This is a genomic window from Natronospirillum operosum (assembly GCF_004768465.1).
Taxonomy (GTDB): Bacteria; Pseudomonadota; Gammaproteobacteria; order Pseudomonadales; family Natronospirillaceae; genus Natronospirillum; species Natronospirillum operosum.
On sequence record NZ_SRMF01000001.1, the window covers coordinates 613,036 to 726,593 of the forward strand.

Below are 113,558 nucleotides of genomic sequence, written 5' to 3' on the forward strand. Positions count from 1 at the left end.
CGGTTCGGGCTGACACAGCGCGCCCAGCGGCACCACCGGCAATTCGCCCAGCACTTCGCGCAGGTGCGCGGTCAGTTCATCGGCTCTGGTTTCGCTGCCGCTCTGGACAAAGAGCCAGCCTGAATCACGATCCAGCACGATCATATGCTGCTGGTTGCGGGTAAAGGCCCGTGGCAGCAGCTCCTGAGTAATTTCGTCCTTCAGGTCCTGACGTTCGTTGCGCCCGACCCGACGGCTCTCGGCCTCCTGCAGCGCTTCGACGCGCTCGGCCAGGGTTTCGTTGACCACACTGGTCGGCAACAGGCGCTCCTGGCGCTGCAGCTTCCACACCAGAATCTGGCGGCTGGTCAGTTGCAGCTCGCTCAGGCCGCGGTGGGGCGGCACCAGACCCAGGCTGACCGGCTGCGTGGGCAGGCAGTCATTGAAGCCATGCTGGGCCGTCAGTTGAGAGGCGGCACAGCGGTCGGCAAATTCCGCGTCGCGAATCTGGTAGATAAAACAACTTTTAAACCACACAATAAGGCTTCCTGCTGATGGCGGGAGCGGTTTTGTATAGGATTCACAACCAAAGTGCAACGACCCCGGAGTAAAGGGCATGGCAACCACGGCCTGGAAACGGTCCCGAAAAACCAATTATCGTCTGGCGCAGGGCGTCACGCCGCTGGTGGTGCTGCTCCTGCTGGTTGCCGGCTGGTGGTGGGCCGATAGCTGGCAATACGATCGCTCGGCACTGCAGGCAGGTGAGTACTGGCGCTGGCTGAGTGCGCATCTGGCTCACGGTACGCCGGCGCACGGACTCTCCAATGCCGTGGCGGTGCTGTTGGCCGCCTTGCTGGCGCCGCTTTGGATGAATCGCTGGCCGGGCCTGTTGCTGGCTGCAGGGCTGATGGCCGGGGTGTCCGCCGGCATCTGGTTCAACAACGATGATATCGACATCTACCGCGGCTTTTCCGGGGTCGGGCACGGCTGGCTGATGGTGGCGTTCGCCTGGAGCCCCTGGCTCGGCGTCTGGCCTCGCTTCGCCATTGTGGTGGCCATTCTGCTCAAGGTGGTCTGGGAAGACAGCGGCATGGCCATGGCGGCCCAGTTCAGTGGTTACTTTGCTGATGCGCCGGTACTGATCGATGCGCACTGGTATGGAGCTCTGCTGGCGGTGCCGGTGGCGCTGCTGGCATTCATTGCATATTACCTGCGCGAGCGCATGCTGCCGCGCGCTTCTTCTCGATTCTGAGCGCTAACGGTGCCTGTTATTGCAGGCTGTCGAGCAGGGCCGAGGCTGCGTTGGACAGGGTTCTCTCGCGCAGGCGGATCACTCCCAGCGTGCGCTGCACCGGCGGAATGTCCACCGGCAGTTGCACCAGACGCTCGTCCAGCATGGAGGCCGGCAATACACTCCAACCCAGGCCTACCGTAACCATCATCTTGATCGTTTCCAGATAGTTCACCGGCAGGGTGGTTTTCAGCGGCAGTTGGCGCTGGGCAAACTGCTGGCGGATCAGTTGATAGGTGGCCGAGCTCTCGTGCGGGAGCACGGCGCGGGTATAGCAGAGTTCGTTCAGTTGCAGGCGGGTCTTGCGGGCCAGAAAGTGATGGCGGGCGGCAACGAACACCAGTGGGTCGGTCCACAGCTGAATCTGTTCAATGGCTCTGGGTGGCCGCGGAATCAGCGTCACGAAAGCAAACTCCACCTCGCGGCGCTGTACCGCCTCATGGGCCACTTCCGATTCCAGAAAGTGAGGGTCCACTTCCACCTCGGGGTGCTGGTCGATGAAGTCGCGCAGCAACTGGGGCAGCCGGTGCAGGCCGATATGGTGACTGGTGGCAAAGGACAGTCGACCGGCCACCTGCAAGGAGAGGTTCTGCAGGGTACGGTTGGCGTTGTCCACCTCCTGCAGAATGCGTTGGGCGGCGGGCAGCAGCGTCTTGCCGGCATCAGTCAGATGGATGCGGCGCCCGACCCTATCGAACAGCGGGCTGCCAATCTGTTGTTCCAGGCTCTGCAGCCGCTTGCTGACTGCGGGCTGAGTCAGGTGGAGGCGCTCTGCTGCGGCCGAAAAGCTGCCGTGTGTGCTGACCGCAACAAAGGCCTCGAGACTGTGCAGATCCAGCATGGGTGCGTTCTCCTGGCAGTTGCATTCCATAAGGTTATGGAATGTATAAAAAAGATGAATTTGTTTTATTTACGTGGAACAGTAAACTGAGCGCATCAAGAAAACAACAGGGGTGCATCACGGTGGCGGGTAAAACGCTTTACGACAAATTATGGGAAGCCCATCTGGTTGACCAGCGCGATGATGGCAGTGCTCTGCTCTATATTGACCGGCATCTGATTCATGAGGTGACCTCGCCGCAGGCCTTTGAAGGGCTGCGCCTGGCGGGCCGCAAACCCTGGCGCATCGGTGCCAACCTGGCCACGGCAGACCACAATGTGCCGACTACATTGCTGGAGCGGCAGGCCGGTATCGAAGGCATCAGGGACGAGGTGTCGCGCCTGCAGGTCAAGACACTGGATGACAACTGCAGCTCTACCGGCATCATGGAGTTCGGGCTGGGTGACGAGCGGCAGGGCATTGTCCATGTGATGGGCCCGGAGCAGGGCGCCACGCTGCCCGGCATGACCATCGTCTGTGGTGACTCGCACACCTCCACCCATGGCGCCTTCGGGGCGCTGGCCATGGGCATCGGCACCTCCGAGGTCGAGCACGTTCTGGCCACCCAGTGTCTGATTCAGCAGAAGATGAAGAACATGCTGGTGCGGGTGGACGGCGAGCTGGGTCCGGGCGTGACCGCCAAGGATGTAGTGCTGCACATCATCGGTGTCATCGGCACCGCCGGCGGTACTGGTCATGCCATCGAGTTTGGCGGTACGGCCATTCACTCGCTGTCGGTCGAAGGGCGCATGACCATCTGCAACATGGCCATCGAGGCCGGCGCCCGCGCCGGCATGGTGTCAGTGGATGACACCACCATCGACTATTTCCACGGACGGCCCTTCGCGCCCAGGGGCGAGCACTGGGATCTGGCCGTGCAGGCCTGGCGTGACCTGGTCAGTGATGACGACGCCGTGTTCGACCGTGTGGTCGAAATCGATGCCGCCGCTATCGAGCCGCAGGTGAGCTGGGGCACGTCGCCGGAAATGGTGGCCGGTATCCGTGGTCGGGTACCCATGCTGGCCGACATGCCGAGTGAAACGCAGCGCCAGGGTCTCCAGCGGGCGCTGCAATACATGGGCCTCAAGGAAGGGCAGGCGCTGACCGATATCCGCCTGGACCGGGTCTTTATCGGCTCCTGCACCAACTCCCGCATCGAGGATCTGCGTGCCGCCGCCAGCGTGGTCAAGGGCCGCAAGGTGTCAGGTTCGCTGAAGGAGGCACTGGTGGTGCCCGGATCCGGACTGGTCAAGAAACAGGCCGAGCAGGAAGGGCTGGACAAGGTGTTCACCGAGGCCGGCTTCCAGTGGCGAGAGCCCGGCTGTTCCATGTGCCTGGCCATGAACGCCGACAAGCTGGGGCAGGGCGAGCATTGTGCCTCGACCTCGAACCGCAACTTTGAAGGCCGGCAGGGTTTTGGCGGTCGCACCCATCTGGTCAGCCCGGCCATGGCGGCGGCAGCAGCCATTGAAGGCCATTTTGTCGATATTCGCGAGTGGGGGAACTGAACATGCAGGCACTGACCGTACACACCGGCCTGGTTGCACCCATGGACCGGGCCAATGTCGATACCGACATGATCATTCCCAAGCAGTTTCTGAAATCGATCAAGCGCAGCGGTTTCGGCCCCAACCTGTTTGACGAAGTGCGTTATCAGGACGAAGGCCAGCCGGGCAAGGACAACAGCAAACGCCCACTGAACCCGGACTTCCCGCTCAATCAGGAGCGCTATCAGGGCGCCAGTATTCTGCTGACCCGGGAAAACTTCGGTTGTGGCTCCAGTCGTGAACATGCGCCCTGGGCGCTGGAAGACTTCGGGTTTCGGGTGCTGATCGCGCCCAGCTTTGCCGACATCTTCTACAACAACTGTTTCAAGAATGGCATTCTGCCCGTGGTGCTGCCGGCCGAGGTGGTGTCCGAGCTGTTCGAGAACCTGTACAGCCAGCCCGGCTTCGAGCTGACGGCTGATCTGGAAAAGCAGGAGATGCGCACGGTCGATGGTCGCAGTTGGTCCTTCGACGTCGACAGCTTCCGCCGGCACTGCCTGCTGAATGGTCTCGACGACATCGGTACCACCCTGCAGAGTGCCGACAAGATCAGGGCTTATGAAGAAAAGCGGCAGGTTGAGGCGCCCTGGTTGTTTGCCGGGTGACAGTTAGGTTTAGTCGACAGTAGACGGTCGACAGTTGGATATAGTCGACAGTAGACGGTCGACAGTTGGATATAGTCGACAGTAGACGGTCGACAGTAGACAGTGAGGGTTCGACAGCCAGCAGTGGTTCGGCAACGATTTTGCTGTCATCTGTCATCTGTCATCTGTCATCTGTCATCTGTCATCTGTCATCTGTCATCTGTCATCTGTCATCTGTGCACTGTCTACTAAAAAACGAAGAGGAATCAAAGTGACAAAATCCGTTCTGGTTCTGCCCGGTGATGGCATCGGACCCGAAATCGTGGCCGAGGCCACACGTGTGCTGGACGCCGTCAACGCCCGGTTTGGACTGGGTATTGAAACCCGGGAAGCGCTGGTCGGCGGGGTGGCCATTGATGCCGAAGGCAGTCCGTTGCCGGACGATACACTGGCTGCGGCGCGTGCCGCCGATGCCATCCTGCTGGGTGCGGTCGGTGGCCCGCAGTGGGATGATCTGGAGATGGCCCAGCGCCCGGAGAAGGGCCTGCTGGGTCTGCGCTCCAATCTGAACCTGTTTGCCAACCTGCGGCCGGCGATTCTGTACCCGCAGTTGGCCGGTGCATCGACGCTGAAGCCGGAGGTGGTGTCCGGGCTGGATATCCTGATCGTGCGGGAACTGACCGGCGGTATCTACTTCGGCGAACCGCGTGGCATTCGCACGCGCGACGATGGCGTGCGCGAAGGGTTCAACACCTATGTGTACAGCGAACCGGAAATCGAGCGCATCGCCCGGGTTGCCTTCGATGCGGCCATGAAACGCAATCGTCGTCTGTGCTCCGTCGACAAGGCCAATGTGCTGGAAGTCACGGTGCTGTGGCGGGAAGTGGTCAAGCGGGTGGCCCGGGACTATCCGGAAGTGGAACTGAGCCACATGTATGTCGACAACGCGGCCATGCAGCTGGTGCGTGCGCCCAAGCAGTTCGATGTGCTGGTTACCGGCAACATGTTCGGTGATATCCTGTCTGATTGCGCCGCCATGCTCACCGGGTCCATTGGTATGTTACCCTCTGCATCCCTGAATGAAAGCGGACAGGGCATGTACGAGCCCATCCATGGCAGCGCCCCGGACATTGCCGGCCAGGGCGTCGCCAATCCGCTGGCCACCATCATATCGGTGGCCATGATGCTGCGTTATTCGCTGCAGGCACCCGCTGCGGCCGACGCCATAGAGCGCGCGGTAGCGGATGTGCTGGACCAGGGGCTGCGCACGGCGGACATCGCGGGGCCGGATGAACAGCCCGTGTCGACACGGGCCATGGGCGATGCCGTGCTGGCTGCTTTGAGCCGCCATTGAATGCACTGACAGTGTGAGGACAACATGTTGAAAGTAGGTTTTGTAGGTTGGCGCGGTATGGTGGGGTCTGTCCTCATGGATCGCATGCGCGCCGAAAAAGATTTCGCGAACATCGAGCCGGTGTTCTTCAGTACGTCACAGACCGGTCAGCCGGGGCCCGATGTGGGCCAGAAGAAAACCACCCCGTTGCAGGATGCAAAATCCATCGAAGCGCTGGCGGCGCAGGATGTCATCATCTCCTGTCAGGGCGGCGACTACACCAACGAGGTGTACCGGCCGCTGCGCGCTGCCGGCTGGCAGGGGTACTGGATCGATGCCGCCTCCGCTCTGCGCATGGAAGATGAAGCCAAGCTGGTACTGGACCCGGTCAATCGCGCGGTTCTGGATGCAGCGCTGGAAGAGGGTTACAAGACCTTTGTCGGCGGCAACTGCACCGTCAGTCTGCTGCTGATGGCCTTGGGTGGCCTGTTCGAGGAAGATCTGATCGAGTGGGTGACACCGCATACCTATCAGGCCGCTTCCGGTTCCGGTGCCCGGCACATGAAGGAACTGATTCAGCAAATGGGCGCGGTGCATCAGGCCGTGGCGGCTCAGGTTGACGATCCGGCTGCCGCCATTCTGGAAGTGGACCGCCTGGTCTCCGAGACGCTGCGCGCCGACGACTTCCCGACCGAGCAGTTCGGTGTACCGCTGGCCGGCAGCCTGATCCCCTGGATCGACAAGGCGCTGCCCAGCGGGCAGAGCAAGGAAGAGTGGAAGGCGCAGGTTGAGGCCAACAAGATTCTCGGCCGCAGTGAAAAGCCGGTACCGATTGACGGCATCTGTGTCCGCGTCGGCGCCATGCGCTGCCACAGCCAGGCACTGACCATCAAGCTGAAAAAGAACCTGCCGGTGGGCGAAATCGAAGATATCCTGGCCCGGCATAATGACTGGGTCAAGGTGGTGCCGAACGACCGTGAGCTGTCCATGAGCGAGCTGTCACCGGTCAAGGTCAATGGTACGCTGACAGTGCCGATCGGGCGTATTCGCAAACTGACCATGGGGCCGGAATACATTTCCGCCTTTACCGTGGGCGATCAGTTGCTGTGGGGTGCGGCAGAACCACTGCGCCGCATGCTGCGGGTGCTGCAGGAGTACCAGGCCAGATAATGGCCGCCGGGAAGCGGACAGCGGTTCCCGGTATTCTGATCATCTATTTGCAAATGCCACCGCAACCGGTGGCATTTTTTATATATGCGGGCATATTAGCGCTGCTGAGCATATTTCAACCAGTGTCGCGTTATTACAGGCTACGAATCGATTAGTGAATGTGATGAAATGTGAATAACGACAGACTTTTTGGCATAAAAATGTTTTGTCGTGGCAATGCTTTGGGTACATTGGTAGCCGCCACAAGACTGCTGCCGGCTGTTCCGGCCAATAAATACAGATAACAGATGGTTACATCGAAGTGAAAGGAACCCGAAATATGACGCGCGTGCATGCGCTCCTGAGTAAACTGCTGGCGGTAATGCTGCTGATTATGGTCAGTACTGCGGCCACAGCGGTGGGACTGGGTGAAGCCACGCTGCGGTCAGCGCTGACCGAGCCCCTTGATGCCGAGATCCGGATTACCAACCCGGAAGGGTTGACGGCGCAGGAGCTCAATGTGCAACTGGCCACGCCGGAGGACTTCCGGCGCGCGGGCGTGGAGCGGCTGTTCTTTTTGAGTCAACTCGAGTTCGATGTGCAACCCGATGGTGACGCCTTTGTCATTCAGGTCACTACCAGCGAGCCGGTAGAGGAACCCTTTCTCGATTTTCTGGTAGAACTGCGCTGGCCCAGTGGCCGGCTGGTGCGCGAGTACACCCTGCTGCTTGATCCGCCCGTGTTCGCCGAGGGCGACTCGGTCATGGAACAGACCTTTCCGGCCAGTGATCCTTTTCCTGACGAAGATCCGGCCGAGCCGGCGCCGGAACTGCCGGCAATAGAACCGCCTTCGCAGCCCCAGGTCACTCAGCCTGCCGAGCCGCAGCGCCGCATAGAAGAACTGCCGGACAGCCAGTACCGGGTCGCCAACAACGATACACTCTGGGAAATTGCCCTGCGGGCGCGTCAGGATCCAAACCAGACGCCACAACAGATCATGCTGGCCATTCAGGACATGAACCCGGATGCCTTCATCAATGACAATATCAATCGGGTCAAGGCCGGCAGCCTGCTGAATCTGCCCGACGCTGATCAGGTAGCCGTGCGCTCGGTCGCCGAAGCCACGCGCGAAGTGGCGCGCCAGAACGCTGCGCTGGCCGGCACGCCGCCGGCCACGGAAGCCCAGATCGCTGCGACCGACGATACCGCCAGCGGACTGGCTGACGGGGAAGCGGGACGTGATCCGGACGGCTTCCTGGAAGTGATTACCGAGCCCGGCGAACCGGAAGCCGGCGCCGCCGACGGTGCCAGTGAAGCCGAAGTGGCGCGGTTGCAGAACGAACTGGCCATTCAGCAGGAACTGAATGACGAACTGCGCCGGCAGTACGATGAACAGCAATCCCGCCTGCTGGACCTGGAAGAGCAGGTCAATCTGCTCAGCCGCCTGATGGACCTGCAGAGTGAATCTGCGGCGCAGTTGCAGGCGGCGGCAGAAGAGCTGGAGCGGCAGGAACAGGCCCAGCGTGAGCAGGAAGAAGAGGCCGCCGTGCCGGCACCCGGCCCGGATGCTCCGGCCGATGACCCGACCGCGCCCACCGATGGTGATGCGCCGGCAGCCGAAGCAGAAGCCCCTATGGCACAGGATTCCATTGCCCAGCTTCCGGATCTGGACGGCCCGGCCATCACTACCTCTCCGTGGGCGCTGCTGGATGACCTGCTGGCCTGGATTCGACAGCCCATGAATGCCGTGCTGGTGCTTTCCGGGGTACTGCTCATCCTGGCCCTGATCAGCCTGGTGCGGCGCAAGAGAGCTGACGCAGCCGATGCGGATGCACTGGATGTGGATGAAGGCCTGATGGACGATGACCCGGTAGCGGACGACCCTTTTGACGAAGGTGATGACCTGTCGGATGATCTGCTTGCGGAAGCAGATCCATTGCCGGAAACGGCCGCAGAGGGCCAGAATGGCGCTGCGGCTGCCGAAGCGGTCGAGAATGCCGAGCTGTACATGGCCTTTCAGCGTTATGACGAAGCCGAGAAAGCCCTGAAAGCGGCTCTCGACCAGATTCCGCAGGATCCCTTTGTACAGCAGAAGCTGCTGGAGCTGTACGCTGAAACCGGCAATCGCCCGGCCTTCAATGAGTTGGCCGAGCAGTTCACCGGTGCCCCGGAAGTGCTGGACCACCTGCGCCATCAGTTCCAGAGCGGCGGCGAGGATACCCTGGTTGGCGATGATCTCTCCGACGACTTCGATGCCGACGACTTCGATGACCTGGATCTTGATCTGGACCTCGAACTGGATACCGATGAGGCCACGCCGGAACCGGCCAGACAGTCGGCAGCGGCTGAACTGGACGACGGCGTACCCGAGCTGGATGACCCTCTGGACGACCCGAGCGCAGACGAGGGTCTGTCGCTGGACTTCGATCTGGACACGCTGGAGAAGGAGTCGGTCGCCGAGTCCACTTCGGCGATGACAGGTCCTGATGACGACCTGTCACTGGATTTCGATCTGGACACCGACCGCCGACCCGCAGCCGGCACCACCGACGATTCAGCGGCGCTGGACACACTGGAACTGGATGAAGATCTCGACTTCGATTTTGGCGATCTGGACACCGATCTGTCGGGCGCCGATGATCTGAAACAGCCGGAGCGTGGCAGCTTCTCCGGCGCCGATGATCTCGGCCTGGATGATGATCTGGAAGCCGGTGGTCTGGAAGATAAGGGGCCCGACCAGAAGCGCGAGGACATCGACGATCTTGACGATCTGGGTGACCTGCCGGATCTGGAAGACCCGTTCGCCGGGGAAGAAGACCCGTTCGCCGGGGAAGAAGACCCGACTGAAGACTGGGGCGACCTGGAAGAGTCGGCTCCGGAAGCGGAAATGCCGGAACCCGAGGCATTTGATCAGCCAGAGCCGGAAACCGAGACCCTGTCCGAGTCGGAGCCCGAGCCGGTCACGGCCAATGCCGATGACGACGCTACCGGCGAGTGGGACGATGATTTCGACTTCCTGGCAGGCACCGATGAGGTGGCAACCAAGCTGGATCTGGCCCGCGCCTATATCGACATGGAAGACGGCGACGGCGCACGCGATATTCTCAACGAGGTGCTGGAAGAGGGCGATGACAGCCAGAAATCGGATGCACGTAAACTGCTGGAAACCCTGTAGGCCGGGCTTTCCGGGCAGCTGTTGATTCAAACTAAACGATAGTGTTAAGATTGGCGTCTCAGTTACTTGAGATGCCTTTTTTATGTCCGCTTCACCGGCGCCACAATCTGCATCCGCTGGTCAGGCCACCGCACAGCCCGGAGGTCCGGAAGTGTTTGCGCCGGAAACCCCGCAGCGGACACTGCGCTGGGCGGCTGGCGTGGAGTATCAGGGCACCGCCTATCACGGCTACCAGACGCAGGGCGCCACACCGCACACCATTCAGAATTACCTGCAGCAGGCTATCGGTTTCGTGGCCGATCACGAGATCAAGCTGCACTGTGCCGGGCGCACCGATGCGCGGGTGCATGCGACCAGTCAGGTCATTCATTTTGATACCAGTAGCGTGCGCAAGCCCTGGGGCTGGCTGCTGGGCAGCAATACCCGGCTGCCCGACGATATCAGCCTGCAGTGGGTCAAGCCGGTACCGCATACCTTTCATGCGCGCTTCTCGGCGCGGGCCCGACGCTATCGTTATGTGATCTACAACCATCCCGTGCCCAGTGCCCTGATGCGTCATGCCGCCACCTGGGAAAAGTCGCCGCTGGATGAACGGCTGATGCAGCAGGCGGCGTTCAGTTTCTGTGGCCGTCATGACTTCAGTGCCTTCCGGGCCGCCGAGTGCCAGGCCAAGAGCCCGGTGCGTACCGTGACCCATTGTCAGGTCAAGCGTCAGGGCAAGCTGCTGGTGCTCGATATCCGCGCCGATGCCTTTCTGCATCATATGGTGCGCAATATTGCCGGCGTGCTGATGGCGATAGGCCGTGGCGAGGCACCGGTGAGCTGGGCGGCCGAGGTGCTGGCTACCCGGGATCGTCAGCAGGGCGGCGTAACCGCGCGCCCGGATGGGCTGTATCTGATTGCGGCCGAGTACGATCCGGCCTTCCAGTTGCCTGCACCGGCGCTGGGCCCGGCGTTTCTGCCGGTCAATGACCCGATACAGGGGGGACAGACAGAGTGACCCGACCAACACGTATCAAGCTGTGCGGTCTGCGCCGCAGCGAACATATCCGTCTGGCGGCCGAACTGGGCGCTGATGCGGCAGGGCTGGTGTTCTGGCCCCACAGCAGCCGCGCCGTCAGCATCGACCAGGCCGCCGAACTGGCTGCCGCAGCGCCGCCGTTTCTGTCCCTGACCGGACTCTTTGTCGATCCGACCGTGCAGGCGGTGGAAGCCGTGCTCGACCGGGTGGCGCTGGACTGCCTGCAGTTCCACGGCAATGAATCCAATGAGTTCTGTCGCCAGTTCGGGCGCCCCTGGATCAAGGGCGTGCGCATGCACCCTGAGGCAGAGGTGGAGCAGGTACTGACCGAGTGGCCCGATGCCCGAGGCCTGCTGCTGGATGCCTGGCACCCGGAGCAGCCCGGCGGTACCGGCCTGACTTTTGACTGGCAGCGTATACCGGCAGGGTGGCGCGAACGCATTGTACTGGCCGGTGGCCTGACCCCGGATAATGTCGGCGCGGCCATCCGCGCCATCCGACCCTGGGGCGTCGATGTCAGTGGTGGCATCGAGTATGCAGGCCAGAAGGGCGAAAAAGATTCAGCGCTGATGGCGGCCTTTGTGGCCGCTGTCCGAGAGGAGGACGAGAAGCATGACTGAACAACGCGATTACCATCAGGGGCCGGACCTGCGCGGGCACTTCGGGATTCACGGTGGGCGCTTTGCGTCGGAAACCCTGATGAACGCCCTGGAAGAACTGAGCGACATCTATGGTCGCCTGAAAGACGACCCCCAGTTCCAGGCCGAATTCGACCACGACCTGGCGCATTATGTCGGGCGTCCGTCGCCGCTCTACCTGGCTGAACGTCTGACCGAGAAATGGGGCGGCGCCGAGGTCTGGCTGAAGCGCGAAGACCTCAACCACACCGGTGCCCACAAGATCAACAACACCATTGGTCAGGCCCTGCTGGCCAAGCATGTCGGCAAGCGCCGGGTGATCGCCGAGACCGGTGCCGGTCAGCACGGTGTGGCCAGTGCCACTGTGGCGGCCCGCCTGGGACTCGAGTGCGTGGTCTACATGGGTGCCGAGGATGTCGAACGGCAGAAACTGAATGTCTATCGCATGAAGCTGCTCGGCGCCGAAGTGGTGCCGGTGACCTCGGGCACGCGCACCCTGAAGGATGCCATGAACGAAGCCATGCGCGACTGGGTCACCAATGTGGATGACACCTACTACATCATCGGCACCGTAGCCGGCCCGCATCCCTATCCGATGCTGGTGCGCGATTTTCAGTCCATCATTGGTCGCGAAACCCGGCGCCAGCTGCAGGCGCAGGCCGGCGCCCTGCCGGATGCCCTGGTGGCCTGTGTCGGCGGCGGTTCCAATGCCATCGGCCTGTTCTACGAGTTTCTCAATGATCCGTCGGTGGCCATCTACGGTGTCGAAGCCGGTGGTCTGGGGGTCGAGACCGGCCAGCACGCGGCTCCGCTTACCGCCGGTCGGCCGGGCATTCTGCATGGCAACCGAACCTATCTGATGGCCGACGACAATGGCCAGATTCTGGGCACGCATTCGGTATCGGCCGGGCTGGACTATCCTGGCGTGGGCCCTGAGCACAGCTGGCTGAAGGATGAAGGCCGGGCCAATTATGTCTCCGTTACCGACGATGAAGCCATGGCTGCGTTCCGCGAACTGACCCGCATTGAAGGCATCATGCCGGCACTGGAAACGGCGCATGCGCTGGCCTATGCGAAGAAATTGGCACCGCAAATGGGGGTCGGCAAGCGCATCGTGGTCAACCTGTCCGGACGGGGTGACAAGGACGTGCATACGGTGGCCCGTATGGACGGCATGGACATCTGAGGAGTATCCACATGAGCAGATTGCAGAACACACTTGCCGAACTCAAGGCGGCCGGTCGGGCGGCGCTGATCCCCTACATCACGGCCGGGGACCCGGATATCGATACCACCCTGGACCTGATGCACGAGCTGGTCGCTGCCGGGGCCGACGTGATCGAACTGGGGGTGCCGTTTTCCGACCCCATGGCGGATGGTCCGACCATCCAACTGGCCTATGAGCGGGCACTGAAACATGGCGTCGGCCTGCGCGATGTGCTGGCTCTGGTGGCCCGCTTCCGCGCGCGCGACAACCGCACGCCCGTGGTGCTGATGGGTTACATGAATCCGATCGAGTACATGGGCTACGAGACCTTCGTGAATGCTTCCGTCGAGGCCGGCATTGACGGCGTGCTGGTGGTGGATCTGCCGCCGGAGGAGTGCGAGACGCTGACTGGCATGCTGCACGAGCGTGAACTGGACACCATCTTCCTGCTTACACCGACCACGTCCGACGAGCGCGCCCGCGCCATCTGTGCGCACAGCAGCGGCTATGTCTACTATGTGTCGATCAAGGGTGTCACCGGCGCCAACACGCTGGATGTGGACAATGTAAAGCATCATGTGGAGCGCCTGCGCCAGGCCACCGAGCTGCCCATTGCCGTTGGTTTCGGCATCAAGACCGCAGCCGATGCCGCCGCCGTCAGCCGGGTTGCCGATGGCGTCATTGTCGGGTCGGCACTGGTGAACATCATCGCCCAGGCGGCGGACAGACCTGCTGTTGAAATTACCTCACAAGTGTCTGCGCTGCTGTCAGATATGCGCAATGGTATGGATGCCGCATAATCTGCGCTATCATGCCGTGATCAGGAACAGACAGGAGTGATCAATGAGTAGCTGGCTGGACAAACTGGTCCCTTCCATCATTCGGTCCGAGAGCCGCGCCAAGGCCAATGTCCCGGAGGGTGTCTGGGACAAGTGCGGCAATTGTGGCGCGGTACTGTACCGGCCCGAGCTGGAAAAAAACCTGAATGTCTGTCCCAAATGCGAACACCACATGACCCTCTCCGCGACGCAGCGGATCGCATTTTTTCTGGACCCGGACGGACAGGTGGAAGTGGCCGCAGATGTGGAGCCGGTGGATCGCCTGAAGTTCAAGGACTCCAAGCGCTACAAGGATCGCCTGGTGGCCGCCCAGAAAACCACCGGGCAGAAAGACGCCCTCAAGGTTGTCAAGGGTACCGTGGAACAGGTGCCGGTGGTTGTGGCCGCCTTTGACTTCACCTTCATGGGGGGCTCGATGGGCTCGGTAGTGGGCGAGAAATTCGTCCGTGCCGTCAATGTCTGTCTGGAGCACAAGCTGCCGCTGGTCTGCTTTCCCACCTCCGGCGGCGCCCGCATGCAGGAAGCCCTGTTCTCCCTGATGCAGATGGCCAAGACTGCGGCCGCCATCGAGAAGATGCAGCAGGAGCGCCTGCCGTTCATCTCCTGCATGGTCGACCCCTGTTATGGCGGTGTGTCGGCCAGTCTGGCCATGCTGGGTGACCTGAACATGGCCGAGCCCGGCGCGCGCATCGGCTTTGCCGGCCCGCGAGTGATCGAACAGACCGTACGTCAGACCCTGCCGGAAGGCTTTCAGCGCAGCGAGTTCCTGCTCGAACACGGGGCGCTGGATATGGTCGTCGCACGCCAGGACCTGCGGCCGGTGATTTCCCGACAACTGCGGAAGATGATGCATCTGAATGCCGCCTGAAGACTGGCACAACAGCCCCCGCACCCTGGACGCCTGGTTGCAGCGGCTGGAAACACTGCACCCCAAAGACATCGACCTTGGACTGGACCGCATTCGTGCGGTCTGGTCACGTCTGGGCCATGACTTTTCCGCTACGCGTATCGTCACTGTCGCCGGCACCAACGGCAAGGGTTCCACGGCCACGCTCGCAGCCGAGCTGTTGCGCGCCCACGGCTGGACGGTCGGCCTCTATACCTCCCCGCATTTTCTGCATTTTACCGAGCGGGTCGTGATCAACGGCCAGCCCGTGAGCGCTGCGGCCATGGTCGATGCCCTGGCCCGGGTCGAGCAGGTCAGGGCAGAGGTATCGCTGACCTACTTCGAATTCACCACGCTGGCCGCCTTTGATCTGTTTGCCCGCGCCGGTCTGCAGGCACTGGTGCTGGAAGTTGGTCTGGGCGGACGCCTGGATGCGGTCAATATTCTGGCTGCCGATTGCGCCGTGGTAACCACCATCGGCCTGGATCATACCGACTGGCTGGGTGACACCCTGGCTGCCATAGCGCGCGAAAAGGCCGGCATAGCGCGCGCCGGCAAGCCGCTGCTGGTGGGCGCCGACCAGGTGCCCGAGGTATTCACCGCGGTGGCTGCCGAGGTGGGCGCGCAGTTGCGCTTTGTCAGCGTGCCGACGCTGACGTCCGCTGGCAGCTGGCACACCACGGCCGAGCTGGGACTGGGGCAGACGCCATTCAGCTTGCCGGCGCTGCCGCTGCCGTCGGCCAATCTGGCGCTGGAGGTGCTGGCCGAGCTGGGGGTGACCTGTGACCCCGAGCGGGTCCGTCAGGTCTTTGCTGCCACCCGGATGCCCGGTCGCCTGCAACACATACGCTGGCGCGAGACTGACATCTGGCTCGATGTGGCGCACAATCCGCAGGCGGCAGCCTGGGTTGCCGGCCGACTGCGTATGGAGGCACCGCGCTGGACGATAATTTTGGGTATGCTCGGCGACAAGGATGCAAACGCTGTAGTACAATCCCTCGCGATTCTGAACCCGCAGTGGTCGCTGGTCAGCCTGGATGCAGGCACGCGTTCTCAGAGCGCCGAGGCACTGCAACAGCGCAGTGGTCTGGCTGCCACTGAGGTGGCCTGCTACGACAGCCTGACAGCGGCACTGCATGACGCGGCGGAGGCAGGGCATCCGGTGCTGGTCTGTGGATCCTTCTACACCGTGGCCGCTGCTCTGGCCTGCCTGCAAACGGATTGACATGGATTCAGCCCTGAAGAAAAGACTGATTGGCGCTCTGGTACTCTGTGTATTGCTGCTGCTGTTGTTGCCGGTTCTGTTTTCCGGCCAGGGCCGCCTGCCGGAAGCCCGCATTACCGATATACCGCAGGCGCCCGTGCTGAGTGAAGCACCGGTGCTGGAACCCGAGCAGCGGGCGCGGCCCGAACCGGAGCAGGTGGAAGAGATTCTGGCCCCGTCGCCGCCGGTGGAGGCGGAGCCGGAAGCAGAGCCGCCGGCAGCCGCCGAATACGAAACCGATGACGCCGGGCAGATCCAGGCCTGGAGTGTGCAGATGGGCAGCTTCCGTGATGCGGCCAATGCCCGCCGTTTGCTGAACAGCCTGCGCGAGGCCGGTCACGAAGCCTACACCCGGGAAAGTCTGCTGTCTGATGGCAGTACGCTGACCCAGGTCATGGTGGGGCCAGACCGGGACTATGAAGCGGTACAGGCCCTCAAGGACGAGCTGTCGGATACCTTTGACGTGCCGGCCCTGGTCGTGCGGTTTCAACCCTGAACAAAGAACCTGACCGGTCTTTTGCCGGTACACAGGAGCAGCCGAGATAGTTTGACATGGTGGTAGTGGACTGGATCATTCTGGTTGTGGTGGTAGTATCCGCCCTGATCAGCCTGAAGCGGGGGTTCGTCAAGGAACTGCTGAGCCTGGCCAGCTGGGTGGCCGCGCTGGCCATCGCTGTCCTGTTCAGCGAGCGCCTGGCCGGCCTGCTGACCGGTCTTATTGCCACCGAAAGCTGGCGTCTGGCTGCCGCCTTTACCATCCTGTTCATCCTGACGCTGATTGTCGGTGCCATGGTCAATCACCTGATCGGTGAACTGGTCCGCATGACCGGCCTGTCCGGTCTCGACCGGACGCTGGGTGTGGTGTTCGGTCTGCTGCGCGGCATCATCATTGTGGTAGCGCTGCTGGCCGTGGCGCGCCTGTTCGCCCTCGACGGTACCTGGCAGGGTTCCCTGCTGGTGCCCTGGCTCGATCCGCTGGTCAACTGGACCGGCGCCTATGTACACAGTGCGTCCGAGCGCGTCTTCGACGTTCGACGCTAGTCAGCCCCCGGAGAGTAGCCTTAATATGTGCGGTATTGTCGGAATATACGGATACGGGCCAGTCAACCAGTCATTGTATGACGCCATGACGGTCCTGCAGCACAGAGGCCAGGACGCCGCCGGAATCATCACCGAGCAGCAGGGCAAGTTCTACCTGCGCAAGAGCAACGGCCTGGTGCGTGACGTGTTCCGCACCCGCCATATGCAGCGCCTGATTGGTCACAAGGGCATCGGCCATGTGCGCTATCCCACTGCCGGCACCTCCAGTTCCTCGGAAAGTCAGCCCTTCTACGTCAATTCACCCTACGGCATCGTGCTGGCCCACAACGGCAATCTCACCAATGCTGATGCCCTGGCGCCCAGCCTGTTCAAGAGCGATCTGCGCCACATCAATACCACCTCGGATTCGGAAGTGCTGCTCAATGCGCTGGCCCATGAGCTGCAGAAGCGGGGCAAACTGGAGCCGACACCCGACGACATCTTTGCCGCTGTCACCGGGGTTCACGAGCGCTGCAAGGGGGCCTATGTGGCCGTGGCCATGATCTCCGGGCACGGCATGGTGGCCTTCCGTGACCCGCACGGTATTCGACCGGCCGTGTTCGGCCAGCGCACCCTGGCCGATGGCCGGGTGGAATACATGGTGGCGTCGGAAAGCGTGGCGCTGGATGCCATCGGCTTCGAGCTGATCGATGATATCCAGCCGGGCGAGGCCATCTATGTCGACAACGAGGGCAGTCTGCATCGCTATCAGTGTGTGCCGGCTCGTGAGTTGTCGCCCTGCATTTTCGAGTATGTCTACTTTGCCCGGCCGGATTCCATCATCGACGGCATCTCGGTCTACAAGGCCCGTCTGCGGATGGGTGAAGTGCTGGCGCGCAAGATTCAGCGCACCTGGGCGGATCACGACATCGATGTGGTCATCCCCATTCCGGATACCAGCCGCACCTCGGCGCTGGAGCTGGCCAATGAGCTTGGAGTCAAGTTCCGCGAAGGCTTTATCAAGAACCGCTATATCGGCCGCACCTTCATCATGCCGGGCCAGCAGCAGCGCCGCAAATCGGTCAAGCAGAAGCTGAACCCGATCAGCCTGGAGTTCAAGGGCAAGAATGTGCTGCTGGTGGACGATTCCATCGTGCGCGGCACCACCTGTGAGCAGATCATCGAGATGGCGCGGGATGCCGGTGCCAATCGGGTGTATTTTGCCTCTGCCGCCCCGCCCATACGGCACCCCAATGTGTACGGCATCGATATGCCGGCGGTGAGCGAACTGATTGCCGCCGGGCGCACCGAAACCGAGGTGGAGACGGCCATCGGTGCCGACCGCCTGATCTATCAGGATCTGGAAGACCTGATCCAGGCCACCCAGACCAGCAAGGCCGATGTGCGCCGCTTCGAGTGCTCGGTCTTCAACGGCAACTATGTCACCGGTGATGTGGATACGGACTATCTGCAGCGGCTGGAAAACCGCCGCAACGACAAGACGCGTCAGAACAAGGACCCGGTCGATGACTCGGGCCTGATTGACCTGCATAATGACTACTGACTCAGGAACAAAAGGGGAACAGGCCATGAACTGGCAGGACAAGGGGCCCGCCACGGCCGCAATCCGGGCTGGTGAGCCGCGTTCAGCGCAGGGAGAGCACTCGGAAGCGCTCTATCTTACCTCCAGTTTCGTGTTCGAATCGGCCGCCCAGGCCGCCGCGCGCTTTGCTGGCGACGAGCCGGGCAATGTCTATGCCCGCTATACCAACCCGACCGTATCCACCTTCGAGCAGCGCCTGGCGCTGATGGAAGGCACCGAAGCGGCCGTCGGCACCAGTTCCGGCATGGCGGCCATACTCAGCACCTGCATGGCGCTGCTGCAGCAGGGCGATCATATCATTGCCTCGCGCAATATCTTCGGTTCGACCACGGTGCTGTTCAACAAGTATCTGGGCCGTTTCGGGGTGGATGTCACCTATGTCGACCTGACCGACCTGGACGCCTGGGCCGCCGCCTTTACGCCGCGCACCCGCTTGCTGTTCGCCGAAACCCCGTCCAACCCGCTGAATGATGTGGTCGACATTCGCCAACTGGCCGATCTGGCGCATGCCCATGATGCCTGGCTGGCCATCGACAACTGCTTCTGTACCCCCATTCTGCAGCGGCCCGCCGAATACGGGGCCGATCTGGTGATTCATTCGGCCACCAAGTTCATCGACGGCCAGGGCCGGGCCATGGGCGGTGCCGTCTGCGGCCGGCAGGAACAGATTGAGGAAGTCGTGGGTTTTCTGCGTTCGGCAGGGCCCACCATGAGCCCTTTCAATGCATGGGTTTTCCTGAAGGGGCTGGAAACCCTGCAGGTGCGCATGCGGGCGCACAGCGAGCACGCCATGCAACTGGCGCGCTGGCTGCAACAGCATTCGATGGTGGAAACCGTGCATTACTGCGGCCTGCCGGAACACCCGGGCCATGCGCTGGCCAGCCGCCAGCAGTCCGGCTTTGGCGGAGTGCTGTCATTCGTGGTCCGAGGTGGGCAGCCGGCGGCCTGGCACGTTATTGATGCGACCCAGTTCCTTTCCATCACGGCCAATCTCGGTGATGCTAAGACCACCATTACACACCCGGCGACAACCACCCACGGACGGCTGTCAGATGAAGACAAGGTAGCGGCCGGTATCGAGCCCGGATTGATCCGGGTCGCCGTAGGGCTGGAAGATCCGGAAGATATTCAACAGGATCTGGCACGAGGACTGGACTCTCTCTGAGGTCGGTCGCTCGGCCTGCGGGAGCCTATCTTGAAGCTCGAACATACCCTGGAAGAAGCCGCGCGCATGGTGCGCGGCAAACCACGGCAATTGCGCCTGGCCCTGGCTACGGTGCTGGCACGCGGGCATCTGCTGATTGAAGATGTGCCCGGTGTCGGCAAGACCACCCTCAGTCATACCCTGGCCCGAGTGCTGGGACTGAGCTATCGACGCATTCAGTTCACCTCTGATCTGGTGCCGGCCGATGTGCTGGGCGGCGCCGTGTACAGCCCCGAAAGCCGCACCTTCTCCATCGTCAAGGGCCCCATCTTTGCGCAGGTGGTATTGGCCGATGAACTCAACCGGGCCTCGCCCAAGGCGCAGTCGGCCTTGCTGGAGGCCATGGAAGAAGAACAGGTGAGCCTGGAAGGCGAAACGCATCCGTTGCCACAGCCCTTTCTGGTCATGGCCACGCAGAACCCCATGGACATGGCCGGTACCCATGCCTTGCCGGAATCTCAGCTTGACCGCTTTCTGGTGTCGATGAGCATGGGTTATCCCGATGCCGACATCGAACGCGAACTGCTGGCCGGGCAGGCCAGCCGTCTGTCCTATGCAGACATTCGACCCATGCTGTCGGCAGAGTATCTGCTGGACCTGCAGGACCAGGTGCGGCGCATTCATCTCAGCGCGCCGCTGCTCGATTACCTGCAACGGCTGATTCTGGCCACCCGCGAGCACCCCGATATCCGCCTCGGGCTGTCTCCGCGCGCGGCGCTGGGTCTGACCCGCATGGCCCAGGCCTGGGCACTGCTGGCGGGGCGCGACTATGTGCAGCCCGATGACGTGCAGGAAGTGTTCGTGTCGGTAGCACAGCATCGGCTGCAGGCCCGGCAGGGCAATGCCGGCACCCTGATCGCCGAGCAAACCCTGGCCGAAACTCCCATCGGAGCCTGACATGGGCATGCTGCGCGATGCCACCGAAGCCACGCTGGAGCGCTGGATTCGGACCCGCACGCCACCCCGAACCCGTATCCGGCTGGGCCAGCGGCAGATATTCATCATTCCCAATCGCTACGGCATGGGCCTGCTGTTGCTGGTGCTGCTGCTGTTCGTGATGGGCACCAACTATCAGAACAATCTGGTGCTGGCACTGGCCTTCTGGCTGGTTGCTCTCTTTGTGCTGTCCATTCATCTGACCTACCTGAATCTGTCGGGCCTGCAACTGCAGGCCGGTCACAGTGCTTCGGGCTTTGTGGGAGCACCCATGCAGCATGCGGTGCATCTGCACAGCCAGCGGCCCCGCTACGGCCTGCTGGTGTCCGGTGACGAACAGCCGGAGCGCTGGCTGGACGAGCTGGCAGCGCAGGAACATGTGCAACTGAGCGTGCAGACCACCCCGCAGCAGCGGGGCCTGCAGCCGGCACCGCGGCTGCGTGTGGAAACCCGCTTTCCGTTTGGCTGGATCACCGCCTGGACCTACTGGCTGCCGGATCAGCAGGGCATTGCCTGGCCGGTGCCGGTGGACCATGGTGCCCAGCGGACCGCGACTGAAGACCCGGAGGCACAGCAGACCACCGCCTGGCGCAATGACCCGGAAGCGCTGGATGATGTGCGCGAATACAGCCCGGGTGATCCGCAGCGGCGGATTCTGTGGCGGCACTATGCCCGCCGTGGCGTACTGGCGGTCAAGGCACCGCCACCGGCCGGCGGTGAAACCCGCCATCTCGACAGCCGTCAGGTCGTCGATCTGGATCGCGAATCCGGTCTGCAGCAGCTCTGCTGGTGGGTACTGGAATGCGATGCTGCCGGCACGGACTGGTCTCTGCGGCTGCCGGACTACTGGCTGCCGCCCGGGCGGGGCGAGCATCAGCGCCTGCAGGGACTGGATGCGCTGGCGCTGAGCGGGTCGGCGCCAGCGCACCGGTCTGGCAAGAAGAAAGAGGCAGCAACATGACTGAAGCGCGGATCTGGCGGCGCGGGCCGCAACTGAGTGCACCCCAGTGGCAGCGTGTGCTGACGCTGTTGCTGGTGGTGCAGTTCATGCTGATGCCGCCGGTGCTGATGATGCTGCCCGCCTGGTTGGTGCTGATTCCTGTGGTCACCGGCAGTTGGCAATGGCAGGTGCTGCGCGGCCGCTGGCGGCCGCCGGGGCGGGCGGTGCGCTGGTCGCTGGTGCTGGCGCTGCCGCTGTTGCTGGTGTTGGGCGGCATGCACCCCGGCGCACTGGACTTCTATGTCGCCCTGGCTTTTATCGGGGTGGCGCTCAAGCTGTTCGAAATGCGCACCTACCGGGATGCCTGGCTGGTCAGCCTGATGGCCTTCTTCGTGTTTGCCACCCTGTTGCTGCTCGACCAGGGGATCTTCTATAGCCTCTATGTCTTTCTCGGCGTGTCCTTCTGCCTGGCGGCACTGGCGCGGCTGCATGCACCGCGCGGCATCAGCCTGCTGGGGGCCTGGCGCACCAGTGCCCGGGCCGTACTGATAGCCGTGCCCTTTATGCTGCTGCTGTTTGTGGCCTTTCCCCGCCTGCCCCCCATCTGGCAGATGCCAATGGCTTCCGAGCAGGCGCGCACCGGCCTGTCCGATACCCTGAGTACCGGCGGTATTGCCCAACTGGCGCAGAGCAATGAACTGATCTTTCGAGCCCGTTTCGACGGCGCGGCTCCGCCCCAATCCGAACTGTACTGGCGCGCCATGACACTCAATCACTTCGACGGCACACGCTGGACCCAGTGGTCCGGGTCCGGCCCGACGGCGGACCTGCTGCAGGGGGAGCCGCCGGCACCGGCCGCAGCGGCCGAACAGTGGTCCTACGAGATGATACTGGCGCCCACCGCCCAGCCCTGGGTGGCAACGCTGGAACACCTGACCACCTATCAGGCTGCAGATGCCCGCTGGGCCGTGGACAACCGTCTGGTCTGGCGCGAAAACCTGCGCCGTCCGACCGGTCTCACCGCGCGTTCGGCACGCACCGTGGCGCAGGCGGATGAGTTGCCGACAGGGGTGCGCCAGGCAGCGCTGCAGATGCCGTCTGCCGGTAATCCGCAGTTGCGGTCACAGGCTGCCGACTGGTATGCCGAAGCCGACAGCGACCTGGCGATGGCTGAACGCATCATGGATTTCTTTGCCGATGAGGATTTCCGCTACACCCTGCAACCTGGTACCTATGGCGGTGCCGACGGCATAGACGAGTTCCTGTTCGACCGCCGCCTCGGGTTCTGTGCCCACTATGCGGAAGCCATGGTGCTGATGTTGCGCAGCGTCGACATACCGGCGCGCCTGGTCACCGGCTACATGGGCGGCCAGTGGCGTGAGGATGGCAGCTATGTGGTGGTCAGGGCGCGCGAGGCCCATGCCTGGGTGGAAACCTGGATAGAAGGGCAGGGCTGGGTTCGCTTTGACCCCACCGGCGTCGTGGCCCCGGATCGTCTCACCGGTTCGCTCAGTGATGCCCTGACCGACGACGACCAGGCCACTGCCTCCGACAACTGGGGCGACACCACAGCCCCGGGCTGGCTGCAGCGCCTGTACTGGCAATGGGACAGTGCTCAGTACGGCTGGCAGCGCTGGGTGCTGAATTTCGATGCCGATGATCAGTCTTCATTGCTGGAGGACTGGTTTGGCGACCCGGCGCCGGGAGTCTGGCTGTCCTGGATCGGCGGCGGACTGATTTTCATTTTTGTGACGTGGTACGGTGTCCAATATTTGACCGGTCGTGCTAGGCTATGGGGCGCTTCCCGGCTGGAAATGCTCGGTCGTCGTCATTGTCGGCGCCAGTGGCCGGAGTTGCCGCCCAACGAAGGATTGACTCAATGGGCCCGGCGCCTGCACAACCGCTCTCCCGAGTTCGCTGACCAACTGAGTGCGTTTGCCGAGGCGGTGCTGGCGGCCCGTTATGGTCCTCCGGCCGGGCAAAAACAGCAGCGTCGGCTGGCCCGTCAACGGCTGCAGACGCTGCGCAGGCTGCGGGCCCCCAGAGCCCGGGAGACTGATGAGCACCGACAACAAGAAGATCAGGGAACTGCAACAGCACTTCAGTCGTCGCGTGATCAGTGACGCCAGACTGGTGGTGGATCAGTGGTACCAGCTGCATCGACAGCGCTGGCAGAAAGCCTGGTTTCAGACTCTGCAGGATCGGGTAGAGCGGCTGCTGAAGTCCGCCCGACGCTATGAACGCAAGGACATGGAAGCTCGTGTCGAACCGCTGTTGGCCCTGCTGCACCAGTGTGACGAAGCGCGCCCGCCAGGCAGTGAAATGCTGGCTGAACTGGCGGACCACATCGGGCATCTGGGCAAGCTGGCAATCAGGCAGCAGGATCACACCCTGCCCGGGCTGGCGGCCTTTGCCCAGCCGGAAGTCTATGTCGCCATTGAACAGGTTGACCTGGCGGCGGACATGCAGCATCAGCTTGAATCCTTCGGCATCAGTACGGCCCTGACCCCGGACCAGGAATCACTGCAGGAAGCGCGCGCCTGGCGACGGCCTCTGGGCATCCTGATCGATGTCAACTTTCGCCGTCCCGGCGGCGGTTTCGACCTGATCGAGGCCATTCAGTCCGAGGTTGCAGAGCCCATCTCCGTCATCTTCTTTCATCAGGGCCCACCCGATATGGAAACCCGGCTGCGCGCCATGCGTGCTGGCGGCAAGGGCTTTGTGGATGTGGACAGCAGCCTGCTGCGCGTGGTGGAACAGCTGGAACGCGAGAGCCGGGTCAGCATGCCGGAGCTGTATCGGGTGCTGGTGGTGGATGATTCGCGTACCCAGGCTCAGCACGCCGCCCAGACCCTCAACAGTGCCGGCATGATCACCCGTATTCTGGCCGACCCGCTGGCGCTGCTCAGTGCCGTTGACGAGTTCGAGCCCGACATCATCCTGATGGACATGTACATGCCGCGCTGCAATGGTGTCGAACTGGCTACCGTAATGCGGCAACAGCCGCGCTATGACCGGTTGCCAATCATCTTCCTGTCCGCCGAGGAAGACATGGCCAAGCAGATGGATGCCTTGGCCGAAGGCGGCGATGACTTCCTGACCAAACCCGTGCACCCGTCGTTGCTGATCGCGACCGTGCAGCACCGGTGCAAGCGCAATCGGGCCATGCGCTTCTGGATGGAGCGCGACGCGCTGACCGGGCTGTTTGATCATACCCATCTGCTGCAACGGCTGGACCAGGAAGCGAACCGGGCTGCACGCCAGCAGACCCCGCTGTCCTTTGCCATGCTGGATCTGGACAAGTTCAAGGCCGTCAACGACACCTGGGGTCACGCCGCCGGGGACCGGGTGCTGAAGAACCTGTCGCTGCTGCTGCGCCAGCGTCTGCGCAAGACCGACGTGATCGGTCGCTACGGGGGTGAGGAATTTGCCGTCATCATGCCGGAGACCGAAGCCGGTGATGCCTTCGTGGTGCTGTCCGACCTGCTGGAAGCCTTTGGCCGCGTGCGGCACCCGGTGTCCGATGCCAGCGGGCGTCGCTTTATCCATTGCAGTTTCAGTGGTGGCCTGGCGCAGCTCGATACCGATGAGACGCCGGCCGAGCTGGCGGTGCGGGCCGATCAGGCGCTGTATCAGGCCAAGGCCGATGGCCGCTCCCGGCTCTGCATTCTGAACCCCTGACCTCAAAGCACACCCCTGCAACAGCGGTAGCGTTCGGGCGCCTGCCTCCTTATAATCGCGGGTTCCGAAATTCTTCGAACCTGACAACTGAGAGGATCCATGGCCAGAGTCCGCACCCGTGTTGCGCCATCTCCCACCGGCGACCCGCATGTGGGTACCGCCTATATCGCCCTGTTCAACCGCGCCTTCGCCAGAAGTCAGGGCGGAGATTTCATTCTGCGCATCGAGGACACCGATCAGGCCCGCAGCACTCCGGAGTCGGAACAGGCCATTCTCAAGGCCCTGCGCTGGCTGGGTCTGGACTGGGACGAAGGTCCGGATGTGGGCGGTGACGCCGGCCCCTACCGGCAGAGCGAGCGCTCCGAGATCTATCGCAAGTATGCCGACGAACTGGTCGACAAGGGCCATGCCTTTCATTGCTTCTGTACGGCCGAGCGACTCGACAGCATGCGCCGTGAACAGCGCCTGAACGGTCAGCCGCCGGGTTATGACGGTCGCTGCAAGGGCCTGAGCCAGGAAGAAGTGCAGTCGCGTCTGGCGCAGGGCGAGAAATCCGTGGTGCGCATGGATGTGCCGCGCGAGGGTGCCTGTGAAGTGCGTGACATGCTGCGGGATCCGATCGAGATCGAGTGGAAGCAGGTCGACATGCAGGTGCTGCTGAAGTCCGACGGCCTGCCCAGCTACCATCTGGCCAATGTGGTGGATGATCACCTGATGGGGATTACCCATGTGATCCGCGGTGAAGAGTGGATCTCGTCCACGCCGAAACACATTCTGCTGTACCAGTACTTCGGCTGGGAAGCGCCCGTGTTCTTCCACATGCCGCTGCTGCGCAATGCCGACAAGTCCAAGCTGTCGAAGCGCAAGAACCCGACCTCGATCGATTACTACTACCGTCTGGGCATCCTGCCGGAAGCCCTGGTCAACTACCTGGGCATGATGGGCTGGACCATGCCGGACGGGGAAGAAAAATTCACCGTGCAGGAGATGGTCGACAACTTCGACATCAGCCGGGTGTCTCTGGGTGGGCCGGTATTCGATACCGAGAAGCTGGACTGGCTGAATGGCCGCTACCTGCGTGAGAGCCTGAGCGACGAGGAGTTCGCCCAGCGCCTGATGGACTGGTCCTACAACCGCGACTACATCATGCAGTTCCTGCCGCTGGTGCGCGAGCGGGTAGAACGCCTGAGTGACGTAGCACCGCTGGCGGCGTTCTTCTTTGCCGGCATGCCGGATATTGAAGCGGCCGATTTCGAGCACAAGAAGCTGGATGCCGACACGATACTGAAGATCCTGCAGCTCAGCCTGTGGAAGCTGGAGACCCAGCGCCACTGGGACAAGGAACACATCATGGCGGATGTGAAGGCCGTCGGTGAGCACCTGGGCCTCAAGCTCAAGGATGTGCTGTTCCCGATGTTTGTCTCCGTTACCGGCTCGCCGCGCTCGGTATCTGTGCTCGAAGCCATGGCCATCCTCGGCCCCGACATGGTGCGCGCACGCCTGCGCCACGCCATCGAGGTGCTGGGCGGCTACTCCAAGAAGCAGCTCAAGGCACTGGAGAAGGAATTCTCCGAGATCGGCACCTTCCTCGACTGATTGCTCTGGTACAGGCAGAGAGGCGCCAGTCATGTAGGCTGTGGCCCTTGGCCACGCATGGGGCCCGGTCAACGTCGCCCTGTGCGTGGCCACCTGATGGCGGGTGCCGATCGAACCGTCGCCACGCTCGGGTACATGCCCTGTGAGACACGCAAAAAACGGCATCCATGCCAGCTCGGTTGCGCACATCCATGTGCGCAAACGGTCTCACAGGGCATGCACCCGGCAGGCGACTCCAACCGAGGCACCGTATCCGTGTAGGCTGTGAGCCTTGCTCACGCATTCGAGACGAGGCACCTGTGCGTGGCCAAGGGCCACAGCCTACAGCAAAGCCTCCGTTGTAGTGGGCGACGCGAGTCGCGATGGGCGGCGTAGCCGCCCCTTAATTCAGGGCCTTCGGCCCTGGTCGGGACTTGCGTCCCTCGCTACAGGTGCTCCATTACAGATGAAGTCCCTTCATGAGGACGGCACTGCAGGTGCGGCCGCCGGGAGTGGGTGCTGAGTGAGCAGACCGTCTGCGCACATGGATGTGCGCAACCGAGCTGTCAGGGACGACGTTTTTTGCGTGTCTGCTCACCCAGCACCCCGATCACGGCGGCAGGGTCCCGATCAGGACCGTGGCGACGGACCCAAAGGCAATACAGGCGGAACTGGTAACAGGATCAAGACATGGCTGCTGTCGGGAAGGGCCACAGCCTGCAACAGAGCAGGCCACCCCCCATCCCGGTGGTTCGCAAACGCCACAGGGTTTATACTGTCGGGCCTGAACCCATAGACCGGACAGGAAACCTGCCACCATGTTTGAACGCGTGTCTGTCGCCCCCGAAGACCCCATCCTTGGCCTCAATGAAGCCTTCAAGGCTGATACCCGAGCGCACAAGATCAACCTCGGCGTCGGTGTCTTCAAGGATGACCATGGCAACACCCCCATCATGGCCGCAGTCAAGGAAGCCGAACGGCGTCTGGTCAACTCGGAAACCACCAAGGGCTACCTCTCCATCCAGGGCTCGCCCGAATATGGCCAGGCTGTACAGAAGCTGCTGCTCGGCAACGAGAGCCAACTGGTCGAGCAGGGCCGGGTATGCACCGCTCAGGCGCCCGGTGGCACCGGGGCGCTGCGCATTGCGGCGGAGTTCCTGGTGCGTCATCTCGGTGTTCGCACCATCTGGGTCTCCGACCCTACCTGGGCCAATCACCAGAATGTCTTTCAGGCTGCTGGCCTTGAAGTGAAGAACTACCGCTACTACGACCCGGCCAGCCACGGGCTGGATTTCGATGGCATGCTGGCCGACCTGCAGAAAGTTTCCGGCGACGATGCCGTGCTGTTGCATGGCTGCTGCCACAATCCGTCAGGGGTGGACCCTACAATTGCGCAGTGGCAGAAGATTGCGGCTGCCTTGAAGGCTCAGGGGTCGGCGGTGCTGTTCGACTTTGCCTATCAGGGTTTTGGTGACGGGCTGGAAGAAGATGCCCAGGGCCTGCAACTGCTGGTAGAACAATTGCCGGAGGTGTTGATTGCCAACTCCTTCTCCAAGAATTTCGGGCTCTACAACGAGCGGGTCGGCGCGCTGACTGCCGTTACGCGTGACCATGCCCAGACCGACGCCGTGCTGAGCCAGTTCAAGAGCCTGATCCGGGCGATCTACTCGAACCCGCCCAGCCATGGTTCGGCCGTGGTGCACACCATCCTGACCGATCCGGGCCTGACCCGCAGCTGGCAGGAAGAGCTGTCCGGCATGCGCCAGCGTATCAATGGTCTGCGCGAAGAGCTGGTCGCGGCGCTGAAGGCCAGTGGCGCCGACCGTGACTTCAGCTTCATTGCCGCGCAGAAGGGCATGTTCAGCTTCTCCGGCCTGACCAAAGAGCAGGTCGCACGGTTGAAGGACGAGCACGCCATCTACATTGTCGGCTCCGGTCGCATCAATGTGGCCGGTATTCGCTCGCGTGACATGGAGACGCTCTGCAAGGCCATTGCCGACGTGTTGTAACGAAGTGCCTCATTTGTAGCGAGCGACGCGAGTCGCGATGGCGGCGATAGCCGCCTTTTCTGTGCCGGTCTGCCGGCCCTTGTTGGGACTGGCGTCCTTGATCGGGACTTGCGTCCCTCGCTACAGGTTGTTGTCGGGACTTGCGTCCCTCGCTACAGGTTGTTGTCGGGACTTGCGTCCCTCGCTACAGAAATGCCCAACTCGGAGCCGGAATGAGCGATACCTTCAAGGTCGTGTCCAAATACCAGCCCACCGGCGACCAGCCGGAGGCCATTGCCGGGCTGGTCAAGGGGCTGGAAGCCGGCCTGCGCGCGCAGACCCTGCTCGGGGTGACCGGCAGCGGCAAGACCTACACCATGGCCAAGGTGGTCGAGGCGGTGCAGCGCCCGGCCATTGTGATGGCACACAACAAGACCCTGGCTGCCCAGCTTTACGGTGAATTCCGCGAGTTTTTCCCCGAGAACGCTGTCGAGTACTTCGTGTCCTACTACGACTACTACCAGCCCGAAGCCTATGTGCCGTCCTCCGATACCTTTATCGACAAGGACGCCTCGGTCAACGAACAGATCGAGCAGATGCGGCTGTCGGCCACCAAGGCCCTGCTGGAGCGCAAGGATTCGCTGATCGTCGCCACCGTCTCCGCCATCTACGGTCTGGGCGAACCCGAATCCTACATGCGCATGATCCTGCACCTGGTGGTCGGGGATCGTGTCGACCAGCGGGCGATTCTGCGCCGCCTGGCCGAGCTGCAGTACACCCGCAACGACATCGACTTCTTCCGCGGCAACTATCGCGTGCGCGGCGACGTGATCGACATCTTTCCGGCCGAATCCGAAACCGAAGCCCTGCGCATCGAACTGTTTGACGACGAAGTCGAGCGCATGGCCATCTTCGACCCGCTGACCGGCGAGATCATCCAGAAGGTCCAGCGCTATACCATCTACCCCAAGACCCACTATGTGACGCCTCGCGAGCAGATTCTGAGCGCCATCGACAAGATAAAGATCGAGCTCAAGGCGCGCCTGCAGCAACTGCGCGACAACAACCGCCTGGTCGAGGCCCAGCGGCTGGAACAGCGCACCCTGTATGATCTGGAAATGATGCAGGAACTGGGCTACTGCAACGGCATCGAGAACTACAGCCGCTATCTGTCCGGGCGCGAAGCCGGCGAGCCGCCACCGACCCTGTTCGACTATGTGCCCAACAACGCCATCGTGTTTGTCGATGAAAGCCACGCCACCATTCCGCAGCTGGGCGGCATGTACAAGGGCGACCGCTCGCGCAAGGAAACCCTGGTGGAGTATGGTTTCCGCCTGCCCTCGGCGCTCGACAACCGACCCCTGCGCTTCGAGGAATGGGAGCGGCTGGCCCCGCAGCTGATCTTTGTCTCGGCCACACCCGGCCCCTACGAAGAGAAACATGGCGATCAGGTGGTGGAGCAGGTGGTGCGACCCACCGGCCTGATCGACCCCGAGATCGAAGTGCGGCCCCAGGTCACCCAGGTCGACGATCTGCTGAAGGAAATTCACGAACGCGTACCGCTGGGCGAGCGCATTCTGGTCACCACCCTGACCAAGCGCATGGCCGAGGATCTCACCGACTTCCTGATGGATAACGGCGTACGGGTGCGCTATCTGCACAGTGACATCGACACCGTGGAACGGGTCGAGATCATCCGCGACCTGCGCCTGGGCGAATTCGATGTACTGGTCGGCATCAACCTGCTGCGCGAGGGGCTGGATATACCGGAAGTGGCCCTGGTGGCCATTCTGGATGCGGACAAGGAGGGCTTCCTGCGCTCCGAACGTTCGCTGATTCAGACCATCGGCCGGGCCGCCCGCAACCTGCGCGGCAAGGCCATTCTGTATGCCGACAAGATCACGCCCTCCATGCGCCGTGCCATCGACGAGACCGACCGGCGCCGCACCAAGCAGATCGAGTACAACACCGAGCACAGCATCATCCCGACGGCGCTGAACAAGAATGTGCAGGACATCATGGAAGGCACCGTGATTCCCGGCAAGTCCAAGAAGCAGACCGGCAAGCGCGAAAAAGTGCGCCGGGTTGCGGAGCCTGATGCCGGTTATCGAACCCCGACCGAGATTGCCAGGCGTATTCGTCAGTTGGAAGACGAGATGCACAAGGCCGCGCGGGGCATGGAGTTCGAGAAAGCGGCCGCCCTGCGTGATGAAATGCTGGAATTGAAAGAGCGCCTGAAGGTGGTTTGATTTTCAGGCGTGAGCCATGGCGCAATGCGTGGCCGAGGGCCACAGCCTACAGCTTGCTCAAGCTGCCCAACCAAGAAGGAGACTGTTGAATGGTACTGGAGTGGCTGCTGGCCTATCTGGGCCTGGGTGTGCTGGTCGGCTTTTCCGCCGGCCTGCTGGGTGTCGGCGGCGGCGTATTGATGGTGCCGGTGCTGACGACCCTGTTTCTGGCCCAGGGGGTGCCCATCGAGCATGTGGTACACCTGGCGCTGGGCACGTCCATGGGGTCGATCATCGTGACCTCCATTTCCAGCCTGCGTGCCCACAATCGGCGCGAGGGCGTGATCTGGCCCATCGTCCGCACCATCTCGCCGGGCATTGTCGTGGGTACCTTCGGTGCCACCTTTATCGCCGCCCAGCTCAATTCCCTGGTGCTGTCGCTGGTGTTTGCCGTCTTTATCGGTTATGCCGCCGTGCAGATGTTCCTGGACCGCAAGCCGCCACCTGCGCGTGAGCTGCCCGGCAGAGTTGGTCTGCTGGCCACCGGTGCCGGCATCGGTGGTATATCGGCCATGGTGTCCATTGGTGGCGGGTCTCTGATGGTGCCTTTTCTGACCTGGCACAATGTCGATATCCGCAAGGCTATCGGTACGGCGGCTGCGGTCGGGCTGCCCATTTCCCTGGCTGGCACTGCGGGCTATCTGATCAACGGCGCCGGTGTGCCGGTGCAACTGCCCTGGACCTTCGGCTATGTGCACCTGCCGGCGGTACTGGCCATTTCCCTGTGCAGCTATTTTACCGCGCCGCTGGGGGCCCGCACGGCGCACTGGCTGCCGGTGCGGCCGCTGAAGCGCATCTTTGCCATACTGCTGATGCTGCTGGTGGCACGTATGCTCTATTCCGTGATCTGACGGCGAAAAAAGCAGACCGGGGAACCTGCTCCTGCGTACAGAGTCTGAACAGCAGAGCTGGCTACAGGCCGGTCAATGTAGTGCAGACAGGAGTACAGCATGACGCATCAGCATTCTCCCCGATTCTCCCCGCAGGCCTGGTCGCTGGCCGTGCTGCTCGGCGCCGGTGCTCTGGCGAGTGCCGCCCCGGCAGAAACGAGGGTCTTCACCCCGCAAGACATCATCGAGTGGGAGCGCCATTCATTCAACGGCGAAACACAGTATGAGCTGGTCGAGGTCGACGGTCGCAGTGCCGTGCATGCGATCTGCACCGAAGGCACAGCCTCCGGCCTGTTTCTGCAGGATGATATCGACCTGACTGCGACGCCGGTGGTGGAGTGGGAGTGGCGCGTGGACGAGACCTTCTCAAGCATCGATGAAACCACCCGCGCCGGAGACGACTACCCGGCCCGGCTCTATGCCGTGGATGAGCATCGCATCCGCATCTGGAGCACGCGGGCACTCAACTATGTCTGGGCCAGCGAGATGCCGGCCGGGGAGGACTGGCCCAACGCCTATCAGCGCCGTGCGCACATGATCGCCATGCAGTCAGGACCGCCGGAGGAACGCGGCACCTGGGTTACCGAGCGGCGCAACCTGCGCGAAGACTTCAGGCATTTTCATGACCGTGAGCTGGAGCGGCTCAACGCCTTCGCCATCATGACCGACTGTGATGATGTGGGTGAGCCGATCGAGGCCTGGTACGGTGAGATCCGCCTGTTGGCGGAATAGTCTCAGCTGGCCGCCCGGGCCCGCTTCAGGGCCCGCACCCAGAAGGCATTGCTGAAGAACAGCGCCAATACCGACAGCGATGTCAGCACGCCGGACCAGTGCGGTGGGTCGAATGCACCCACAATGCAGAAGGGCAGGTACAGCAGCAGAATATAGCCGAACCAGCTCAGGGCGCGGGTGTGGTGCCGTTTCATGGCGGGGAAAAACAGCCACAGCGGCAGGGTCTGCAGCAGCCAGAAGGTCATGCCGGCCGTGACCACGGGGCCCAGTGCCATGTCCGGTGGTGCATTGGCCGTGGTGTTGATGGCGAAGGTCAGCATGACGAGCCAGAAACAGGCCCAGGTGGCTCGTTGCCAGCTTTCGGCGCGCATTTTTTTCTGATAGGCAGTCATTTCAGTCATGCCGGTGCTCCGTTACGGTCGTTGGCGAGCGCCAGGGCCAGCCGCGCCAGGCGTTTGCCCTGAGCCCGGGCCAGGCGCATCTCATCGCGGCTCAGAGGGCGTCGGTCCTTGTCCCAGTGCGTTGGCCCGTAGGGCGAGCCGCCGGATTCCGTGGTGTGCAGTTCGGCCTCGGTATAGGGGGTGCCGGCAATCACCAGGCCGTGATGCAGCAGGGGCAGCATCATCGACAGCAGCGTGGCCTCCTGGCCGCCATGCAGCGTGCTGGTGGAGGTGAACACACAGGCCGGCTTGTCGACCAGATCGCCATTCAGCCACTGCGGTGTGGTCTGTTCCCACCAGTGTTTCAGCGGTGCGGCCATGGTGCCGAAGCGGGTCGGGCTGCCCATGGCCAGGCCGGCGGCAGAAGCCAGATCAGTGGGTTCGCAATACAGATAGTCGCCGGCCGGGGCATCCCCATCCAAGGGTGGTACCGTGCGCAGACGGGCATCAATGCCGCCCACGGAGAGGATACCATCGGCGATGGTTTCGGCCAGTTCGGCGGTCTTGCCGCCCCGGCTGTAGAACAGCACCAGGATATGAGGCTCGGTCACCACGTCAGAGGACATGCAGCACATTTTCCGGCGGGCGGCCCAGAGCGGCGCCCTTGGCGGTGATCACTACCGGGCGCTCGATCAGTCTGGGCTCTTCCGTCATGGCGGCGAGCAACTGATCTTCGGGGCTGTCCTTGCTCAGCCCGCGCGCCTTGAAGGCCTGCTCCTGGCGCCGCACCAGATCAACTGCACTGATGCCGAGCTGCTGCAGCACTGTGCGCAGTTCCTCTACTGTCGGCACATCGTCCAGATAATGGCGAATCTCCGGTGTGTGCCCTTTCGATTCCAGCAGCTTCAGAGTTTCACGGGACTTGCTGCACCTTGGGTTGTGCCAGATCGTCACCTGCATTCGGTTATCTCCTCTAAACAGCCGACACGTCATGGCCGGCCCGCACACTCGGGTGTCGAGAGGATAACCGTCCCGCCCCTACCTGGCAAACCGCAGACCGTTCAGAGCAGATCAACACCTGAAGCCTGTGGCCCATGCCCGTCGGGCTGCATGATATCCGCCAGCAGGTAGCGGGTTTCATCCAGCGCCGTCACATAGGAACGGCACGACAGCCGGGTATGGACATCCCGATACTGGGCCGAGGCCACAAATTCCCGCTCCTGGGTGCGGCGGGCGGCCAGCAACTGATAGAAGTGAGGTCGCCAGCACCAGTTCACCCCCTGGGGCGAGGCATCCACGGCTACCTGGCCGTCGCTGATTTCGTAGTTGGGCGACAACTGGGTGCCGTCAGCGTTGCAGATATAGTACTTGAGCACACTGACCGCGCTCGACTGGGGCGTGAATGTTGCCGGGTCGGCGTCCAGACAGTGTGCTTTCAGGTGCCGCAGGTTTTCCAGCACCTGCTGTTCGAAATCGAAATACTGGCGCTGTTCGCCCACCTTGCGGGCCAGAAACTCCGCGCGCAGGCGCTGCACCCGGTCCAGATAGTGATGGCGGTCGTGGAAGCGCGCCTCGGCGGGGCCGAACAGGAAGCCCTGCATCCAGGCGGCCCCCAGTTCCAGTCCGAAACTGAACTCCTGTTCGGTTTCCACCCCCTCGCAGACGAGCTGGCAGCCGGTCTTTTCGGCCAGGCGGGAGACGCTGTGCACCAGGTCATAGTGGCGGCCCTGATTGGCCGCATTCTTGAACAGCTTCATGTCCAGTTTCAGAATGTCCGGCTCCAGTTCCATGATACGATGCATATGGGCACTGCCGGCGCCGAAATCGTCAATGGCCACTCGGTAGCCCTCTTCGCGGTAGCGTCGAACGACCTGCTTCATGGTCCCCAGCGAGCCGGGTTGCTCGGTAATTTCCAGCACGATCTGCTGTGGGTTCACGCCCGCCTTGTCCAGCATCTGCAGCAAGGGCGTGGTGGTCCAGGCGGTGAGCTGGTTGATCCAGTCCGGGCTGATGTTCAGGGACAGAAAGCTGTCGGCTGGCAAGTCGTCCAACTGGTCCACCGCCAGACGACGAATCTGCCGGTCCAGCTCCAGCAATTCCCGCGAGGGAATCTGGCCACCAAAAAACAGGTGGCCCAGGCTGTCGAGTGCATTGCTGTTGGGCGCCTGCCGGCGTGCCAGGACCTCATAGCCGACAATGGTGCCGCGTGCTACATCAATGACAGGCTGAAAGCCTGCGACCAGAGACTTCGGATCAATAGACTGCATTGGGATTCCGCCGCTCAATGAAACCAGTGTCCACTGCAAGATAGTTGCCACCGGGGAGTGGTCAACGGCTGCACTGAACCGTAAATGAATTATCGCATTATATTGGGATTCAGGAAAAAATTCCGCAGTGACTGGCGTCGCATCTGCAAGAAGTCATGCGCCAGAACAGTGCAATTCTGCAGACCGACCCGAACCGTGATTCAGAACAGTGCGTTATGCCGAATGATGACATTGCGGCTGACATTGCTCTCGAACAGCACATCGCCGCCGGCCAGTTCCGAAGACACATGACCGTTGGTGGAAATGCCGCGCAGATTGAAGGAGGCCTCACAGAAACCACGGCGGTTGTTGGCAATGAGATCATGCAGCAGTTCATCGACCGGGATATTGACCCGCTGACGGTCTACTGCGTTGAAGGTGCCGTGCAGCTGACTGACGCCTTCATTGCGGTTGCTGCAGCGCAATTCATATTGGCCGTTTTCGGTGGCTATGCCGGTCCAGACCAGGGGGATGGCCGCATCATGCTGGGTATGAAAGATGGCATTGCGCGGCGGGTCCTGGAATTCCGGCGATACCGGCAGATGCAACCTTGTATTGGGGGCAGACGGGTGCTTGCCGGTGCGCTGAAAACTCAGTTGCAGAATACCCTCGGAGTAGGGGACCTGGGTGGAATAGACACCGTTCCAGTGCTCTTCCAGACGATGCTGATCTCCATTCAGGTAGGCCAGCAACTGGTCGTTGCGACCCAGCGTGATGCGCTGCTCGGGATTGTCCTCCGGCGACAGCGTGACCTGAACCAGCAGATAGTCATTGTGGCGCATGGCCACAAGGCTGAGGTTGATGTCCGACGTGGCATAGCGGTTGGACGTCCGGTCGCTGGAACAGGCAGCCAGAGTCAGCGACACCAGGCACGTGGCCAGCACACCAGCGCCTTTCAGCAGCGGGCCCAATGCAGTGCGCCGCCTGTCAAGCCAGCGTCGATCCGTCCATACCGGACTGGTCACCATTCAGAGTACTCCGAGAACCTGTTACTACAAACTGCGTTATTCTGTCGCGCGCACTCCGCTTTGACCAGACGGCGAGTCGCAAATGCGGTGCAAATGACTGCCGGGTCTGATCAGCGGAGTGTGATTGCGTTTCAGCGTCCGTCCAGTTGGGCCAGCAGCTCGCCTTCGATACGGTCGGCGACGTCGTTGTCCACCTGGCAGGTGCCGGCAGCCTCGTGACCGCCACCCCCGTACTGCAGACAGATGGTGCCCACATTGGCGGTGCAGGAACGGTCCAGAATCGATTTGCCGATGGCAAACACCGTGTTCTGCTCCTGCTTGCCCCAGAGGCGGTGAATCGACACATTGCACTGCGGAAACAGCGCATACACGGTGAACCGGTTGGTGGCCCAGATGGTCTCTTCACCCTGCAGGTTCAGCAGTACCACGTTATTTCTGACCCTGGCGCAGCGCTTGATCTGTTCCCGTGCCCTGGTCTCATGCTCTCGGTAGAGTTCAACCCGTTCGGCGACATCCGGCAGCTCGAGTATCTGCTCTATGCTCTTTTCCCGGCACGCATCGATCAGCAGCATCATCAGTTGATAGTTGGAGATGCGGAAGTCACGGAACCGGCCCAGACCAGTGCGGGCGTCCATCAGAAAGTTCATCAGTTCCCAGCCCTGGGGGTTGAGAATTTCCTCGGCGCTGAACTGGGCTGAATCGCCCTTGTCCACAGCGGCCATCAGCTCATCGCTGATTGACTTGAAGCGTTCGCGGCCACCATAGTAATCAAACACCACCCGTGCGGCCGAGGGCGCATCCGGGTCTATGATGTGATTGTCATGCTGTTCATTGCGAATGGTTTCGCTGAAGTGGTGATCAAAGGCCAGGTAGACACCGGGCACATAGGGCAGGTTGGTGGTGATGTCACGTTCCGTGGTTTCGACCTTGCCGTCCTGCATGTCCTTGGGGTGCACAAAGAGGATGTCGTCGATCAGCTCCATCTCCTTGAGCAGTGCGGCGCATACCAGGCCATCGAAATCACTGCGGGTGACCAGTCTGTATTTGGTTTCCATGTCTGCGTTCCTGTCTGCGTGGTTTGTTGCTTATTATGGGCCGTTGTTTATCGGGACTCGCGTCCCTCGCTACACGTTTTGATCGGGACTCGCGTCCCTCGCTACACGTTTTGATCGGGACTCGCGTCCCTCGCTACATATTTTGATCGGGACTCAGGTCAGGCGCGCCGGGTTGAGCAGCTCCTGCAACTGCGCCCGGGACAGGTCTGTCATCTCGGCGGCCACATCCAGGATGGGGCGCCCGCTGGCATAGGCTGCCTTGGCGATTTCTGCTGCCTTATTGTAGCCGACCTCGTTGTTGAGCGCTGTGGCCAGTATCGGGTTGCGTGCGAGCGGCTCATTGAGCGCCTCTTCATCGTACTCGAATTGCGCAATGGCATCATCGGCCAATGCGAACAGGCTGCCGCAGAGCAGCGTCATACTTTGCAGCACATTGTGTGCCACCAGTGGCAGGGCCGTATTCAGCTGGAACTGACCATTCTGCGCCCCCAGTGTCACCGCCGTGTCGTTGCCGATAACCTGCGCAGCGGCCTGAATGACGGCTTCCGGTATCACCGGGTTGACCTTGCCCGGCATGATGGACGAACCCGGCTGCAGGGCCGGCAGGCGGGCTTCGGCCAGTCCGGCCAGCGGGCCCGAGTTCATCCAGCGCAGGTCGTTGCTGACCTTGATCAGCCAGGTGGCCAGGTTCTTCAGGCTGCCGGACAGCGTCAGCAGATCATGCTGGCCGCTCTGGGCGGCAAAGTGGTTGTCGGTACGGGTGACCGGCAGACCGGTGTCGCGGGCCAGGCGCACGGCTACACGATCACCGAATTCAGGGTGCGCATTGATGCCGGTACCGACCGCAGTGCCGCCCAGCGTGAGTCGCGAGAGGCGCGGCAGCAGACCTTCCAGTTCCTGGCGCAGGTCGGTGAGTACGCCCTGCCAGCCGGCGATCTCCTGATCCACGGTCAGCGGCATGGCATCCATCAGATGAGTGCGGCCGGTTTTCAGCAGTGAGCCCTGCCGCAGGCTGAGGTCGTCCAGTGCCTGCTGCAGATGATCAATGGCCGGCAGCAGGCGGTCGCGGACGCCCAGCGCCGCTGCCAGCTGATTGGTGCTCGGAATGATGTCATTACTGCTCTGGCCCCGGTTGACGTCATCATTGGGGTGTACCGTCAGCCGGCCGCCCTGGGACGCCAGCGTAGCCAGCACCTCGTTCATGTTCATGTTGCTGCTGGTGCCGGAGCCGGTCTGAAAGACATCGACCGGGAACTGGTCGGCATGGTCGCCGTCCATGATGGCCTGGGCGGCGTCGGCAATGGCGTCGGCCTTGACCGGGTCCAGCTCATTCAGCGCTGCGTTCTCCAGCGCGGCGGCCTGCTTGAGGCGGGCCAGCGTGCGCAGCCAGAGTGGCGGCATGGTCTGGCCACTGATGCGGAAGTTGTTGACGGCCCGCTGGGTCTGGGCACCGTACAAAGCCTCGGCCGGTACTTCTACCGCTCCCAGGCTGTCGTGTTCGGTACGCATGGGCATGCGACGAGGTCTCCTTGTAGTCATTTTGTGCTCTGCCGAGAAGGCTGTGAATGAATTTGAACACTGCAAGCTTAGCCAACTATCGCATGATATGCTGCCGCATTGGCTGACCGTCGTGCAAATAACCCCGGGTGATCTATAATGGCGCCGGTTCGCCAGTCTGTGGTTGAGCTCTGGTGAGTGTAGTGGGCTAGGAGACTAAATGACCCAGTTCGACGATATCCGTCCTTTTGAAGATCAGGAAGTACCCGCCGTCATGCGACGGTTGCTGAAAGACCAGGCGTTGCGTCGAACCGCGGTGGCCTTTTTGTTCCCGGGTCTCGCCAGCCGCTGGGGCTGGCTGTTGCGGCCTCTGGTGGGCCTGTATCTGCGCCTCCGCTTTGGCCGGGTGCGCAACGTGGACGACTTCCAGCGTCGCCTGGAAGGCTACCTGACGCGGCTGCTGGACCGTTCGACCGCCGGTTTCACCGTGTCGGGTCTGGATCGGCTGGATCGCAGCAAGGCCTACCTGTTTGTCAGCAACCACAGAGACATCGTCATGGACCCCGCGTTCATGAACTGGTCCCTCTATCAGCATGGTTTCCAGACTGTGCGCATAGCCATTGGGGACAACCTGCTCAGCCAGCCCTTCGTGTCGGACCTGATGCGCGTGAACAAGAGTTTTATCGTCAAGCGGTCGGTACCGGGGCGTCGCGAGAAGTTGATGGAGGCCCGCAAGCTGTCGGCCTATATCCATCATTCCATTGTTGAGGAAAATGCCAATATCTGGATCGCCCAGCGCGAAGGCCGGGCCAAGGACGGGATCGACAAGACCAACCCGGCCGTGATCGGCATGTTCAGCCTCAACCGGCCCAAGCCCCGGCCCTATGCCGACTATATTCGGGAGCTGAATATCGTGCCGGTGGCCATCTCCTATGAATTCGACCCCTGCGACGCCATGAAGGCGCGGGAGCGCTACTATCAGCTGGAGCGGGGCGGTTACAGCAAGGGCAAGGACGAAGACGTGCGTTCGATCGCCAAGGGCATGAGCGGCTGGAAGGGGCGGGTGCATCTGTCCTTCGGAGAGCCGCTGACCGAGTACGACTTCCAGAATGATACCGAGGTGGCGGTGGCGGTGGACCGTCAGATCCACCGCATGTACCGGCTGTTTGAAACGCATGAGACCGCGCATCGCTGGCTGCACGAATGCCCCGAGCAGGAAGGCCCCGCCTGGGTGCCTGTCGAGCTGCGCGAGCGGGTCAGCAAGCAGGCCCCCGAGCTGCGGCCCTATATCCTGGCCCAGTATGCCAACGCCGTGGAGTCACAGCAGAACGCCGAGTAGCGAGGGACGCAAGTCCCGACAAACGTGGCACCACACACCGTCGTAGCGAGGGACGCAAGTCCCGACAAACGTGACACCACATCGTCGTAGCGAGGGACGCAAGTCCCGATGGTCGGCATATGCCGACCCATTTTTCAATAGGCCTGTCGGCCCGAATCGGGACTCGCGTCCCTCGCTACAGGCACGGATGGAGTCGCCTGCCGGGTGCCTGTCCTGTGAGACCGTTTGCGGCCAGGGATGGCCGCAACCGAGCTGTCAGGGATGACGTATTTTGCGTGTCTCACAGGGCATGTGCCCGCGCGTGGCGACGGTAAGGTGCCTGCATTGATCGGGACTTGCGTCCCTCGCTACGGGTAGATCGCCAATCACGCCACCCGGTGTGCGTCATCCGTTTCTTCAACCGCGGCCTGTTTCGCCGGCTTGCCTTTCAGCGGCTCCACCTTCTGCTGCTTCTCGTACAGGAAGCGCAGCACGGCGCTGCGGTACTGGTTGTATTCGGGCTGGTCGGCCAGCTCGAGCCGACTGCGCGGTCGCTCCAGATTGACATCCAGCACTTCGCCGATGCTCGCCGCCGGGCCGTTGGTCATCATCACGATGCGGTCGGACAGCAGCACTGCCTCGTCCACATCGTGCGTGATCATGATCACGGTGTTGCCCAGATCCGCCTGAATCTCCATCAGTGAATCCTGCAGGTGGGCACGGGTCAGCGCGTCCAGAGCGCCGAAAGGTTCGTCCATCAGCAGGACCTGCGGTTCCATGGCCAGGGCGCGGGCAATGCCGACGCGCTGCTTCATGCCGCCGGAGATCTCGTCCGGGCGCTTGTCCCGCGCATGCGTCATCTGCACCAGTTCCAGGTTGTGCTGAATCCACTCCCGCACTTCGCGCCGGCTCTTGCGCCGGCCGAACACCTGCCTGACGGCCAGTTCGACATTTTGATACACCGTCAGCCAAGGCAGCAGTGAGTGGTTCTGGAATACCACGGCCCGCTCGGGGCCGGGGTCGGTGACCTCCTTGCCATTCAGCAGCACACCACCCTGGGTGGCGCAATGCAGGCCGGCGACCATGTTCAGTACCGTGGACTTGCCGCAGCCGGAATGCCCGATCAGCGACACAAACTCACCCTCACGGATTTTCAGGTTGAAGTTCTGCACCGCGCAGAAGGGTCCCTGCGGGGTCGGGAACTCGATGCCGACACCACTCAGTTCCAGATGTGGTTTGCGCTCGGTTGCGGTTGGCGCAGGCTTGGTTTGGGAAGACATAACGATCTCTCCGGTTGCAATGTGTTGCGGGTTTTCAGCGCACAATGGCGCTCTTGTCCCAGTTCACCCATTTCTGAATCAGCAGCATGATGCGGTCGAGCAGGAAGCCGATAAAGCCGATCATCAGCACGGCCACACAGATACGCCCCAGCGAGTTGGAAGACCCGTTCTGGAACTCATCCCAGACGAACTTGCCCAACCCCGGGCTTTGCGCCAGCATTTCGGCGGCAATCAGCACCATCCAGGAAATACCCAGCGACAGCCGCAGGCCGGTGAAGATCATCGGAACGGCCGAGGGCAGCACAATGGTCTTCACATGGCGGAACCAGTTCAGACGCAGCACGCGGCTGACGTTGTTCAGGTCCTGGTGCACGCTGGTGACCCCCACGGCAGTGTTGATCAGCGTCGGCCAGAGTGCACAGAGAGTGACCGTCACCATGGACACAATAAAGGAGCGCGACAGGCCGCCATCGCCACTGGCATAGACGGCACTGACCACCAGCGTCACCAGCGGCAGCCAGGCCAGCGGTGACACCGGCTTGAAGATCTGGATCACCGGATTGACGGCCCGATACAGCGTCTGGTTGAGGCCGATCATGACACCCAGCGGCACCGCAATCAGCGTCGCCAGCCCGAAGCCGCCCAGCACGGTCCACAGGCTGGTCACCATCTGGTCGAAGAAGGTGGGCCGGCGGTTGTAATCGCGCCAGCGTACCGGGGCGTCCGGATCCTGTTCCAGCATCTGGGTGTTGCGCGCCTCCTGCCGTTCATAGAACTCGACTTCACGCTGGTTTTCGGCCAGATGGCTGTTGACCAGATTCTGTGCTTGCTCGGCCACCTGCGCCGGGCCGGGGAAGGTGCCCAGCGAGGTATGGATCTGCTGGGCGCCCAGATGCCAGACACCGACGAAGACCAGCAGCCCCAGTATGGGTGTGATGACCCGGGCGACCAGGTCCTGCCAGTTCTGCTTGAGCCAGGTAGCGGGGTGGGTCTGCCCGCCGCCGGGCAGCAGTGCCAGCAGCGGGCCACGCGACCGTTTCAGCCAGGTGGTTGCAGTACTCATGGGGTGTCATCTCCTGTCAGACCGATGTCGAACTGGTCCAGGTAGTCGTTGGGGAAGCGGGCATCAAAGGTCATGCCGTCGATAAAGGCACTGGTGGCCGGTTTGAAGCCATCTTCGTTGTCGAAGTCGGGGAAGTCGTCGGCGCTCATGATGCCCTCGGCAATCAGGTCACGCGCGGCCTGCTCGTAGAGGTCCGGGCGGTAGATGCTGCGTGCCATCTCCATGTACCAGTCATCCGGCTTGTGCTCTTCGATCTGGCCCCAGCGGCGCATCTGTGTGAGGAACCAGATGGCATCCGAATAGATGGGGTAGGTCGCATGTTCGCGGAAGAACACGTTGAAATCCGGCACATCGCGTACATCACCGGGTTCGAACTCGAAGGTCCCGGTCATGGAGTTGGCGATGACTTCATAATCGGCGCCGACATAGTGCGGTTCGGACAGAATGCGTGCGGCTTCTTCCCGGTTGGCGTTGTTGTTTTCATCCAGCCAGTAGGCCGCGCGAATCAGTGCCTTCACGATGCGCACCGTGGTGTTGGGATATTCCTCGGCAAAGTCTTCCCGAATGCCGAACACCTTCTCCGGGTTGTAGTTCCAGATATCGTGGTTGGTGACCACTGGCACGCCGATCTGCATGAACACGGCCTGCTGGTTCCAGGGCTCGCCCACGTTGTAGCCGCTGATGGTGCCAGCCTCCAGGGTGGATGGCATCTGGGGCGGCGGGGTCACCGACAGATAGACATCGGCACCGATCTGGCCCGAGGTGTCACCCCCGGCCGGGTCATAGTAGCCCGGGTGGATGCCGCCGGCGGCCAGCCAGTAGCGCAGCTCGTAGTTGTGTGTCGATACCGGGAACACCATGCCCATGTTGAACGAGCGGCCGTCATCGGCGAACTGCTCCAGCGCTGGCTGCAGATAGTCGGCCGTGATCGGGTGTACCGGGTTGCCGTCTTCGTTTTCCGGCAGGTGCGGGCGGATGATGTCCCATACCTCGTTGGAGAGCGTGGTGGCGTTGCCGTTCAGGTCCATCGAGAACGGGGTGATGATGTTGGCCTGGTTGCCATAGCCGACCGTGGCCGCAATAGGTTGGCCGGCCAGCATGTGGGCGCCGTCCAGTTCGCCGGAGATGACCCGGTCCAGCAGTACGCGCCAGTTGGACTGGGCTTCCAGTTCCACGAACAGGAACTCGTCCTCGAAGTAACCCCGCTCGTAGGCGATGGCCAGCGGGGCCATATCCGTCAGCTTGATAAAGCCAAAGCTCAGTTCGTCCTTTTCCGGCCAGCCGGTTTCCCCTGCAGAGAGGGTGGTGGCCATCAGTGTGATGCTGGTCGCCAACAGGGCGCCGGCGACGGGTTTGCTCGTCGTCATCATTTTCTCCATGCATAAAAAAAGCGCCAAACCTGAACACACCCACGGGTGCGTCGGGTTTGGCGCCATTGCCAATAATGTCAGCCTGAGGCCGGTTGGTACCGGCGCATACTGCGGCTTCTGTAACCGTGGCCTTCGATGACCACTTGTCATTCACAGGCTGAGTTGCAGGGGCTGTGCCAACTACCACCAAAGAGGTAATAATGGCCGGAAATCAAAGAGTTACCACTAAAGAGGTATTCGGGTGCCTGGTCAGCACCGGAAGGATTGGGCCAAATGAGTGCAGCCCTGCATCAAGATTGAACAGGGTCGTTCTCAATCGGGACTGGTATTCCGAAGGGCATTGTAGTGAGGGACGCAAGTCCCGACCGGCCCGCAGGGCCCCAACAAATGCCGGCTGGCGCCGCCATCGCGACTGTGTCGCTCGCTACAGCAAGCATGTACCCGAGCGTGGCGACGGTATGCAGCCCCAGTTGTCGGGACTCGCGTCCCTCGCTACGGTGTGTGTGGTGGCTCGTTTGTCGGGACTCGCGTCCCTCGCTACACCGTCACCGGGCCGGGGCGGGCGGAGAGCTCCGCTGTGGTCGGCAGGCTCAGTGACTGTGCTGCGGCATCATAGGGCTCCAGCCGACACACCTGATCCAGCATGCTGTCCGGCACCGCCTGCTCCACCTGCTGCCAGTGCAGCATCTGGTCGGCAATCCACCGCATGCGGCTTTTCAGCGGTGCAGTACCGCCATGGGCAAAGAAGTGCTTGTGCGTGCAGGGCAGCAGCGGGCTGCAGTCGGAAGACATCTGGGCCACTGCCATGCGCAGGGTGTCAGCATCCAGCCCCACATACTCCGGGCGGGCCAGCAGGTGCGCCAGTTCCGCCCGGTTGGTCGGCTCGTCCAGCCACTGGCAGGCCCGCAGCAAGGCGCGAATCACCCGGTAATGGGTGTCCGGGTAGCGATCAGCCCAGCTCTCTGTCACGCCAAACACCTTTTCCGGTGCCTCCGGCCACAGATCATGGCCGGTAAAGGCAATACGCCCGGCATCCTGTCGCACCGCCAGCCCATTGTAGGGCTCGCCGACACAGTAGCCCTGGATCTCGCCGCTCTGCAGCGCCGATACCATCATGTCCGGCGGCACCACCACCAGCGACAGCTCCCGGTCCGGGTCAATGCCGCCCAGGCTGAGCCAGTGGCGCAGCATGTACTGGTGCATGGAGTAGGGGAACACACTGGCCAGCGTCAGGCCGGAAGCCGGGTTGTGGTCCAGCCACTGGCGCAGCGCCAGCGCCAGTTCGCTCGGTGACGGCGACCGACCCGCTGTATTGGCCTTCCCACACAGCGACAACAGCTGATCATGCAGGGTGCGGCTCAGCGTCATTGCATTGCCATTCAGCCCCAGGCCCAGCCCCGTCACCACCGGCTTGTTGATCGAGCCCAGGCCCAGCGTGCAGGCCAGCGGCATCGGGGCCAGCATATGGGCGCCATCCAGCAGCCCGAACACCAGCTTGTCGCGGATGCTGCTCCAGGAAGGCTCCCGCTGCAGTTGCACCAGCAGCCCCTCGGCTTCGAAGTAGCCCGCCTCCTGCGCCACTATCAGTGGGGCGCAGTCCATCAGCGGCAGAAAGCCCAGCTTCAGGGGGCGCGGACGGACGGTACTGTGGACAGAAGACAGCATGGTCACTCCTGGGTAATCTCGAACACATCAATGACATTGCGGGCCACATCCACCAGCCGGCTGCTGCGATCCATGGCCAGTTTGCGCAGCGCCGCGAAGGCTTCATCCTCGCTGACCTTGCGGTGCTTCATGATCAGGCCCTTGGCCTTCTCCACTATCTTGCGGTCGGCCAGCTCGCTGCGCGCATCATCCAACTCCTGCCGCAGGGCCTGGAACTCGCGAAAGCGCGCCACCGCCACCGCCAGGGTAGACTTGACGCGCTCCGGACGCAGCCCGTTGGCCACATAGGCACTGACGCCGGAGCGAATGGCCTGGGTGACGAAATCGGCATCGTCCTGATCGGCGTACATGACAATGGGTCGGGGGTTGTCCCGCGATACATGACTCATCTGTTCCAGCACGTCGCGGTCCGGCGCATCAATATCAATGATAACCATGTCGGGCTGGGTATCCGCCACCAAGCGGGCCAGCGGCTGGTTGGGGTCAGTACGCTTGTCGACCGTGTAGCCCGCATCCTTCAGCGCCTGTTCCAGCAGGGCTGCGCGCCCGGGCTCGCTGTCGACCAGCAACACATGCTGCGGGGCTGTTACGGGGCCACTGCCCGCAGGGGGTGGCGCCTTGCGGTCTGCCATAGGACGAACTCTCGGGTTGATACGTGCACTCGAACAGATTGATGCAATTTAAGTGCCTGAATCTGGGGCGATTTTTTCTGCCAGGCAGAACGCTTTGAAAATGACAGTGGAGTGTAAAGCTGACACCCGTGACTGGATTCTTCAGACCAGCACGCTTCAATGGGCTTATCGCAAGCGGCGGGTACCGCCGCTCAGCATCAGAAGAACAGGAGCAGTCGATGTTACAGAAACTCTTTCAGTGGTTCGAACAGGAAGCCGAGGAGCCGGAGAAAGACACCCGGGTGGAACTGGCCGCTGCTGTACTGATGGTGGAAGTGATCATGGCTGACCATGAGGTCTCCGCCGATGAAGAGCAGGTGCTGAAAGAGCGCATCAGCGAATCGCTCAAGCTGCCCGACGACGAAGTCGAAGCCATGATGGCCGAAGCCCGCAAGGAACAGGAACAGACGCTGGACCTCTACCAGTACACCACCGTCATCAACGAGCAGTTCAGCCCCACCGAGAAGTACCTCCTGCTGGTGGACCTTTGGCTGCTGGCCTACGCCAACGGCAATGTGCACAGGTACGAAGACGCCCTGGTGCGCAAGGTCAGCGACCTGCTCTATATGAGCCACAGCGACTTCATACAGGCCAAGCACGAAGCGCGGGATCAGTCCGCCGCCGACTGAGCCTGCTCGGGCCTCGGTGTGCGCCACCAGAACCACAGCAGCGCCAGTATCTGCGCCGCCGCACAGAGCCCGAAGCTCACCTGATAGGCCAGGATCGGGTAGCTGCCGTCCGGCTGCGCCGGCCACAGGCCGATCACCACGCCCAGCAGCCACTGCAACAGGAAGATGGTGACGAACATGGCCAGGTTCAGCGCCGTGTTTACCCGGCCCGCCAATTCATGCGGGAACTGCTGCGTCAGCCCGGCATACATCAGCGAGCCCGCAGACCCGGTGTAGCCCAGAGCCAGCCAGAGCAGGGTGCGGGGCAGGGGCCACTGGAACACCAGAGCCAGCATCAGGACACTGAACAGCGCCGCCGTGGTGATGGCGACCCGAGTCGTGCTGATGCCGAACTGCTGCAGCCAGGTGGCCAGCGCCCCCAGTGTCATGTAGCCCACGGTCATGCCCAGCGCCGTGATCAGCAGCAGGTCGGCCGTGTGCGCCGCACTGAGACCATCCACCTCGCGCATCCAGACCGCCGCCCACAGACCCAGCCAGGCAATCAGAATGGCCTGGTTCATTACGCTGGCCGGCGCCACGCGCAGAAAGCGCGGGTCCACAAACACGCGCAGGCTGCTGCGAATCTGCTCCGCCAGCGGGGTAGGGTTGTCCGACCGCTGCAGAATGGGCGGTACCCGCAAGCGCACCAGCAGTGCCACCGCCAGCGTCAGCACCGCCAGACCCAGAAACAGCCCCCGCCAGCCGGTGACCGGCAGCAGCCACTCCACCGGCACCGTCGCCGTCATCGCACCCAGACCACCGGCCGCCAGCTGCAGGCCATTGACCAGCGGCAACTGATGCCGCTGCAGTGTCGCCACATAGGCCCGGAAAGCCGCCATCAGACAGGCCGAAACCCCGAGCCCGACCAGCCCGCGCCCCAGCCACAGCAGGAACGGCGTCTCCGCCACCGCAAACAGCACCGCCCCCAGCACCGCAATCAGCAGAATGCCCGCCGCCACATTGCGGGTGTCATAGCGGTCCAGCAGCACACCCAATGGCAACTGCGCCGCCGCAAAGAACAGGAAATAGGCACTGCCGATCCACCCCAGCGTGCCCGGCGTCAAGCCCAGCTCTAGCACCATGGGCTCGGCAATGACACCGTTCACCACCCGATAGAAGTAGGACAGGTAATAACCCAGCGCGAACGGCAGAAACACCGTCAGGAAGAAACGGACATTCAGCGTCATCGGTACGGCAACTCCGGTGCACGAAAAGGGTGCATCATGCCATGACAACGCGCGCCAGGACAGTGCACCAGCCCCGTTAACCAAAACACACAAAAAGCGGGTTTGCAGAATCCTTACAGATGATCTAAAAATGAACAGTGAAAGATCCACTTGGCTGCCCTTCACCCGGACGGGCGGTAGCGTGCCAAAACAGCCAGCAACTACCCCTGGAACTGATCCCCTTGCAGGCTGCGGCCCTTGGCCGCGCAAATGCCGATCAAATCGATCCGAAGGAGGATAAACGATCATTCTGACGATCATTAAGGCAGGCATGCGGCATCAAAGCAGGGGTGAACGAGCAGACAGGGCCTTCTGGTCGTGGATGGTGAGCTTGCTCGACGGCTCTTTGGGACCATCCCACCAGGGATGCCCGAAGCACAAAGAAAGCAAATTCCCTAGACAACGAGGTCAGATAGCGGCGCTGCCGTATAACCGCTTATTTGTTTGATTAAAGGAAGAATGGTGCCAATAGCAATCCGAGAAAAGATGAGCTGGGTTCCTTTTCAGATAGAAATAATGTTTGAGAATGAACACTTAGGAATAGGTACGGCATTCGCGTATCTGTATGAAGACAAAACTTGCCTAATCACAAATTGGCATAATGTCTCTGGGCGTAACTCAGAAACACTGAAAGTAATAAACAAAGAGGCCGCCATCCCAAATAAACTGATTTTGCACTACCCCATCGACATGGACGAGGATAAGTCTACTCCCGGAGCTCCTGCCAGAATTATTGTATGGAATTCATTTGAACTGAATTTATATGAAGATGGCGAACCTATATGGTATGAGCATCCTATACATCGCAACAAGGTTGATGCTGTTGCCATTCCATTTAGTTTAGAGGCCAGCAACTTAAAGCCCGCAAACGCGGAAGAGCTAGATCTAGAGAGTATCATCCTACGGCCTAGCTTGGATGTATATGTTTTAGGGTATCCTCGGGGGATGACTGGAGGTGCGAAACTTCCAATTTGGAAACGAGGGAGTATTGCTTCAGAACCAGATTTTGACTTAGATAATCTTCCAAAGTTTTTTATTGATACTGCAACACGAGAGGGAATGTCTGGTTCACCAGTCTATGCTCAACAGAGTGGGTACATAGTTCCAGAAGGAGGTGCAGGTGTCGATGATGCCATATTCGGCGAGGCGAGAAGATTTGCCGGCATTTATTCTGGCAGGGTTGGAGATGACACGTTCAAGGCTCAGCTTGGCATAGTTTGGAAAGAAGACGCTATAGTTGAAATTATTCTTGGGTCGGAGCCTAGTATATCATCATTTGAAATCTAATAATATGGACTTCCCCCGGTACGGTAGACCCTCCTAGGCTATGATTGAGCCATAGGAGAGAGGTCTTGAGCAATCCCAGATTTACCCCAGAGTTTAAAGAAGAGGCAGTCCGGCAGGTAGTGGATCGAGGGTATTCGGTTGCTGAAGTATCTGAGTGCCTGGGCGTCTCCACCCACAGCCTGCACAAATGGGTCAAAGCCATCAAGCCCGACAAGATGGACGAGCATGCCGCGGACCTGCTTGCAGCGAAAACTGAAATCCTGAAATTGAAGTCGCAGCTCAAACGGACTTAAGAGGAGCGCGACATTTTAAAAAAGGCCGCTCGGTACTTTGCAAGAAACCTCGAGTAAAGTACCGATTTATGCTGGAGCATCGATCGCAGGTCGGTCTCAAGACCATGTGCCGGGTACTGAGCGTGGCCCGCGCAGATACTACCTGTGCTGGGATCAATGGGGTCAGAGTCACTGATTGTTGTTTTAGGGTGATGATCGCTCCAAGGTATGTATAAGGTCGGGTGTACCCTTAGGTGTGAGCATTCTAGGATCAATGACTCTGCCCCTCCCCCTTGATACCGACCCCTTTGGTATGATGCTGAGTCGATTAGACTGGATCGCGTTGGCCAAATCAGCTACCTTCGATTACGTCGAAGTACTTTGTAACCGGAAGAGAAGGCACTCCTCTTTGGGCTATCTTAGCCCGGTGGAATACGAGCGCAGATGCGTATAACTGAGTGTCTGCTTTTCGTGGGCGTGACCTGTGAATCGAGAAATGTGGAGAAGCACGGTATTAAAAATCAGGTAACGGCATATATTTATAGTGATCCAATATCCGAAAGGACTTCGAAGAATAGGAGAAATGCTCTGTTTTTTGCTGGGTTGAGCATACTACATTTTTGGAATCCTATAGTGCTTACGGGTTTTGGATTCAATCTGGATAACGGCAGCTCTTATTCCGTTTCATTAATTTTGGTGGTTTTGCTAACGTATTTGAGTATTACATTAATATTCAATATCATAAGTGATCTCACTGAGTCCATTGAAAAAATAGGCGAGTCTGATGAAAAACAAACAAAGCAAAATTGGCATATAGTTTACGAATGGGCAAAGAGCCTAACTGGGTCAGAAGGCGATGGCCCGTATCGCGATCCGACGCTTGATTCTACTAAGACCAATATACAGGCAATGCAGGAAAAAATACCTGAGTTGCTTGCTTTAGAGGCAAGGCACCGTGAAAGTGTTAAGAGAGCAAAGGTCGCACGATTTAGCAGAACAATAGTAGTAGACATAGTATTGCCACTTTCGATTATTCTAGGCGCCTTTATTTGCCATGCAATCACGCTTACGTCATGTACATAGACCACCTAACAAATGCCTGTTATCACCCCTTGGACTTCTCTTCCAGTACAGCAGACACTTCTAGGCTTAGTTTCTACATATAAGCGCTAAAGGAATCATGTTTCAGTCGACTAAAGGTGGAACTGAATTGTGCTGGTGAGATTGGGTCAGAATGGCCGAACTCGCCATATTATATTGAGTTTATATTCCAGAAATAGAAAATTTCGCTTTGGTCTATATTGGCCCGGTGGAATGCGAGCTAATGTTAGAATAGCTAATGGCTTGTCTTTCGTGGGTATGACTAGTGCCTAATGAAAAATTTTATATGACTATAGTTGGGGAGGGTTATGCATATTCGGAATGTTTTTATATCTATTGGATTGATGCTGATGATGATTTATTTATTCGGCTGCGCATCTACTCTGCTAGATCGTGAAGATAGACTTAGAAAACATGAAGTGACTGATGGAAAAGTTGGAATAAATATCACAACAGCTACGCGGCGATTAGCAATCGTTCAACCTAGTGGAAGAACTTGCAGCGAGCTTTCTCCTCCTGCCGTAATTCAAGCAAATACTTCAGGGGAAATTGGTATTAACTCGGGCACCCAAGATGAGATAGTCAGTGCCAGTGGGGAAAGAGACGAGACTGCTGTGAAGCTACTAGAAACGACTGAAAGGATTGAATGTCTACGAATTGCCTTGTTTCATGCGTGTGGTATTGGAGTGCAAAATGAGATGTCAGCAGATGAAGAGAGCAAGCTTCTGCAAAACACAATCCAGATGTGCGGGCTTTGGGGGAGCTCATTTACCATCGAAGAGTAAGTGTTAATTTGAATCAATGGTGTCAGAGTCCTATGGTTCTGATGGAAAGTGATAATCGATTCAATATTTAATGCTAATCTGGGTCGGGTACCCAATTGAGGCTTTGGTGCTGCTGGAGAGTTGGATTAATGGCTCTAACCCTATTATTATGGGCTCTGATCCCATTGATTGTTTCAGCTTAGTGGGAAACCACGAGGCCGAGGGGGAGAAGGCTCAATAAGTATCAAGGCGGCCAACCGGACGCCAAAAAGAGTGCCGCTTTTGATCCCTTCCGCTGTCGCTCCGGCGTCGGTTACCTCAACGTCAAAAAGACGGATATCTTGATGGCATATGACCCGATAAGAATTAACAATGTTTCCAGTAGTTTTCATGTGGCATCAAAGAGATGTATGGAGCAGCGGCGACTGCCCAGCGGAAAGCTTGAAATGCCACTCGTTCCAGCAGTTGTGTGTCAAGCTTTTGCGGTAGAGTTGGGTTTAAAAGCAATTCTGGAGTCAGAAGGCAATTCATGTCGAGGGCATAAGCTGAAAGAGCTTTACGACTCCCTGTCAATAGAGGCGAAAAAAAGTATATCTGATGTGGCTGGTTGTAGCGAAGAATTTATGGAGCTTAATATGGAAAAAATAAGCAATATTTTTGTCGAGTGGCGATATATTTACGAGTCTGACGAGGCAGGCCTAGACCTAGAATTCTTCAATAATCTAGCCAATGCTGTGCATCACGTAGCCAACAAGCGGGTAGAATAGTGCTAACACATAAGAGACTTCCCGGGGCAACAGGCAGTAGCAATTTTTTTGGCAGCGCCAATCGGCCAATATCAAAACCATGAGCGAGCGTATCTAGTTCGTTAGTCTCGGCGGTCTGTCACACTAGGCGCTTACAGCAAACACATATTGAGGCTGACTTACTGTGGCTATCACCACTGTCTGGCCGGCTTGTTCCTTCCGGTGGATCAGGGGCACCAGGGATGCATGGGTTAACCGGCACTGGCACTATTCAAAGCGTGTTGGCTGCCATTGGGACCAGATAGGCTCAGGCTCAGTCCGGGTGTAAACATGCTGGCTCGTGGTATTGATACAAGCGATGGGGTTAGTCAAATCGTCTTGTTGTATGTGAGCCAGGAAATAATAGTAATATATTGATATTGGAAGTTGAAATAATAAAGGGCTGTATGTTGATTTATAAATACACCGAGGAGGTAATAATATGTTGAAAGTGCGGTGGTAATTTTATTTCTTGAAGGCCATTAATTTATTGAAAATAAGGAGAAAAAAATGCCAGTCAGAGTAGTGCCAATTATTTCAAAATATGGACCATATATTAGAGAAGGCTATGAGTTTCTTAAAGACATTGGCCTCTTTTCGCGTGATTCCTCGTCGGTAAATGATGCTATTGATAGCATAAGCCGACAAATCCAGGAAATCAATGGTAGGCTGTCTGAATTAAGCATTAGACTTGATCAGGTACGAGATGACTTGATGCTTTTGATTCAAGAAACTGAATATCATAGAATTGCTGATGATGTACTGTCTACTAATTCCGTGTTTAGAAGATACCTTGAGGTCGGTGATAAAGAGGGAATTGCGCGATTATTGCCATTGTCAGACAGAGAGGGAAGAAACTTAAAGAGAATGCTGGGGGCGGACCATGGTTTTTCTGGTGACCAATATGCTGCATATTTTAATTTATATTTAATACATTCCCAGTCTAAATTTATCATACAGTCAGCTGCGAATGATGTGACTGCCAAGAGCTATATTGAGAAGGTTGATGGAGTCAGGGTTGATATAAATAAATACTTCAAGCGTTGTTTCGAAGAGATAGTTATTTCTGAGCGGCAGAGGTATCAGGTTTCTTATATCCGGATAGAAGGGCCGCCGCAGGATAACTCTCGCGATCCCGTTGTAGGCCCCACTTACAGAATAATGGGCTACTCTTATGATGGTGGCGATCCCGTAGCAGTAACTAGTTACGAATTGCGAAGCGGAGCTTTAAACTCTGTAAGCGAAGGCAACGAAGAAAGAGAGCATGCTGCACTAGATCGAATCGATAAGAAAATAAATGAGATGGTCGAGAAGCATGCTCGCCAAGTTTGCGCGCCATATCAAGAAATAGCTGAATCTATGGCATAGTTATTATTTAATCGTAACGGTACGATGAGGTGATCTTGTTTGTTTGGCGCGTCAAGATAGTATCCACTAAAATTAAGTGGACACTTTTGAACCACTACACGCATAATGGACAAGTTACTTGCTTCACTCGCAATTTGCTGCTAGACGAGGCATAATGAGTATTCAGGTTTGAGTGGTTGTTAACCTGTGTAGTCTCTCGAGATCTATCTTCAAACAGGAAGTTCCCATGGCACCACCAAAAGTTCCAGTGAAACCGCATAAGCGGTCACCGCCTTCAACGCCAGCTAAAGAGTCACCTAAGCCTGGCCCGAAAACTGTTCCGGTGAAACCTCATAAGCGCTCTCCTCCCAAATAGCGGATTCGTTGGTTGGGTTGGTTTAAAAAGGGGTTTTCTAGCTCCTTTTTTTCCGCTGTGACCTGCCCCCAATTTCCTAATGGGTGACCCCATGATTACGACCCGATCCAGGGTTGGTTACAGGCGCCGACGAGCTTCCTTTGCGCTATCGACAAGAGCCTGCACCACCGGGGTGTCTTCATCTTCCTGGCGCCACACGGCGAACTCGCTCAGATAAAGATCAAGATCATCAACAGGCCGCCACAGCAACGAGACCTGTGAGGCTGGATCCCAGAGTTTTTCAGATACGAATGTAACGGCATCGCCAATCACGACGAGAGCCATGAGCGCCTCGAGGTCAAGCACCTCGGCAGCGACACGCAGTGTCACGCCGCGCAGCCTTGCAGCGGTGATGAGATCCGCATGCAGCTTCGGATAGAGCTGGCGCGGCTGGAGCAGGATATGCTCGTTTTCGATGTCGGCCAGGTTCAATGTTCTGTTCCTGGCGAGTGGGTGCTCTGGGGAAAGCAACAGACCAAGCCGGTCGCGACTCATCTCCAGATGGCCCAGCGCATCATCGGTTGGCGCGTAGACGCCATAGCCGAAGTCGATCTTTCTGCTGCGCAGCGCCGCCAGTGCGCTCTGCGTTATTGTTCTTGACCGCACCTGTTAACTGGTGCTATTAATAGCACCAAATCGTTGGCCAGGTAATCATTATGCCAGTGAAATTTTCCGAGGATGTCATTCCTCTATCAGACCTGAAGATCAACCCCGGAAAGGTGGTTGGTCGAGCTCAGGATACGCATCGGCCAATTCTGCTTACCAGTCGTGGTCGCGGTATAGCTGTTGTTCAGGGGCTTGAGGATTATGAGAGAACCGCTGAGGAATTGCGGTTTGTAAAGGCAGTGGCGCAGGGACTTATGGATGTTCGCGAGGGCAACACCGTATCGTTGGAGGACGCCAAGAAAACGTTGGGCATCGAGTAAATGGAATTACGCATCGCACAGTCCGCTCTTGAGGACTTACAGGCTATTCAGGAGTATTACAGAGAGCAGGATGTGCCACATATTGGCGATGATTTCGTGTCTGCTATCTTGGAGCATTGTGGAATGCTTCAAATCCACCCTGATGCTGGTCGGGTTGTTCCGGAATTCAATCTGAATCATATTCGCGAATTGATTCACGCGCCATTTCGGGTTGTCTACATCAGGCAGACTAAAGAGCTTGTGCTCATACGAGTCTGGCGGAGTGAGAGGCAGCTCGAATTGCCAGAAAGTGACACATAACCAAACCGTGCATCAATGGGGTCATGAATCAATGGGGGCAGAGTCTCCGATTTTTATGAAGAGTGATGATCGATTCAATGACTCTGACCCCATTGATTCCAATGACTCTGACCCCATTGATTCCTGATCTGAGACCGCTGTTGCGTCAGTCAATAGTCGCAGGGTGCGCTGCATTTGAGACATACCTTGCTGATAAAACGATGGAGTGTGTTGGTGCCGCATTAAAAGCCGACGACATACCAAGACGCCTGCGAGATATTCCCCTCACATTAGGCCATTGGTCGGATATTGAACGGCAGTATTCACGTCGCACATGGGGTATACGCCCCATCGTCGAGGAGGCCATTCGGGAACAAGCGAGCACGGCTCCCAACAAGGTAGGTGAGCTTCTATCTATGATCGGGGTTACAAGGTGGACCAAGAAAGTGGGTTCGACGAGAAAGGTTCCTCACGGCACGAGCGAAGAGCAACTGAAATTGTTGACCTGGCGTCGAAATCGTATTGCGCACTCTGCGGATCGAGCTGGTCAAGGGCGTGCAAATTTAGAAACATCAGAGGCGGAGGCATTCTTGGCGCATATCCGTGATGTGGCTGAGGCTATCGACACTGTCGTTGATGAACACGCCTGTTAGCATTTGATGTATAGTCAGCGCGCCCAACTCATTTGAGCCCTCTCGCAACCAGGGGTGATTCCCTGCCCTGATTCTGGATACCTCGAAATCATCCGTAGGTGTCCCATGCCAAAGTCCAAGCTAGGCTATAAAACCGGTCAGCACAGCTACTTTTTTGCTTTTTCCGCCCAGTGCTTGTTAGTCAACTATTTTCTTTTCTCATCTGAGAAAATGCGCATAATGGCTGAATCAGGTATTAGTGGTGTATGAGGGGGATATATCTATAGAGTAGTCTCGGGGATGGTGGTAAGTCCGTGGATTCTGGTGGTCGTTTGGTCTGTCCCGTATCTGAATCATTCGGCATTTTCGAAGTGGGTCGTCATCAACACATTCGTGGCATTTACCGTATTCTTGGTGACAGCCTCGATTTCACTTCTTATTATTAAGGTGTTTTCTCTATTTAGGTGGTGGCATTATTCGGGGGTCATGTTCTGCGTATGCCTGTTGCTGTACTATGGGTTTTCAACATTTGGTGTTGTTGGTTACAGTGAGTTGTATCACTCACAAACCAAAATTGTTGAAGGTGGCCATATTACAACAGCTGGTCATATTCTAAATTTCAGGACTGCGGTTTCAGGGGCTCTGCTTTCTGCAGCAGTGTTCCTGGTGTATTGGTTTATCGCCGTATGGCAACCTGGTGGTAATGCCAGGAATTCATAGTCAAGATGGTGGTCTGGCCGACAATACTGGGAATTGTAAGTGATCATCGAATATGACAGGCAGTACCGCGAATCAGCCATAGCCCTGATGGCATTGCTGCAGGAGCATGAGCGCCAATTGAGCGATGATCGCCCGCCCGCCGCTGAGGTGTCAGCGGGGCAGCTCGACTACCTGGCAGCCACGACAGAAGAGGCTAAAGGTAAAATATTCCTCGCCATTGAATCAGAACAGGCGGTTGGTCTGATCGTGGTGTTTAGTGACCATGAGCCAACTGGTACACAGCACGTCTATCCGGAGTTCCTGCAGTATGGCCTGGTCACTGATTTTGTCGTGGCGGAGTCTCATCGTGGCACCAAGGTTGCGTCCGAACTTATGCGGCAGGCAGGCAAAACGGGAGAGGGACAGACAATGTGCACTCAGCTTGCGGATGCTGGAATATCAGTCACTGGAAGATCCCGAAGGGAACCAAATACAATTATGGGAATCGGGGCCTTAGGCGAGGGCAGACATGCGATTTGACTTCAGGTTTGCCAGATCCTCCGATGCCACAGCAGTCTGGGCATTGAGGACACAGGCTATACGACTCAAGTGCTCCTCTCACTATCCGGCGGATGTTATCGAATCATGGGCCGCGGCAGAGATGCCCTCTACATTCGGTGCTCTGATCGAGAACGAGCATTTTGTTGTTGCGGAGCAAGGCGGTCGCATCGTGGGCTATGCTGGGCTGAAACCCGCGGAGCAGGAGATAGAGGCGATATTTGTGAGTCCGGACTTCAGCGGCCAAGGTCTGGGTGCCCTGCTTCTGGAGCGGGCAGAAAAGCAAGCCAGGGGTCTCCGGTTCAAAACAGTCAAGCTCCACGCCTCGCTTAACGCGGTAAGGTTCTACCAGCGGGCAGGCTACAGTGAGATGGGCCGGGGTTGGCACTCCAGCAGGAGTGGTTTGGAGATTGCCTGCGTGCATATGGAGAAGAACTTTGATTGAGCGCTCGGAATCAATAGGGTCAGAGTCATTGACTTGGTTCAGAGCGATGATCGAATCAAGGCGTAATAAAAATCCGAAGCTGGCCACACTCTTGGGGTCCTGGTGTTTGGGGGAGAGTTTGGTTAATGACTCTGACCCCATTGATTTCTTGGCAGGCGATTTAAATGAGGAATAACCATTCAATGCACGCGACAAGCGCGTGATTGCAGCGTTATACCTGAAGGAGGCCAGTAATGAAGTCACGTATATCTGTCGTGACATTGGGGGTCGATGACCTGGACAGATCAGTTGAATTCTATCGTGACGGCCTTGGGCTGAAGACGGACGGAGTAGTCGGCAGGGAATTCGAGTACGGGGCGGTTGCGTTCTTCGATCTGAGTGGGGGATTGATGTTAGCTCTGTGGCCTAGGGAGAGCATTTCACATGATTCGGGATTGGCCAAAGGCGCAGCATCACCCACGGATTTCACGATTGGTCACAATGTCAGCTCCAAGGATGAAGTGGATGCTGTTATGAAGCAGGCCAAAAATGCCGGTGCCACCATCGTGAAACCTGCTCATGATACTTTCTGGGGTGGCTATGCTGGGTATTTTCAGGATCCCGATCAGCACGTATGGGAGATTGTATGGAACCCCAGCTTGCTGCCGGAAGATTGAGGTATAACAAGCCCATGCAGCCAACCCTAGCCTAGGAGTGCCTACCGTACCGGGGAAGCCCAGCCGGGAGACCCGTTGTATTTCAATAACTACTCGCTATGTCGAATATCGATCGAGAGGTAACCATGAGAACTATTATCAATCTGTTGTCTATTGTTTTGCTTTTGCCAGCGTGTGCGATTGTTGATACAGACCGCATGGATGGCGTGGGACATTTGGTGACCTGGAAGAAAACTGCAGATATAAAGGCCAGCACAGCGCCAGCCGATTGTGAGAGTCAGTACAACGAAGCCAGGTCAGAAGTGTCAGGTCTGATTGCCACAATCGATACGAGAATTGGCGTGGTCCAGTATGAGCATTTCTCGAAAGTAGATATGTCTATAGAAGTTGTTTCCGATGAAGCGACCAATGCGGTTGCAGGGTTCTTTGATTGTACAGTAGTCAGCGGCTTCGATGAAGAAGAGCTTTTCCCAGAACTAAATGGAACAAAGGAAAAAAGCGCATCCGGAGTACTCATAGCTACAGTGCTAACTGATGTCGGCAAAGAAATACTAGAATTCGGGAGAGAGGCGAACCGTGAAGCACGGATCAGGGGAGGGGAAGTGTTGCGCGAAGCTATATCCGGTGCGTTGTGGGACGCTTGGGACGAGCTTCGAGAGGAGGAATAGGAAGAAAGGGATGGATTGATTCTTGACCTAATGCCAATCCGTGCCTCCCACGGATGGCAATCCCCCCAACTTTCTAATTCACGCTAATTTTAGTAATGCTCATCATCCAGAGATGGTCTTGAGCTCAACAATGTCATCGAGCGGAGTGCGTTACCTGGTGAGTAGCCCATGAATCAGAACCTTGCGGATGAGTTGGTCACGATGATGGCGGCGTGTACCTCCTTGTTGGAAGATGCCGTTGCGAGAAAGGATGTGGTGGGCTGGCAATTGGCATTCCTGCAGGATCGAGTGCGTCCCTTGTCCGGAAAGCCCCAATACTACGGCACCCAGTTTGATGTCGATGACGACGGTTGGCCAGTACCGTTTCCCATTGAGGATTCTGCAAAGGTAAATGAACGCCGGACGCAACTTGGGCTGAACTCCCTGGAAGAGCGCCTGGAACAAATGACTGAGCAGGAACGGCAGCGTCGTGCCAGTATCGAACAAGCCAGTTAACCAGGTGTGGCACTCGGACGCCTTGTCTCTGCGTCGCTGCATCAAGGGCGCTGGCGCCTGGCGCCTCCACTTCGGCCGCATACTTCAGACTTTGTGCAGCTATGAGGATTTAATAGAATGAAAGTCACTACCATCGAATCTGATTCTGCACCGAAAGCTGTTGGTGGTTATAGTCAGGCGATGCTTGTCGAGCAAGCTACGCGGCTCTTGTTCGTTAGCGGCCAGATCCCCGAGACACCGGATGGAGACGTTCCAATGGGCTTTGAGTCGCAATGCCGACTCGTGTGGTCGAACGTTCTTGCGCAGTTGAAAACGGCAGGGTTGTCTGTGCCGAATCTAATCAAGATAACTATATTTTTATCGTCGAGGGAGTATGCGGACCTAAACAGCCGTATTCGGCAAGAAGTACTTGGAGAGCACAGGCCAGCATTAACTATTGTCGTAGCGGATATATTCGATGAGAAATGGTTGTTGGAGATCGAGGCAATTGCAGCGGCTGCATAACAAGAATCAATGGGGAATGAATGACTCTGATCCCTTTGGTAGTATCAATGACTCTGACCCCTTTGGTAGGCCTTCATGGAAGTATCGATCCGTCCCGTACGAGAAAGCGATGCCGCCGACATCGTCGGTATCTACAACCCTTACGTGTTGGGGACATGTGTCACCTTCGAGACTGAGCCCATCCATGCTACGGAGATGGCACTGCGAATTGCGGAAAACCTGGAATCCTCTTTGCCGTGGTTGGTAGCTGAAGCATCGGGCCGGATCGTTGGTTATGCTTATGCCTCGAAATGGAAAGGGCGTTGCGCATACCGCTACACGGTCGAGTCCACTGTGTACTTAGACCCAGCGTATACCGGCAAGGGTCTTGGCCTCAAGCTTTATGCTGCGCTCATTGACGCAATTCGTGCATGTTCCTTGCGTGCTGTAATCAGCGGGATTGCCCTACCTAATGCCTCTAGCGTGGCCCTTCACGAGCGCCTTGGCTTCAAGAAGGTCGCCCACTTTGAGCAGGTTGGCTACAAGCAAGACCGTTGGGTGGACGTAGGCTACTGGCAGCTACTGCTTGAGGCCTAACAATTAATGGACTTCCCTCAGTACCGTTGACTCATCCAGGCCTCACAATGAGGCGGCTTCAAGCGCCTCTGGGCCGACGGCCTCTGGAAGATTGTGGTGTCGCCTTCTGATGGAACCGGATGGCTATCGCAATCAACAGGGTCAGAATCATTGATTAATTTGCGAGCCGAACTAATAAGGCGATAAGATCCTCTCAGAAATCTTTGAAGGCTGGAAGAACCAATGGACTACATCACCACTCGCGAGCAGCTTAGAAGCGCCTTCGAGGCGACCCACGAAGTTGCAATCAGGAAAGTGCTACGATCAATGGATGAGCATTCCCGCCGCTTCATCGAGAAATCTCCTTTTCTGCTGATTGGGTCTCAGGATGCATCAGGTAACGGGGACGTGTCACCCAAAGGAGATTTTCCCGGCTTCGTCAAAATCCTGGATAGCAAGACTCTCGCCATTCCCGATCGACCAGGAAACAACCGGCTCGACACCTGGGAAAATATTATAGAGAACCCTGGCGTCGGCCTCATCTTCATGATTCCGGGCATGAATGAAACTCTTAGAATTAATGGTGAGGCACGTTTGACACTTGATGCGGATCTTTGCTCGAAGATGCAGGTCAATAATCGCCCTGCAAAAGCTGTTCTGATTGTCAAAGTGCGTGAGGTTTACATGCATTGCGCCAAGGCTTTCATCCGATCCAAATTGTGGTCTCCCGACACATGGGCACCTCGGTCTGATATGCCAACACTCGGCCAGATCTTGAAAGACCAGGCTGAACTGACTGGGACGGCCAATGAGTTCGACAATATTCTCGATGAGGCCTACCAAACTTCACTCTGGTAATTGCACGATACTCTCGGTAGTGCACAACGCCGTTGTGCCGACTGTTGCATCGGCGTAATGTTGAATGCCTAAGGAAAAGGGAGAAAACATGATCAAGGCCACGAGGCAGTTGGACGATCCTGCTCCGCTGATTGAACGATTCTGCCATCAGGACCAGTGCGCGACCCCAATCCCCGGGGTAACTCTGCTGCGCTCCTGCACACCGACCGAACCGCTACCCGCCGTCTACGAACCCATGCTGTGTCTGGTCGCTCAGGGCAGCAAACGCACCCTGCTCGGCGACACCGTATTCGAGTACGGCGCCGGCGACTACCTGATTGCCTCGGTCGACCTGCCCATCTCCGGTGAAATCCTCAACGCGAGCCCTGAGTCGCCCTACCTGGCCATGACTCTGGCACTGAACATCGACACGCTCACCGAGCTTTTGCTGGCCCTACCGACCCAGCCGGTCAGCAACCACTTGTCCATCGGCCTGTCCGTAAGCCAGCCGCCGCCAACACTGCTGGACGCTATTACCCGGTTGCTGCGCCTGCTGGAACGACCCGACGACATTCCCATACTCGCCCCACTCGTGGAGCGCGAAATTCTCTACCTTCTGCTGACTGGTGAGCATGGCGGAACGCTGCGCCAGATAGCCGCGGGCGAGGGCCATCTCTGCCGCATTAGCAAAGCCATCGCCTGGATTCGCGAGCACTACGCCGACTCGCTGCAAATCGAAACCCTGGCGGAGATAGCCAGCATGAGCACCTCGGCGTTCCACCGCCACTTCAAGGCCGTCACAGCCATGAGCCCGCTCCAATTTCAGAAGACCATTCGCTTGCAGGAAGCGCGACGATTGTTGCTCGCCAGACACGCGGATGCGGCCAGCGTTGGTTTCACCCTTGGCTACCAAAGCCCATCGCATTTCAGCCGGGAGTACGCGCGGATGTTCGGTGCTCCGCCCCGCAAGGATATTGCCGCCATCCGCCGTGCCGAAGCCGACCGGCACAACGGCATCACTGCACCTGTATAGTCAGCTTGTCGGTATGAGCGAGGTAACTTGGCCGATGCTTGCGGATTACCGCTGCAGTGTTACTCTGATATCCGCTATTCATTTTTCAAAACCGAGAAACCCGCAGGGGCCATCTGTCATGGCGCCCAGTTGCTGGCTGCCGCCATACCACGAGTCCATTGAAGCGGGGCACGAATGAAGCGACTCACCAGCTCTCGCAGCACAACCCAGGCGCTCTGTCTCGTGGTTTTGTGCGCCGTTGGCTCTGAACTGCTGGCCGCATATGCCGACAGTACCGGGGATGTTCCCGCTCTCCTGTTTGCGGTGGTTTTCTTCGGAGCGCTTTACGGCGCTCCGGCGCTGCTGGCGCGCGAGGTCGTCCGACGCGCTGGATGGGGTTGGCCATCGCTGCTGTTACTCGCACTGGCGTTGGGAATCGCTCAAGCTTGTCTGATAGATCAGTCACTCTTCAGCGAGAACTATTATGGATACGAAGGCTGGGCCGAATCTCGCCAGGCCGCATACATTCCCGTGTTCTCTATCAGCGCGGGTCAGGCGTACAATTTTATCATTGGTCACGTGATTTTCAGCTTCGGTGCGCCGATTGCTCTAGCGGAAGCGTGGCGGCCTGATCGTGCTCGGAGGTCCTGGCTCGGACCCGTCGGCATAGCAGTTGCTGTCGTCGCATACATTGGCGCTGCTTTGCTTATCGCGTCCGATCCGGAATCGCAAAGCGCATCCACGTCACAGTTCATAACTTCTGCTGTTTTAGTCATCGTTTGCATTGCAGCAGCCTGGTATGTGGGGAGAGCCGCGGGACGAGCGAAAGCATCAACACTACCAGATCAGGCGTCAATCAAGCCGTTTCCGATCTTCGCAATGACATTCGTACCCGCGCTCTTGCTGGCAAGTGATGTCTTCGGGGAAAGTTGGAGTGGGTTCGTTTTCAATACTGCCATCACCGCTCTCGTTGGTGCGTTCGTCTGGTGGAGAGCAAGGCGACAGGATTGGAGTGTCCACCATACGGCCGCCGTGGCCTTGGCGTTTCTCATTTGCAGAGGCATGCTGGCGTTCACCTACTTTCCGCTAGCCGGAGAGGTGGAGCCGATTGCCAAGTATACTCACAACATTGTGATGCTGGTTGTCGCTGTCGCCGGTTGGTTTGCTCTGCGGCCCTCTTGGGGAAACCACTCGAAGAGCTGATCAGCCTGCCAGCCCGGGTGTCCGAAATCTGGGCACTCATCCGAGCCAGTTCTGCAACTGGCGTGGTCACCGATTTTGTTGTGGCTGAGTCTCATCGGGGCACCGGCGTTGCGTCCGAACTTATGCGGCAGGCGGAGGATTTCTGCCAGTCGCTTGGGCTCTCCACCGTCAAGTTGTCAGTGCTGCACGCAAAATCGGTAGCGCGAGGCTTCTATGAAAAGAGCGGCTATCTGCCTTATGAAGCGGTGTATCGAAAGGTCCTTTAGCAACCAGGAAAAACGAGAGAGGGACAGATCATGGAGAAAGTTACCGGAATTGGCGGCCTGTTTTTCAAGGCCGAGAACCCTGCAGAATTAAGCAGGTGGTATCAGGACAACCTGGGGGTATTCATGCCTCCTGCAAGTTATGATCAGGAACCCTGGCGGCAAGAGGCAGGGCCAACGATCTTTGCGCCCATGAGTTCAGGCTCCAGTCATTTCAAGGTGGGCGCTCAGTTATCTGTCAATTTCAGGGTGGCCGATCTGGACAGAATGTGCACTCAGCTTACGGATGCTGGAATATCAGTCACTGTGGATCCTGAAGTGTACCCAAACGGCAGATTTGCCTCACTGGAAGATCCCGAAGGGAACCAAATACAATTGTGGGAATCGGGGCCTTAGGCGAGGGCAGGCATGGACGGGTAGATACAGCGCCGCGACTTATGCCGTCAATAACCCTGAAACAAACGCCCCAAACCACTTTGTGGGGTCAGCGCGTTGGCAAGGCGCAGGGTCTGCCAGACCGTGACCTGATTGGCAGTCAGTACCGGTTTTCCCAGCATGGCCTCCAGTTGATCCAGCACCGCCACGGTGTGCAGCGCGGTGTCGGGCACGACGATGGCTTCGGCATCGGGGTGGTCACTGGCGGCGACAAACGCCAGCACACGCTCTTTTTCCAGAGTCCCGACTTCTGCGGCGGTAATAATATTCTGCTCTGTAATGGCCACCACCTGTATGCCCGAGGCTCCCAGGAAGTCGGCAAACTTCTCGGCCACGTCCCTGGGGTAGGTGGCTGCAATCGCAACCTGATGAATGTTCAGAGCCTGCAGCGCATCCGCAAAGGCCAGACTGGTGCTGGACGATGGTACCCCGACCGCTTCTTCTATGGCGGCGGCCTGCTCTTTGGCACCGGCTGAGCCGAACACAAAGCTGCCACTGGTACAGGCCCAGATGATGGCAGAGACGCCAGCAGCGGCCAGTTGCCGGGCGCCGGGCAGCAAGCACTCTGGCTGGCCCAGCGCCAGCAATGCATCTACCCGGTGGGCGTCCTCATGAACCGGTGTGTGGACCACGACTGCCTCTGCCTGTGGCTGCAGTAAATGGCACAGCCGTGGCAGGTCGTCGACAGCCGACTGCCCGGGGTAAAGAAACCCCAGCTTCAGAGGCGTGTGCATGTTCCTGTCTCCTGTGTCAGCGCCAACGCCCTTCCTTTATCAACCGACGTTTCACCCAGCTCCGGTATGCCCATGACAGTATTCCTTTCAACACTGGCAGGCTTATTAGCCAGGCTATGGGTTTGAGCCAGGTTATCCGTGAGAACAGCAAAATATAGGCGTCCAGTTCGCGGTGAATGACGTCTTGTTCGTCCTTGACGTGGAGCTCTTTCAGGGCGGCGTCGGGCTCGATGCCCTGGCTCTTGAGCTCGGCCTCGCGGCCGGTGATGTCCCGCCACTCCACCTGGTCGGCGTCTGCACCAGCCATTTGTTCATAGCGGCGACGGTCACGAACACATATGGGGCAGGCGCCGTCGTAGTAGACTCTGAGCTTGTGCTTGTCTGCTGACATGGTGTATCTCCGGTACCATTGTGCCTCCAATGTTAGCATCCTTCTAGTCTGCCCCCGCCTTTACAAACCAACTGCATTGACTGGTTTTATGCGCTATATTCTGACCTGAATCAGACGACTGTTGTCGTATCTTGGCTCCGCCAATAACAAGAATACAGGGAGATAGAACGTTGTTAGAGTCCTCCGGCGGAAGCCACACACAGCATGACACCCACCTGATCAAACATTTGCGTACTTTTCTTGGTGACCTTGAACCGGCGGCCATAGAGTTGCTGGTGGCGAAATTGACCTGGGTCGAAGTGGCCGCTGGCGAAACACTGATGGTGCAGGGTGATCCGGGCGACGCCATGTACATGGCAGTCAGTGGGCGACTGCGCGTCTATGTGGCCGGCGAAAACGGCAAGCTCATGGCAGTGCAGGAGCTGGGCCGTGGTCAGGTCATTGGCGAGATGAGCCTGTTCACCGGAGAGCCACGCTCGGCCACCGTAGTGGCCATTCGTGACTCGGTACTGGTGCGCCTGGACAAGGAACATTTCGAGGAGCTCCTGAGCAGCAGCAATCAGGTGTCCCTGGCGCTGACCCGGCAAATTATCCAGCGCTTGCGGGCTCAGAACCAGACCAACCCCATGCCGACTCCGGTCACTATTGCCGTGCTGCCGGTGACGCCAGACGTGGTGCCGCGTCGTTTTGCGGATGATCTGGCCAGGCATTTGGGCGCCAAGGGCAGTGTTGCCGTGGTCGATGCTGACGTCCTCGACATGGCTCTCGGCGCACCAGGCTCAGCCAATGGCGACAACAGCAATACGGATCTGAATCATCGCATTTCGATGTATCTGGATCTGCTCGAAGCCGAGCATGATTTTGTGCTGCTGGTGGGTGATGCTACCCCCAGTGAATGGACTCATCGCTGCGCCCGGCACAGTGACGAAATGCTGCTGCTGGCAGATACACGTCACCCACCCGTTTTGCACCCTATTGAAACAGATTGTCTGGACCAGTTGCCCGAGCATCTGGAGGCCGCAGAAATCCTGGTGTTGGTGCACCCAGAGGGTACTCATAGCCCGCGTGGTACACAGGAGTGGCTGGCGCGCCGGCCAGTGACAGATCATGTGCATGTTCGCTCGGGGCTGGACCGCGATATGGCGCGCCTGGCCCGTATTGAAAGCCGCACGGCAGTCGGCCTGGTGCTGGCCGGTGGGGGTGCGCGCGGTTTTTCTCACCTGGGTGTTTTTCGTGCTCTGCAGGAGCGGGGCATTGAAGTCGATTTTGTCGGTGGTACCAGCATTGGGGCCATCATGGCGTCCCTGCTGGCCCCTGATCAACCGCTGGAACGCGTGATGGATATCGGGCGCCGGGCATTTCATCAGAATCCCACGGGTGATTACAACTGGCTGCCAATGATGTCACTGATCAGTGGCCGCCGTCTCAAGCGGATCATTGAACAGGCGTTGCACGAACTGCATGGCTTTGCACCGAACATTGAAGACAACTGGAAGAATTATTACTGCGTGACGACCAATTATTCCCGGGCGCGCGAACAAGTCCTGCGCCACGGCTCCATGGCCAAGGCCCTCCTCGCCACTACGGCGATACCCGGTGCACTGCCACCCATGGTGATGGGCGGTGACCTGGTCTGTGATGGCGGGACCTTCAACAACTTCCCGGTGGACGTCATGCGGCAACAACGCGGTGTCGGCAGGGTGATTGGGGTGGATCTGAATTCACGCAAGTCGCACCTGCTTGAGTTTGAAGAGGTGCCGCCTACGGCAACCTTGCTGCGTGATCGTTTTCGCGCCCGGACAAAGCGGCATTATCGATTGCCCAGTATGGTGTCGTATTTGATGAACGTGACCATTCTTTACAGCTCCTCCCGCCAGCGTCATGCACAGGAGCAGACCGACCTGTATTTCAACCCGCCACTGAACCGGGTAGGCCTGTTGCAATGGCGCCGTTTTGATGAAATTGTTCAGTTGGGGTATGAACATGCAGTGGCGGTGCTGGATGGTGCCGAAACCAACGAAGAGGAACAGCCGGGCGGGCAGAAGGCGACACCAGCACAGCCCGAGTTTACGAAGAACGCCTGGCAGAGCGCGACCTGATCAGGCAGAGAGAAGCGGTGAAATGATGTCGGAAAAAGATATTCTCAGCACCTATCTGCATTTCCGCGATGATGCGCGCGCCGACGAGATTGCTGTGTCCGAGTCGTTCTGGGAAGAACTGGGGGCAGGGCAGGCGCCTCATCTGGATCAGGGCCGGCTCATGACGGCTTTTACCTTCTCCGAGCTGTGGTCCATGTGGGAGCGTCATCCTGCTGGTGAAGAGCTGGTCATGCTTCTGTCGGGCGCGGTCACTCTTGTGCTCGAGGTGGCGGGGCAGGAGCAAACGGTCGAGCTGACCAGGCCTGGCTCTTACGTTCTGGTGCCGAAGAATGTGTGGCACACGGCCAGGACTTCGGAACCGGCCACTGTGCTGTTTCTTACGCCAGGTGCCGGCACAGAGCACCGTCCGGTTGGCACCGGTTCCGTATGAGCTTTATCATGTGCTGGCACTAGCCCACTGTAGCAAGAGGTCGAGCATTGGATATCCAGATTCGCAGCGAGAGCCCTGCCGACATCGAACAGATTCACGGAGTCACTGAGCAGGCTTTTGCGAATGCCCCGCATTCTGATCATACGGAGCAGCACATTGTTGATGCACTCCGGCGTTCGGAAGCATTGACGATCTCCCAGGTCGCCGAGGTGGACGGAGAGGTCATTGGACATGTCGCCATTTCTCCGGTCAGCATTTCCAGTGGCGCAATCGGTTGGTTTGGGCTTGGGCCCATTTCTGTGCTGCCTGAGTTTCAGGGGCAGGGTGCGGGGTCAAGGCTGATGAAAAGCGCGTTGGCAGAACTTGCAGCAATGGGAGCTGCGGGTTGTGTCGTGCTCGGCGACCCCGGCTACTATGGTCGCTTCGGGTTCAGGGTTGTCGATGGTCTGGTCTTCCCCGATGTGCCCGCAGAGTATTTTCAGGCAGTATCCTTTGGTGGCAGCTTTCCGCAGGGTGACGTGGCTTACCATAAGGCGTTTTTTTCGACACAGGGCTAACTTGCTCCGTACTTCTAATTGACCAGTGCTGTGGGTGGTGGGGCAGAGCCGTGTGTCGAGTTATGGGATTCCCGTTCGACCAGTTGAGAGTAACGCTGTTGTCGACCTCGTTGTCGCTGACTGACTCTGACTGACTCTGACTGCGAACCGATTGGAGAGACATGCCATGGCCGCAACACCCGATGTACGCCCGGTAGGGGATCTGCCCAACGAGATTGGAAAAACTGCCGCCCGAGAACTTTCCCTTAATGGCATCACCAGCCTCCAGCAGGTAGCTGCCCACTCCAGGAAGGAGTTGTTGGCTATCCATGGTGTTGGACCCAAGGCGGTCGATATTCTGGGCAAGGCGCTGGTTGCCAAGGGCCTCGATTACAAAGGCTCTTAGGTGATCGGCTCTGGCCTATGTCGGTGGGTCGGATTGGTACCGTTTGGCGAGCATCGAGAAGGCTGCTTTGGGGGCCCACTGCTCTGAAGCATGTTCGCTCGCTGGTTGGGTCACCTTGACGATGCCGAAGCTGGCCATGTCAGCATCGGTGAGCGGATCACTGGTGTGTGGCAGCATCGGTTCGCTGAATGCGAACGCAAATGCGCCTGCGGCCCCGGCCGACTCGAAGGCGTCCAGAGATGCGGCGAGATAGTCGGCCTGAACCTGTTCGTCTCGGACGGTGCCGGCGCGAATGCTGGGCGGGTTGCTGCGGTAGTCGAGTACTTCAAAACCGTTCGGCCCCAGATCTGCTGCTCCCTGGTAGGCGCAGCAGCCGAATTCGGTGATCACCACCGGCTTGCCACGACCGACGCGCTGACGAATCTGCTCAGCATAGACGTCTCGGTTGTAGGCAGCCAGGTAGGTGTCCAGGCCAATGTAGTCGAACATCGTCCAGTCGACGGTTTCCCAGTCCCCGGCCCCATAGGTGAGAGGGCCACCAAAGTGAGCCCGGGCGGTTTCGGTGAGCTTGCGCAGCAGGCTATTCAGCTTGCGGTCCCAATACGGTTTGAGCCATAGCATTTTCGGCAGCAGCAGACCCCGACGGTAGAATGATCCCCCGGGTACCATCCCCTTGCTGGAAAGCGTCAGTTCACAACCCACGTTCAGGCAGATCTGATGACCGCGCAGCCGCAGGGTTTCGGCTGCGCCAGCCAACTGCTGTAGATTGGCTGCCACCTCCCGGCCGGAGGCCTCAAAGCGCCTTGGCTGGAGCCAGGCAGATAGTCCCAGTGAGGCTGCAATCTCACCCGCCTCGATCAGGCGTTGATTGTCCGAGGCCATGATGCCAACCGCATTGCAGCCGAGTTGCTCGCGGATCGCAATAAAGTCTCGACGGACGTCATCAAGGCGCCAACAGGGTCTGGAGTGGAAGTCACGGGAGTACCGGACTCCAGCGTCGTAGTTGATGCCACGGATGCGCAGGTTGGTCATACTTGCCTCTCTTGAGAAGGCTGTCATCTGATTTATTATTGACTGACATTGATGGATTTGTCCAGCTGGTTTAATTTTAGACCGGTTGGTCTGTTTTTCGGGGCGAAACATGGGCGTCAAAAACTACTTGATCGAAGGCATTTCCGGCTCCGGCAAGACATCGGTTGCCGAAGAGCTGCAGCGGCGCGGCTATCAGGCTATCCATGGCGACCGGGTTCTGGCTTATCAGGGCGACCCGAGAACAGGTAAGCCCCTGAGCGGTTTTGCCCACGAGCATCATATCTGGGACGTCGACAAGACAAGAGCTATGGCGGCCGACCAGAATCATGCTCTGTCATTCTTTTGTGGTGGCTCCAGAAATTTCGACCGTTTTATCGATTTGTTCGATGAAGTGTTCGTCCTTGAGGTCGACCTGGCTACATTGAACCAGCGCCTTGACGCTCGCCCGGAAGACGAGTGGGGCGGACGAGCTCAAGAACGAGAGTTCATTGTTCGGCTACAGGCAACAGGAGAGGATGTGCCCGGGAACGCAATCACGATCGACGCCACCAGGCCTCTGCCTTGTGTTGTTGACGACATTCTTGGATATATCAGATGACAGATGGTCATTGAAAACGACAAAAGTACCGGGCGTCAGCCATGAAGCCAGGCAGATAGTCCAAGTGATGCTATGGGCCTAGCATTGAGCTGTTGCGCCTTTCTGGTGCACTCGGCCTTATGGTGAAGACAGGTGTTCCATCGTTCTGGCCGCAATGATGGGTGTTGGAGCCTTCGCTATTTCCATTTTCAGAGTGGTGCAGAATTTGCAGTATACGTCCTGATAGCCAAGACCTGCTGTAACGGAAGTCTTCTCTTCTCTGGAAACGTGTAATGCCAACGACTTCGTCAACTCACAGCAATGATGATGTCACCGAATACCTGATGGCTGCATTGCGTTGTGATCTGCTCAGTCTGGAGCAGTTGCACACCATGGGCCAACTCATTGCGCATATCAGTGAGCTGGTGCACTGTCTGCAATATGAACGTGGCGCCTCGAACCTCTATGTGGGCTCGCAGGGCGAGCGCTGCAAGACTCGCCTCCCCATCCTGGTGAAGGCCGCACAGCACGCCGAAGCGGATACCCGGGAATTTCTGGGTCAGCTCGATTTGCGCAGCCATGGCATGTCCGGTGCCAGTCGGCTTCTGAGCCGAATCGCACTTGCCTTGCACGGGCTGGATGAACTGCAGCAGGTACGCTCCGATATCGTCTCTCTGAGAACGGCTCCAGCATCGATCATTGAAGGCTTTTCTTCGCTGATCCAGAGCTTGCTGGCCATAGTCTTTGAAGCCGCAGATACCGCCACCCATGACGACTTGTCGAATCGGATTATTGCCCTGTTTCATCTCATGCAGGGCAAGGAGCTGTGTGGGCAGGAGCGGGCGCTTGGGTCGGCAGGCCTTGCCATGGGGCGGCTGGATGAGAGCTTTACCGAGCAGCTACAGTTCCTGATCGACAACCAGGAGCGTTGTTTCACTATCGTGGAAGAATTTTCCGATGCACAGGCCCGAGCTCAGTGGACAGAGTGCATGGCGCAAGATCAGACGGCTGCTCTGGAGCGGTTGCGGCGCATCGCGTTCACGTCTGCTATCAATGGAGAGGCCGATCGTGACCTCAGTGACACCTGGTTTGCTGTGACGTCCGAGCGTATAGCAGCCTTGCGCCTGCTGGAGCAGGGCATGGAGGAGCGATTGCAGGCGGAATGTGAAGCACGGATCGCCGAAGCACAGAAGCGACTGGATGACCATGAAGTCGATTTGGCTCGAGCGGCCGGACGCAGATCAGTCGCATTCTTCTTTGTGCCTGAAGCGTCAAAGCACCACGAGTTGAGGACTGTGGATATAGGTTGTGTTGGCCAGCAGATTGGTCGCTCGCTGTTTGAGCTGCTGCAGGATCAGTCTCTCCGTCTGCAACAGATGGCGGAAGAACTTGAAGAAGCCAAAATAGCCTTGAACGAGCGGAAGCTGATTGAAAAGGCCAAGGGGGTGATCATGTCCTACCGTGGCTTGAGTGAACCGGACGCGCACCGTTTTCTGCGGCAGGTTGCCATGTCGCAGAATCGGCGTCTGGGAGAGGTGGCGAGAGAAACCCTGGCCATGGCTGAGGTTTTTCCCCCGCCCAAGGACTAGCACTCATTCAGGCACTCCCCTGGAGGTGTGCCCGAGGGCTCTAGCCCACACTCACCCTCTGGTCGGCCTCTGATTGCTTGTTCTCGCTGGCCTCCGGCGTCAGCGGAGCTACTTTTTGTTGTTTTTCATGCAGGAATCGCAGCACGGCCCGGCGGTATTCGTTGTACAGCGGATCGCTGGCAAGCTCAATGCGGTTGCGTGGCCGGTCCAGGTTGATCTCCAGCACTTCGCCAATGGTGGCCCTGGGCCCGTTGGTCATCATGACAATGCGGTCCGAAAGCAATACGGCTTCATCAACATCGTGAGTGATCATCAGCACGGTGTTGTTGAGATCAGCCTGGATGCGCATGACTTCTTCCTGAAGATGCGCCCGAGTCAGGGCGTCGAGAGCGCCGAAGGGCTCGTCGAGCAGCAAGAGTTTGGGCTGCATGGCAAGTGCGCGGGCAATGCCTACGCGCTGCTTCATGCCACCGGATATCTCGGCGGGCAGTCTCGTCAGCGCATGTGACATGCCCACCATATCAAGGTTGTGCAAAATCCAGTCCTTGCGTTCCTGCGCACTTTTACTGGCGCCGAATACCTTGTTGACGGCCAGCGCCACATTTTCGTAGACGCTAAGCCAGGGCAACAGGGAGTGGTTCTGGAACACCAGGGCGCGGTCAGGCCCCGGAGCGTTGACTTCTTTTCCGTCCAGAATCACATAGCCGCTGGTGGCAGTGGTCAAGCCGGAGACAGCGTTCAGCAAAGTGGATTTGCCGCACCCGGAATGGCCGATAATGGAAATATACTCGCCGCGTTTGACCGTCAGGTTAATCGAGTCCAGCACGTGCGTAGCGGTTTTCTTGCTGTGAAAGATTTTATTGACGTTGTCGATAATCAAGTAGCGATCACTCATGATGACTCTCCTGAAATTCCTTGGTTGGGGACTTGCAGCCCATGTATTCCACGCGTCTAGGCACTGGTGCCGCGCGTCACACGTCGGCCGATAAACCCAACCACCTGGTCGAGAAAGTAGCCCACGAGGCCAACGTAAATCAGTGCCAGTACAATGTCGCTGAGCATGGAGGCGTTCCAGGCATCCCAGATGAAGAACCCAATACCAACTCCGCCAATCAGCATTTCCGCTGCAACGATGGCCAGCCAGGACAACCCAATGCCAATGCGCAGGCCGGAGAAAATATAGGGCGCCGCTGAAGGCAGCATGATGCGGGTGAAGTTCTCGTAGGGGTTCAGACGCAGCACCCTGGCCACATTCTGGTAGTCATCCGGAATGTTTCGAATACCGACTGAGGTGTTGATGATGATGGGCCAGATCGCGGTAATGAAAATCACGAAGATGGCCGACGGGTTGCTGGACTGGAACGCGGCCAGGGAGATGGGCAGCCAGGCCAGTGGTGGCACGGTGCGCAAAACCTGGAAAATGGGGTCCAGGCCGCGCATCGCCCAGGTGGACTTGCCAATCAGGACCCCCAGCGAAACCCCGACTACAACCGCCATTGAATAACCGTAAGCAACACGCTCCAGGCTGGCCAGCACCTGCCAGCCCATGCCGACATCGTTGCCACCGTAGTTGTAGAATGGCAGGACTATCAACTCCCAGGTCTCTTGAACGACCTGAGATGGCGCCGGGAGCATGGCGCCCGGCATGGAGCACAAGATTTCCCACAGGCCCATCAGGCCGGTGAGCACGACCACAGGCGGTAGCAGATGAGCAAGAAGCCATTGGCCCAGAGCGGCCAGTTGGTCTTTGTGGAACGCTGCAGAAGGCTGGCGTAGCGCCGCCATGATACCTGTTTTCGGGTTGGATGATTCAGCCGTCATGGTGAGTCTCCCTTTGTAGGTGGGCCTGCCAGGGCTGCTGAGCAGGCGCCGATGAATGGTGTCAGTGGTGAAATTTCACCGACTTACGACATGCGTTTTATCTCGAGGCTGTCGAGATAGGCCTGAGGGTCTTCTGGATCAAAGACTTTGCCGTCGAAAAAGGTCTCTATGCCTCTGGAAGTTGAATCGGGAATGTCTGCGCTGGCGACTCCGAGTTCGGCAGCCGCTTCGCGCCAGATGTCTTCCCGGTTGACTCTGTCGATCAGTGCCTGGTTGTCAAAATCCTGAGGCAGATAACCCCAACGTTGGTTCTCGATGAGAAACCAGAGGTCGTGGCTGCGGAAGGGGTAGGAGGCATGGTCGTTCCAGTAGCGCATCTGGTCCGGGTGGTTTTCTACCACGCGGCCCGTGCCGTAATCGAAGTTCCCCTGCATCCGGTCAATGATGTCGGCATAGGGCGCGTGAATCCAGCGCCGGCGCGAGCAGATTTGTGCAACTTCTTCCTTGTTTTCGGGCTGCTCGCAATATATCTGTGCTTCCATGACGGCCATCAGAATAGCCCTCGTGGCGTTCGGGTTGGCTTCGATGTAATCGTTGCGCAGACACAGCGCCTTCTCGGGGTGGTTGTGCCACAGCTCACCAGTGGTATTGGCGGTGTAGCCGATGCCCTGATTGATCAACTGGTGGTTCCAGGGTTCACAAACGCAGAAGGTGTCCATACTGCCGACGCGCATGTTGGCAACCATTTGTGCGGGTGGTACCACAATGGTGGCAATGTCGGAGTTCGGGTTGATGCCGCCAGCCGCCATCCAATAGCGGATCCACAAATCATGCGTGCCACCGGGGAATGTCATGGCGGCTCGCACTTCGTCGCCGCCGGCACGCTTGGCAGCGAGCGCTTCGGCAAATTGTGAGGTGTCGGTGCCCACCTCCAGATCCAGGTACTCATTGCCCACTGAAATGCATTGGCCTGCCAAATTGAGGCGGGCGATGATGCTGACGTCGACCTGGTCACTCATGGCACCGGAGGACATAAGGTATGGCATGGGGGTCAGTATATGGCCGCCGTCGATTCCGCCCCGGCGCGAGCCCAATACCAGGTTGTCTCGTGTAGCGCCCCAGGAAGATTGCTTCAGGACCTCAACGTCAGGCATGCCATGAGCGGCAAAAAATCCCTTTTCCAGTGCAACAAATAGCGGCGCAGCATCCGTCAGGGCGATGAAGCCGAGTCTTGCTGTTGTCGTTTCCGGGCTGCCGTTGGTGCTGGCCATGGATAGACTGCCCAGGCCTGGCAACAGGCCGCCAATTGCAGTGCCTGCCGCTGCTGCGCTCAGGCCTTTGACGACGTCGCGGCGAGTTATTCCTTGCTGTTTGTCGGTGTGTTTCACTTTCTTGCTCCCAAAAAAAACGCCCATGTGTGATCTGCAATCGTTGCAGTCACAACAGGGGCGTCATTACCAATTTGAGGACACAACCACCGCCATTAGCGCTTGTGCCATTCGCAACCAAGCTGAAGCAGATTGCATGCCAACCCGGGAATGTTGGGATGGTGGCTGTTTTATACCGAGACATCGCTGAAATTCGCACCTTGCGAGTGCAAACTCAGGGTTTTGCTCACCAAAAATGCGCACAAGAAGGCATGCTGCGGTAGCACAGTTGATTGCAGCGCTACATGACTGGGACCCGTCAGCCGCGCGTACGCTTGTAATGAGATCGCGCTTTTTCCCTGTTGCCGCACGTTTCCATAGAGCACCATTTGCGCGCTCCGTTGCGGCTCTGATCCACAAAAAGCCAGCCGCACTTGTGGCCCGGGCATCTCTTTACTCGATGGATGTCAGGCGAGGTCAGAAGGTCGAGGGCTGAGAAGAGCACGGGTAGCTGCAGGTCCCGGCAGAGGTCATCGCTGTGCTGGTATACCAGGGCGCCATCCGCAACCGTTATCGGGTTCGTTCCCTGGCTCGTGGCGAAGGCCGAATTCAAAAAATTTGCATCACCCTGATTCAAGCCCTGGCCTGTCATTACCTTCAGGAACAGGGCACGCAGATCCTGGCGAAAGGCGCTGATGCGCTGAAGAGCCGTGGTCGCATCAGCGTGCTGCACAGGCTTGAAGTGCAGTCCGGCGCGACGGCTCCATGCACTCAGGTCGGCGAGCGTTTCGACATGGTCTGCGACAAGGGTTTCATCCTGCCAATCCGCCGTGTTCAGAAAATCCAGGCAGAGCCTGCCACCGACCAGTTGATGGTTTTGTGTAACAGTCATGGTTTTATTCTAACCGCTATGGTGGTTGACATATAGAGAGGGCTGCGAATAATCTGTCTAACCATCAATAAGGTTAGATTGGGTGCAAATGTTCGATTACACACTAATCCACTGGATGACATTCATGTCGGCGGCAGTGCTTCTCAATATTTCGCCGGGTCCGGACATGGCGTTCATTCTGGGCCAGACATTGAGAAGCGGGCGCAAACATGGATTTGCCGCCATGTTCGGTATATGGACCGGTGCCGCGTTGCACGTAATCATGGCTATTGCGGGCCTGTCCGCCATCCTTGCAACCTCTGCCCTGGCATTTGCTGTTGTGAAGTGGCTGGGAGCCGCTTACCTGATTTATCTGGGTATCCAGATGCTGCGGTCGCGTGGAGAATCTTTTCTGCCGAGTGAGCATGGAGAAAGCGCCAGGAGTACAAGGTCGGTTTACTGGCAAGGCGTCCTCGTATGCGCGCTCAACCCGAAAGTCGCTGTGTTTTTTCTGGCGTTCCTGCCGCAGTTCGTGGTGGCAGGGGCGGGCCCGGCCAGTGCCCAGTTGCTTCTGCATGGTGTCTTGATCATTGCGGTTGCCGCCTGTATTGAGCCGCCGCTCATCCTGGCCGGGTCGAGGCTGGGTACTTACCTGCGCCGGCGACCTCGAGTGGGTCTGTGGATGGACCGGGGGCTGGGCGCACTGTTTGTGGGGCTTGGGGTGCGGTTGGCGGCGAGCACAAGGTAGCAGCATGGGCGGCGCTATGGTTGCTCTGCCGCTCATGCTGCAAGATCAGGTGGCGTTAACCGAGCAGCATGCCGCCATCAATCACCACTGCTTGACCCGTCATATAGTCGGCATCGGCAGATGCCAGGAAAGACACCATCCCCGCGACGTCTTGAGGTCTCTGGACCCGTCCCAGAGGAATCTCTGACATGCCCGCTTTGAACGCATCCCCCCGCTCGAGACCCTCCAGGCTTGTTATCTGCTCGTCCAGAGCATCCCACATTGCGGTGTCTACCAGGCCTGGAGAATAGGCGTTAACCGTTATGCCATGTCGGGCCCATTCCAGAGCTGCTGCTTGGGTTAGAGACCGTATCGCAAACTTCGAGGCCGAGTAATGACCAACCAGAGCAGAGCTCTGGTGCGCGGCGACCGAAGCGGCGCCGATGATTTTTCCGCCTTTACCTTGCCGAATCATTTGCCTGGCGGCCGCCTGGTAGCACAGCAGTGTACCCCGAGCATTGACAGCCATGACCTGGTCCCATTCATCAACAGACAGCTCAAGTAACGGTGAGGCAGTGACTACACCAGCGTTGGCTACCATTACGTCGACGCGTCCGAATCGATCAACGGCCGAGGATACCATGCTGTCAACACTTGCTGGGTAGCGTACATCGGCAGGTGCTACATGTGGTGGCTCGCTATCCTGAAAGAGTGTATCGGCTAAAGCATTGAGTGCTTGCCGTTGTCCTTCGGTGTCGCTAATGACGATATGAAATCCATCGTCCGCCAGCCGACGCGCTATTTCTTGCCCAATGCCGCCTGCTGCGCCCGTTACGATTGCTACTTTCCGCTTGCTCATGATTACCTCTGGTTTTTGCTCATCCAAGGAATGTGCTAGCGTAAACCCTCACACCGATGTCAGTGTCAACAGGGAAATTCCCGGATGAATATTGGAGCGTTTTCACGTCGTACCGGCGTCAGCATTCGGCTTCTGCGTTACTACGAGGAGAAGGGGTTGTTAACCCCCTCGCGGCAACCGAACGGCTACCGCGTTTATCGTGAGGGTGATATCAACGTGGTCAGGCAGATTCGGTCGCTTCTGGCTGCCGGCTTGTCCACGGAGGTAATAGCGGAGTTGTTGCCCTGCGTTTGTGAAGAGAAAGAAAAAGTCGTGCTGTGCGCAGAGATGGCTGAGGACCTGCGGGTAGAGCGTGTGCGCATTGAGCGGCAGATCGAGACGCTTATGGCCTCACGGGATTTGCTGGATGAAGTAATCGCTGCGGCCAGGTAGCGGGTCATAGAGCGATATTCCTTCAGAAATACTCCGGCGGGCGGTGGCGCGCGGTGAGGTGGATGCCATTTTTCTGCCTTTGATTCGGCACCAGCGTTAGCCGATCAGTTGCCGCTCACTGGCACAAGGATGCTCTTGCACCGGCAATGCTCATGTCTCACGAGACCGGCCATTGGCGTCATGTTTGCGGAGAAAGGTTTATGACAAGCATTTTCCCAATTGAAGGCGGTTGCGATTGCGGAGCTGTTCGCTACCGTATGCTTACAGAGCCACTGGTCGTTCACTGCTGCCATTGCCGCTGGTGCCAGCGGGAAACGGGTGCGTCGTTCGGGCTCAACGCAATGATTGAATCCGATCGCGTGGTCAATCTTGGCGCAGAGCCAGAGCTGGTTCAGACGCCATCGAATAGCGGCCTTGGCCAGCGCATAGCGCGCTGCTCCATATGCAAGGTCGCCGTCTGGAGCCATTATGCAGGCAGCGGGCATCTCACGAAGTTTGTCCGGGTGGGCACTCTTGACGATCCGGATGCGCTCCCGCCGGACGTCCATATCTTCACGGCGTCAAAACAGCCCTGGGTGACGCTGCCCTCCAATGCCCGAAGTTACAGCGAGTTCTATGATCGCAAGGATGTCTGGCGCCAGGACAGCATTGACAGGTTCGAGGCATTGCGGCTACAAATTGCCGCTTATCAAGCGTCTTTGAAAGGCCCGCAGGCCTGACCTGTATTGGTGCTCTCCCCGGCTGCAATCGAAGAGAAGTTCAGATGAATTGCTACAAGCCCGGGCCAGGTAACACACTTTGATACCAGGGTGTAAGAAACGAGGCCGGAATATCCGGCCTTTTTTGTTGAAGGTGAGCTGTTTCAGCACACTGCGTCGCTAATCGTCAGCGAGGTAGGCCTGAACCGCCGGCAGTCCATCCTCTCCGTCAACCGTTGTAACGCCGTCGAGCCAATCGGTCAGAGCATCCGGGTTGTTGGCCAGCCATTGGTGAGCGGCTTCATCCGCTTCCAGGCCTTCGTTGAGAATGTCGCCCATCAACTGGCTTTCCATATCCAGCGTGAATTCCAGATTGTTCAGGAGCTGAGTGACATTGGGGCATTCATCGGCATAGCCGTTGCGGGTCAGCGTGTAGACGGTGGCGCCGCCATAGTCGGGCCCGAAATAGTCATCACCCCCGGACAGATAGGACAGTTCAAAGCGCAGGTTCATGGGGTGTGGTTCCCAGCCCAGGAAAACGATAAATTCGTCGCGACGTACCGCTCGATTGACCTGGCTCAACATGCCCTGTTCGCTGGAATCGATCAGTTCCCAGCCCTCGAGCCCGAAGTCGCCGGCATCGATCATCGACTGGATCAGTTCATTGGCCGGGGCCCCGGGTTCGATGCCGTAGATGCGGTGGTTGAATTCGTCAGCATGGTCGGCCAGGTCAGCAAAGCTCTCAACGCCGGCCTCGCGCACGTGTTCAGGCACCGCCAGGGTGAACTTGGCGCCTTCGAGGTTGGCGCGCAGGCGCTCATAGCCATCGGCATATTCATCGGCAAAGCTCTGCTGGGCCGGCATCCAGTTACCGAGAAATACATCAATCTCGTTGCTTGACAGTGACTGGAACCCAATCGGAACGGACAGCAGGCTGACGTGAGTGGAATACCCGAGCCCCTCCAGCAGTTGGCCGGCGACGGCATTGGTGACGCCAATGTCTGTCCAGCCCGGGTCCGAGAACCTGACTGTCTGACAGGTGCTTTCTGTGGCCTGTGCGGTGAGGCCCAACGGGACACAGGCCACCAGAAGGGCCCCTGCCGTTTTCGGCTGTAGCAGTCGCATGTTGTTTCCCTCTCTTTCTTCTATGGTTGTCGTGACGGTCAGATCAGCCTGACACTCTCGGGAAGCGCGCCCGCGCTTCCAGTTCCCCCAAATCCAGCGTGTTGCGCATGTACTGTGTACTGGCGTCTGTCATGGGCTGGTGATCCCAGGACGTCACATGGCCGAGAGCATTTGCCTCTGCGACCAGGCGACGCCGGCGCTGGCTGTCCAGAACCTCGGCATGCAGCTGTTCGAAGTCCCAGCGTTCAGCCAGTTCCTGCCGGAATGCGGTCATGCGCTCGGCTGCATCCGGGTGCTGCGCCAGGTTTTGCACTTCGTGCTGGTCCTGTGCCAGGTTGAACAACTGGTCTGCATCGCCGGGGCAGTGCACAAACTTGTAGTCGCCGCGACGAATCATCACCACCGGGGCCTGGGTGCCTTCGCCCATGTATTCGCCGATCACCTCGTCGTGGCCTTGTTCACCCTGCAGATGGGGCATCAGGCTGCGGCCCTCCAGTGGGGTGGCGTATTGATTCGAGCCATCGTTGCTTACCAGATCAACGAAGGTCGGCAGCAGGTCCATGGTGGACACATTCTCTTTTACCCGACGTGGCTTGAAACGATCTGGCGCATGGACGATCAGCGGCACACGGGCGGCGCGTTCGAACCAGCTCATCTTGTACCAGAGGCCGCGTTCGCCGAGCATGTCGCCGTGATCGCCGGAGAACACGGTGATGGTGTTTTCGTCCAGGCCGGTTTCTTTCAGGGTGCGCAGCAGGCGGCCGACCTGATCGTCCACATAGCTGATGGCGCCATAGTAGGCGCGGCGGGCATTGCGGATCTGCTCATCGGACAGCTCCGTGATGTCAGCCTGGTAAAGCGCGCGCAGCCGGGCCGAATGAGCATCCTGCTCGACGTCGTCCCAGGTCAGCCGGGGGTCGTCGATGTCTTCGGGCCGGTAGCGGTCCCAGTATTCTTTCGGGATGGCGTAGGGATCATGCGGATGCGTCATGGATACGGTGAGGCAGAAGGGTTTATCGCTTGCTGTGCGCGCCTGGTCGTACAGATAGCGCTGCGCATGGAAGATGACTTCGTCGTCATAATCCAGTTGATTGGTACGCACACAGGGGCCAGCCTGAGTGACAGACGACATGTCGTGATACCAGGTGGGGCGTTCTGAGGGGTCATCCCAGTTCACCGCCCAGCCAAAATCCGCCGGATAGATATCGGTCGTGAGCCGGGTTTCAAAACCGTGCAACTGATCAGGGCCGCAAAAGTGCATCTTGCCGGACAGCGCGGTGCTGTAACCGAAGCGGCGCAGGTAGTGCGCAAAGGTCGGTGTGTCGGCGCGCAGTTCGGCGGCATTGTCAAAAGCCCCGATCATTGAGGGCAGGCGCCCGGTCATCAGCACGAAGCGGGACGGGCCACACAGGGGGCTGTTGCAGTAGGCAGAATCGAACACAACACCCTGATCGGCCAGTGTTTGCAGGTTCGGGGCCTGGACCACCTGGCCGCCATGGAAGGGCAACACAGGTGCAGCTATCTGGTCGGCCATAATGAACAGGATGTTGGGGTGGGTCTCGGGCACTGCAGGCACTCCTTTCGATAGCTGGGTTGTGATTAAAAAAATTGATGGTTGCAGCCATGGTGATCCTGCAGCAGAAGCCTGTAAACTGAGCTGTAACTAATGAATGCCATAAGTAATACTAATGTCAGTTTCATCTGCGTTACCGCCCCTGCACCGGCTTGTGGCCTTTGAAGCCGCTGCGCGCCTGGGGTCATTCACGGCTGCCGCGCAGGAACTGGGCAGTACCCAGTCTGCGGTCAGCCAGCATATCAAGCATCTGGAGGCGGACCTTGGGTCGACCTTGTTCCACCGCATGCATCGCGGCGTCGTGCTCACCCGCACGGGCTCTCGGGTGTATCAGTGGACGGAGGAAGGGCTGAAAACGCTGAGCACAGGTTACCGGGAAGCCAAGAAGCCGGGCCGACACGAGTCCATTACTCTGTCGACGGACTATGCGCTGGGCACCTACTGGCTGCTGCCCCGGCTGCGCAATTTCCGACAACGCCACCCGGACCTGGACGTGCGTCTGGTCACCGCCCAGCATTCGGTCAGCCCCGATGAAGGGGATGTGGATATCGGGCTGGCCTTTGGCGATGGCCACCGGATGCACGAACCCACACAGCTGCTGTTTCCCGAGGCGGTAGTGCCCGTGTGCAGCCCCGGCCTGTTGGCGCAGTACCCGGACATGGGGCACTGGAAGGACCTGCCTTTGTTGGAGCTGGAAGACGAGGAGGGCAACCATTGGTTCGACTGGCCCGACCTGTTTGCTGCACTCGGCCTGCAGGAGGCCAGCAAGGAGCCCGAACTGATATTCAACAACTATACTTTGCTGTTGCAGGCGGCGTTGTCGGGGCAGGGCGTGGCCATTGGCTGGTCGCCGTTCGTTGAGCCCCTGTTGGAGACCGGCGCCCTGGTTGCGTTGACGGATACCGCCATGCGTTCGAACCAGGGGTATCAGATCGTGTTTCCGTCAAACCGGGAACTGGAGCCGATAGTACTGGAGTTCATTGACTGGCTGATTGAGGAAGGCCGTCAGACTCGTGAGGAGCGGGCATTGCAGAGCAACTGATGTCGATTTGCTGTTTCACTGTCCGACTATCAAGTGTTGCTGCGCAATCAATCAGGAGGGCATATGTCACACAGTGCGAAGAACACGATCTGCCTTTGGTATGAAGATGCGGCCGAAGAGGCTGCACGATTTTACGCCGACACATTCCCGGCATCGTCTGTCGGTGCAGTGTACCGTGCACCCGGGGATAACCCTTCGGGAAAAGAAGGGGATGTATTGACTGTCGAGTTCACCGTGCTGGGCGTTGCCTGTCTCGGTCTCAACGGCGGCCCCGCCTTCAAGCACAGCGAAGCGTTTTCGTTTCAGGTGGCGACCGAAGACCAATACGAAACGGACCTCTACTGGAATGCGATCGTTGGCAACGGTGGTCAGGAAAGCCAGTGCGGGTGGTGCAAGGACAAATGGGGCATCTCCTGGCAGTTTACCCCGGTTGCCCTCTCGAAAGCTCTTGCCAGCCCTGATCAAGTAGCTGCGAAGCGAGCATTTGATGCAATGATGACGATGAGAAAAATCGATATCGCTGCCATCGAGAAGGCGTTTCGTGGTTAACGGATAGGTTGAAATGCCGGGAGTGCATTGGCGATGAATCAAATGGGGAATTCGGTCTGATGGCTATCTGGTCGTAGGTCGTTGAGCTGGCGCTGAAGTTTCCGGGCATTGAGGAATCCACCTCTTATGGCGAACCTTCCCTGAAGGTCCGCAAGGCGCTTGTTGCACGCTGGCGCACGTCAGATGACAGCATTGTCCTGATGGACGTGGATCGGTTCGAACGCGACCAGATTCTGGCGAACGAACCGGAGGTCTGCTTTCTGGAACCCCATTATCAGGGTTATGACATAGTACTGGCACGATTGCCTGTCGCTGATCAGGTAACAGCAGGAGTTACCGGTCCCAGGGTGGCAGTGGTTGGCATGCGTCTTTCAGCCATTTGATGGCTGCGAGGACCGCAGGGTTATTGCTTCTGGTTTTAGGTACCAAAGCCTTCACCCACATGTTGGGCGGTGGGTAGTCCTCCAGAATGGTGACCAGAGTTCCAGACTCGATGCTGGCGCGAGCAATGTGCTGTGCCACTATGGCCACCCCCAAATCCTGCTCCACGGCGTTGATCAAAACCTGACTGTCATTGACTCCGATGCTTGATCGCACATCGATATCAATGACACCTGCGTCGCTCTCAAAGGCCCAGTGTGTGCCGGTGGCCATAAAAGTGAGACAGGAATGTTCCAGCAGATCGCGAGGGTGCTCCGGGTAACCGGCTTTGGCCAGATAGCCGGGTGAAGCGACCGTAACCCGCCGCATTGGACACAAGGGTACGTCAACTACATTGGCATAAGACGATGGCAGGGCGCCTATTGCGATATCAAATCCTTCTTCCACCGGGTTCACCGAACGGTCCATCAAGACCAGGTCAAGGCGTACACCAGGGTGTGTCACCTGAAATCCGGTGAGAATGGTACCAAAGTGCTGAACGGTCAGCGTAGTGGGGCATTTTATACGCAGACGTTCTTCCAGCCGTGACTGGCTGGCCGCCAGGTCCTCAAAGGCTTCCTGCATCTCTGCATGCGCTGCCAGCAGTCGCGGGTAAAATCTTTCACCCGCCTCGGTTAGCGAGAGCTGGCGCGTAGTGCGCACAAACAGCTTTGTTTTGAGCCGGTGCTCCAGTTGTCCTATGCGTTTGCTTACCACGGACGGCACCGTATTCAGGCCGCGGGCGGCAGCAGAAAAACTGCCACTCTTTACGACAAACAAAAATGTCGCAACGTTTTCCAGCGTATCCATAACGCCTCCGTTGACCGGGATGCCAATCAGTATAGTTCGCGAAGTGCGAAAGCTGCTAGCTCAAAACGGCTGTTTTTCGAGAGGACTCTGTTGGCTATGGTCGATTCAAGTTAACAAGAAAGTTGAGCATTTGGGAAACCAAGCCAAGCCTAAACATGAGGGGTTCAAACATGGCAGAGCATATAACTACAAGTACGCGAGTAGTCCGCAATACCAACAAACAGGCGTATCGTCCGCTAAAAGCAGACGTTTGTGTTGTTGGTGCTGGTATTGCGGGTATGTCCGCGGCCTTGCAGGCGTCCAAACTCGGACGGAGTGTCATTCTGGTGGATAGCCAGCCGGCCCTGGGTGGCCAGGCGGTGAATTCCATCATCGCCACTTTTTGCGGAATGTTCTCCAATGGCACCCATGGTTATCAATTCACTTACGGCATAGCCGATGACATTCTGAACGCCCTGAGTCGCCAGGAAAAAGCGTTGCACTACCGTCACGGGCCGAGCACCACAGTCGTGTATTACGATGAGGTAGCTCTGGGTCGTTGGGTCGAGGAGAGTGTAATGGCGGCCAATATCACCCCCGTGCTCGGCGCCATGCTGCTCAATGTTCATGTGAAAGGGACGCGCATCGAGAGTATTGACCTGATGACTCGGTACGGCGGTGTCCGGGTGGAGGCGGACAGCTTCATTGATGCCAGTGGAGACGCAGCCTTGTTGTGGCAAGCCGGCTTTGCCTGTCGCGAGCCGGAGACGCAGAAAGTGTTTGGCACTCAGATGGTGGTGCTGGAGAACATCAACGAGGACGCCCAGCCAAACCGGAAGGAAATCGGTGCCCGCATGAAAGAGCGCGGTGAACAATACGGTTTGCTGCGTCAGGAAGGCCTGGGGTTCAACATCCCGGGCAGTGGCATTGCGGCCATGAACATGACTCACATAGAGACCCCTCTGGATCCCATCGAGGCCTCGGCCAAGGCGCTGATTGGCAAGGATCAGGCTGCCCGCGCCGTGGATTTCCTCAAACAGGAGTTCCCTGACTGTTTCGGTCAATCCCGTATCCGTTCCTTCGGTCTGCCGGGCATACGTCAAACGCGTTGGATCGTCGGTCGCCATCACCTCACGGTGGAAGAGTTGCGTGCCGGAAAGAAATTCGATGATGCGATCGGTCGCACCGCCTGGCCCATCGAGTTGCATGACCACAGCGATGGTCATCACTGGATCGTCTTTGATGAAGACCATGTGCATTACATCCCACTGGGCAGCCTGGTTCCTGCAGAGTGCACCAATGCCGTGGCGGCGGGCCGCTGCATTGATGCCGACTCGGCTGCGTTGTCCAGTGTCAGGGTGATGGGCCCCTGCATCGCCATGGGGATGGCTGCAGCTCATGCCGTCGATCTGGCCAACGGCGGCAGTGTACATGAGATCGACATGGCCCAGATGCGCGAGCGCACTCGGGACAACGTTGAGAAAAAGACATATCGCTGGGACGAAAAGGAATTAGCGTCTGTTGTCACGGTTTAGTCTGATTGATGGCTGACCACCCATTTAACAGGAAAGAAACCGAGGGTTACCCAGATGCAGCTTACAGATTACGAAAAGTCCTTGCGGGATGGCATGAATGGTCGGGCCAAGGCCCAGGCCATGGATCTGTTGATTCGCTATGGCGAGGCGGTTGGGGCCGAGCGGTTGATTGAAACCAATAATGTCGCTGGAGCTTTCAACGCGTCCTCACCCTCCACCAGGCATATTGTCGAGAAGGGGTTTGACGCCGTGTATTCGGAGCTGAACCTCGACAGTGATGAGGTGGTTGATGTGCCTCATGTGGAGGCCAATACCTGTCAATTGATTACCGGTATCGACAACGATAACTGGGAGCTTCAGGGCGCCAGTCGCGAGATGGTAGAACAGCAACGCGCGTCGGAACGCTACCTGGGGGAGCGTGGTGTGAACATGTTCGCGACCTGCACACCCTATCAGGTCGGCAATGTTCCCGTGCAGGGTGAGCACTGCGCCTGGATGGAATCGTCTGCAGTCATTTACTGCAACTCGGTACTGGGTGCCCGCACCAATGTTGAGGGCAAGGAAAGCACCGGTGCTGCTGCGCTGACCGGCCGCATTCCCTATTGGGGCTATCATCTGACCGAAAATCGTTTTGGCACCCACCTCATCACGCTGGAAACAGCGGTGGAGGACATGATGGACTGGGGGCTGCTGGGCTATTTCATAGGCGAACAGGTGGAAGAAGATCGCCCGGTTATAGAGGGGCTCAGCCACCAGCCAGATCTTATCAAGTTGAAGCATTTTGGCGCCGCCGCCGCGTCCTCGGGTGGTGTTGAAATGTATCACATTCCCGGGGTGACGCCGGAAGCGCGGACGGTAGAAGAAGCCTTCGGCCCCGGTCGGCCCGTGCAGCACCTCCATTATGGCGCAGCCGAACGACGCGCGACCTTCGAAAGCCTGCAAAGTGCCACTGATCGCAAGGTCGATTTCATCATGCTGGGGTGTCCGCATAACTCCATCGAGCAGATGGCGCTGATCGCTCAACTCCTGCGTGGCAAGAAAATTCATCCGGATGTGGCCCTTTGGGTTCATACCCCCCGAGCGATCAAGCAGGTAGCGGAACGCAGCGGCTACTGCGACGTGATTACGCAGGCCGGTGGTGCGGTGATGAGTGATACCTGCCCGGCGATTTCCAGGCGCATGCCCGAAGGTGTCCGTGTTATTGCCACTGATTCGGCAAAGCAGGCGCACTATCTGCCCGCCATTGCCAACGTGCAGGGGTGGTTCGGGTCCGTGCAGCACTGCATTGATGCGGCGCTGACGGGGCAGTGGAACGCGGAGGTATGACCATGACAGCCAATGCAACCGAAGTGATCGTTATCAAGGGCCGGTGCGTCGTCGCCGGGTATGCCGCCGGAGAGGCACTGGTTACCCAGGAAACCATATCGGGTTGGGGCGGAATTAATGAGCGTGAGGGAACAGTCATTGAGCGCCGACACGAGCTCCGTGGCCAATCCTTCGCCAACAAGGTTCTCGTGTTTCCTGGTGCCAAGGGGTCTTCGGGTTGGTCGGCGTTCTTCCATATGACTCGCCTGAACGGTGTTGCGCCATGCGCCATGCTGTTTACTCGAATGACAACCAAGATGGCGCTGGGCGCCGTCGTAACCAGAGTCCCCGCGATGACAGATTTTGACCAGGATCCGCTGACGGTCATTACCACGGGTGATTGGGTGGAGGTTGACGCGAATGCGGGTGAGGTCCGGGTTTCCAGGAATTTAGCCGGCGTATAGGACCGAAATGACTGTGAATAGCTGGATTCAAAAGAAGATGTCGATTCAGGGCCTTCATCGAGCCTGAGTGGGGGTTGTGTAGGCGCTTAAAGCGGAAAACAAAAACAAATTGTGCAATACGTCGAATCAAAGACGTACTAAAGGGGGAAATAAAATGACAACTAAGCCAGTAATTAATAAACACTTTCCGGGGCGCAGTCTGGTAGCCAGTGTGGCACTGGGGGCAGGGCTGCTGCTGGGTAGCGCTGGTACATCGGCCATCGCTGAAGAACACTTCGAGTGGCCAGCCTACTTTAATATCATCACGCCCATCGTTGGCACAGCCAACCATTCCCTGTCTGTGGCCTGGGCTTCTGAATTCTCTGCCGAGACAAGTTCTCGTGCACGGGTTCTGCCATCGCCCAATGGTTATTCCCGTGCCAGCTGGCTGGAAACGGGAGAAGGCAGACTCTACATGGTACAGGCGTCTGATTACTTTGATCAGATGGATGCCACTGAAGGTTTTGCGTCGCGTACAGCAGGTCCTGCCGATACACGGTTACTCAACGTCAATATGGTTACTCCCTGGGGTTACATGGTACGTGGTGACTCGGATATCGAATCCATTCATGACATTGGGCCTGGCACCCGCATCGCGTACACATCGTCCTCGTCGTTTCTGTTGGCGGGCATTGATGCGTTGCTCGAGTATCTGGAGCTTGATCACGATGATGTAAGGCTGGTTGAAACCGGCAACTTCGGTGCCAACACTTCAGTAGTGGTTGAAGGGCGCGCGGATGTGACGTTCACATCCCCGTTGTCCGGGCCTACCTATGAAGCAGAAGCAGGCCCTAACAGTATTCGCTGGCTTGAACTGCCCGAGGAAGATGCAGACCCGGAGGCCATGGCACGCTTCAGACAGATTCACAATGGCTACATAGCGCGGTCCACGGAAGCAGGTGTCAGTACCGCCCATGGAGTCAATATGGATCACGCTTTTCAGGCCAACCACGTCCGTGGTGACGAAGATGAAGAGTTTGTTTATCAGCTCATCAGGTGGATGGATGAGAATCACAGTGAGTATGAAGACGCGTTTACCCACGCCCACATGATGACGATCGAAAACCTGGTTCAGTTCCTCGAGATAGGTGCCCTCCAACCTCTGCATGAAGGCGCTATCCGGTACCTGGAAGAGTTGGGTCATTGGACAGATGAGTTTCAGCGGCGCCAGGACCAATTGGTCGATCTGGCACAGGAGCGGGAGCGTCTGTATCGAGAAGCATTGGATATGGCGACTGAACAGGGTATTTCCACTCAGTCTGACAATGCCGAGTGGCGCGAGTTCTGGGAGAGCCACAGAGCAGAGAATGGACACGCTGAACCCTTTGGTTTGATGGTCATGAACCTGGACTGAACGCTGGCGCCCGGGGCAGCCCGAATGGCTGCCCCGGCCATTGCATAATAATGACAAAGGCCGCGTCATTTCTGTTGGCAGACGGTCAATGCTGTCTGGGTGGAGTGAACTGTTATGACTTCTCGAGTCCCAAACGGTCCGATTATGGCCTCAGGTGGAGTGCCTGAGGAAATCAAGGACCGCACACTGGATCGTTTCAAGACCATGCCTGTTTGGGTTCGGTGGATAACGCTTGCCTTATCCATAGGTGGTGTTGGTATAGCGGTTACCTATATTTTTGGTTTATATCCTCTGCTGGACCTGACTTACTACTTCCTGTTGATGGCAATGTACCTTCCGTTGGTTTATCTGCTGTCACCTGCCTACAAAAGAGAGCAACGTGTTGGCTTCCTGAGCTATTTGCCGGCCATTGCCATATTTCTGGTGATGTTGTTTCTGGCCAGCAAGGGTCGGGATCTGGTTTATCAGTCCTGGGTACCCGCCAGTGAACCCTGGCAGCTCTACGTAGCGGTGGCGGTCTTCTTGCTGGTGCTTGAGGCGGCGCGCAGGTCCGGTGGGCTGATTTTCCTCGGCATCGTTGTGTTTTTGGGATTGTATCCGGTATTCGCGGAACATATGCCGGGTATCTTCTGGGGACCACCTACGAGTATCGAGCGGACCATAGCGTTCAACGTGTATTCCGGGGACGGCATGCTTGGCGTTGTCACCCGGGTAGTGGGTGAAGTGATAATCGGCTTCCTGATTCTTGCGGCTCTGCTGGTTGCTACAGGCGCCGCCGATTTCTTTCTCAAACTGGCCATGTCCTTGATGGGCCACGCACGCGGCGGCGCGGCCAAGGTCAGCGTTCTGGCCAGCGGGTTTTTCGGCAGCCTCAGCGGCAGCATTTTTGGCAATGTGGTGAGCACCGGCTCGGTCACCATTCCGGCGATGAAGAAAGGCAAGTTTCCCGGCTACTACGCGGGGGCTCTGGAGGCCTGCGCCTCTACTGGTGGCATGCTGATGCCGCCTGTCATGGGCGCGGTGGCTTTTATCATGGCAGACTTCACCAATACTGAGTATGCCGTGATCGTCGTTGCGGCCATCATCCCAAGCGCGCTCTATTTCTTTGGCCTTTACTGTCATGTTGATGGTTATGCTGCCAAGGCAGAGTTGAAAGGCATGCCGCGTGAAGAGTTGCCCTCACTCTGGCAAACGCTGAAAGACGGCTGGCCGTTCCTTGTAGTTGTCGCCTTTCTGGTCTGGGGCCTTGTGTTCATGCGTTGGGAGCGTCTGACGCCCTTCTACGCATCTGGTTTGTTGATCGCATTGACCTTCCTGAAGCGTGATCTGATGATAAAGTTTGATCGCATTGGCGACATTACGTTTCAGATCGGGAAGTTGCTTAGCCAGACCATGGGCCTTCTGATTCCCACCTCATTCATTCTGGGTGGTTTGATGGCCACTGGGGTCGCGCCATCAATCTCTGCGGACCTGGTTCGCATGGGTGGGGACAGCCTGATCATGGTTCTGGCGATCGGCATCGGTGTCTGCATCATTTTCGGGATGCTCGGTATGATTGTAGCCGCCTATCTGATGCTGGCTCTAACCATGGCCCCTGCGCTGGAGCAGATCGGTAACCTGAACACTCTGGCGGTTCACCTGTTCATCGCTTACTACGCTACCCTGGCGGCCATTACACCGCCAGTGGCGCTGGCAGCATTTCTGGCTTCACGGATCAGTGATTCGGACCCGATGAAAACGAGTCTGCATGCCGCCCGTCTCGGTATCGTGTTGTATTTCATTCCGATTTTCTTCCTGTTCGAGCCGGCACTGATCTTCCAGGGGCCGCTCCACCTGACCGCGATCTGGCTGTCATTGAATATCGTCGCGATCATTCTGATCGCCGGTGGCTCCGAGGGTTATTTGATGAAATACGGTCGCCTGCGGGGTTGGGCAAGACCGTTAGTCATTATTTCAGGTCTGATGATCGGCTTTCCGGAATGGACCTCCTCGTTGATTGGCGGAGGCATTGTGGTCGCCATTCTTCTCCTGCGCCGGTTTGTTCGCATACCGCAGGCAGAGTTGGACCAGCGGCGACAGTTGCGAGAACAGGCTGAAGCGAGAGTGCAACAGCAGGCCAGTGTTCGCTGAACAAAAATTAAATGGGGAGGTGACGAGAGAGCCGCTCTAATGACTACAAAAGAGGACACAATTATGAGTTTAAAAGTAGAACAGCTGCATCCCTTGTTTGCCGGCGAGGCATCGGGCGTGGACCTGAGCAAGCCGCCTGACCAGGCCACTGTTGATGCTATAGACGCAGCAATGGATGAATACAGTGTCTTGGTATTCCGGGACCAGCCCTTGACCGAAACCGAGCAGCTCAACCTGGCGAAGGCGTTCGGGCCACTGGACCTGGGCCTCAAGAAGATCAAGAAGGGTCAGCCGCAGCGTCTGGAACACTTTGAATTGGCGGACATGTCCAACGTAGCGGATGAGGGCGGTCTGGTGGATCGCACCAGCAAGAAAGTGGTCAGCAACATTGCCAACCAAATGTGGCATACCGACAGCTCTTTTCAAAAGCCCGCAGCGAAGTATTCGATGCTGTCTGCGGTGCGCGTGCCTGTTGATGGCGGGAACACCGAGTACTGTGATCTGCGCGCGGCTTATGATGCCTTGCCGGACAAGGTGAAGGACGAGATCGCCACCCTGGAAGCTGAACACTATGCACTGCACTCTCGTTTTATGCTGGGAGATACGGATTACACGGAAGAACAGAAGGCGGCCATTCCTCCGGCCACCTGGCCGCTGGTGCGAGTGCACCCTGGTTCCGGTCGAAAGGCACTGTTCGTCAGCAGCCATATTTCAGAGATAAAGGGCTGGACGCTTCCGGAAGGCCGCATGCTGGTTCAGGATTTGCTGGAGCATGCCACTCAGCGTGAATTCGTGTATCGCCACCACTGGCGCGAGCACGATATTGTGTTTTGGGACAATCGTTGCACCCTGCACCGTGGGCGCAGATTCGATTTCTCTCAGGCCCGGGAGTTGCGTCGAGCCACCACGCTGGACGTTGACGCGCCGGAGCTGAAGACTGCCTGAAATCAATGAAAGAGTGAGACTGTCATGAGCGACCCTGCACGGTATCGAGTGTTTCTTGAGAGCATTGAGTACCTGCTACCGGAGTCGCTCACGATGTCAACACGTGATGTTGATGCCGAAATTACCGAGCTGGTTGGTCCACAGCTACAACTGCCTTCAGTCTCTAGCTTCCAGTTCCAGCAGCAGGGCCGCCTCAGGGTTCAGCACCGGGAGTTGCAGGCCGGCCTGCATCAGCAGAGCGCCGGAGAATGTGCCGCCACGCTGGGCTTGCAACACAGAGGGCGCAGGGCTGGGGCCGGCGGCCTCTGGGGGCAGCCAGAGTTTCAACTGGTACAGGCGGTCGGAGTCCAGGCCGCTCAGTTGCAGGGGCGGCAGCAGCATCTGTTTCGGCAGGGCCAGAGTGGCGGCGGCGAACAGGGCCTTCGAGCGGTCAGCGGCCACGACGCCATAGGCCTGCAGCGCCTCGTCGGCGGTATCCAGGCGTGTAGTATGGCCGCTGTGCAGGAGGGTCCGGTGGCGCTTGTAGATGTCCACCAGTTCCCGGGTCTGAGCCTTCTCGGCTGCGGTCATGGAGACCACATCCAGCTCCAGCCCCATATGCCCGAACAGCGCAGTAATCAGGCGGAACCCCAGGCTGTGACGGCGCCCGGTGGTGTGGTTGGGGTTGGCACTGATGTGTGAGCCATTGATTTCCGGCGGGAAAAAGTAGGAAAACGAGCGCTGCATGCGCTGGCGTTCCAGGGCATCGATGCAGTCCGAGGTCCAGACCCGTTGCGTGTGCCTGAGAATGCCCATGTCCACACGTCCGCCACCGGAGGCGCAGCTTTCAATCTCTACCTCGGGATGCGCGGTGCGTACCCGCGCCAATAGTGCGTACACCGCCAGGGTCTGGGTGTGGGCGCTGGCCTGACCTGCTGCATTGCCGGGCTGTGTGAGATCCCGGTTCATGTCCCATTTGATGTAGCGAATGTCATAGGTGCGCAACAGGTTGTCCAGACGCTCAAAGAGATAGTCACTGACTTCGGGCCGGGACAGGTTCAGCACGTACTGATGGCGGCCCAGAGGCTGATCATAGCCGGATACGGCCAGCACCCAGTCCGGATGCGCGCGGTACAGGTCAGAATCGGCGTTGACCATTTCCGGCTCGAACCAGAGCCCGAATTCCATGCCCGCTTGCGTTACGGCATCGACGAGGTAACCCAGACCACCCGGATGCTTGCTTTCGTCGACAAACCAGTCGCCCAGGCCCGAGGTGTCGTCGTCGCGTTTGCCGAACCAACCATCATCCAGAATGAAGCGTTCCACGCCCACGGCTGCAGCCTCGCGTACCATGGCCTTGAGCTGTTCCGGCTGGTGGTCGAAATAGATGCCTTCCCAGGTATTCAAATGCACGGGTCTGGGCTTCTGACCGATCTCCGGAGCCAGTATCTGCTGGCGCACATACTGGTGAAAACCTTGTGACAGGCCGTTAAGACCCTGGTCCGACCAGGTGCCGATGACCTCCGGTGTCTGATAACTGTCTCCCGGAGCCAGGGCAATTTCGCCAGGGTAGAACCACTCTCCCAGTTGAATGTGCCGTTCGCCGAGGGATGTTTTTTCGGCCACCAACTGATGGTTGCCACTCCAGGCCAGGTGCAGCCCCCAGACTTCCCCCCGGGTTTCCTGAAAACCGGGCACGCCGGCAATGATGCCTGGGAAGCTGTCGTGCGAGGTGCGACCGCGGCGGTTCTCGCGCACCAGTCTGTCTTTGGGCCAGGCTTTGCGCTCGGTGAGAAATTCCTGAATCCAGCGCCCGTGGAAGGTCATCAATTCATCGGCCCGGGCCGGCAGTGGGAAAGAAAGCCCGAGACGGTCCAGCATGAAGGTCGAGTCGCCCCGGTTGGTCAGGGTGCCCCGTGCACAGAGCACGTCTGTGGCGCCGTCCAGCGTCAGTGTGAGATTCAGGGCCAGTCCGCTGACCGGGTCCCGGGCGTCACAGATCAGGGTGCCGGGGTTCGGCTGTGAAATTGCCTGCGTCTGCAACTGACCGGCCCAGTGCTTGCGGTCGGCCTGACCTTCCAGCCCGGCGGCGCCGAGAAAACCGCGTCCGGCTTCCGGCACCAGACTCAGCGGCGGGTGATTGTCCAGCGTGCCCCCGTGGGCCGGTTTGCTGTGCAGCAGTCCGAGCGCCTGCGTATCGGTGTGCTCTGGCAGTTTCGCACCCCAGTATATGATGGCAGGCAGTCCGTCGTCCGGGCAGGAGAGAACGAGACTGCTGCGCACGCTGTGCAGGTGATGATAGTGGATTGAACTCATGTCGGTGCTCCTGCTGATGATTCGGCATAGGAAATGGGGGTGCTGAAGGCCCCGGCACTGGCAGAGACCTCGATGATCAGCGGGTGGCAGCCGGTAAGGCGTTCGTAGTCGGCTTCCACGGCGGTGATCAGTTGCGGAATCACCGCGCTGGGTGCTATGGCGATAACGCAGCCGCCAAAGCCGCCGCCGGTCATGCGGGCTCCGGCCTGGCCTTGCCCGGCCTGTTCGATCAGTTGGACCAGGGTGTCGATCTCCGGCGTGGTGATGGCGAAGTCATCGCGCATGGAGGCATGGGAGTCCAGCATGGCTTTGATCAGGCGGTCCAGCTTGCCTTCCTTCATGGCGGCTGCCGCTTTTACCGTGCGCGCGTTTTCCGTCAGTACATGGCGGGCACGGCGGTACACCTGCTCCGGCAAGTCGGCCCTGGCCTCGTTCAGGGTGGCGAGCTTCAGGTCGCGCAGGCTGTCCAGCCCGAAATGCGCTGCTGCTGCTTCGCACTGCTGGCGCCGCTGGTTGTATTCACTGTCCACCAGGCCGCGGCGTACCCCGCTGTGTACGATCAGTATGCGCCAGTCCGCGGGCATGGCAACGGTCTGCGAACTCAGGTCACGGCAATCAATGAGCAAGGCCTGATTGCGCTTGCCTCGAGCCGATATCAATTGGTCCATGATGCCGCAGGCGCAGCCCACGAAGTCATTCTCGGCGGTCTGGCCCACCAGGGCGGCATCGGTGGGTTCTATCGACTCACCGCTCATGGCCAGCAGGGCCCGAATCAGCGCCAGTTCCAGGCTGGCCGAACTGCTCAGCCCGGCCCCGGAGGGTATGTTGCCCGTGATCAGCAGCTCACCGGGCGCCAGTTGGTAACCACGTTTCTTCAGTTCCACGATGACGCCCCGCAGATAGTCTGACCAGGGTGCTTCGGCGTCCGGGCTCTGTCTGGCCTGCAGGGGTACAGAGACGCATTGCTGGTCAAAGTCCTGCGCCACTACGGTCAGCGTGGGTTCGTCTCCGGTCTGTCGAAAGGCCACCCAGGTGCCCGGATCAATGGCTGCGGGCAGCACAAAGCCCTGATTGTAATCGGTATGTTCGCCTATCAGGTTGACCCGTCCGGGTGCGAATGCAACGCCAGTGGGCGCATGGCCGAAGGCTTGGGTAAAAGCCGCTCGGGCAAACGATGAAGACGTAGGGCTCATGGGCACTGATTCCTGAATACTGTCGGTTTAAAGAGCGGTTGTGGTGCGAAAGTGCTGCGTGGGCTGATCTCGCAACTGTTGGGCTGCTTGCTCTGGCGTAATGTCGCGCTGACTTTCGGCCATCATTTCATAGCCCACCATGAACTTGCGCACACTGGCGCTGCGCAGAAGCGGTGGAAAGTAATGGGCATGAACTTGCCAGGGAGCGGGGTCGCTCTGATCAAAGGGTGCACCGTGCCAGCCCATGGAGTAGGGGAAAGAGCACTGAAACAGATTGTCATAGCGGGTGGCAAGCCGTTGCAGAATGGTCGCCAGATCGGCTTTCTCGGCATCAGACAGGTCCGTCAGCCGGGGGCGATGGGCACGCGGCAGCAGCAGGGTTTCAAAGGGCCAGGCGGCCCAGTAGGGCACCAGTGCGACCCAGTGTTCACTTTGGTCGACAAGGCGTTCTTCTTTTGTCAGTTCTCGGGTTACGTAGTCCAGCAGCATCGGTTTTTTGTGAGTCTGCAGATATTCTGTCTGATGAGCGTGCTCACGAGCGACCAGGGCAGGCAGGTGAGGCTGGGCCCAGATCTGACCGTGTGGGTGGGGGTTGGAGCACCCTATCATGGCGCCCTTGTTCTCGAATATTTGCACCCAGGGGTACCGGGCGCCCAGCTCTTCGAGCTGTTCGCACCAGGTACGGACCACGGCGTACATCTCCTGCTGGTTCAGCAAGGGCAGAGTCTTGCTGTGGTCGGCGGAGAAGCAGATTACCCGACAAGTACCGGATTCCGAGGCGAACTGGAACAGGGGGTCATCAGAAGACGCTGCTGGCGTATCAGCGGTGAGGGCTGCGAAATCATTGTCAAAGACAAAGGTCTCGGTGTAGGACTTGTTCGTCATACCATTAGCGCGAGTGTTGCCCGGACAGAGGTAGCAGTGGGGGTCATAAGACGGGCTGTCTTCCCAGTGACTGTCTTCCGTCATGCCCTGCCAGGGCCGTTTGGCCCGGTGCGGGGACACCAGTACCCAGTCGCCGGTCAGCGGGTTGTAACGCCGATGGGGGTGGTCGCTGAAAGAGAATTGGGTTGTTGCCATGACGAGCCTTTGGTACGGGTATTGTGTATTTGTAGTACGGATGAATTATGGATGACTTAGAAAACGTTTTCAAGATTGCTGGTAGTGCTATGGTTCAGGATTTCCAGGTACTGGTTGAGTTGTTGCCTGAATATTCCAGCTATTGCTGTGAAAACATTTGCCTACTAAACTGAAATGCTCAGTTCCTTACTCACAGAATAGAGATCGGTGTTCCTTGGCAAATATAAAAGATGTGGCCCGTGCTGCGCAGGTATCGGTGTCTACCGTGTCCCGGGTGGTCAATGGCTCAGCACGCGTGGCGCCGGAGAAGCGCAAAGCGGTGCTGGAAGCGTTGGATACACTGAACTATCAGCCGAACAGCCTGGCCCGGGCACTGGTCAATCGGCGCTCCAACACCATTGGCTTGATGGTGGGCGAACTGGGTTCTCCGTTTTTCTCTCAATTGATGTCCGGAGCTGACCAGGTCGCTGTTGAAGGCGGTCGCAGCCTGATGATGATGTCCGGTTTCAATGACGCTGAGCGCGAGGAAGCGGCACTCAGCGCTCTGCAACAACGCCAGTGTGATGCTCTGATCATTCACGCCAAGGGGCTCAGTGACGAGCGGCTGCAGGCCGTGGCCAAGGGGTCGACACCGGTGATTTTTGTAAACCGTCTGGTGCCCGGGTTCGAGCACCGGAGTATCTATCTGGACAATGTGCACGGGGCCTACCTGGCGACCCGGCATCTGCTGGGCCGCGGCCATCGAAAAATCGCCTTTATACGCTCGAATCTTGACCATGTGGCCGATGTGAGCGAGCGTCTGTCAGGCTATCGCAAGGCGCTGGAAGAATTCGACGTTACCTATGACGAAGCCTATGTGGTCAGTGCTTTTCCCAATGAGGATGGCGGCAATGAGGCCATGAGTCATTTGCTGGAGACGCATCAGGATTTTACTGCCGTCATGGCCTATAACGATGTGATGGCGGCGGGTGCCATCGGCTTGCTGCTCGACAGCGGTTTTGAGATTCCCAATGATGTATCTATTGTGGGCTTCGATGACGTGGTTATCACCAAGTACCTGCGGCCGCGCCTGACTACCATCCATTATCCCATTGAGGAAATGGGCCGCACGGCTGCCCGGCTCGCATTACAGATACTGGATAACAAGCCTGAACTGAAGCCGGAGCAGCTCAAGTTCAACCCGCGCCTGGTGGTGCGCAATTCGGTACGCACTCAGCGCTAGCGAAGCCTCAGGCGTCTCTGTACCCACTGGGGTTGGCTGACTGCCAGGGTCGGTCAGGCGGCGTCACTCACCATGGCATCCAGAGCATGGGCGGCTTTCCAGTTGAAAACCTTTTCCGCTTTGTGCGTGCCATTAGATGGCATTGTGCCCATAAAAATGGGGTGCCTGAGCACCCCCTCCAATCAATCATTTGAGCGTTGAACTCAGCGGAATGCACGTTCGCGAGTGCGTTCCAGGCGCTGCAGAATCTGCTCCAGACGATCCGGGTTGACCATGAACTCCTGGAAGGCCTCCATACCCACCGAGTGCATGTCGGGTATGGTATCCCGGTCATAGAACTGGGCGGTGCCATCTGCACTGCTCAGCGTTTCCAGGCCGGCGCGCAGGAAGGGGTCGTCGGCGACTTCAGCCTGGCTGTGGGGCGGCAGTTGGTTCAGCGCCCGGTTCAGTTCGGTCTGAATTTCTGGCTGGGCAATGAACGACAGGAAGCGGCGGGCGTCTTCCTTGTTGTTCGCGCGGGCCGGGATGTGCAGTGTATCGGTGGGGGCGTCCTCATACATGCCGATGTCCGGGTTCATCTGCGGGAAGCGGAAAAAGCCGAAGTTGCCGTCTTCCGGGAAGTTTGGCGTGATGAAGTTACCCATCAGGTACATTGCCGCCTGGCCGTTGTACAGAAACGGCTGTGCTTCCTGCCAGGAATAGGATGCATGGTTGGCGATAAAGAAATCGCGCTCAACCAGCTCGCCCCAGTGCTCGAAGACATTGCGTACGCCGTCGTCGGTGTAGGGAATTTCACCATCCATCAGGCCGATGTGATAATCCAGCCCATTGAGACGCAGGTTGAGGTAGTCAAACCAGCCGGCAGCGGTCCACAGGAAACGTGTGCCAATGGTCACCGGAGTTACGCCGTTTTCCTTGAGTGTTTCGCCCAGTTCAAGGAACTCTTCCCAGGTTTCCGGCTCACTCAAGCCGTGTTCATCGAACACGTCCTTGTTGTAATAGAAACCCCACTGGTAGTAGGACCAGGGTACGCCGTACTGAGCACCGTCCACTGACATGGACTCGCGAGTGGAGGCCATGTGCTCGTGCAGGTTGTGCTCATCCCAGATGTCGGATACGTCCTCAAAAAGGCCACGATCAACAAAGAAGCGCATGCGGTCACCGGCAAACCAGAATGCCACATCAGGCGGATTGGTCACCAGCCAGTTGCGGATGACTGTTTTGTATCCCTCGTGGTCGTATTCATTGAAAACGACATTGATATCCGGGTTCTCTTCCTGGAAGCGATCAACCAGGTTGTTGAATGCTTCTCTGGGTGCCGGGTCCGACTGGTTGGAGTTGATAACCAGAGTGCTGGCCAAGGCACCGCTGAATGCCAGAGAACTGGCCCCGATGGCGGCGGCAATTATGCCTATTGTTTTTCTCATAGTAGATGCCCTCTTGTCAGGGTGTGGTTTGAAAACGTTTGCTAGCCTGGTTGGTGATCTCCCAATTCAGGGAGGGCAGTTTTCAGGTTGCTGACGTCCTGTCTTGTTATTGTCTTTTTTTCAACATCTCGCTAAAACAATAGCGCTGCAAAATACGTTTGGCAACGTTTTCATGAAACTTTTTGGCAGTGCAACTGACGGCGGTTCAGATGCCTGCTTCGCCTGTGCGAGCGAGAGGGGGCCTGAACCGCATCGGTGTATGTGTCATCCCTTGGTGGCGCCCATCGTCAGTCCGGCAATGAAGTGTCTCTGCATCAGGAAGAAGAGGAACACTGGTGGCAGAGCAGCCACGATGCTGCCGGCAGAAATCAATTGCCAGGATGAAATCCACTGACCGCTGAGGGCAGCCAGGCCGGCCGTTACTGGTCGTGCAGTATCACTTTGCACCAGTATCAGGGCCCAGAAGTAGTCATTCCATATAAAGGTGAACACCAGTACCGCAAGCGCCGCCAGGGCAGGGCGCAGCAGGGGCAGGACAACAGTCAGGAATATTCTCAGCTCGCCGGCGCCTTCCATGCGAGCCGACTCGATGATCTCGTCGGGCACGGCCATCATGAAATTGCGCATGAACAGGGTGCAAAAACCGGTCTGAAAGGCGATATGGAACAGCACCAGCCCGGCAATGGTGTCGTACAGGCCGGTACTGATGGTGAGGTCACGTACGGGGATCATCAGAATCTGAAAGGGAACAAAGTTGCCGGCAATAAAGATGGCAAACACCACAAGGTTGCCCCGAAAACTGTATTTGGCGAGGGCGTACCCGGCCAGCGCCGACAGGGCCACTGCGCCGGCCATGGCTGGCACGGTGATCATGACCGAATTCCAGAGGTATTGCGCCATGCGGGTGCGCCGGAATACCTCTGTGTAGTTTTCCACCAGCATCCACTGGCTGGGCAGACCCCAGTAGTTGCCTGCATTGATATCGGCCATGCCGCGCACCGAGGTCATCATGACGGCGGCCAGGGGCAGCAGCCAGAGGGCCAGTGCAACCAGCAGTGCGACACGGTAGGAGCCCTGGGCAAAGGGAGATCTGGTTCGAATATCAGTAGGGAACATGGCTATTTCTCCGTCCGCAGCATGCGCCACAGGAAAAAGGCGATATAGATCATCATGATGGCGAAGAGCACTACGGCTATCGCCGCCCCGTAACCGGCGCGATAGCTGAATATGCTCTGTTGATACATGAAGTGGGCCAGCACGTTGGTGCTACCATAGGGGCCGCCGCCGGTCATGGTGGCTATCAGGTCGAAGCTGCGCAGTGAGCCGATGACGGTCACTACGACGGCGATGAAGGTGGCGGGGCGCAACTGCGGCAGAACAATCCTGGTCAGCATGGTCAGTTTCTGCGCACCATCCATGCGGGCTGCTTCGAGCTGCTCCTGATCAAGATTGTTCAGGCCGGTAAGGTAGAGAATCATGCAGTAGGCAATTTGCGGCCACAGGCCGGCAGCGATAATGCCGTAGGTGGCCAGATTCTCGTCACCCAGAACGTTGATGCCTCTGATGCCGAAGAAGCCGAGTATGTCATTCAGTAGGCCGAAGCTGGGGTCATAGAACCAGGTGAATACCAGGCCGACAACAACCTGGGAAATGACAAACGGAAAGAAGAACAGAGACTTGATGACCCGGATGCCGAACACGGTCTGATTCAGAAAGAGCGCCAGTGCCAGTCCGAACACCGGGGCCAGCATGAAGAGCACGAGCCAGCGCGCATTGTTGAACAGCGAGGTCCAGAAGCGCTCGTCGTCCATCAGCTCACGATAGTTGTCCAGCCCGATGAAGGTCTTGTCCGGGCTGATGCCGTCCCACGAATAGAAACTGAGAGACATGCTTTGGACGATAGGGTAGAGCACATAGATGATGAACATGACGGCTGCGGGCAGCAGGAACAATGCTGGCGCCAGCAACGAATATTGTCGCCCGGTTTTCAAGGTGTGTCTCCTGATGTTGTTTTTGTCAGCCACGCTTGCGAAACTCAAGTTTGCAAACGTTTTCTCAGTAGATGAATAGTAATGTCTTGATATCGGGCTGTAAATCCCTGCGTGGGCCAAATCAAGGGAAATCGCCCGAGTTTGGGTTGTATGTAGTATGGCGGGGCGCCGAAACGCGCCCTGGGCCAGTGCTCTTTGGCTTGGTGAGCCTCACGGGTGACGGGCTGGCGATTCTTGGTTAGACTGGATGCAGTCATTGAAAACGTTTCCAAAAAGGGCGCCCCAGGTTGCCTGCCAACCGGGCTACGAATAACAGAGGAGCCGAAGACATGTCAGATCTGGCACACATCATTGCCCGGCGCGATTGGGAAAACCCGGCGGTGGTTCAGGTAAACCGGATGCCGGCGCACAGCCCGCTGTTCAGCTATCCCAGTGTGCAGGCAGCGCGCGCCGGCACGGACAGCAGGCGTCGGCTTTTGAACGGCGACTGGGCGTTCTCCCTGGTCGACCGGCCCGAATCCGTGCAGACCGATTTTATTGAACAGCCGGGCTGGGTCGGCGATGGCTGTATACCCGTGCCCTCCAATTGGCAGTGCCAGGGCCATGATCGGCCCATCTATACCAATGTGCAGTACCCCTTCCCCAATACGCCACCCAGGGTGCCCGAGGAAAACCCCACGGGTTGCTATCAGTGTGAGTTTTCCCTGTCTCGTGAAGAACTGAAGGCACAGGTACGGGTGGTGTTCGAGGGTGTGAATTCCGCCTTTCATCTGTGGTGCAACGGCCACTGGGTAGGCTACAGCCAGGACAGTCGTCTGCCGGCTGAGTTTGATCTGTCGGATTATGTGACAAAGGGCGACAATCGGATATCCGTTATGGTCATACGCTGGTCCGATGGTTCCTGGCTGGAAGATCAGGATATGTGGTGGCTCAGTGGCGTCTTTCGGGACGTCTTCCTGCTGTTCAAGCCCGACCGGCGTCTTGAGGATGTGGCTCTGACGTCCAGCCTGGATGCGGACTACCGTGACGGTGAACTGGCTCTGATGGCTCGAGTGTCTGACCCGGAAATCCGGGTTGAAATGCAGCTGTACGATGCCGAGGATCGCCTGGTGGGCGAGCCTGTATCGGCTTGGCCAGGCAACCGGGAAGTGGACGAGCGCGGCGGTTTTCGTGATCGGGCATATGCTCGTTTGCCGGTAGAAGCGCCTCGTCAGTGGTCGGCAGAAGATCCCTATCTGTACCGGGCGGTTGTCAGGCTCGTCGATGCGGATGGCCAGACACTGGACTGCGAGGCGTATGCCGTGGGTTTTCGCCAGGTCGATATCCGTGATGGCCTGTTGCGGGTGAATGGAAAACCGGTATTGATACGAGGCGTCAACCGCCATGAGCATCATCCCGAGCGCGGCCATGCGGTGACGCTGGACGATATGGAAGAAGATGTGCGGCTGATGAAACAGTACAACTTCAATGCCGTGCGTACCGCCCACTATCCCAACCATCCGGCTTTTTATGATTTCTGCGATCGTTATGGTCTGTATGTGGTGGACGAAGCCAATATTGAAACCCACGGTTGCGACCCGTCGTCTCAGTTGTCTGACGATGCCGCCTGGTTTCAGGCTTACAGCGAGCGCGTAACACGCCTGATCCAGCGGGATCGCAATCACCCCAGTGTGATCATCTGGTCACTGGGCAATGAATCCGGCCTGGGCAGCAACCATCATGCGCTGTACCAGTGGGTGAAGCAGACCGACCCCAGTCGCCCGGTGCAATATGAAGGCGGCGGTGCCGATTCGGCGGCCACCGACATTATCTGCCCCATGTACGCGCGGCTGGATACTGACATCACGCAGCCAGTATCTGTGCCCAAATGGTCCATCAGGAAATGGATTGGGCTGCCAGGGGAGCATCGGCCGCTGATTCTTTGTGAGTACGCCCATGCCATGGGCAACAGCCTGGGCAACTTTGCCGATTACTGGCAGGCGTTCCGCCAGTACCCGCGTCTGCAGGGTGGCTTTATCTGGGACTGGGTGGACCAGGGGCTGACCTGTACGGATGAGCAGGGGCGCAGTTACTGGGCTTACGGCGGTGACTTTGGCGATACGCCCAATGACCGCCAGTTCTGCATCAATGGTCTGCTGTTTCCGGACCGCACGCCTCACCCGTCTCTGCTGGAAGCCAAACGGGCGCAGCAGTTTCTGCAATTTGATCAGGCGGACACCGAATCCGGCGTGGCCGTATCGGTAACCAGTGAGTACCTGTTCCGCATCACGGATAATGAACGTTTGCTGTGGTCGGTGACCGATGACGGCCATACCCTGTGCTCAGGTGAACAGGATTTAATTCTGGCCCCGGGAGAAACACAGACCCTGACGCTGACCGATAGGCTGGAGGCGCCCAAACCTGGCGTTGACCGCCAGTTGAACCTGAGGGTTGTCCAACCGCAGGCCACCTCCTGGTCGGAGGCTGGGCACATCAGTGCGCAGGCTCAGATCGAGTTGCCCAGGGCAACAGCGTTGCCGGCCCCCGCTGTATATGCCGGGATGCCGGAATGGTCTGACACGCCGGAGGCCATTCGGGTCACCTGTGGGTCACAGACCCTGGTGTTTGATCGGGCCTCGGCAACCCTGAGCCAATGGTTGGTTCAAGGGCAGGATCGGTTGTTCCAGGCGCCGGTCGACAACCTCTGGCGAGCGCCGCTGGACAATGATATCGGTGTCAGTGAATCGACCCGGATCGATCCCAATGCCTGGAGTGCCCGCTGGACGGCGGCCGGGTTGGATCGATTGCAGCGCGTGGCCGAGGGGCTGGCTGTCTGGGACGCTGCAGATCACCTGGTGATCGAAACCCGTCAGAGCCATGCTCACGATGGCTTGACCGTGGCACGATCACGGTGGTTGTTCAGTATCGATCAGAACGGCCGGGTCGAACTGGACATCACCCTGTCAGCGTCATCGGGCCTGCCGCCCCTGCCGCGTGTGGGTATTGAGCTGGGGCTTGCTGATGTGCCGGCGCAGATTGTCTGGTACGGGCGCGGACCGCACGAGAATTACCCGGATCGATTGCTGGCCGCCGACAGGGGGCGATACGAGTTGCCCACTGACGAGCTGCACACGGATTACATATTCCCTTCCGACAATGGGTTGCGCTGTGATACCCGCACCCTGACCGCAGGTGGGCTGACGGTAAATGGTCACTTCCACTTTGTGGCCAGTCGTTTCAGCCTTGCCAATCTGACGGCGGCTCGCCACACGGTGGACCTGGAGGCGCAGCCAGGGCTATACCTGCGTCTGGACGGTTGGCATCAGGGGGTAGGCGGTGATGACTCCTGGAGCCCCAGTGTCCACCCTGAGTATCGAATCGAACCGGGCGATTTCCGCTATGGCCTGACACTGACCATGCAGTCCTGAGCCTGGCAACCGGGGAACTATGACCGGTTGTACCTCAGTGTTCGCCACCAGGCTACCTGGGTGTCTTCCAGTTCATGCACGACATAGTGCTTGCCCGCCCACAGGGTGGCGGAGACTGCGAGTGTGACCATGACCAGAGCAAGAATGCTGTCTGTGCTGAGCCCGGTCTGGTACCCCTCCAGCAATGACCACAGGATAAACCAGCTTCCCGCCAGTACCAGCCCTGCCATGATCAGCAGTGCGGTGACCGGCACCAGCACATGGCGCAGTCCGAAATAAGTCCAGTCCAGAACAGCCACCCAGCGTCTCACCACAGGGTGGCGGTTCAGGCCGCTGTCACGCAGCCGGTCGGCGCCGTAGCCGCCAAAGGTAAACAGTGCCAGTATGCCCAGCATCACCCACATGGCTCCAATGGCGCCGCCCGGCTGAAACAGGCTGACCAGCAACAGCAGAGTCACCACGCACATCAGGGTGACTCCGGCAGCCGATATGGATCGGATACGCGGCCGGCTGTCTATCATGCGGTCAATCTGTGGGTGCTGGTAGCAGGTGTTGCCGCGGCCCCGATGTATGCCGTAGAAGACCAGGGTGAAGTCCTGGTCCGGTACGTCGCTGTAGGTCCGTTCCAGCCGTCGCCAGCCAAACAGCCGGTCCAGGCGGGCCAGATCGGTGCTGGGCACAGTAAGGCTCGGGCCCGTGAGCGTTCGGCGGCTGAGCGTATTGTCTGAGAGCCAGGACAGAATCGGGTAGCGCAGCGCTGCTATATTGTTGAGGTCCAGCAGAGCAGGATGGGCTTCCAGTTGAGTCAGGCAGGTTTCATCGCGAAAGCCGCTGTGCTTCCAGTCCTCCAGCAGACTGAGCAGATCGGTCAGGGCGTCGGTCAGATCACCCGGCTCGGGTGTGGGGTCGGTCACTGAGGCGGTTTGGGGCGGCTCCGGCTCGCGTGCAGGCTGTCGGCTGAGCGGAGTTTTCGGTGTATCAGGTCTGTGCACTGCGGTCGAGCGCGCGGTTTCATAGGCCTCGCGGATGCGGGCGAAGGTGTCCGGTGCGTCGTCCGGCCGATGAATCTTGATCAAGCGGCTGTAGGCCTGCCTGATGGTTCGCTTGTCCGCATCGGGCGGTACGTCCAGCACCTGCCACCAGGGGTCTGACCGACTCATTGCCACCGCCTTGTTTCGAATTCGTCCAGCCAGCGTTGGAAAGCCTCGCGGCCCTGGGTGATCATGTCGTCCTGCTGTGAGGACAGCACCTGATGAAAATGGTCCATCTGTTTGCTCAGGGCAGCTCTGGATTCTCCGAGGGATTGTTCGTAAAGCCGCTCGGCCCGGGCCAGCAGCACCCGGTTGATCTGGTTGTCTCTGGGGTGGACCTTCAGTGTGGCAAGCCGTGCCAGTGCCGCCTCGATGTCCCCCGGCGACATGCGGCCGGGGTGTTGTTCAATGATCAGCCGTTCACTGTGTACTGGCTCCCGGGCCGTGCCCGAGATCACAATGACTTCCAACAGGCCGCTGGTATCATAGGTAAAGCGGATATCCACACTGCGTTGCTGACCGGCCTCCGGCAGGGGTATGCGCAGATCTCCGAGAAACAGGTTGTTACGCACATATCGGCTTTCCCCCTGATAGACCTGAACCAGTATCTCTTGCTGATCTTCATGGACCGGAAAGAACGTCTTCACCCGACTGACCGGCACCGTCTGGTTGCGCTCGATAATGGGCTCGAACAGTTTGTTGGTGACCTGATGGGCATTGTGCACGGCGATACCCAATGAATAGGGCATGACATCGGTCATGACGATGTCTTCCAGTGCCTGGTTGCGGGCCAGCATGCTGGCCTGAGTGGCTGCGCCCAGGGCGACCACTGTATCCGGGTCAAGCGTCTGACGGGGAATGCGCCTGAACAACCGTCCGATGAATTTCTGCACGGCGGGCATGCGGGTAGCGCCGCCGACCAGCACGACATCATCGAAGGCGGCAGGAGTCAGGCCTGCATCCTGAAGCCCGCTCATTATGGGTTCGCGCAGGCGCAACAACAGGGGCTGGGTCAGACTGTCAAAGTCATCCCGTGTCAGCGTGAGGGTCAGTTCAGGTGTGACCGTCAGGCGCACTGACTGTTCCTGCGTCAGCACACGCTTGGCCTGTTCGGCCAGTTGATACAGGCGGGCGTCTGTCGGCGCTTTTGTACTTTTTTTTGTCTTGCAGGCATCGCGTAGCCAGTCACGGACCGCCAGGGTGAAATCCTCGCCACCCAACTGGTTGTCACCGGCACTGGCGTGTACTTCAAACACGCCGTCGAAGAATTCCAGCAGGGTCACATCAAAGGTGCCGCCGCCCAAGTCCAGAATCAGATACCGATGGTCGTCCTGCCGATCGTGTAGACCATACACCAGTGCCGCTGCCGTGGGCTCATTGATCAGTCGGGTGACTTCCAGGCCGGCCAGTTGGGCCGCATGTACGGTGGCGCTGCGCTGGGCTTCATTGAAATAGGCCGGCACACTGATCACCGCCTGGGTCACGGTCGTACCCAGAAACGCTTCCGCATCGGCCTTGAGTGCGGCCAGCACCAGAGATGAAAGCTCTTCAGCCCGAAACCGATGGGCGCCAAGCACCCACTCCCGATCAGAGCCCATCAGTCTTTTGAAGGCATGCACGGTGAGGTTGGGATGACTGATCAGACGTTCGCGGGCCGTCTGACCGACCAGCAATTCTCCGTTGTCATCCACACCGACCACCGAGGGTGTCAGCCAGTGACCCAGTGCATTGGGGATCAGCTCCGGCTGGCCGTTGCGGACAACTGCAATCGCACTGTGAGTGGTGCCAAGATCAATACCAATTTCCATTGCTCTGTCTTATGCTGGCCTGCGCCCTGCACAAATTACAGAGCCGGAACAGATTGAGCAAACAATCCTTCTGTTGGTGCCACCACGACTTTGAGCACCACATGCTTGACTTTAAGCTAACTTGAAGTAATAGCCTGCCTCCCCGGGTTCATCAATCAGAAGGAGGCAATCATGAAAATAGCAGTCATCGGTTCTACCAGTGCAACAGGGTTGCACCTGGTCGCAAAGGGCGTTCGCCGCGGACATGAGATTACGGCCTTTTCGAGACGCCCCCAGAAGTTGGCAGGCATTCAGGGGTTAGCCAATGTTGTGGCAGGGAATGGTCTTGATGCCTCCGATGTCAGCAAGGCCATCGCAGGGCAGGATGCCGTGATTGCGATAGTCGGCTCCAACCCGAAAAGCAGAACAAAAGAAGCCACAGAAGTGATCAGGAATGTGATCAGCGAGATGAGAACGGAAGATGTCAGACGACTTCTGTTCGTCAGCTCGTATTTGCTGGAAGCCACACGTCCCCGGATCATGATGCCTGTAATACGATGGTGGCTCAGAGACAGCCTGGAGGATTTGAAATCTGCCGAGGAGCTTATTACGACCAGTCAGATGAAATGGACGGTGATAAGGCCCACCGAATTGAATGACAAGCCCGAGACGAATAAGGTTCGACTGGAGCGCAACAGCCACTTTTCTTCCGGCCCTTATGAAATTTCCAGAAGAGACCTGGCCAATGTCATCCTGGATGAGCTGGAGCAGGAAAAGTATATCGGGACCAGAGTAATGGTTTCCTGGAGTTGACAGTTCAAGGGGTGGGCTCAGGCCCCTTTGCTCTTGTCCAGCATGAACTTCACGAATGCCTGCACCTTCGCTGGGAGCTCGCGGCGAGAGGGATAGAGCACGGCCAGCACAGCGCTGGGTGCGTTGCTGTCTTCCCACAAGGGAACCAGTTCCTCGCGGCGAATTGCATCCTCCAGGAACAGTCTGGGCATGCGCAGTATGCCCAGACCATCGATGGCGGCCTGGCGCAACAGGTGGTCGTTGCTGCTCAGGATACTGCTACTCACGCGTACTGCATAGCGGCTGCCATCATCGGCGAGATAAATCCAATCATGTGCGCGTGGGCTCCCAGTGTAAACAAGGCATTCGTGTTCATGCAGTGCATCGGGTGTGCGGGGCTTACCGTGGCGACTGATGTAGGCGGGGGAGGCACAGGTGACCATGGAAATGTCCTTCAGTTTGCGCATTATCAACGAGGAATCCCTTGGCGCTGATATGCGGATGACAGCGTCGAATCGCTCTTCAACGAGGTCTACCATGCGGTTGCTCAAGTCGAGATCCAGGCTGATGTCCGGGTAACTGCGTCGGAACTCACCGAGGTATCTCGACAGGATTTCGGCGCCGTAGAAGGGTGGCGCACTGATTCGAAGGCGTCCCCCTGGTCGGTCCGCATGCTCCGTCACCTCCTGCTCCGCTTCCAGAAGTTCAGAAAGCGCTCGTGAAGCTCGCTTGTAGTAAGCATCGCCGGCTTCGGTTAATGCCAGCCGACGGGTAGTTCGGTGCAGAAGTCGAGCGCCCAGCCGGCTCTCAAGGCGGCTTATGTATTTGCTGACCGCCCCTTTTGATAGCTCGAGCGCATCGGCAGCCGCAGTGAAACTCCCCGTCTCCACCACCCGGCAGAATACTGCTCCATCCGATATCTGTGGAATTTTCTGTATTGATTGTTTCTGCATGGAAACGATCCTATTACGTGGGGATAGTTTATGGCAACTCGGGAAACTAATAGGCTGCTTCTGTCGAGCCGCAAGAGGCCGAGTTTCAATACCTTGATTTTTCAGGAGCAAACATTATGAGTTCACTCGAAGGAAAAGCTGTGCTGGTCACTGGCGGAAGCAGAGGGATCGGAGCGGCCATCGCCATGCGTGCGGCAGCCGAGGGTGCCGCAGTCGCTCTTACCTACAACAGGTCCCCCGAACAAGCCAGGAAAGTCGTCCGCTCTATCGAGGAGGCTGGGGGCAAGGCATTTGCGCTTTACGCCGACGTGGCTGACCCAGAGTCGGTCTCCTCGGTGGTCGACCAGGCTGCTGCCCGTCTGGGTGGACTGGATATTCTGGTCAACAATGCCGGGATATTTCCGTACGGTATGATTGATGAGTTTACCCTCGAGGATTACGAGAACACCATGGCTATCCATACCCGTTCGGTATTCGTCGCCGTACAGGCGGCTCTCCGTCACATTGGTGAAGGCGGGCGCATCATCAGTATCGGCAGCAGCCTGGTGGAACGGATCCCCTATCCGGGAATCAGTCTGTATGCCATGAGCAAATCGGCTCTGGTCGGCTTCACCAAGGGTTTGGCTCGAGATCTGGGTCCACGAGGTATTACCGCTACAGTGGTTCATCCGGGTTCCACGGATACCGAAATGAACCCGGCGGACGGTGATGGCGCCGATGAGGAACGCGCGTTGACGGCTCTGGGCCGCTACGCTACTGCCAACGACATCGCCGCCACGGTTGTCCACCTGGCAGGTCCCGGGGGTGCTTACATCACGGGTACCGCCATCACCGTTGACGGCGGTGTGACGGCATGACCTTCGGTCAGGAGACCGGCCACCTGCGAGAGCGTAAGGTTGACCGCCATGCAGGCCCGGGCCGAACGCGAGCCTGGGCCATCCTGCTGGCGGCTGGTCTGCGCGCTCCGGAAACTGCCGGTGGGCACGGCCTATGCGGTCTGGGTGGGTATCGGTGCAGTTGGGGTTGCCGCTGTTGGTATGATATTTTTTCGCGAGCGAGTGTCTGCTGGGCGACTGATCAGCCTGGGTTTGATTGTTGCGGGTGTCGGCGGGTTAAAGCTGATAGGTGGCTGACTGATCCAGCAGTTGGTTGGGTATTGTGAAATAACTAGGCGAAGCTGTCATGAACAAGGAAGTTGATCGCAGGCTGTTGGCATATATTCAGTACGAAGGCTCCTCAGAGGTCTGTATTGATATTGTGGAAATCTCCAGGAGGAGCACTTCGTTTCATTATCAGGGCATCGCCTGGAACAGACCACCCAATTTCATCGGCCAGGACAACTGCACGGATGCGCATGGCAACAAGTGCAGAATTGCACCGCTCAACCGGAACCACACCCCAGTTTGGGCAGAAAGTGCAGATGTTGTGGTGAATGACAATGCCAAAGGACACTACCATCTGTGGCTGGCAGGCAAGATCAAGCCTGCAGGCAAGGAATGACATGCCTGATTCTGCCGAGGGAAAACCACCAGCCATGAGGCTGGTCCCGAAAGACAAGGGCGACTTGGAGGCCTGTGACAATCTGCAGATGGCGTCGGATGCAGAGCTGACTCCCTATCTGACTGAACTGCTCGAATGTCTGCAGGACATCAATTGGCCGATTGCTTTCCCGGTCTCGGTTAGGCTGTCTACCATGGGCGTGGAGCTGGTGAAGCCGACTCTGGACATACTCAATAGCGACGACGAGGTGTGGAAGTACTGGATTGTCTCCCACTTTCTGCACCAGGTGAGGCCTGCAGTACTTGCACCGCTGAGATTCAAGCTCAATGCCATGAAGTCAAAACCGACCCGGCCCGAGATCGAGGAAGAGGTATTCGATGCTGTGTGTGAGTTGCTTGCAGAGAGACCTGACAGGCGAGGTTCATAAAATGCCCTTAGAAGTCCGTCAAGTTGTCAATCTCTTCCTGAAAGTCATCGATACCGTAGTTCACATATTGGCCGTATTTTTCCAACAACCCATGGAACTCGATTTCTGATGTACCAAGAATTTTCCCGCCCTGGACGCCATTGATTTTCTTTGCCTTGTAGAGGCAAACCGACAAAAACTCCAGCATCTCGCTGTCGTCAAATCCGGTAGTATCAGCCACTGCATCAGGAATCTCCAGCTTCATCGTTGCCTCACCTTGGTCCCATCAGCTCACCGATTGGGTTATGGGTAGTGGAAAGGAGGCCCGCCTGCAAACAGGGGCGGGCTTTTTTGTGAAGCGGTTGGCTTTGTTGGAGGCAGCGTGAGATAGCAACGGCTAATCGAAACCATCGGCGTTGACTGCCATCCAACCCGATGACACAGTGCTTTGGATTTTTCAGCCCAGTTTCCCCGCAGGCAAGGAGCCCCGCCATGACCAAACGTATTGTCACTGAAATGTACCGTGCTGTTGCTGACACATTGTCGACGCTGCCCGAATCCGAAATCGCTGACATCTACGCCCTCTCGTTCTTCATCTACGATGAATGCGACGACCCCCGACATCCGACACTCACACTCGGCTATAACACCCAGAACCAGTGGCGCAGCGAGCTCTCCGAGGATTCAGACCCCGAGGCTTCAGATTCGCAGGAAGCCAAGTGGAATTATGCCTTCTGGATACAGAACACTCTCCTTGTCTTCGGGGAGGAGGGGCAGCCATCGGCAGACACGGTTACCCGCTGGGTGTCCGAGCTTGGATTGTTGTACACGGATGCCGACGAAGAAGCAGACTTTGAGCGGTGTCTGGAGATAGGTCGTGACATCACGGAACACTTCGTTCAGGTGGTCTGCGAGGTGGCTTCGGCCCTGCACGAGCAGGGTGTGGTACGGAAAGTTTTCGGACGGAATGTGCCGATCATCATTCATGAGCTCGAGTATGATGAACAGATCGCCGCGCAGACCGAGCGCTCGAACCCGCCCGGGGTCGCTGCCGAGTTCGTGAACTGGGTTCGATACGACTGGATATGACACCGTGGTGAATGGAATGACGAAAAACACCTACCAGTATGGCAATGCTCGAGCCGAGGTGGAAGACGCCTCCGGGCTTTCCGGCGTATTGTGCAAGGACGTCGACGGAGACTACTTCTTTCGGGTGTACCAGCCGGATCACTCGTACACCGACTACGAACTGAACCATGACGACCTGCCCGTCACGATAGATCAGAACGCCCTGGCATCGCTATACAAAGTCGAGGGCCATCACGTGCTGGATCACAGCCCGGAGGTTCTGGGGCTGAGCAAGGTCTGAGCATTGGCAGCCCTTGAACCCGCCAGGGGGACATGATGGAAAGCTACCATATCGAGCTTGCTGAAGCTGATCAGATTGCCTGTCTGCAGGCGATAGAGTTGGCTGCTGCCCAGCGGTTTCCGGAGCCATTGTTGCCGGCATCGGTGCGAGAGCAGGTATCGTCGCGGCAGGAGTTGATGGACGCCCGGCGTCGTGGCCAGTTATGGGTGGCGGCAGGTGCCGGCCGCCAGCCGGTCGGCTTCGCCATGGCCTCTGTTGCCGACGATATGGCCTTTCTGATGGAGGTGGATGTGCATCCGGATCATCAGGGGCGTGGCCTTGGGCGGGCTCTGGTCAATACGGTTGTTGGCTGGGCGTCGGGCCTGGCCTTGTCCGGTGTAGTGTTGACCACCTTTCAGAATGTGCCCTGGAATGCGCCGTTTTACGAGAAGCTGGGGTTTCGCATGCTGACAGAGAACGAGATGCCCGAGTGGCTGCGGCAGAAGCTGGAAGAAGAAAGAACGCTGGGGTTGAAGGAACGCGTTGCAATGAAGCTTTCCTGTTGAACCGCCATGCAGCGAAAACAGGACAGCATTGCGCCCTTGAACAGCACTGACACTGTTCAATTTTATCTGGACAGATCATCGGCCAGCGCCTAGCCTCAAATCAATGATAACCGGAATAAGGCACGTTCGCTGATGAAGTCAGTGTCTGCAGTAGGGTATCAGCCGGAACTGAGGCGGGTGCTGAATGATGCGGTCACGCGCCGCACCTGCCCGATTCCGGAAGATTTGTCTGCGCAGTATGCAGAACATCTGGGTCGCAAGAACCGGGCCTATATTTTCTCTGTCATTCTGATAGGGGCTGCTGCATTTGTGTCATTCGCCATTGCTGATTATCTGGTGGTGCGCGATGTAATCCTGCAGTCGGTGACACTGCGTGTGCTGTTTTCAAGCACAGTGCTGCTGCTTTCACTCTGGCTGTTCAGGCGGGGTCTTGGCATCTACTGGCTGGAGTGCCTGCTGCCGATCT

112 protein-coding genes and 2 pseudogenes (2 of these 114 only partly in view) are annotated in these 113,558 nt (G+C 58.5%); 77 read left to right on the plus strand and 37 right to left on the minus strand.

The features are described 5' to 3' along the window. Positions 1–516, minus strand: partial view of a recombination-associated protein RdgC gene (locus E4656_RS02845; RefSeq protein WP_167855907.1) — the 5' portion only. Its footprint begins 408 nt before the window's first position; 516 of the gene's 924 nt are visible here — the first part of the coding sequence; its start codon is at positions 514–516; the stop codon falls past the left edge of the window. Between the two features lie 79 nt (positions 517–595). On the opposite strand from E4656_RS02845, the gene rrtA reads away from it, so the two are divergent. Beyond that, the gene (gene rrtA / locus E4656_RS02850; RefSeq protein ID WP_135481003.1) at positions 596–1,231 is read left to right on the plus strand and encodes a rhombosortase; all 636 of its coding nucleotides are present in this window, start codon (positions 596–598) and stop codon (positions 1,229–1,231) included. 16 nt (positions 1,232–1,247) lie between these two features. On the opposite strand, the gene E4656_RS02855 is transcribed toward rrtA, so the two are convergent. Further along, on the minus strand, positions 1,248–2,111 hold the full coding sequence (locus E4656_RS02855) for a LysR family transcriptional regulator (protein WP_338089988.1): 864 nt from the start codon (positions 2,109–2,111) through the stop codon (positions 1,248–1,250). Positions 2,112–2,233: 122 nt separating this feature from the next. Between E4656_RS02855 and leuC the strand changes: the two genes are divergently transcribed. The 24 genes from leuC (at position 2,234) to E4656_RS02975 (ending at position 32,650) form a co-directional block, all read left to right on the plus strand. Continuing rightward, on the plus strand, positions 2,234–3,658 hold the full coding sequence (gene leuC, locus E4656_RS02860) for a 3-isopropylmalate dehydratase large subunit (protein ID WP_135481005.1): 1,425 nt from the start codon (positions 2,234–2,236) through the stop codon (positions 3,656–3,658). 2 nt (positions 3,659–3,660) lie between these two features. Continuing rightward, a complete protein-coding gene (gene leuD, locus E4656_RS02865) occupies positions 3,661–4,302 on the plus strand; it encodes a 3-isopropylmalate dehydratase small subunit (RefSeq protein WP_135481007.1) in 642 nt (213 codons plus the stop codon). Between the two features lie 250 nt (positions 4,303–4,552). Further along, on the plus strand, positions 4,553–5,635 hold the full coding sequence (gene leuB / locus E4656_RS02870; protein WP_135481008.1) for a 3-isopropylmalate dehydrogenase: 1,083 nt from the start codon (positions 4,553–4,555) through the stop codon (positions 5,633–5,635). 24 nt (positions 5,636–5,659) lie between these two features. Then, positions 5,660–6,784, plus strand: a complete 1,125-nt coding sequence (asd, locus tag E4656_RS02875; RefSeq protein ID WP_135481010.1) for an aspartate-semialdehyde dehydrogenase — start codon at positions 5,660–5,662, stop codon at positions 6,782–6,784. A 319-nt stretch (positions 6,785–7,103) separates the two neighbouring features. Continuing rightward, on the plus strand, positions 7,104–9,938 hold the full coding sequence (locus E4656_RS02880) for a FimV/HubP family polar landmark protein (RefSeq protein ID WP_135481012.1): 2,835 nt from the start codon (positions 7,104–7,106) through the stop codon (positions 9,936–9,938). Between the two features lie 82 nt (positions 9,939–10,020). Further along, positions 10,021–10,938 (plus strand): tRNA pseudouridine(38-40) synthase TruA, encoded by a 918-nt coding sequence (truA, locus tag E4656_RS02885; RefSeq protein WP_135481014.1) that lies wholly within the window; start codon positions 10,021–10,023, stop codon positions 10,936–10,938. Then, the gene (locus E4656_RS02890; protein WP_135481016.1) at positions 10,935–11,579 is read left to right on the plus strand and encodes a phosphoribosylanthranilate isomerase; all 645 of its coding nucleotides are present in this window, start codon (positions 10,935–10,937) and stop codon (positions 11,577–11,579) included. Before truA ends, E4656_RS02890 begins: the two co-directional genes overlap by 4 nt. Beyond that, a complete protein-coding gene (trpB, locus tag E4656_RS02895; protein ID WP_135481018.1) occupies positions 11,572–12,783 on the plus strand; it encodes a tryptophan synthase subunit beta in 1,212 nt (403 codons plus the stop codon). The genes E4656_RS02890 and trpB overlap by 8 nt, the downstream gene beginning before the upstream one ends. Positions 12,784–12,794: 11 nt before the next feature. Then, complete coding sequence (gene trpA, locus E4656_RS02900) at positions 12,795–13,604, plus strand: tryptophan synthase subunit alpha (RefSeq protein ID WP_135481019.1); 810 nt, start codon at positions 12,795–12,797, stop codon at positions 13,602–13,604. Between the two features lie 43 nt (positions 13,605–13,647). After that, complete coding sequence (gene accD / locus E4656_RS02905) at positions 13,648–14,511, plus strand: acetyl-CoA carboxylase, carboxyltransferase subunit beta (RefSeq protein ID WP_135481021.1); 864 nt, start codon at positions 13,648–13,650, stop codon at positions 14,509–14,511. Continuing rightward, positions 14,501–15,754, plus strand: coding sequence for a bifunctional folylpolyglutamate synthase/dihydrofolate synthase (locus E4656_RS02910; RefSeq protein WP_135481023.1), 1,254 nt, complete (start codon positions 14,501–14,503; stop codon positions 15,752–15,754). The genes accD and E4656_RS02910 overlap by 11 nt, the downstream gene beginning before the upstream one ends. 1 nt (position 15,755) lies before the next feature. Further along, positions 15,756–16,289 carry an SPOR domain-containing protein gene (locus E4656_RS02915; protein ID WP_135481025.1) on the plus strand — a complete coding sequence of 178 codons (534 nt, stop codon included), beginning with the start codon at positions 15,756–15,758 and terminating at the stop codon, positions 16,287–16,289. Between the two features lie 56 nt (positions 16,290–16,345). After that, positions 16,346–16,834, plus strand: coding sequence for a CvpA family protein (locus E4656_RS02920; protein WP_135481026.1), 489 nt, complete (start codon positions 16,346–16,348; stop codon positions 16,832–16,834). 25 nt (positions 16,835–16,859) lie between these two features. Continuing rightward, positions 16,860–18,377, plus strand: coding sequence for an amidophosphoribosyltransferase (gene purF, locus E4656_RS02925; RefSeq protein ID WP_135481028.1), 1,518 nt, complete (start codon positions 16,860–16,862; stop codon positions 18,375–18,377). Positions 18,378–18,402: 25 nt separating this feature from the next. Then, positions 18,403–19,581 (plus strand): O-succinylhomoserine sulfhydrylase, encoded by a 1,179-nt coding sequence (locus E4656_RS02930; RefSeq protein WP_205849077.1) that lies wholly within the window; start codon positions 18,403–18,405, stop codon positions 19,579–19,581. Between the two features lie 30 nt (positions 19,582–19,611). Then, a complete protein-coding gene (locus E4656_RS02935; protein WP_240753884.1) occupies positions 19,612–20,517 on the plus strand; it encodes an AAA family ATPase in 906 nt (301 codons plus the stop codon). Between the two features lies 1 nt (position 20,518). Further along, positions 20,519–21,517: a DUF58 domain-containing protein gene (locus E4656_RS02940; RefSeq protein WP_135481032.1), complete on the plus strand. Its 999-nt coding sequence runs from the start codon at positions 20,519–20,521 to the stop codon at positions 21,515–21,517. Continuing rightward, positions 21,514–23,619, plus strand: coding sequence for a transglutaminase TgpA family protein (locus E4656_RS02945; protein WP_167855908.1), 2,106 nt, complete (start codon positions 21,514–21,516; stop codon positions 23,617–23,619). Before E4656_RS02940 ends, E4656_RS02945 begins: the two co-directional genes overlap by 4 nt. Further along, on the plus strand, positions 23,555–25,177 hold the full coding sequence (locus tag E4656_RS02950) for a diguanylate cyclase (protein ID WP_167855909.1): 1,623 nt from the start codon (positions 23,555–23,557) through the stop codon (positions 25,175–25,177). The genes E4656_RS02945 and E4656_RS02950 overlap by 65 nt, the downstream gene beginning before the upstream one ends. Positions 25,178–25,276: 99 nt before the next feature. Beyond that, positions 25,277–26,773: a glutamate--tRNA ligase gene (gene gltX / locus E4656_RS02955; protein ID WP_135481037.1), complete on the plus strand. Its 1,497-nt coding sequence runs from the start codon at positions 25,277–25,279 to the stop codon at positions 26,771–26,773. Between the two features lie 797 nt (positions 26,774–27,570). Further along, positions 27,571–28,761, plus strand: a complete 1,191-nt coding sequence (locus E4656_RS02960) for an amino acid aminotransferase (protein WP_135481039.1) — start codon at positions 27,571–27,573, stop codon at positions 28,759–28,761. A 212-nt stretch (positions 28,762–28,973) separates the two neighbouring features. After that, positions 28,974–30,989: an excinuclease ABC subunit UvrB gene (uvrB, locus tag E4656_RS02965; protein ID WP_135481040.1), complete on the plus strand. Its 2,016-nt coding sequence runs from the start codon at positions 28,974–28,976 to the stop codon at positions 30,987–30,989. Positions 30,990–31,078: 89 nt separating this feature from the next. Further along, positions 31,079–31,879: a sulfite exporter TauE/SafE family protein gene (locus E4656_RS02970; protein WP_135481042.1), complete on the plus strand. Its 801-nt coding sequence runs from the start codon at positions 31,079–31,081 to the stop codon at positions 31,877–31,879. 99 nt (positions 31,880–31,978) lie between these two features. After that, positions 31,979–32,650: a DUF3047 domain-containing protein gene (locus E4656_RS02975; RefSeq protein WP_135481044.1), complete on the plus strand. Its 672-nt coding sequence runs from the start codon at positions 31,979–31,981 to the stop codon at positions 32,648–32,650. A gap of 2 nt (positions 32,651–32,652) precedes the next feature. Here E4656_RS02975 and E4656_RS02980 read toward each other — a convergent pair whose 3' ends face one another. From E4656_RS02980 to E4656_RS03010, 7 genes are all read right to left on the minus strand, one after another. Then, positions 32,653–33,051 (minus strand): DUF2069 domain-containing protein, encoded by a 399-nt coding sequence (locus E4656_RS02980; protein ID WP_135481046.1) that lies wholly within the window; start codon positions 33,049–33,051, stop codon positions 32,653–32,655. Beyond that, on the minus strand, positions 33,048–33,656 hold the full coding sequence (gene wrbA / locus E4656_RS02985) for an NAD(P)H:quinone oxidoreductase (protein ID WP_135481048.1): 609 nt from the start codon (positions 33,654–33,656) through the stop codon (positions 33,048–33,050). Before wrbA ends, E4656_RS02980 begins: the two co-directional genes overlap by 4 nt. Continuing rightward, a complete protein-coding gene (gene arsC / locus E4656_RS02990; protein ID WP_135481049.1) occupies positions 33,646–33,990 on the minus strand; it encodes an arsenate reductase (glutaredoxin) in 345 nt (114 codons plus the stop codon). Before arsC ends, wrbA begins: the two co-directional genes overlap by 11 nt. A 101-nt stretch (positions 33,991–34,091) precedes the next feature. Then, positions 34,092–35,297, minus strand: a complete 1,206-nt coding sequence (locus E4656_RS02995) for an EAL domain-containing protein (protein WP_135481051.1) — start codon at positions 35,295–35,297, stop codon at positions 34,092–34,094. A 200-nt stretch (positions 35,298–35,497) separates the two neighbouring features. After that, the gene (locus E4656_RS03000) at positions 35,498–36,304 is read right to left on the minus strand and encodes a hypothetical protein (protein WP_135481053.1); all 807 of its coding nucleotides are present in this window, start codon (positions 36,302–36,304) and stop codon (positions 35,498–35,500) included. A gap of 131 nt (positions 36,305–36,435) precedes the next feature. After that, the gene (locus E4656_RS03005; protein WP_135481055.1) at positions 36,436–37,359 is read right to left on the minus strand and encodes an exopolyphosphatase; all 924 of its coding nucleotides are present in this window, start codon (positions 37,357–37,359) and stop codon (positions 36,436–36,438) included. 153 nt (positions 37,360–37,512) lie between these two features. Continuing rightward, positions 37,513–38,874 (minus strand): class II fumarate hydratase, encoded by a 1,362-nt coding sequence (locus tag E4656_RS03010; RefSeq protein WP_135481057.1) that lies wholly within the window; start codon positions 38,872–38,874, stop codon positions 37,513–37,515. A gap of 202 nt (positions 38,875–39,076) precedes the next feature. Between E4656_RS03010 and E4656_RS03015 the strand changes: the two genes are divergently transcribed. Beyond that, positions 39,077–40,195 (plus strand): 1-acyl-sn-glycerol-3-phosphate acyltransferase, encoded by a 1,119-nt coding sequence (locus tag E4656_RS03015; protein ID WP_135481059.1) that lies wholly within the window; start codon positions 39,077–39,079, stop codon positions 40,193–40,195. A gap of 365 nt (positions 40,196–40,560) precedes the next feature. Here E4656_RS03015 and E4656_RS03020 read toward each other — a convergent pair whose 3' ends face one another. The 5 genes from E4656_RS03020 to E4656_RS03040 all read right to left on the minus strand — a co-directional run bounded on the left by E4656_RS03020 (position 40,561) and on the right by E4656_RS03040 (position 46,184). Beyond that, positions 40,561–41,454, minus strand: a complete 894-nt coding sequence (locus E4656_RS03020; RefSeq protein ID WP_135481061.1) for an ABC transporter ATP-binding protein — start codon at positions 41,452–41,454, stop codon at positions 40,561–40,563. 34 nt (positions 41,455–41,488) lie between these two features. Continuing rightward, on the minus strand, positions 41,489–42,517 hold the full coding sequence (locus E4656_RS03025; RefSeq protein ID WP_135481062.1) for an ABC transporter permease: 1,029 nt from the start codon (positions 42,515–42,517) through the stop codon (positions 41,489–41,491). Next, a complete protein-coding gene (locus E4656_RS03030) occupies positions 42,514–43,884 on the minus strand; it encodes a CmpA/NrtA family ABC transporter substrate-binding protein (RefSeq protein ID WP_135482230.1) in 1,371 nt (456 codons plus the stop codon). The genes E4656_RS03025 and E4656_RS03030 overlap by 4 nt, the downstream gene beginning before the upstream one ends. 540 nt (positions 43,885–44,424) lie before the next feature. Further along, complete coding sequence (locus E4656_RS03035; protein WP_135481064.1) at positions 44,425–45,552, minus strand: CmpA/NrtA family ABC transporter substrate-binding protein; 1,128 nt, start codon at positions 45,550–45,552, stop codon at positions 44,425–44,427. A gap of 2 nt (positions 45,553–45,554) precedes the next feature. Next, entirely contained in the window at positions 45,555–46,184 is a 630-nt protein-coding gene (locus E4656_RS03040) for an ANTAR domain-containing response regulator (RefSeq protein ID WP_135481066.1), read from the minus strand. Positions 46,185–46,402: 218 nt separating this feature from the next. On the opposite strand from E4656_RS03040, the gene E4656_RS03045 reads away from it, so the two are divergent. Next, on the plus strand, positions 46,403–46,852 hold the full coding sequence (locus E4656_RS03045) for a tellurite resistance TerB family protein (protein WP_135481068.1): 450 nt from the start codon (positions 46,403–46,405) through the stop codon (positions 46,850–46,852). Here the strand turns inward: E4656_RS03045 and E4656_RS03050 are convergent. Further along, entirely contained in the window at positions 46,834–48,078 is a 1,245-nt protein-coding gene (locus tag E4656_RS03050) for an MFS transporter (RefSeq protein WP_167855910.1), read from the minus strand. The genes E4656_RS03045 and E4656_RS03050 overlap by 19 nt on opposite strands. A 501-nt stretch (positions 48,079–48,579) precedes the next feature. On the opposite strand from E4656_RS03050, the gene E4656_RS03055 reads away from it, so the two are divergent. The 7 genes and pseudogenes from E4656_RS03055 (at position 48,580) to E4656_RS03085 (ending at position 53,694) form a co-directional block, all read left to right on the plus strand. Next, positions 48,580–49,404, plus strand: coding sequence for a trypsin-like peptidase domain-containing protein (locus tag E4656_RS03055; RefSeq protein ID WP_205849078.1), 825 nt, complete (start codon positions 48,580–48,582; stop codon positions 49,402–49,404). A gap of 65 nt (positions 49,405–49,469) precedes the next feature. After that, positions 49,470–49,831: pseudogene (locus E4656_RS03060) on the plus strand (transposase); the annotation flags it as partial. 191 nt (positions 49,832–50,022) lie between these two features. Then, positions 50,023–50,130, plus strand: a pseudogene (locus E4656_RS20430) (IS3 family transposase); the annotation flags it as partial. After that, entirely contained in the window at positions 50,121–50,759 is a 639-nt protein-coding gene (locus E4656_RS03070) for an MFS transporter (RefSeq protein WP_135481075.1), read from the plus strand. The pseudogene E4656_RS20430 and the gene E4656_RS03070, both read left to right, overlap by 10 nt. A gap of 326 nt (positions 50,760–51,085) precedes the next feature. Beyond that, positions 51,086–51,562 carry a hypothetical protein gene (locus E4656_RS03075; RefSeq protein WP_135481077.1) on the plus strand — a complete coding sequence of 159 codons (477 nt, stop codon included), beginning with the start codon at positions 51,086–51,088 and terminating at the stop codon, positions 51,560–51,562. 323 nt (positions 51,563–51,885) lie between these two features. After that, positions 51,886–52,308: a hypothetical protein gene (locus E4656_RS03080; RefSeq protein ID WP_135481079.1), complete on the plus strand. Its 423-nt coding sequence runs from the start codon at positions 51,886–51,888 to the stop codon at positions 52,306–52,308. Positions 52,309–52,836: 528 nt separating this feature from the next. Continuing rightward, on the plus strand, positions 52,837–53,694 hold the full coding sequence (locus tag E4656_RS03085; protein ID WP_135481081.1) for a hypothetical protein: 858 nt from the start codon (positions 52,837–52,839) through the stop codon (positions 53,692–53,694). A gap of 472 nt (positions 53,695–54,166) precedes the next feature. Here E4656_RS03085 and E4656_RS03090 read toward each other — a convergent pair whose 3' ends face one another. Then, on the minus strand, positions 54,167–54,694 hold the full coding sequence (locus tag E4656_RS03090) for a LysR family substrate-binding domain-containing protein (protein WP_135481083.1): 528 nt from the start codon (positions 54,692–54,694) through the stop codon (positions 54,167–54,169). Positions 54,695–54,744: 50 nt separating this feature from the next. Here E4656_RS03090 and E4656_RS03095 point away from each other — a divergent pair, with 50 nt between their 5' ends. The 15 genes from E4656_RS03095 (at position 54,745) to E4656_RS03165 (ending at position 64,216) form a co-directional block, all read left to right on the plus strand. Further along, entirely contained in the window at positions 54,745–55,014 is a 270-nt protein-coding gene (locus E4656_RS03095) for a type II toxin-antitoxin system Phd/YefM family antitoxin (RefSeq protein ID WP_135481085.1), read from the plus strand. Next, entirely contained in the window at positions 55,015–55,314 is a 300-nt protein-coding gene (locus E4656_RS03100; protein ID WP_135481086.1) for a type II toxin-antitoxin system RelE/ParE family toxin, read from the plus strand. It begins immediately after the preceding gene. Between the two features lie 77 nt (positions 55,315–55,391). Beyond that, positions 55,392–55,946 (plus strand): hypothetical protein, encoded by a 555-nt coding sequence (locus tag E4656_RS03105; protein WP_135481088.1) that lies wholly within the window; start codon positions 55,392–55,394, stop codon positions 55,944–55,946. Between the two features lie 738 nt (positions 55,947–56,684). After that, positions 56,685–57,164: a GNAT family N-acetyltransferase gene (locus E4656_RS03110; RefSeq protein ID WP_135481090.1), complete on the plus strand. Its 480-nt coding sequence runs from the start codon at positions 56,685–56,687 to the stop codon at positions 57,162–57,164. Continuing rightward, positions 57,154–57,627, plus strand: a complete 474-nt coding sequence (locus E4656_RS03115; protein ID WP_135481091.1) for a GNAT family N-acetyltransferase — start codon at positions 57,154–57,156, stop codon at positions 57,625–57,627. The genes E4656_RS03110 and E4656_RS03115 overlap by 11 nt, the downstream gene beginning before the upstream one ends. A 233-nt stretch (positions 57,628–57,860) precedes the next feature. Further along, the gene (locus E4656_RS03120; RefSeq protein WP_135481093.1) at positions 57,861–58,283 is read left to right on the plus strand and encodes a VOC family protein; all 423 of its coding nucleotides are present in this window, start codon (positions 57,861–57,863) and stop codon (positions 58,281–58,283) included. Positions 58,284–58,408: 125 nt separating this feature from the next. Further along, on the plus strand, positions 58,409–58,951 hold the full coding sequence (locus E4656_RS03125; RefSeq protein ID WP_135481095.1) for a hypothetical protein: 543 nt from the start codon (positions 58,409–58,411) through the stop codon (positions 58,949–58,951). A gap of 168 nt (positions 58,952–59,119) precedes the next feature. Then, a complete protein-coding gene (locus E4656_RS03130) occupies positions 59,120–59,446 on the plus strand; it encodes a DUF6624 domain-containing protein (protein WP_240753885.1) in 327 nt (108 codons plus the stop codon). 117 nt (positions 59,447–59,563) lie between these two features. Further along, positions 59,564–59,950: a RidA family protein gene (locus tag E4656_RS03135; RefSeq protein ID WP_135481097.1), complete on the plus strand. Its 387-nt coding sequence runs from the start codon at positions 59,564–59,566 to the stop codon at positions 59,948–59,950. Positions 59,951–60,025: 75 nt separating this feature from the next. Beyond that, complete coding sequence (locus E4656_RS03140; protein WP_135481099.1) at positions 60,026–60,526, plus strand: arsinothricin resistance N-acetyltransferase ArsN1 family B; 501 nt, start codon at positions 60,026–60,028, stop codon at positions 60,524–60,526. Between the two features lie 222 nt (positions 60,527–60,748). Then, positions 60,749–61,363: a pyridoxamine 5'-phosphate oxidase family protein gene (locus E4656_RS03145; RefSeq protein ID WP_135481101.1), complete on the plus strand. Its 615-nt coding sequence runs from the start codon at positions 60,749–60,751 to the stop codon at positions 61,361–61,363. An 88-nt stretch (positions 61,364–61,451) separates the two neighbouring features. After that, entirely contained in the window at positions 61,452–62,375 is a 924-nt protein-coding gene (locus tag E4656_RS03150) for an AraC family transcriptional regulator (RefSeq protein ID WP_135481103.1), read from the plus strand. 174 nt (positions 62,376–62,549) lie between these two features. Further along, complete coding sequence (locus E4656_RS03155; RefSeq protein ID WP_135481105.1) at positions 62,550–63,557, plus strand: hypothetical protein; 1,008 nt, start codon at positions 62,550–62,552, stop codon at positions 63,555–63,557. A 17-nt stretch (positions 63,558–63,574) separates the two neighbouring features. Continuing rightward, a complete protein-coding gene (locus E4656_RS20715) occupies positions 63,575–63,823 on the plus strand; it encodes a GNAT family N-acetyltransferase (RefSeq protein WP_420812676.1) in 249 nt (82 codons plus the stop codon). Positions 63,824–63,853: 30 nt separating this feature from the next. Further along, positions 63,854–64,216 carry a VOC family protein gene (locus E4656_RS03165; RefSeq protein WP_135481109.1) on the plus strand — a complete coding sequence of 121 codons (363 nt, stop codon included), beginning with the start codon at positions 63,854–63,856 and terminating at the stop codon, positions 64,214–64,216. Positions 64,217–64,263: 47 nt separating this feature from the next. On the opposite strand, the gene E4656_RS03170 is transcribed toward E4656_RS03165, so the two are convergent. Further along, on the minus strand, positions 64,264–64,989 hold the full coding sequence (locus E4656_RS03170) for a maleate cis-trans isomerase family protein (protein ID WP_135481111.1): 726 nt from the start codon (positions 64,987–64,989) through the stop codon (positions 64,264–64,266). A 16-nt stretch (positions 64,990–65,005) separates the two neighbouring features. Continuing rightward, positions 65,006–65,380 carry a thiol-disulfide oxidoreductase DCC family protein gene (locus E4656_RS03175; RefSeq protein ID WP_135481113.1) on the minus strand — a complete coding sequence of 125 codons (375 nt, stop codon included), beginning with the start codon at positions 65,378–65,380 and terminating at the stop codon, positions 65,006–65,008. 275 nt (positions 65,381–65,655) lie between these two features. Between E4656_RS03175 and E4656_RS03180 the strand changes: the two genes are divergently transcribed. The 4 genes from E4656_RS03180 to E4656_RS03195 all read left to right on the plus strand — a co-directional run bounded on the left by E4656_RS03180 (position 65,656) and on the right by E4656_RS03195 (position 68,851). Next, a complete protein-coding gene (locus tag E4656_RS03180; RefSeq protein WP_205849079.1) occupies positions 65,656–67,479 on the plus strand; it encodes a patatin-like phospholipase family protein in 1,824 nt (607 codons plus the stop codon). Between the two features lie 22 nt (positions 67,480–67,501). Further along, entirely contained in the window at positions 67,502–67,909 is a 408-nt protein-coding gene (locus tag E4656_RS03185) for a cupin domain-containing protein (RefSeq protein ID WP_135481117.1), read from the plus strand. 47 nt (positions 67,910–67,956) lie between these two features. Further along, positions 67,957–68,466 (plus strand): GNAT family N-acetyltransferase, encoded by a 510-nt coding sequence (locus E4656_RS03190; protein WP_135481118.1) that lies wholly within the window; start codon positions 67,957–67,959, stop codon positions 68,464–68,466. A 166-nt stretch (positions 68,467–68,632) separates the two neighbouring features. Further along, positions 68,633–68,851 (plus strand): helix-hairpin-helix domain-containing protein, encoded by a 219-nt coding sequence (locus E4656_RS03195; RefSeq protein ID WP_135481120.1) that lies wholly within the window; start codon positions 68,633–68,635, stop codon positions 68,849–68,851. A gap of 15 nt (positions 68,852–68,866) precedes the next feature. Here the strand turns inward: E4656_RS03195 and E4656_RS03200 are convergent, their stop codons facing one another. Continuing rightward, positions 68,867–69,883, minus strand: coding sequence for an abortive infection protein (locus E4656_RS03200; protein WP_135481122.1), 1,017 nt, complete (start codon positions 69,881–69,883; stop codon positions 68,867–68,869). A gap of 109 nt (positions 69,884–69,992) precedes the next feature. On the opposite strand from E4656_RS03200, the gene E4656_RS03205 reads away from it, so the two are divergent. Next, a complete protein-coding gene (locus tag E4656_RS03205) occupies positions 69,993–70,481 on the plus strand; it encodes an AAA family ATPase (protein ID WP_135481124.1) in 489 nt (162 codons plus the stop codon). Positions 70,482–70,753: 272 nt separating this feature from the next. Continuing rightward, entirely contained in the window at positions 70,754–72,049 is a 1,296-nt protein-coding gene (locus E4656_RS03210) for a nitrate- and nitrite sensing domain-containing protein (protein ID WP_135481126.1), read from the plus strand. A gap of 40 nt (positions 72,050–72,089) precedes the next feature. Here E4656_RS03210 and E4656_RS03215 read toward each other — a convergent pair whose 3' ends face one another. From E4656_RS03215 to E4656_RS20435, 4 genes are all read right to left on the minus strand, one after another. Then, entirely contained in the window at positions 72,090–72,944 is an 855-nt protein-coding gene (locus E4656_RS03215) for an ABC transporter ATP-binding protein (protein ID WP_135481128.1), read from the minus strand. A 56-nt stretch (positions 72,945–73,000) separates the two neighbouring features. Further along, positions 73,001–73,870 carry a nitrate ABC transporter permease gene (gene ntrB / locus E4656_RS03220; RefSeq protein WP_135481130.1) on the minus strand — a complete coding sequence of 290 codons (870 nt, stop codon included), beginning with the start codon at positions 73,868–73,870 and terminating at the stop codon, positions 73,001–73,003. A gap of 83 nt (positions 73,871–73,953) precedes the next feature. Further along, positions 73,954–75,258 (minus strand): CmpA/NrtA family ABC transporter substrate-binding protein, encoded by a 1,305-nt coding sequence (locus tag E4656_RS03225; protein ID WP_205849080.1) that lies wholly within the window; start codon positions 75,256–75,258, stop codon positions 73,954–73,956. 298 nt (positions 75,259–75,556) lie between these two features. Further along, the gene (locus E4656_RS20435; protein WP_135481133.1) at positions 75,557–76,129 is read right to left on the minus strand and encodes a CGNR zinc finger domain-containing protein; all 573 of its coding nucleotides are present in this window, start codon (positions 76,127–76,129) and stop codon (positions 75,557–75,559) included. A 124-nt stretch (positions 76,130–76,253) separates the two neighbouring features. On the opposite strand from E4656_RS20435, the gene E4656_RS03235 reads away from it, so the two are divergent. Then, on the plus strand, positions 76,254–76,856 hold the full coding sequence (locus E4656_RS03235; protein WP_240753886.1) for a LysE family translocator: 603 nt from the start codon (positions 76,254–76,256) through the stop codon (positions 76,854–76,856). A gap of 55 nt (positions 76,857–76,911) precedes the next feature. On the opposite strand, the gene E4656_RS03240 is transcribed toward E4656_RS03235, so the two are convergent. Beyond that, complete coding sequence (locus E4656_RS03240) at positions 76,912–77,694, minus strand: SDR family oxidoreductase (protein ID WP_135481137.1); 783 nt, start codon at positions 77,692–77,694, stop codon at positions 76,912–76,914. A gap of 84 nt (positions 77,695–77,778) precedes the next feature. Here E4656_RS03240 and E4656_RS03245 point away from each other — a divergent pair, with 84 nt between their 5' ends. Both E4656_RS03245 and E4656_RS03250 read left to right on the plus strand, forming a co-directional pair. Beyond that, on the plus strand, positions 77,779–78,126 hold the full coding sequence (locus E4656_RS03245; protein ID WP_135481138.1) for a MerR family transcriptional regulator: 348 nt from the start codon (positions 77,779–77,781) through the stop codon (positions 78,124–78,126). Positions 78,127–78,326: 200 nt separating this feature from the next. Continuing rightward, a complete protein-coding gene (locus tag E4656_RS03250) occupies positions 78,327–78,845 on the plus strand; it encodes a GFA family protein (RefSeq protein ID WP_135481140.1) in 519 nt (172 codons plus the stop codon). Positions 78,846–79,004: 159 nt separating this feature from the next. Here the strand turns inward: E4656_RS03250 and E4656_RS03255 are convergent, their stop codons facing one another. Next, positions 79,005–79,949 (minus strand): choline ABC transporter substrate-binding protein, encoded by a 945-nt coding sequence (locus E4656_RS03255; RefSeq protein ID WP_135481141.1) that lies wholly within the window; start codon positions 79,947–79,949, stop codon positions 79,005–79,007. 43 nt (positions 79,950–79,992) lie between these two features. After that, positions 79,993–81,516, minus strand: a complete 1,524-nt coding sequence (gene betC / locus E4656_RS03260) for a choline-sulfatase (RefSeq protein WP_135481143.1) — start codon at positions 81,514–81,516, stop codon at positions 79,993–79,995. 121 nt (positions 81,517–81,637) lie between these two features. Here betC and E4656_RS03265 point away from each other — a divergent pair, with 121 nt between their 5' ends. Together E4656_RS03265 and E4656_RS03270 are read left to right on the plus strand one after the other, a co-directional pair. Further along, positions 81,638–82,564, plus strand: a complete 927-nt coding sequence (locus E4656_RS03265; RefSeq protein WP_135481145.1) for a choline sulfate utilization transcriptional regulator — start codon at positions 81,638–81,640, stop codon at positions 82,562–82,564. 63 nt (positions 82,565–82,627) lie between these two features. Next, the gene (locus E4656_RS03270) at positions 82,628–83,113 is read left to right on the plus strand and encodes a VOC family protein (RefSeq protein WP_135481147.1); all 486 of its coding nucleotides are present in this window, start codon (positions 82,628–82,630) and stop codon (positions 83,111–83,113) included. Between the two features lie 333 nt (positions 83,114–83,446). On the opposite strand, the gene E4656_RS03275 is transcribed toward E4656_RS03270, so the two are convergent. Continuing rightward, the gene (locus E4656_RS03275) at positions 83,447–84,343 is read right to left on the minus strand and encodes a LysR family transcriptional regulator (protein ID WP_135481149.1); all 897 of its coding nucleotides are present in this window, start codon (positions 84,341–84,343) and stop codon (positions 83,447–83,449) included. A gap of 155 nt (positions 84,344–84,498) precedes the next feature. Between E4656_RS03275 and E4656_RS03280 the strand changes: the two genes are divergently transcribed. The 6 genes from E4656_RS03280 to E4656_RS03305 all read left to right on the plus strand — a co-directional run bounded on the left by E4656_RS03280 (position 84,499) and on the right by E4656_RS03305 (position 92,094). After that, on the plus strand, positions 84,499–85,857 hold the full coding sequence (locus tag E4656_RS03280) for an FAD-dependent oxidoreductase (RefSeq protein WP_338090005.1): 1,359 nt from the start codon (positions 84,499–84,501) through the stop codon (positions 85,855–85,857). A 54-nt stretch (positions 85,858–85,911) separates the two neighbouring features. Then, positions 85,912–87,183: an aconitase X gene (locus E4656_RS03285; RefSeq protein ID WP_135481152.1), complete on the plus strand. Its 1,272-nt coding sequence runs from the start codon at positions 85,912–85,914 to the stop codon at positions 87,181–87,183. 2 nt (positions 87,184–87,185) lie between these two features. Continuing rightward, complete coding sequence (locus tag E4656_RS03290) at positions 87,186–87,626, plus strand: aconitase X swivel domain-containing protein (protein WP_135481154.1); 441 nt, start codon at positions 87,186–87,188, stop codon at positions 87,624–87,626. 154 nt (positions 87,627–87,780) lie between these two features. After that, positions 87,781–89,019 (plus strand): TAXI family TRAP transporter solute-binding subunit, encoded by a 1,239-nt coding sequence (locus tag E4656_RS03295; protein WP_135481156.1) that lies wholly within the window; start codon positions 87,781–87,783, stop codon positions 89,017–89,019. A 114-nt stretch (positions 89,020–89,133) separates the two neighbouring features. Continuing rightward, entirely contained in the window at positions 89,134–91,149 is a 2,016-nt protein-coding gene (locus E4656_RS03300) for a TRAP transporter permease (RefSeq protein WP_135481158.1), read from the plus strand. A gap of 39 nt (positions 91,150–91,188) precedes the next feature. Then, entirely contained in the window at positions 91,189–92,094 is a 906-nt protein-coding gene (locus tag E4656_RS03305) for a TauD/TfdA dioxygenase family protein (protein WP_276605963.1), read from the plus strand. Between the two features lie 156 nt (positions 92,095–92,250). Here the strand turns inward: E4656_RS03305 and E4656_RS03310 are convergent, their stop codons facing one another. The 3 genes from E4656_RS03310 to E4656_RS03320 are packed head-to-tail and all read right to left on the minus strand — an operon-like array spanning position 92,251 to position 96,662. Further along, complete coding sequence (locus tag E4656_RS03310; RefSeq protein WP_135481159.1) at positions 92,251–94,389, minus strand: alpha-galactosidase; 2,139 nt, start codon at positions 94,387–94,389, stop codon at positions 92,251–92,253. Further along, the gene (gene galK, locus E4656_RS03315; RefSeq protein WP_135481161.1) at positions 94,386–95,582 is read right to left on the minus strand and encodes a galactokinase; all 1,197 of its coding nucleotides are present in this window, start codon (positions 95,580–95,582) and stop codon (positions 94,386–94,388) included. Before galK ends, E4656_RS03310 begins: the two co-directional genes overlap by 4 nt. A gap of 27 nt (positions 95,583–95,609) precedes the next feature. Beyond that, positions 95,610–96,662, minus strand: a complete 1,053-nt coding sequence (locus tag E4656_RS03320) for a UDP-glucose--hexose-1-phosphate uridylyltransferase (RefSeq protein WP_135481163.1) — start codon at positions 96,660–96,662, stop codon at positions 95,610–95,612. Between the two features lie 214 nt (positions 96,663–96,876). Here E4656_RS03320 and E4656_RS03325 point away from each other — a divergent pair, with 214 nt between their 5' ends. Next, complete coding sequence (locus E4656_RS03325) at positions 96,877–97,884, plus strand: LacI family DNA-binding transcriptional regulator (protein ID WP_135481164.1); 1,008 nt, start codon at positions 96,877–96,879, stop codon at positions 97,882–97,884. Between the two features lie 203 nt (positions 97,885–98,087). On the opposite strand, the gene E4656_RS03330 is transcribed toward E4656_RS03325, so the two are convergent. The 3 genes from E4656_RS03330 to E4656_RS03340 form a co-directional block, all read right to left on the minus strand. After that, a complete protein-coding gene (locus tag E4656_RS03330) occupies positions 98,088–99,311 on the minus strand; it encodes an ABC transporter substrate-binding protein (protein WP_135481166.1) in 1,224 nt (407 codons plus the stop codon). A gap of 264 nt (positions 99,312–99,575) precedes the next feature. Further along, a complete protein-coding gene (locus E4656_RS03335; RefSeq protein WP_135481167.1) occupies positions 99,576–100,427 on the minus strand; it encodes a carbohydrate ABC transporter permease in 852 nt (283 codons plus the stop codon). A gap of 2 nt (positions 100,428–100,429) precedes the next feature. Continuing rightward, complete coding sequence (locus tag E4656_RS03340; RefSeq protein ID WP_240753887.1) at positions 100,430–101,302, minus strand: carbohydrate ABC transporter permease; 873 nt, start codon at positions 101,300–101,302, stop codon at positions 100,430–100,432. Positions 101,303–101,631: 329 nt separating this feature from the next. Here E4656_RS03340 and E4656_RS03345 point away from each other — a divergent pair, with 329 nt between their 5' ends. After that, positions 101,632–104,709: a beta-galactosidase gene (locus E4656_RS03345; RefSeq protein WP_135481169.1), complete on the plus strand. Its 3,078-nt coding sequence runs from the start codon at positions 101,632–101,634 to the stop codon at positions 104,707–104,709. A 17-nt stretch (positions 104,710–104,726) separates the two neighbouring features. Here the strand turns inward: E4656_RS03345 and E4656_RS03350 are convergent, their stop codons facing one another. Both E4656_RS03350 and E4656_RS03355 read right to left on the minus strand, forming a co-directional pair. Beyond that, on the minus strand, positions 104,727–105,869 hold the full coding sequence (locus E4656_RS03350) for a J domain-containing protein (RefSeq protein ID WP_135481170.1): 1,143 nt from the start codon (positions 105,867–105,869) through the stop codon (positions 104,727–104,729). Then, positions 105,866–107,548 (minus strand): Hsp70 family protein, encoded by a 1,683-nt coding sequence (locus tag E4656_RS03355; RefSeq protein ID WP_135481172.1) that lies wholly within the window; start codon positions 107,546–107,548, stop codon positions 105,866–105,868. Before E4656_RS03355 ends, E4656_RS03350 begins: the two co-directional genes overlap by 4 nt. A gap of 171 nt (positions 107,549–107,719) precedes the next feature. On the opposite strand from E4656_RS03355, the gene E4656_RS03360 reads away from it, so the two are divergent. Next, the gene (locus E4656_RS03360) at positions 107,720–108,340 is read left to right on the plus strand and encodes an NAD(P)-dependent oxidoreductase (RefSeq protein WP_135481174.1); all 621 of its coding nucleotides are present in this window, start codon (positions 107,720–107,722) and stop codon (positions 108,338–108,340) included. 17 nt (positions 108,341–108,357) lie between these two features. Here E4656_RS03360 and E4656_RS03365 read toward each other — a convergent pair whose 3' ends face one another. After that, positions 108,358–109,272, minus strand: coding sequence for a LysR family transcriptional regulator (locus tag E4656_RS03365; protein WP_135481175.1), 915 nt, complete (start codon positions 109,270–109,272; stop codon positions 108,358–108,360). 116 nt (positions 109,273–109,388) lie between these two features. Between E4656_RS03365 and E4656_RS03370 the strand changes: the two genes are divergently transcribed. The 4 genes from E4656_RS03370 to E4656_RS03385 are packed head-to-tail and all read left to right on the plus strand — an operon-like array spanning position 109,389 to position 111,199. Further along, the gene (locus E4656_RS03370) at positions 109,389–110,129 is read left to right on the plus strand and encodes an SDR family NAD(P)-dependent oxidoreductase (protein ID WP_135481177.1); all 741 of its coding nucleotides are present in this window, start codon (positions 109,389–109,391) and stop codon (positions 110,127–110,129) included. Between the two features lie 48 nt (positions 110,130–110,177). Next, a complete protein-coding gene (locus E4656_RS03375) occupies positions 110,178–110,405 on the plus strand; it encodes a DMT family transporter (RefSeq protein WP_135482236.1) in 228 nt (75 codons plus the stop codon). A 49-nt stretch (positions 110,406–110,454) separates the two neighbouring features. Then, positions 110,455–110,772, plus strand: a complete 318-nt coding sequence (locus E4656_RS03380; protein ID WP_135481179.1) for a hypothetical protein — start codon at positions 110,455–110,457, stop codon at positions 110,770–110,772. Between the two features lies 1 nt (position 110,773). Then, positions 110,774–111,199: a DUF5071 domain-containing protein gene (locus tag E4656_RS03385; RefSeq protein ID WP_167855912.1), complete on the plus strand. Its 426-nt coding sequence runs from the start codon at positions 110,774–110,776 to the stop codon at positions 111,197–111,199. A gap of 7 nt (positions 111,200–111,206) precedes the next feature. Here E4656_RS03385 and E4656_RS03390 read toward each other — a convergent pair whose 3' ends face one another. Further along, positions 111,207–111,443, minus strand: coding sequence for a UPF0175 family protein (locus tag E4656_RS03390; RefSeq protein WP_135481183.1), 237 nt, complete (start codon positions 111,441–111,443; stop codon positions 111,207–111,209). Between the two features lie 227 nt (positions 111,444–111,670). On the opposite strand from E4656_RS03390, the gene E4656_RS03395 reads away from it, so the two are divergent. From E4656_RS03395 to E4656_RS03410, 4 genes are all read left to right on the plus strand, one after another. Continuing rightward, positions 111,671–112,267, plus strand: coding sequence for a hypothetical protein (locus E4656_RS03395; protein ID WP_135481185.1), 597 nt, complete (start codon positions 111,671–111,673; stop codon positions 112,265–112,267). 16 nt (positions 112,268–112,283) lie between these two features. Further along, positions 112,284–112,547: a hypothetical protein gene (locus E4656_RS03400; protein WP_135481187.1), complete on the plus strand. Its 264-nt coding sequence runs from the start codon at positions 112,284–112,286 to the stop codon at positions 112,545–112,547. A 35-nt stretch (positions 112,548–112,582) separates the two neighbouring features. Further along, positions 112,583–113,092, plus strand: coding sequence for a GNAT family N-acetyltransferase (locus E4656_RS03405; RefSeq protein WP_167855913.1), 510 nt, complete (start codon positions 112,583–112,585; stop codon positions 113,090–113,092). A 132-nt stretch (positions 113,093–113,224) separates the two neighbouring features. Continuing rightward, positions 113,225–113,558, plus strand: partial view of a GGDEF domain-containing protein gene (locus E4656_RS03410; RefSeq protein ID WP_135481190.1) — the start only. The gene runs 896 nt beyond the window's last position; only the first 334 of its 1,230 coding nucleotides appear in the window; the start codon lies at positions 113,225–113,227; its stop codon lies beyond the right edge, outside the window.

Bases quoted from the DNA above. Each gene is read 5' to 3' on its own strand.
- E4656_RS03025 (WP_135481062.1), bottom strand. From the start codon at position 42,517: ATGAGTACTGCAACCACCTGGCTGAAACGGTCGCGTGGCCCGCTGCTG.
- E4656_RS03365 (WP_135481175.1), bottom strand. From the start codon at position 109,272: ATGCAGAAACAATCAATACAGAAAATTCCACAGATATCGGATGGAGCA.
- E4656_RS03120 (WP_135481093.1), top strand. From the start codon at position 57,861: ATGAAGTCACGTATATCTGTCGTGACATTGGGGGTCGATGACCTGGAC.
- E4656_RS03085 (WP_135481081.1), top strand. From the start codon at position 52,837: ATGCCAGTCAGAGTAGTGCCAATTATTTCAAAATATGGACCATATATT.
- E4656_RS03330 (WP_135481166.1), bottom strand. From the start codon at position 99,311: ATGAGAAAAACAATAGGCATAATTGCCGCCGCCATCGGGGCCAGTTCT.
- E4656_RS03195 (WP_135481120.1), top strand. From the start codon at position 68,633: ATGGCCGCAACACCCGATGTACGCCCGGTAGGGGATCTGCCCAACGAG.
- E4656_RS02995 (WP_135481051.1), bottom strand. From the start codon at position 35,297: ATGCAGTCTATTGATCCGAAGTCTCTGGTCGCAGGCTTTCAGCCTGTC.
- E4656_RS03250 (WP_135481140.1), top strand. From the start codon at position 78,327: ATGACAAGCATTTTCCCAATTGAAGGCGGTTGCGATTGCGGAGCTGTT.
- leuD (WP_135481007.1), top strand. From the start codon at position 3,661: ATGCAGGCACTGACCGTACACACCGGCCTGGTTGCACCCATGGACCGG.
- E4656_RS03140 (WP_135481099.1), top strand. From the start codon at position 60,026: ATGGAAGTATCGATCCGTCCCGTACGAGAAAGCGATGCCGCCGACATC.
- E4656_RS03150 (WP_135481103.1), top strand. From the start codon at position 61,452: ATGATCAAGGCCACGAGGCAGTTGGACGATCCTGCTCCGCTGATTGAA.
- E4656_RS03040 (WP_135481066.1), bottom strand. From the start codon at position 46,184: ATGGCAGACCGCAAGGCGCCACCCCCTGCGGGCAGTGGCCCCGTAACA.
- E4656_RS03350 (WP_135481170.1), bottom strand. From the start codon at position 105,869: ATGAGTCGGTCAGACCCCTGGTGGCAGGTGCTGGACGTACCGCCCGAT.
- wrbA (WP_135481048.1), bottom strand. From the start codon at position 33,656: ATGTCCTCTGACGTGGTGACCGAGCCTCATATCCTGGTGCTGTTCTAC.
- E4656_RS03390 (WP_135481183.1), bottom strand. From the start codon at position 111,443: ATGAAGCTGGAGATTCCTGATGCAGTGGCTGATACTACCGGATTTGAC.
- E4656_RS03215 (WP_135481128.1), bottom strand. From the start codon at position 72,944: ATGAGTGATCGCTACTTGATTATCGACAACGTCAATAAAATCTTTCAC.
- E4656_RS03275 (WP_135481149.1), bottom strand. From the start codon at position 84,343: ATGGATACGCTGGAAAACGTTGCGACATTTTTGTTTGTCGTAAAGAGT.
- E4656_RS03115 (WP_135481091.1), top strand. From the start codon at position 57,154: ATGCGATTTGACTTCAGGTTTGCCAGATCCTCCGATGCCACAGCAGTC.
- E4656_RS03235 (WP_240753886.1), top strand. From the start codon at position 76,254: ATGTCGGCGGCAGTGCTTCTCAATATTTCGCCGGGTCCGGACATGGCG.
- E4656_RS03125 (WP_135481095.1), top strand. From the start codon at position 58,409: ATGAGAACTATTATCAATCTGTTGTCTATTGTTTTGCTTTTGCCAGCG.
- E4656_RS02930 (WP_205849077.1), top strand. From the start codon at position 18,403: ATGAACTGGCAGGACAAGGGGCCCGCCACGGCCGCAATCCGGGCTGGT.
- E4656_RS02980 (WP_135481046.1), bottom strand. From the start codon at position 33,051: ATGACTGAAATGACTGCCTATCAGAAAAAAATGCGCGCCGAAAGCTGG.
- E4656_RS03050 (WP_167855910.1), bottom strand. From the start codon at position 48,078: ATGACGCTGAATGTCCGTTTCTTCCTGACGGTGTTTCTGCCGTTCGCG.
- ntrB (WP_135481130.1), bottom strand. From the start codon at position 73,870: ATGACGGCTGAATCATCCAACCCGAAAACAGGTATCATGGCGGCGCTA.
- E4656_RS03005 (WP_135481055.1), bottom strand. From the start codon at position 37,359: ATGGAAACCAAATACAGACTGGTCACCCGCAGTGATTTCGATGGCCTG.
- E4656_RS03290 (WP_135481154.1), top strand. From the start codon at position 87,186: ATGACAGCCAATGCAACCGAAGTGATCGTTATCAAGGGCCGGTGCGTC.
- E4656_RS03270 (WP_135481147.1), top strand. From the start codon at position 82,628: ATGTCACACAGTGCGAAGAACACGATCTGCCTTTGGTATGAAGATGCG.
- E4656_RS03185 (WP_135481117.1), top strand. From the start codon at position 67,502: ATGATGTCGGAAAAAGATATTCTCAGCACCTATCTGCATTTCCGCGAT.
- E4656_RS03105 (WP_135481088.1), top strand. From the start codon at position 55,392: ATGACTCTGACCCCATTGATTCCAATGACTCTGACCCCATTGATTCCT.
- E4656_RS03135 (WP_135481097.1), top strand. From the start codon at position 59,564: ATGAAAGTCACTACCATCGAATCTGATTCTGCACCGAAAGCTGTTGGT.
- E4656_RS03170 (WP_135481111.1), bottom strand. From the start codon at position 64,989: ATGCACACGCCTCTGAAGCTGGGGTTTCTTTACCCCGGGCAGTCGGCT.
- rrtA (WP_135481003.1), top strand. From the start codon at position 596: ATGGCAACCACGGCCTGGAAACGGTCCCGAAAAACCAATTATCGTCTG.
- E4656_RS02855 (WP_338089988.1), bottom strand. From the start codon at position 2,111: ATGCTGGATCTGCACAGTCTCGAGGCCTTTGTTGCGGTCAGCACACAC.
- E4656_RS03130 (WP_240753885.1), top strand. From the start codon at position 59,120: ATGAATCAGAACCTTGCGGATGAGTTGGTCACGATGATGGCGGCGTGT.
- gltX (WP_135481037.1), top strand. From the start codon at position 25,277: ATGGCCAGAGTCCGCACCCGTGTTGCGCCATCTCCCACCGGCGACCCG.
- E4656_RS03305 (WP_276605963.1), top strand. From the start codon at position 91,189: ATGACTACAAAAGAGGACACAATTATGAGTTTAAAAGTAGAACAGCTG.
- E4656_RS03385 (WP_167855912.1), top strand. From the start codon at position 110,774: ATGCCTGATTCTGCCGAGGGAAAACCACCAGCCATGAGGCTGGTCCCG.
- E4656_RS03375 (WP_135482236.1), top strand. From the start codon at position 110,178: ATGCAGGCCCGGGCCGAACGCGAGCCTGGGCCATCCTGCTGGCGGCTG.
- asd (WP_135481010.1), top strand. From the start codon at position 5,660: ATGTTGAAAGTAGGTTTTGTAGGTTGGCGCGGTATGGTGGGGTCTGTC.
- purF (WP_135481028.1), top strand. From the start codon at position 16,860: ATGTGCGGTATTGTCGGAATATACGGATACGGGCCAGTCAACCAGTCA.
- E4656_RS03205 (WP_135481124.1), top strand. From the start codon at position 69,993: ATGGGCGTCAAAAACTACTTGATCGAAGGCATTTCCGGCTCCGGCAAG.
- E4656_RS03300 (WP_135481158.1), top strand. From the start codon at position 89,134: ATGACTTCTCGAGTCCCAAACGGTCCGATTATGGCCTCAGGTGGAGTG.
- E4656_RS02975 (WP_135481044.1), top strand. From the start codon at position 31,979: ATGACGCATCAGCATTCTCCCCGATTCTCCCCGCAGGCCTGGTCGCTG.
- E4656_RS03035 (WP_135481064.1), bottom strand. From the start codon at position 45,552: ATGCTGTCTTCTGTCCACAGTACCGTCCGTCCGCGCCCCCTGAAGCTG.
- E4656_RS03265 (WP_135481145.1), top strand. From the start codon at position 81,638: ATGTCAGTTTCATCTGCGTTACCGCCCCTGCACCGGCTTGTGGCCTTT.
- E4656_RS02920 (WP_135481026.1), top strand. From the start codon at position 16,346: ATGGTGGTAGTGGACTGGATCATTCTGGTTGTGGTGGTAGTATCCGCC.
- E4656_RS03380 (WP_135481179.1), top strand. From the start codon at position 110,455: ATGAACAAGGAAGTTGATCGCAGGCTGTTGGCATATATTCAGTACGAA.
- arsC (WP_135481049.1), bottom strand. From the start codon at position 33,990: ATGCAGGTGACGATCTGGCACAACCCAAGGTGCAGCAAGTCCCGTGAA.
- E4656_RS03370 (WP_135481177.1), top strand. From the start codon at position 109,389: ATGAGTTCACTCGAAGGAAAAGCTGTGCTGGTCACTGGCGGAAGCAGA.
- E4656_RS20435 (WP_135481133.1), bottom strand. From the start codon at position 76,129: ATGACTGTTACACAAAACCATCAACTGGTCGGTGGCAGGCTCTGCCTG.
- E4656_RS03255 (WP_135481141.1), bottom strand. From the start codon at position 79,949: ATGCGACTGCTACAGCCGAAAACGGCAGGGGCCCTTCTGGTGGCCTGT.
- E4656_RS03360 (WP_135481174.1), top strand. From the start codon at position 107,720: ATGAAAATAGCAGTCATCGGTTCTACCAGTGCAACAGGGTTGCACCTG.
- E4656_RS03285 (WP_135481152.1), top strand. From the start codon at position 85,912: ATGCAGCTTACAGATTACGAAAAGTCCTTGCGGGATGGCATGAATGGT.
- E4656_RS03335 (WP_135481167.1), bottom strand. From the start codon at position 100,427: ATGTTCCCTACTGATATTCGAACCAGATCTCCCTTTGCCCAGGGCTCC.
- E4656_RS03280 (WP_338090005.1), top strand. From the start codon at position 84,499: ATGAGGGGTTCAAACATGGCAGAGCATATAACTACAAGTACGCGAGTA.
- E4656_RS03155 (WP_135481105.1), top strand. From the start codon at position 62,550: ATGAAGCGACTCACCAGCTCTCGCAGCACAACCCAGGCGCTCTGTCTC.
- E4656_RS02915 (WP_135481025.1), top strand. From the start codon at position 15,756: ATGGATTCAGCCCTGAAGAAAAGACTGATTGGCGCTCTGGTACTCTGT.
- E4656_RS03015 (WP_135481059.1), top strand. From the start codon at position 39,077: ATGACCCAGTTCGACGATATCCGTCCTTTTGAAGATCAGGAAGTACCC.
- E4656_RS03070 (WP_135481075.1), top strand. From the start codon at position 50,121: ATGCGTATAACTGAGTGTCTGCTTTTCGTGGGCGTGACCTGTGAATCG.
- E4656_RS03400 (WP_135481187.1), top strand. From the start codon at position 112,284: ATGACGAAAAACACCTACCAGTATGGCAATGCTCGAGCCGAGGTGGAA.
- E4656_RS03355 (WP_135481172.1), bottom strand. From the start codon at position 107,548: ATGGAAATTGGTATTGATCTTGGCACCACTCACAGTGCGATTGCAGTT.
- E4656_RS03075 (WP_135481077.1), top strand. From the start codon at position 51,086: ATGCATATTCGGAATGTTTTTATATCTATTGGATTGATGCTGATGATG.
- truA (WP_135481014.1), top strand. From the start codon at position 10,021: ATGTCCGCTTCACCGGCGCCACAATCTGCATCCGCTGGTCAGGCCACC.
- galK (WP_135481161.1), bottom strand. From the start codon at position 95,582: ATGAGCCCTACGTCTTCATCGTTTGCCCGAGCGGCTTTTACCCAAGCC.
- E4656_RS02910 (WP_135481023.1), top strand. From the start codon at position 14,501: ATGCCGCCTGAAGACTGGCACAACAGCCCCCGCACCCTGGACGCCTGG.
- trpA (WP_135481019.1), top strand. From the start codon at position 12,795: ATGAGCAGATTGCAGAACACACTTGCCGAACTCAAGGCGGCCGGTCGG.
- accD (WP_135481021.1), top strand. From the start codon at position 13,648: ATGAGTAGCTGGCTGGACAAACTGGTCCCTTCCATCATTCGGTCCGAG.
- E4656_RS03080 (WP_135481079.1), top strand. From the start codon at position 51,886: ATGGCATATGACCCGATAAGAATTAACAATGTTTCCAGTAGTTTTCAT.
- E4656_RS03240 (WP_135481137.1), bottom strand. From the start codon at position 77,694: ATGAGCAAGCGGAAAGTAGCAATCGTAACGGGCGCAGCAGGCGGCATT.
- E4656_RS03405 (WP_167855913.1), top strand. From the start codon at position 112,583: ATGGAAAGCTACCATATCGAGCTTGCTGAAGCTGATCAGATTGCCTGT.
- E4656_RS03145 (WP_135481101.1), top strand. From the start codon at position 60,749: ATGGACTACATCACCACTCGCGAGCAGCTTAGAAGCGCCTTCGAGGCG.
- E4656_RS02970 (WP_135481042.1), top strand. From the start codon at position 31,079: ATGGTACTGGAGTGGCTGCTGGCCTATCTGGGCCTGGGTGTGCTGGTC.
- E4656_RS03200 (WP_135481122.1), bottom strand. From the start codon at position 69,883: ATGACCAACCTGCGCATCCGTGGCATCAACTACGACGCTGGAGTCCGG.
- E4656_RS03010 (WP_135481057.1), bottom strand. From the start codon at position 38,874: ATGCCCATGCGTACCGAACACGACAGCCTGGGAGCGGTAGAAGTACCG.
- E4656_RS02940 (WP_135481032.1), top strand. From the start codon at position 20,519: ATGGGCATGCTGCGCGATGCCACCGAAGCCACGCTGGAGCGCTGGATT.
- E4656_RS03100 (WP_135481086.1), top strand. From the start codon at position 55,015: ATGGAATTACGCATCGCACAGTCCGCTCTTGAGGACTTACAGGCTATT.
- E4656_RS03020 (WP_135481061.1), bottom strand. From the start codon at position 41,454: ATGTCTTCCCAAACCAAGCCTGCGCCAACCGCAACCGAGCGCAAACCA.
- E4656_RS02945 (WP_167855908.1), top strand. From the start codon at position 21,514: ATGACTGAAGCGCGGATCTGGCGGCGCGGGCCGCAACTGAGTGCACCC.
- E4656_RS03320 (WP_135481163.1), bottom strand. From the start codon at position 96,662: ATGGCAACAACCCAATTCTCTTTCAGCGACCACCCCCATCGGCGTTAC.
- uvrB (WP_135481040.1), top strand. From the start codon at position 28,974: ATGAGCGATACCTTCAAGGTCGTGTCCAAATACCAGCCCACCGGCGAC.
- E4656_RS03175 (WP_135481113.1), bottom strand. From the start codon at position 65,380: ATGTCAGCAGACAAGCACAAGCTCAGAGTCTACTACGACGGCGCCTGC.
- E4656_RS02960 (WP_135481039.1), top strand. From the start codon at position 27,571: ATGTTTGAACGCGTGTCTGTCGCCCCCGAAGACCCCATCCTTGGCCTC.
- E4656_RS03395 (WP_135481185.1), top strand. From the start codon at position 111,671: ATGACCAAACGTATTGTCACTGAAATGTACCGTGCTGTTGCTGACACA.
- E4656_RS03165 (WP_135481109.1), top strand. From the start codon at position 63,854: ATGGAGAAAGTTACCGGAATTGGCGGCCTGTTTTTCAAGGCCGAGAAC.
- E4656_RS03245 (WP_135481138.1), top strand. From the start codon at position 77,779: ATGAATATTGGAGCGTTTTCACGTCGTACCGGCGTCAGCATTCGGCTT.
- E4656_RS02950 (WP_167855909.1), top strand. From the start codon at position 23,555: ATGAGCACCGACAACAAGAAGATCAGGGAACTGCAACAGCACTTCAGT.
- E4656_RS03030 (WP_135482230.1), bottom strand. From the start codon at position 43,884: ATGACGACGAGCAAACCCGTCGCCGGCGCCCTGTTGGCGACCAGCATC.
- E4656_RS03310 (WP_135481159.1), bottom strand. From the start codon at position 94,389: ATGAGTTCAATCCACTATCATCACCTGCACAGCGTGCGCAGCAGTCTC.
- E4656_RS03000 (WP_135481053.1), bottom strand. From the start codon at position 36,304: ATGGTGACCAGTCCGGTATGGACGGATCGACGCTGGCTTGACAGGCGG.
- E4656_RS02880 (WP_135481012.1), top strand. From the start codon at position 7,104: ATGACGCGCGTGCATGCGCTCCTGAGTAAACTGCTGGCGGTAATGCTG.
- E4656_RS03045 (WP_135481068.1), top strand. From the start codon at position 46,403: ATGTTACAGAAACTCTTTCAGTGGTTCGAACAGGAAGCCGAGGAGCCG.
- trpB (WP_135481018.1), top strand. From the start codon at position 11,572: ATGACTGAACAACGCGATTACCATCAGGGGCCGGACCTGCGCGGGCAC.
- E4656_RS03210 (WP_135481126.1), top strand. From the start codon at position 70,754: ATGCCAACGACTTCGTCAACTCACAGCAATGATGATGTCACCGAATAC.
- E4656_RS03295 (WP_135481156.1), top strand. From the start codon at position 87,781: ATGACAACTAAGCCAGTAATTAATAAACACTTTCCGGGGCGCAGTCTG.
- E4656_RS03345 (WP_135481169.1), top strand. From the start codon at position 101,632: ATGTCAGATCTGGCACACATCATTGCCCGGCGCGATTGGGAAAACCCG.
- E4656_RS03095 (WP_135481085.1), top strand. From the start codon at position 54,745: ATGCCAGTGAAATTTTCCGAGGATGTCATTCCTCTATCAGACCTGAAG.